109 protein-coding genes, 4 tRNA genes and 1 riboswitch are annotated in these 110,953 nt (G+C 67.3%); of the genes, 36 read left to right on the top strand and 77 right to left on the bottom strand.

The window, feature by feature from the left end; all coding sequences use genetic code 11:
- Window positions 1-242 precede the first annotated feature (242 nt).
- From ACCD11_RS11360 to ACCD11_RS11315, 10 genes are read right to left on the bottom strand one after another with little or no spacing between them, the layout of a single operon-like run.
- Window positions 243-1,382, bottom strand: a complete 1,140-nt coding sequence (locus ACCD11_RS11360) for a zonular occludens toxin domain-containing protein (protein ID WP_413313922.1) — start codon at window positions 1,380-1,382, stop codon at window positions 243-245.
- A complete protein-coding gene (locus ACCD11_RS11355; protein WP_413313921.1) occupies window positions 1,379-1,666 on the bottom strand; it encodes a DUF2523 family protein in 288 nt (95 codons plus the stop codon). The genes ACCD11_RS11360 and ACCD11_RS11355 overlap by 4 nt, the downstream gene beginning before the upstream one ends.
- Entirely contained in the window at window positions 1,663-3,024 is a 1,362-nt protein-coding gene (locus ACCD11_RS11350) for an IgG-binding virulence factor TspB family protein (protein ID WP_413313920.1), read from the bottom strand. The genes ACCD11_RS11355 and ACCD11_RS11350 overlap by 4 nt, the downstream gene beginning before the upstream one ends.
- The gene (locus ACCD11_RS11345; protein ID WP_413313919.1) at window positions 3,014-3,199 is read right to left on the bottom strand and encodes a hypothetical protein; all 186 of its coding nucleotides are present in this window, start codon (window positions 3,197-3,199) and stop codon (window positions 3,014-3,016) included. The genes ACCD11_RS11350 and ACCD11_RS11345 overlap by 11 nt, the downstream gene beginning before the upstream one ends.
- Before the next feature lie 16 nt (window positions 3,200-3,215).
- Window positions 3,216-3,425, bottom strand: a complete 210-nt coding sequence (locus ACCD11_RS11340; RefSeq protein ID WP_413313918.1) for a hypothetical protein — start codon at window positions 3,423-3,425, stop codon at window positions 3,216-3,218.
- A 24-nt stretch (window positions 3,426-3,449) separates the two neighbouring features.
- Complete coding sequence (locus ACCD11_RS11335; RefSeq protein ID WP_413313916.1) at window positions 3,450-4,442, bottom strand: hypothetical protein; 993 nt, start codon at window positions 4,440-4,442, stop codon at window positions 3,450-3,452.
- Window positions 4,439-4,954, bottom strand: coding sequence for a hypothetical protein (locus ACCD11_RS11330; RefSeq protein WP_413313915.1), 516 nt, complete (start codon window positions 4,952-4,954; stop codon window positions 4,439-4,441). Before ACCD11_RS11330 ends, ACCD11_RS11335 begins: the two co-directional genes overlap by 4 nt.
- On the bottom strand, window positions 4,951-5,094 hold the full coding sequence (locus ACCD11_RS11325; RefSeq protein ID WP_413313914.1) for a hypothetical protein: 144 nt from the start codon (window positions 5,092-5,094) through the stop codon (window positions 4,951-4,953). The genes ACCD11_RS11330 and ACCD11_RS11325 overlap by 4 nt, the downstream gene beginning before the upstream one ends.
- The gene (locus ACCD11_RS11320; protein ID WP_395317276.1) at window positions 5,091-5,282 is read right to left on the bottom strand and encodes a hypothetical protein; all 192 of its coding nucleotides are present in this window, start codon (window positions 5,280-5,282) and stop codon (window positions 5,091-5,093) included. Before ACCD11_RS11320 ends, ACCD11_RS11325 begins: the two co-directional genes overlap by 4 nt.
- A gap of 11 nt (window positions 5,283-5,293) precedes the next feature.
- The gene (locus tag ACCD11_RS11315) at window positions 5,294-5,605 is read right to left on the bottom strand and encodes a single-stranded DNA-binding protein (RefSeq protein ID WP_413313913.1); all 312 of its coding nucleotides are present in this window, start codon (window positions 5,603-5,605) and stop codon (window positions 5,294-5,296) included.
- 135 nt (window positions 5,606-5,740) lie between these two features.
- On the opposite strand from ACCD11_RS11315, the gene ACCD11_RS11310 reads away from it, so the two are divergent.
- Together ACCD11_RS11310 and ACCD11_RS11305 are read left to right on the top strand one after the other, a co-directional pair.
- Window positions 5,741-6,004: a hypothetical protein gene (locus ACCD11_RS11310; protein WP_413313912.1), complete on the top strand. Its 264-nt coding sequence runs from the start codon at window positions 5,741-5,743 to the stop codon at window positions 6,002-6,004.
- Window positions 6,005-6,025: 21 nt separating this feature from the next.
- The gene (locus tag ACCD11_RS11305) at window positions 6,026-6,796 is read left to right on the top strand and encodes a 3-hydroxybutyrate dehydrogenase (protein ID WP_413313911.1); all 771 of its coding nucleotides are present in this window, start codon (window positions 6,026-6,028) and stop codon (window positions 6,794-6,796) included.
- A 27-nt stretch (window positions 6,797-6,823) separates the two neighbouring features.
- On the opposite strand, the gene ACCD11_RS11300 is transcribed toward ACCD11_RS11305, so the two are convergent.
- The gene (locus ACCD11_RS11300) at window positions 6,824-7,528 is read right to left on the bottom strand and encodes an SIMPL domain-containing protein (protein WP_413313910.1); all 705 of its coding nucleotides are present in this window, start codon (window positions 7,526-7,528) and stop codon (window positions 6,824-6,826) included.
- Window positions 7,529-7,586: 58 nt separating this feature from the next.
- A complete protein-coding gene (locus ACCD11_RS11295) occupies window positions 7,587-7,946 on the bottom strand; it encodes a hypothetical protein (protein WP_413313909.1) in 360 nt (119 codons plus the stop codon).
- A 172-nt stretch (window positions 7,947-8,118) separates the two neighbouring features.
- On the opposite strand from ACCD11_RS11295, the gene ompR reads away from it, so the two are divergent.
- Window positions 8,119-8,850: a two-component system response regulator OmpR gene (gene ompR / locus ACCD11_RS11290; RefSeq protein ID WP_007837017.1), complete on the top strand. Its 732-nt coding sequence runs from the start codon at window positions 8,119-8,121 to the stop codon at window positions 8,848-8,850.
- A gap of 74 nt (window positions 8,851-8,924) precedes the next feature.
- Complete coding sequence (locus ACCD11_RS11285; RefSeq protein WP_042674038.1) at window positions 8,925-10,340, top strand: sensor histidine kinase; 1,416 nt, start codon at window positions 8,925-8,927, stop codon at window positions 10,338-10,340.
- A gap of 13 nt (window positions 10,341-10,353) precedes the next feature.
- Here the strand turns inward: ACCD11_RS11285 and ispF are convergent, their stop codons facing one another.
- On the bottom strand, window positions 10,354-10,842 hold the full coding sequence (ispF, locus tag ACCD11_RS11280; protein WP_413313908.1) for a 2-C-methyl-D-erythritol 2,4-cyclodiphosphate synthase: 489 nt from the start codon (window positions 10,840-10,842) through the stop codon (window positions 10,354-10,356).
- Window positions 10,839-11,561 (bottom strand): 2-C-methyl-D-erythritol 4-phosphate cytidylyltransferase, encoded by a 723-nt coding sequence (ispD, locus tag ACCD11_RS11275; RefSeq protein ID WP_007837023.1) that lies wholly within the window; start codon window positions 11,559-11,561, stop codon window positions 10,839-10,841. Before ispD ends, ispF begins: the two co-directional genes overlap by 4 nt.
- Before the next feature lie 119 nt (window positions 11,562-11,680).
- Here ispD and mfd point away from each other — a divergent pair, with 119 nt between their 5' ends.
- From mfd to ACCD11_RS11260, 3 genes are all read left to right on the top strand, one after another.
- Window positions 11,681-15,163, top strand: a complete 3,483-nt coding sequence (gene mfd / locus ACCD11_RS11270; RefSeq protein WP_413313907.1) for a transcription-repair coupling factor — start codon at window positions 11,681-11,683, stop codon at window positions 15,161-15,163.
- A complete protein-coding gene (gene serB / locus ACCD11_RS11265) occupies window positions 15,160-15,873 on the top strand; it encodes a phosphoserine phosphatase SerB (protein ID WP_413313906.1) in 714 nt (237 codons plus the stop codon). Before mfd ends, serB begins: the two co-directional genes overlap by 4 nt.
- A gap of 135 nt (window positions 15,874-16,008) precedes the next feature.
- A complete protein-coding gene (locus tag ACCD11_RS11260; RefSeq protein ID WP_413313905.1) occupies window positions 16,009-17,073 on the top strand; it encodes an Ldh family oxidoreductase in 1,065 nt (354 codons plus the stop codon).
- 6 nt (window positions 17,074-17,079) lie between these two features.
- On the opposite strand, the gene ACCD11_RS11255 is transcribed toward ACCD11_RS11260, so the two are convergent.
- Window positions 17,080-17,406: a DUF6172 family protein gene (locus tag ACCD11_RS11255; protein ID WP_007837030.1), complete on the bottom strand. Its 327-nt coding sequence runs from the start codon at window positions 17,404-17,406 to the stop codon at window positions 17,080-17,082.
- A 123-nt stretch (window positions 17,407-17,529) separates the two neighbouring features.
- Between ACCD11_RS11255 and ACCD11_RS11250 the strand changes: the two genes are divergently transcribed.
- Both ACCD11_RS11250 and ACCD11_RS11245 read left to right on the top strand, forming a co-directional pair.
- Window positions 17,530-18,552 carry a histone deacetylase family protein gene (locus tag ACCD11_RS11250; protein WP_413313904.1) on the top strand — a complete coding sequence of 341 codons (1,023 nt, stop codon included), beginning with the start codon at window positions 17,530-17,532 and terminating at the stop codon, window positions 18,550-18,552.
- A 66-nt stretch (window positions 18,553-18,618) separates the two neighbouring features.
- The gene (locus ACCD11_RS11245; RefSeq protein WP_007837035.1) at window positions 18,619-18,846 is read left to right on the top strand and encodes a hypothetical protein; all 228 of its coding nucleotides are present in this window, start codon (window positions 18,619-18,621) and stop codon (window positions 18,844-18,846) included.
- A gap of 9 nt (window positions 18,847-18,855) precedes the next feature.
- Here the strand turns inward: ACCD11_RS11245 and ACCD11_RS11240 are convergent, their stop codons facing one another.
- On the bottom strand, window positions 18,856-20,043 hold the full coding sequence (locus tag ACCD11_RS11240) for a PLP-dependent aminotransferase family protein (RefSeq protein ID WP_413313903.1): 1,188 nt from the start codon (window positions 20,041-20,043) through the stop codon (window positions 18,856-18,858).
- A gap of 113 nt (window positions 20,044-20,156) precedes the next feature.
- Between ACCD11_RS11240 and nth the strand changes: the two genes are divergently transcribed.
- Window positions 20,157-20,804: an endonuclease III gene (nth, locus tag ACCD11_RS11235; protein WP_413313902.1), complete on the top strand. Its 648-nt coding sequence runs from the start codon at window positions 20,157-20,159 to the stop codon at window positions 20,802-20,804.
- Between the two features lie 12 nt (window positions 20,805-20,816).
- Window positions 20,817-21,656 carry an Ivy family c-type lysozyme inhibitor gene (locus tag ACCD11_RS11230; RefSeq protein ID WP_413313901.1) on the top strand — a complete coding sequence of 280 codons (840 nt, stop codon included), beginning with the start codon at window positions 20,817-20,819 and terminating at the stop codon, window positions 21,654-21,656.
- 27 nt (window positions 21,657-21,683) lie between these two features.
- On the opposite strand, the gene ACCD11_RS11225 is transcribed toward ACCD11_RS11230, so the two are convergent.
- The 4 genes from ACCD11_RS11225 to ACCD11_RS11210 are packed head-to-tail and all read right to left on the bottom strand — an operon-like array spanning window position 21,684 to window position 25,544.
- The gene (locus ACCD11_RS11225; RefSeq protein ID WP_413313900.1) at window positions 21,684-22,250 is read right to left on the bottom strand and encodes a histidine phosphatase family protein; all 567 of its coding nucleotides are present in this window, start codon (window positions 22,248-22,250) and stop codon (window positions 21,684-21,686) included.
- Entirely contained in the window at window positions 22,247-23,041 is a 795-nt protein-coding gene (locus tag ACCD11_RS11220; protein WP_413313899.1) for an adenosylcobinamide-GDP ribazoletransferase, read from the bottom strand. Before ACCD11_RS11220 ends, ACCD11_RS11225 begins: the two co-directional genes overlap by 4 nt.
- A gap of 5 nt (window positions 23,042-23,046) precedes the next feature.
- Window positions 23,047-24,087 (bottom strand): nicotinate-nucleotide--dimethylbenzimidazole phosphoribosyltransferase, encoded by a 1,041-nt coding sequence (gene cobT / locus ACCD11_RS11215; protein WP_007837042.1) that lies wholly within the window; start codon window positions 24,085-24,087, stop codon window positions 23,047-23,049.
- On the bottom strand, window positions 24,084-25,544 hold the full coding sequence (locus ACCD11_RS11210; RefSeq protein ID WP_413313898.1) for a cobyric acid synthase: 1,461 nt from the start codon (window positions 25,542-25,544) through the stop codon (window positions 24,084-24,086). Before ACCD11_RS11210 ends, cobT begins: the two co-directional genes overlap by 4 nt.
- A gap of 167 nt (window positions 25,545-25,711) precedes the next feature.
- On the opposite strand from ACCD11_RS11210, the gene ACCD11_RS11205 reads away from it, so the two are divergent.
- Window positions 25,712-25,945, top strand: a complete 234-nt coding sequence (locus ACCD11_RS11205) for a hypothetical protein (RefSeq protein ID WP_007837044.1) — start codon at window positions 25,712-25,714, stop codon at window positions 25,943-25,945.
- Between the two features lie 64 nt (window positions 25,946-26,009).
- Here ACCD11_RS11205 and ACCD11_RS11200 read toward each other — a convergent pair whose 3' ends face one another.
- The 4 genes from ACCD11_RS11200 to ACCD11_RS11185 form a co-directional block, all read right to left on the bottom strand.
- Window positions 26,010-27,503 (bottom strand): efflux transporter outer membrane subunit, encoded by a 1,494-nt coding sequence (locus ACCD11_RS11200; protein ID WP_413313897.1) that lies wholly within the window; start codon window positions 27,501-27,503, stop codon window positions 26,010-26,012.
- 15 nt (window positions 27,504-27,518) lie between these two features.
- Window positions 27,519-30,782: an efflux RND transporter permease subunit gene (locus tag ACCD11_RS11195; protein ID WP_413313896.1), complete on the bottom strand. Its 3,264-nt coding sequence runs from the start codon at window positions 30,780-30,782 to the stop codon at window positions 27,519-27,521.
- 166 nt (window positions 30,783-30,948) lie between these two features.
- Window positions 30,949-32,199, bottom strand: coding sequence for an efflux RND transporter periplasmic adaptor subunit (locus ACCD11_RS11190; protein WP_007837049.1), 1,251 nt, complete (start codon window positions 32,197-32,199; stop codon window positions 30,949-30,951).
- 147 nt (window positions 32,200-32,346) lie between these two features.
- Window positions 32,347-33,231, bottom strand: a complete 885-nt coding sequence (locus tag ACCD11_RS11185; RefSeq protein WP_007837053.1) for an alpha/beta hydrolase — start codon at window positions 33,229-33,231, stop codon at window positions 32,347-32,349.
- Between the two features lie 184 nt (window positions 33,232-33,415).
- Between ACCD11_RS11185 and ACCD11_RS11180 the strand changes: the two genes are divergently transcribed.
- Window positions 33,416-34,330, top strand: a complete 915-nt coding sequence (locus tag ACCD11_RS11180) for a LysR family transcriptional regulator (protein WP_413313895.1) — start codon at window positions 33,416-33,418, stop codon at window positions 34,328-34,330.
- Window positions 34,331-34,336: 6 nt separating this feature from the next.
- On the opposite strand, the gene ACCD11_RS11175 is transcribed toward ACCD11_RS11180, so the two are convergent.
- From ACCD11_RS11175 to ACCD11_RS11080, 20 genes are all read right to left on the bottom strand, one after another.
- Window positions 34,337-34,798 (bottom strand): OsmC family protein, encoded by a 462-nt coding sequence (locus ACCD11_RS11175; protein ID WP_413313894.1) that lies wholly within the window; start codon window positions 34,796-34,798, stop codon window positions 34,337-34,339.
- A gap of 26 nt (window positions 34,799-34,824) precedes the next feature.
- The gene (locus tag ACCD11_RS11170; protein WP_413313893.1) at window positions 34,825-35,418 is read right to left on the bottom strand and encodes a GNAT family N-acetyltransferase; all 594 of its coding nucleotides are present in this window, start codon (window positions 35,416-35,418) and stop codon (window positions 34,825-34,827) included.
- Window positions 35,419-35,420: 2 nt separating this feature from the next.
- A complete protein-coding gene (locus tag ACCD11_RS11165) occupies window positions 35,421-36,149 on the bottom strand; it encodes an LrgB family protein (protein WP_413313892.1) in 729 nt (242 codons plus the stop codon).
- On the bottom strand, window positions 36,146-36,499 hold the full coding sequence (locus ACCD11_RS11160) for a CidA/LrgA family protein (RefSeq protein ID WP_413313891.1): 354 nt from the start codon (window positions 36,497-36,499) through the stop codon (window positions 36,146-36,148). The genes ACCD11_RS11165 and ACCD11_RS11160 overlap by 4 nt, the downstream gene beginning before the upstream one ends.
- A 22-nt stretch (window positions 36,500-36,521) precedes the next feature.
- A complete protein-coding gene (locus ACCD11_RS11155) occupies window positions 36,522-37,511 on the bottom strand; it encodes an aminotransferase class I/II-fold pyridoxal phosphate-dependent enzyme (RefSeq protein ID WP_413313890.1) in 990 nt (329 codons plus the stop codon).
- Window positions 37,508-38,482 (bottom strand): adenosylcobinamide-phosphate synthase CbiB, encoded by a 975-nt coding sequence (gene cbiB / locus ACCD11_RS11150; RefSeq protein WP_413313889.1) that lies wholly within the window; start codon window positions 38,480-38,482, stop codon window positions 37,508-37,510. The genes ACCD11_RS11155 and cbiB overlap by 4 nt, the downstream gene beginning before the upstream one ends.
- A 21-nt stretch (window positions 38,483-38,503) precedes the next feature.
- The gene (cobN, locus tag ACCD11_RS11145) at window positions 38,504-42,508 is read right to left on the bottom strand and encodes a cobaltochelatase subunit CobN (RefSeq protein ID WP_413313888.1); all 4,005 of its coding nucleotides are present in this window, start codon (window positions 42,506-42,508) and stop codon (window positions 38,504-38,506) included.
- Window positions 42,505-42,861: a DUF2149 domain-containing protein gene (locus ACCD11_RS11140; RefSeq protein WP_007837075.1), complete on the bottom strand. Its 357-nt coding sequence runs from the start codon at window positions 42,859-42,861 to the stop codon at window positions 42,505-42,507. Before ACCD11_RS11140 ends, cobN begins: the two co-directional genes overlap by 4 nt.
- The gene (locus ACCD11_RS11135) at window positions 42,858-43,331 is read right to left on the bottom strand and encodes a MotA/TolQ/ExbB proton channel family protein (RefSeq protein WP_413313887.1); all 474 of its coding nucleotides are present in this window, start codon (window positions 43,329-43,331) and stop codon (window positions 42,858-42,860) included. The genes ACCD11_RS11140 and ACCD11_RS11135 overlap by 4 nt, the downstream gene beginning before the upstream one ends.
- Window positions 43,331-44,017 carry a 5,6-dimethylbenzimidazole synthase gene (gene bluB / locus ACCD11_RS11130; RefSeq protein WP_413313886.1) on the bottom strand — a complete coding sequence of 229 codons (687 nt, stop codon included), beginning with the start codon at window positions 44,015-44,017 and terminating at the stop codon, window positions 43,331-43,333. The genes ACCD11_RS11135 and bluB overlap by 1 nt, the downstream gene beginning before the upstream one ends.
- Before the next feature lie 276 nt (window positions 44,018-44,293).
- Complete coding sequence (gene cobO / locus ACCD11_RS11125; protein WP_413313885.1) at window positions 44,294-44,863, bottom strand: cob(I)yrinic acid a,c-diamide adenosyltransferase; 570 nt, start codon at window positions 44,861-44,863, stop codon at window positions 44,294-44,296.
- 79 nt (window positions 44,864-44,942) lie between these two features.
- Complete coding sequence (locus ACCD11_RS11120) at window positions 44,943-45,725, bottom strand: ABC transporter ATP-binding protein (protein WP_413313884.1); 783 nt, start codon at window positions 45,723-45,725, stop codon at window positions 44,943-44,945.
- A complete protein-coding gene (locus ACCD11_RS11115) occupies window positions 45,722-46,747 on the bottom strand; it encodes a FecCD family ABC transporter permease (RefSeq protein ID WP_413313883.1) in 1,026 nt (341 codons plus the stop codon). Before ACCD11_RS11115 ends, ACCD11_RS11120 begins: the two co-directional genes overlap by 4 nt.
- Window positions 46,744-47,613 (bottom strand): ABC transporter substrate-binding protein, encoded by an 870-nt coding sequence (locus ACCD11_RS11110; RefSeq protein WP_413313882.1) that lies wholly within the window; start codon window positions 47,611-47,613, stop codon window positions 46,744-46,746. The genes ACCD11_RS11115 and ACCD11_RS11110 overlap by 4 nt, the downstream gene beginning before the upstream one ends.
- Entirely contained in the window at window positions 47,610-48,209 is a 600-nt protein-coding gene (locus ACCD11_RS11105; RefSeq protein ID WP_413313881.1) for a bifunctional adenosylcobinamide kinase/adenosylcobinamide-phosphate guanylyltransferase, read from the bottom strand. Before ACCD11_RS11105 ends, ACCD11_RS11110 begins: the two co-directional genes overlap by 4 nt.
- Complete coding sequence (locus tag ACCD11_RS11100) at window positions 48,193-49,602, bottom strand: cobyrinate a,c-diamide synthase (RefSeq protein ID WP_413313880.1); 1,410 nt, start codon at window positions 49,600-49,602, stop codon at window positions 48,193-48,195. The genes ACCD11_RS11105 and ACCD11_RS11100 overlap by 17 nt, the downstream gene beginning before the upstream one ends.
- Entirely contained in the window at window positions 49,587-51,503 is a 1,917-nt protein-coding gene (locus tag ACCD11_RS11095) for a TonB-dependent receptor domain-containing protein (RefSeq protein ID WP_413313878.1), read from the bottom strand. The genes ACCD11_RS11100 and ACCD11_RS11095 overlap by 16 nt, the downstream gene beginning before the upstream one ends.
- An 87-nt stretch (window positions 51,504-51,590) precedes the next feature.
- Window positions 51,591-51,851, bottom strand: a riboswitch (cobalamin riboswitch).
- A 97-nt stretch (window positions 51,852-51,948) separates the two neighbouring features.
- Window positions 51,949-52,488: a RidA family protein gene (locus tag ACCD11_RS11090; protein ID WP_413313877.1), complete on the bottom strand. Its 540-nt coding sequence runs from the start codon at window positions 52,486-52,488 to the stop codon at window positions 51,949-51,951.
- Window positions 52,489-52,525: 37 nt separating this feature from the next.
- Window positions 52,526-52,945 carry a c-type cytochrome gene (locus ACCD11_RS11085; RefSeq protein ID WP_413313876.1) on the bottom strand — a complete coding sequence of 140 codons (420 nt, stop codon included), beginning with the start codon at window positions 52,943-52,945 and terminating at the stop codon, window positions 52,526-52,528.
- 25 nt (window positions 52,946-52,970) lie between these two features.
- Window positions 52,971-54,569, bottom strand: a complete 1,599-nt coding sequence (locus ACCD11_RS11080) for a flavin monoamine oxidase family protein (RefSeq protein WP_413313875.1) — start codon at window positions 54,567-54,569, stop codon at window positions 52,971-52,973.
- A 113-nt stretch (window positions 54,570-54,682) separates the two neighbouring features.
- On the opposite strand from ACCD11_RS11080, the gene ACCD11_RS11075 reads away from it, so the two are divergent.
- The 4 genes from ACCD11_RS11075 (at window position 54,683) to ACCD11_RS11060 (ending at window position 56,860) form a co-directional block, all read left to right on the top strand.
- Window positions 54,683-54,907, top strand: coding sequence for a hypothetical protein (locus ACCD11_RS11075; protein ID WP_007829722.1), 225 nt, complete (start codon window positions 54,683-54,685; stop codon window positions 54,905-54,907).
- A complete protein-coding gene (locus tag ACCD11_RS11070; RefSeq protein ID WP_007829725.1) occupies window positions 54,904-55,236 on the top strand; it encodes a cell division protein ZapA in 333 nt (110 codons plus the stop codon). Before ACCD11_RS11075 ends, ACCD11_RS11070 begins: the two co-directional genes overlap by 4 nt.
- A gap of 293 nt (window positions 55,237-55,529) precedes the next feature.
- Window positions 55,530-56,357, top strand: a complete 828-nt coding sequence (locus ACCD11_RS11065) for a sulfite exporter TauE/SafE family protein (protein ID WP_413313874.1) — start codon at window positions 55,530-55,532, stop codon at window positions 56,355-56,357.
- 77 nt (window positions 56,358-56,434) lie between these two features.
- Window positions 56,435-56,860 (top strand): universal stress protein, encoded by a 426-nt coding sequence (locus tag ACCD11_RS11060; RefSeq protein ID WP_007829729.1) that lies wholly within the window; start codon window positions 56,435-56,437, stop codon window positions 56,858-56,860.
- Window positions 56,861-56,872: 12 nt separating this feature from the next.
- On the opposite strand, the gene ACCD11_RS11055 is transcribed toward ACCD11_RS11060, so the two are convergent.
- On the bottom strand, window positions 56,873-57,835 hold the full coding sequence (locus ACCD11_RS11055) for a helix-turn-helix domain-containing protein (protein ID WP_413313873.1): 963 nt from the start codon (window positions 57,833-57,835) through the stop codon (window positions 56,873-56,875).
- A 180-nt stretch (window positions 57,836-58,015) separates the two neighbouring features.
- On the opposite strand from ACCD11_RS11055, the gene ACCD11_RS11050 reads away from it, so the two are divergent.
- Entirely contained in the window at window positions 58,016-59,038 is a 1,023-nt protein-coding gene (locus tag ACCD11_RS11050) for a carbon-nitrogen hydrolase family protein (protein ID WP_413313872.1), read from the top strand.
- Between the two features lie 17 nt (window positions 59,039-59,055).
- Complete coding sequence (locus tag ACCD11_RS11045; RefSeq protein WP_413313871.1) at window positions 59,056-60,120, top strand: phenylacetaldoxime dehydratase family protein; 1,065 nt, start codon at window positions 59,056-59,058, stop codon at window positions 60,118-60,120.
- Window positions 60,121-60,126: 6 nt separating this feature from the next.
- On the opposite strand, the gene ACCD11_RS11040 is transcribed toward ACCD11_RS11045, so the two are convergent.
- The 7 genes from ACCD11_RS11040 to ACCD11_RS11010 all read right to left on the bottom strand — a co-directional run bounded on the left by ACCD11_RS11040 (window position 60,127) and on the right by ACCD11_RS11010 (window position 67,750).
- Window positions 60,127-61,665: a malonate--CoA ligase gene (locus ACCD11_RS11040; RefSeq protein ID WP_413313870.1), complete on the bottom strand. Its 1,539-nt coding sequence runs from the start codon at window positions 61,663-61,665 to the stop codon at window positions 60,127-60,129.
- 17 nt (window positions 61,666-61,682) lie between these two features.
- The gene (locus ACCD11_RS11035; protein ID WP_413313869.1) at window positions 61,683-62,459 is read right to left on the bottom strand and encodes an enoyl-CoA hydratase/isomerase family protein; all 777 of its coding nucleotides are present in this window, start codon (window positions 62,457-62,459) and stop codon (window positions 61,683-61,685) included.
- Complete coding sequence (locus tag ACCD11_RS11030; protein WP_042672844.1) at window positions 62,456-63,442, bottom strand: Bug family tripartite tricarboxylate transporter substrate binding protein; 987 nt, start codon at window positions 63,440-63,442, stop codon at window positions 62,456-62,458. The genes ACCD11_RS11035 and ACCD11_RS11030 overlap by 4 nt, the downstream gene beginning before the upstream one ends.
- An 85-nt stretch (window positions 63,443-63,527) precedes the next feature.
- Complete coding sequence (locus ACCD11_RS11025; RefSeq protein ID WP_007829741.1) at window positions 63,528-64,994, bottom strand: malonyl-CoA decarboxylase; 1,467 nt, start codon at window positions 64,992-64,994, stop codon at window positions 63,528-63,530.
- A gap of 46 nt (window positions 64,995-65,040) precedes the next feature.
- Window positions 65,041-65,709, bottom strand: coding sequence for a GntR family transcriptional regulator (locus ACCD11_RS11020; RefSeq protein WP_007829742.1), 669 nt, complete (start codon window positions 65,707-65,709; stop codon window positions 65,041-65,043).
- Window positions 65,710-65,828: 119 nt separating this feature from the next.
- The gene (gene lgt, locus ACCD11_RS11015; protein WP_042672845.1) at window positions 65,829-66,659 is read right to left on the bottom strand and encodes a prolipoprotein diacylglyceryl transferase; all 831 of its coding nucleotides are present in this window, start codon (window positions 66,657-66,659) and stop codon (window positions 65,829-65,831) included.
- Window positions 66,660-66,790: 131 nt separating this feature from the next.
- On the bottom strand, window positions 66,791-67,750 hold the full coding sequence (locus ACCD11_RS11010; RefSeq protein WP_413313868.1) for a LysR family transcriptional regulator: 960 nt from the start codon (window positions 67,748-67,750) through the stop codon (window positions 66,791-66,793).
- Between the two features lie 101 nt (window positions 67,751-67,851).
- Between ACCD11_RS11010 and ilvD the strand changes: the two genes are divergently transcribed.
- On the top strand, window positions 67,852-69,546 hold the full coding sequence (ilvD, locus tag ACCD11_RS11005) for a dihydroxy-acid dehydratase (protein ID WP_413313867.1): 1,695 nt from the start codon (window positions 67,852-67,854) through the stop codon (window positions 69,544-69,546).
- Between the two features lie 113 nt (window positions 69,547-69,659).
- Here the strand turns inward: ilvD and ACCD11_RS11000 are convergent, their stop codons facing one another.
- On the bottom strand, window positions 69,660-69,911 hold the full coding sequence (locus tag ACCD11_RS11000) for a TIGR04438 family Trp-rich protein (protein WP_007829747.1): 252 nt from the start codon (window positions 69,909-69,911) through the stop codon (window positions 69,660-69,662).
- A gap of 104 nt (window positions 69,912-70,015) precedes the next feature.
- On the opposite strand from ACCD11_RS11000, the gene ACCD11_RS10995 reads away from it, so the two are divergent.
- Window positions 70,016-70,330: a c-type cytochrome gene (locus ACCD11_RS10995; protein WP_413313866.1), complete on the top strand. Its 315-nt coding sequence runs from the start codon at window positions 70,016-70,018 to the stop codon at window positions 70,328-70,330.
- 12 nt (window positions 70,331-70,342) lie between these two features.
- On the opposite strand, the gene ACCD11_RS10990 is transcribed toward ACCD11_RS10995, so the two are convergent.
- Entirely contained in the window at window positions 70,343-70,843 is a 501-nt protein-coding gene (locus ACCD11_RS10990; RefSeq protein ID WP_413313865.1) for a LapA family protein, read from the bottom strand.
- Window positions 70,844-70,991: 148 nt separating this feature from the next.
- Window positions 70,992-72,989, bottom strand: coding sequence for an acetate--CoA ligase (gene acs, locus ACCD11_RS10985; protein ID WP_413313864.1), 1,998 nt, complete (start codon window positions 72,987-72,989; stop codon window positions 70,992-70,994).
- A gap of 146 nt (window positions 72,990-73,135) precedes the next feature.
- Between acs and ACCD11_RS10980 the strand changes: the two genes are divergently transcribed.
- Window positions 73,136-73,771 carry a YqhA family protein gene (locus tag ACCD11_RS10980; protein ID WP_007829761.1) on the top strand — a complete coding sequence of 212 codons (636 nt, stop codon included), beginning with the start codon at window positions 73,136-73,138 and terminating at the stop codon, window positions 73,769-73,771.
- Here the strand turns inward: ACCD11_RS10980 and ACCD11_RS10975 are convergent.
- On the bottom strand, window positions 73,768-74,676 hold the full coding sequence (locus tag ACCD11_RS10975; RefSeq protein WP_042672848.1) for a LysR family transcriptional regulator: 909 nt from the start codon (window positions 74,674-74,676) through the stop codon (window positions 73,768-73,770). The two genes, ACCD11_RS10980 and ACCD11_RS10975, sit on opposite strands and share 4 nt — an antisense overlap.
- Window positions 74,677-74,790: 114 nt before the next feature.
- On the opposite strand from ACCD11_RS10975, the gene ACCD11_RS10970 reads away from it, so the two are divergent.
- On the top strand, window positions 74,791-75,408 hold the full coding sequence (locus ACCD11_RS10970; RefSeq protein WP_413313863.1) for an NAD(P)-dependent oxidoreductase: 618 nt from the start codon (window positions 74,791-74,793) through the stop codon (window positions 75,406-75,408).
- A 120-nt stretch (window positions 75,409-75,528) separates the two neighbouring features.
- Here ACCD11_RS10970 and fumC read toward each other — a convergent pair whose 3' ends face one another.
- Entirely contained in the window at window positions 75,529-76,926 is a 1,398-nt protein-coding gene (gene fumC, locus ACCD11_RS10965; protein WP_007829767.1) for a class II fumarate hydratase, read from the bottom strand.
- A 498-nt stretch (window positions 76,927-77,424) separates the two neighbouring features.
- On the opposite strand from fumC, the gene proV reads away from it, so the two are divergent.
- The 6 genes from proV to ACCD11_RS10935 are packed head-to-tail and all read left to right on the top strand — an operon-like array spanning window position 77,425 to window position 84,130.
- Window positions 77,425-78,678, top strand: a complete 1,254-nt coding sequence (gene proV / locus ACCD11_RS10960) for a glycine betaine/L-proline ABC transporter ATP-binding protein ProV (RefSeq protein ID WP_413313862.1) — start codon at window positions 77,425-77,427, stop codon at window positions 78,676-78,678.
- Window positions 78,679-78,699: 21 nt separating this feature from the next.
- Entirely contained in the window at window positions 78,700-79,860 is a 1,161-nt protein-coding gene (gene proW / locus ACCD11_RS10955; protein WP_413313861.1) for a glycine betaine/L-proline ABC transporter permease ProW, read from the top strand.
- Window positions 79,861-79,883: 23 nt separating this feature from the next.
- Window positions 79,884-80,888 carry a glycine betaine/L-proline ABC transporter substrate-binding protein ProX gene (gene proX, locus ACCD11_RS10950; protein WP_413313860.1) on the top strand — a complete coding sequence of 335 codons (1,005 nt, stop codon included), beginning with the start codon at window positions 79,884-79,886 and terminating at the stop codon, window positions 80,886-80,888.
- Window positions 80,889-80,944: 56 nt separating this feature from the next.
- Complete coding sequence (locus ACCD11_RS10945) at window positions 80,945-82,498, top strand: fumarate hydratase (protein ID WP_007829775.1); 1,554 nt, start codon at window positions 80,945-80,947, stop codon at window positions 82,496-82,498.
- 58 nt (window positions 82,499-82,556) lie between these two features.
- Window positions 82,557-83,345, top strand: coding sequence for a glutamate racemase (gene murI / locus ACCD11_RS10940; RefSeq protein WP_413313859.1), 789 nt, complete (start codon window positions 82,557-82,559; stop codon window positions 83,343-83,345).
- Between the two features lie 5 nt (window positions 83,346-83,350).
- Window positions 83,351-84,130 (top strand): hypothetical protein, encoded by a 780-nt coding sequence (locus tag ACCD11_RS10935; RefSeq protein ID WP_007829777.1) that lies wholly within the window; start codon window positions 83,351-83,353, stop codon window positions 84,128-84,130.
- Between the two features lie 6 nt (window positions 84,131-84,136).
- Here the strand turns inward: ACCD11_RS10935 and ACCD11_RS10930 are convergent, their stop codons facing one another.
- From ACCD11_RS10930 to tig, 9 genes are all read right to left on the bottom strand, one after another.
- Window positions 84,137-85,441: an MFS transporter gene (locus ACCD11_RS10930; RefSeq protein WP_413313858.1), complete on the bottom strand. Its 1,305-nt coding sequence runs from the start codon at window positions 85,439-85,441 to the stop codon at window positions 84,137-84,139.
- A gap of 24 nt (window positions 85,442-85,465) precedes the next feature.
- The gene (locus tag ACCD11_RS10925; RefSeq protein ID WP_007829779.1) at window positions 85,466-86,098 is read right to left on the bottom strand and encodes a DUF6806 family protein; all 633 of its coding nucleotides are present in this window, start codon (window positions 86,096-86,098) and stop codon (window positions 85,466-85,468) included.
- A gap of 20 nt (window positions 86,099-86,118) precedes the next feature.
- A tRNA-Leu gene (locus tag ACCD11_RS10920) sits at window positions 86,119-86,210 on the bottom strand.
- Between the two features lie 99 nt (window positions 86,211-86,309).
- Window positions 86,310-86,383 (bottom strand) — tRNA-Cys (locus tag ACCD11_RS10915).
- A 63-nt stretch (window positions 86,384-86,446) separates the two neighbouring features.
- A tRNA-Gly gene (locus ACCD11_RS10910) sits at window positions 86,447-86,522 on the bottom strand.
- A 61-nt stretch (window positions 86,523-86,583) separates the two neighbouring features.
- Window positions 86,584-89,025: an endopeptidase La gene (gene lon / locus ACCD11_RS10905; RefSeq protein WP_413313857.1), complete on the bottom strand. Its 2,442-nt coding sequence runs from the start codon at window positions 89,023-89,025 to the stop codon at window positions 86,584-86,586.
- 23 nt (window positions 89,026-89,048) lie between these two features.
- Entirely contained in the window at window positions 89,049-90,314 is a 1,266-nt protein-coding gene (gene clpX / locus ACCD11_RS10900; RefSeq protein WP_007829783.1) for an ATP-dependent Clp protease ATP-binding subunit ClpX, read from the bottom strand.
- Between the two features lie 110 nt (window positions 90,315-90,424).
- Window positions 90,425-91,033, bottom strand: a complete 609-nt coding sequence (gene clpP, locus ACCD11_RS10895) for an ATP-dependent Clp endopeptidase proteolytic subunit ClpP (RefSeq protein ID WP_007829785.1) — start codon at window positions 91,031-91,033, stop codon at window positions 90,425-90,427.
- A 112-nt stretch (window positions 91,034-91,145) separates the two neighbouring features.
- A complete protein-coding gene (gene tig / locus ACCD11_RS10890) occupies window positions 91,146-92,462 on the bottom strand; it encodes a trigger factor (protein ID WP_007829791.1) in 1,317 nt (438 codons plus the stop codon).
- Between the two features lie 267 nt (window positions 92,463-92,729).
- On the opposite strand from tig, the gene ACCD11_RS10885 reads away from it, so the two are divergent.
- A complete protein-coding gene (locus tag ACCD11_RS10885; protein WP_413313856.1) occupies window positions 92,730-93,650 on the top strand; it encodes a hypothetical protein in 921 nt (306 codons plus the stop codon).
- 83 nt (window positions 93,651-93,733) lie between these two features.
- On the opposite strand, the gene ACCD11_RS10880 is transcribed toward ACCD11_RS10885, so the two are convergent.
- From ACCD11_RS10880 to ACCD11_RS10865, 4 genes are all read right to left on the bottom strand, one after another.
- A tRNA-Leu gene (locus tag ACCD11_RS10880) sits at window positions 93,734-93,820 on the bottom strand.
- Between the two features lie 101 nt (window positions 93,821-93,921).
- The gene (locus ACCD11_RS10875; protein WP_413313855.1) at window positions 93,922-97,083 is read right to left on the bottom strand and encodes an efflux RND transporter permease subunit; all 3,162 of its coding nucleotides are present in this window, start codon (window positions 97,081-97,083) and stop codon (window positions 93,922-93,924) included.
- Window positions 97,080-98,279, bottom strand: coding sequence for an efflux RND transporter periplasmic adaptor subunit (locus tag ACCD11_RS10870; RefSeq protein WP_413313854.1), 1,200 nt, complete (start codon window positions 98,277-98,279; stop codon window positions 97,080-97,082). The genes ACCD11_RS10875 and ACCD11_RS10870 overlap by 4 nt, the downstream gene beginning before the upstream one ends.
- A gap of 93 nt (window positions 98,280-98,372) precedes the next feature.
- Entirely contained in the window at window positions 98,373-100,217 is a 1,845-nt protein-coding gene (locus ACCD11_RS10865; RefSeq protein ID WP_413313853.1) for a potassium transporter Kup, read from the bottom strand.
- Between the two features lie 151 nt (window positions 100,218-100,368).
- On the opposite strand from ACCD11_RS10865, the gene hpnC reads away from it, so the two are divergent.
- Genes hpnC through ACCD11_RS10845 form a run of 4 tightly spaced genes read left to right on the top strand, consistent with a single transcriptional unit; the run spans window position 100,369 to window position 103,692 of the window.
- The gene (gene hpnC, locus ACCD11_RS10860) at window positions 100,369-101,283 is read left to right on the top strand and encodes a squalene synthase HpnC (protein ID WP_413313852.1); all 915 of its coding nucleotides are present in this window, start codon (window positions 100,369-100,371) and stop codon (window positions 101,281-101,283) included.
- A complete protein-coding gene (hpnD, locus tag ACCD11_RS10855; protein WP_413313851.1) occupies window positions 101,280-102,122 on the top strand; it encodes a presqualene diphosphate synthase HpnD in 843 nt (280 codons plus the stop codon). The genes hpnC and hpnD overlap by 4 nt, the downstream gene beginning before the upstream one ends.
- Window positions 102,123-102,124: 2 nt before the next feature.
- Window positions 102,125-103,387, top strand: a complete 1,263-nt coding sequence (gene hpnE / locus ACCD11_RS10850) for a hydroxysqualene dehydroxylase HpnE (protein WP_413313850.1) — start codon at window positions 102,125-102,127, stop codon at window positions 103,385-103,387.
- Complete coding sequence (locus ACCD11_RS10845; protein ID WP_007829811.1) at window positions 103,384-103,692, top strand: hypothetical protein; 309 nt, start codon at window positions 103,384-103,386, stop codon at window positions 103,690-103,692. Before hpnE ends, ACCD11_RS10845 begins: the two co-directional genes overlap by 4 nt.
- 6 nt (window positions 103,693-103,698) lie before the next feature.
- On the opposite strand, the gene ACCD11_RS10840 is transcribed toward ACCD11_RS10845, so the two are convergent.
- Window positions 103,699-104,340, bottom strand: a complete 642-nt coding sequence (locus ACCD11_RS10840; protein ID WP_413313849.1) for a LysE family translocator — start codon at window positions 104,338-104,340, stop codon at window positions 103,699-103,701.
- 116 nt (window positions 104,341-104,456) lie between these two features.
- On the opposite strand from ACCD11_RS10840, the gene ACCD11_RS10835 reads away from it, so the two are divergent.
- A complete protein-coding gene (locus ACCD11_RS10835) occupies window positions 104,457-104,762 on the top strand; it encodes an NIPSNAP family protein (protein ID WP_413313848.1) in 306 nt (101 codons plus the stop codon).
- A 3-nt stretch (window positions 104,763-104,765) separates the two neighbouring features.
- Here the strand turns inward: ACCD11_RS10835 and ACCD11_RS10830 are convergent, their stop codons facing one another.
- Window positions 104,766-105,497: an HAD family hydrolase gene (locus ACCD11_RS10830; RefSeq protein WP_413313847.1), complete on the bottom strand. Its 732-nt coding sequence runs from the start codon at window positions 105,495-105,497 to the stop codon at window positions 104,766-104,768.
- 15 nt (window positions 105,498-105,512) lie between these two features.
- Here ACCD11_RS10830 and hemH point away from each other — a divergent pair, with 15 nt between their 5' ends.
- Window positions 105,513-106,550: a ferrochelatase gene (hemH, locus tag ACCD11_RS10825; protein WP_413313846.1), complete on the top strand. Its 1,038-nt coding sequence runs from the start codon at window positions 105,513-105,515 to the stop codon at window positions 106,548-106,550.
- Window positions 106,551-106,586: 36 nt separating this feature from the next.
- Here the strand turns inward: hemH and ACCD11_RS10820 are convergent, their stop codons facing one another.
- The 5 genes from ACCD11_RS10820 to ACCD11_RS10800 all read right to left on the bottom strand — a co-directional run bounded on the left by ACCD11_RS10820 (window position 106,587) and on the right by ACCD11_RS10800 (window position 110,901).
- Window positions 106,587-107,150, bottom strand: coding sequence for a thioredoxin family protein (locus ACCD11_RS10820; protein WP_413313927.1), 564 nt, complete (start codon window positions 107,148-107,150; stop codon window positions 106,587-106,589).
- Window positions 107,151-107,283: 133 nt separating this feature from the next.
- Complete coding sequence (locus ACCD11_RS10815) at window positions 107,284-107,790, bottom strand: DUF1993 domain-containing protein (RefSeq protein WP_413313926.1); 507 nt, start codon at window positions 107,788-107,790, stop codon at window positions 107,284-107,286.
- 54 nt (window positions 107,791-107,844) lie between these two features.
- A complete protein-coding gene (locus tag ACCD11_RS10810; RefSeq protein WP_413313845.1) occupies window positions 107,845-108,720 on the bottom strand; it encodes an alpha/beta fold hydrolase in 876 nt (291 codons plus the stop codon).
- A gap of 115 nt (window positions 108,721-108,835) precedes the next feature.
- Window positions 108,836-109,903, bottom strand: coding sequence for a branched-chain amino acid ABC transporter permease (locus ACCD11_RS10805; protein WP_413313844.1), 1,068 nt, complete (start codon window positions 109,901-109,903; stop codon window positions 108,836-108,838).
- Window positions 109,904-109,917: 14 nt separating this feature from the next.
- Window positions 109,918-110,901: a branched-chain amino acid ABC transporter permease gene (locus tag ACCD11_RS10800; protein ID WP_413313843.1), complete on the bottom strand. Its 984-nt coding sequence runs from the start codon at window positions 110,899-110,901 to the stop codon at window positions 109,918-109,920.
- Window positions 110,902-110,953 lie beyond the last annotated feature (52 nt).

The raw sequence follows: 110,953 nt of genomic DNA, 5'->3' as shown, positions 1-110,953 counted from the left end.
TGGGGCCCCCGGTTGTTCTTCAGTGAAGGGGGTGGCCTGGGCCTGCGCGACTACGCCGACTCACGTGGTGAGTTCACGCAGCCATCGACGCAGATCGCGCACGAGCCATGCGCCAACGACCCACACGGCCAGCGCGGTGATGGTCAGATCGATGAGCGTGAAGAGCATGAGTGAATTGTCCTCGGCAGACCGCCCCTACGGCGTGCGGCGCAAGCTTGCCCGCCTACGTGTCGGCCTGCCGCCTAGCGACGAGCCCCAGACGCCTGCACGCCCTGCGGATCCCGCCAGCCCGGCCCGTCGATCACCACGAGGGTCGGCGAGGCGCCAGACGGCCCCGCAGGCGCGTTTTGCGCGACGGCCGCTACCTGGGTGGCCTGGGCCGGCTTGAACGCGTTGTAGGCGTCAAACGGCGGGTTCTCAAGCCAGGCTTTGCACTCGGAATCCGACAGGCCGGCGCTGGTGCCCTGCTGCGTGACGCACCGACAGCCCTTGCTGTTGCAGATCGCGCCAGCGACCACGGGCATGGCAGCGACCTTGCGCAGATCGTCATACGCGGGCGCGCTCTCGGGCTTGCTGCTGATGCGCGGCACCCAGTCCACGCGGTCATCGATGGTCTTGGCCTGCGTGGCGGCGACTGCGGCCGGCGCGGCCGGCGCTCCCTGCGCGGGCGGCGGCTGATCCTTCTTCGCCTGGGCCGCTGCCTGCTCTGGGTTCATGCGGGCGTGCATGCGCTGCGCGACGGTGGGGCCGAGGATCGCCATGGCAACGAAGCCCAGCAGGATGAACCACACGAGGCCGGGAATGCTGCGCTTCTGCTTGGTGTGCAGATCGGCGCTCTTGTAGAGCTTGAAGACCTTCTTGTCGTAGCGCCACGGCTTCTTGTTCACGGCCTTGGCGTACATCAGGGTGCGGCTCGCGTGGTCCCATTCGTACACGACGGCGAACGGCATATTGCCGACGCGGCGCACGTGCAGATGCCGGTTGCAGAGCATCGCCAGGTTGCGCTCGGTAAGCATCAGCCCCTGCGTGATGAGGATGAAGTCCACGCCCATGTGCCGGTGCGTCTCCAGCGCCTGAATGTCGGGCGGCACGGCCGAGCCGTTGGCGCGTGGCGTCCAGACCTTCTGGATCTCGTCAAACACGATGATCGCGCCTGGCTTGGCCCACTCGTGCCAGTTGCGCAGGCCTCCGGTGGCCGATCCGTCGATGAACTCGTGATCGATCATGAGCCCGCGGATGTTGGTGTAGATGGTGCGCGGGAACTCGCGCGTTTCGCCGTCGACCTCCTGCGTGATCTTCGTGCCGACGAGGCTCAACAGCAGCTTGCTGATGGTGTAGAGCGTTTTGCCCGCACCAGGTGTGCCGGTGATGATGGTGATCATGACGGAGACTTCCCGAGGATGCTGGTGGCGTTCTGGATCGACCACAGCATGAGCTTCGTGGCGCACGCGCCGAAGATGACGCCCACGGCCTTCCCGATCCAGAGGTAGAGCGCGAGCGAAACGAGGTCAGCCGGCATCGCCATGAAGCTGGACACGAACAGCGACTTGACCTGCCCGAGCGCCGCTTCGACGCCGACGATGGAGACCACTGAGAAGCCCAGCGCGATGAGCATCTTGGCGAGCATGGGCTGCACCAAGGAGAGCAGGAAGGTGCCGAACTTCATGTGGACCTCCCACCGATGCCAGGCATGACGATCAAGAACGCGGCGAACGTCGCGAGCGTCATCACGACGGCGCGGATGGGGAGCATGAGCTGGCACGCCTGCGCCCAGTCCCAGGCCTTGACGGTCTGACCGTTGTGCAGCGTCAGCACGCGATCTGCGGGGCAGCTACCGCCGCCGAAGAGGTTCTCTTCGTGGAAGCTGACTTCCTTGGTGCTCTTCGGGATCTCGCCGTCCGGCGTGTCGAAGTCGATCTTCTGGCACGCGATGATCTCGGGGTGCTCCTTGCACAGATCGAGCTTCTCCGGCTCCTTGCCGTCAGTACTGGTCGGTGATGGTGTGGACGGCCCCGTTATGCCGGTCGGACTGGTGCCTGTGACGGTCTCCGGCTGCGCGTCGAGCCTAGTTGGCTCCGACGCCGTGGGCGCGGGAACATAGCGGGTAACCGGCTGCTGGTATTGCTGCGGGTTGGTGTTGGGCACGGGGCGCGGCAAGCCCTGCGGTACGCGCAGCGGCTGAGGGTTTGGCGGGTTGATGGAGTCAGGGTTGAACACGTAAGGCGTGCTCGGGTCCAGGGGATATGGAACACCCTGCGGGATGACGGGAGGCAGAGGCTTGTTAGCCATCTCGTCCTCGATCTGCTGGGGCGTAACCACCTGGGGCGGCGGCTCTGCCACGCAGCCCTCCGGGATCTTGTACCAGCCGGCCGGGCAGGTGTCGGGCCGGCTGAGCATTGGCACGCCTTGGTAGTCCGGGTACACGGTGCCACTGGCGACCCGCATGGTCATCGAATATCGCTGTGTGGTGCACGTGTGCGTGGTGTACGTGCTGCCGTTCGTGCTGACGGAATTGAGGTACGCGGTGGCCGCATTACACGCGCCCTCCGTCGTCGGGAACCACTGGTCTGACGAGTTCCACCCTTGGGTCTTGTACTCGGTGCCGGTGGATTGCGGCGGGGTCTCCAAGCCGGGGCCACAGGTACGCACCCACTGCCCGTTCTTCTTCTCGAAGCAGTTGGAGGCCAACCACGCAACGCCGAGGGCCACGCCGACAACCGGCACCAGACCACCGACGACACGGCCAGCAAGGACGCGCGCAGCACCAGGGCCAAGGCGAATAGCTGCGGAGGTCTCCCCGGCACCGGCAAGCGCGGGGCCGGGTATGCGGGCGTAGGGCGCCTTCTCAAGCAGGCCCTGAAGCGCTGTCGGGCCGGCGGGGGTGTAAGTGCCGCCCGCCATTCCTGCAGGCGCGGCCGGGGTGATGAACCCTGCCCCGGCGCTCAGTGAAAAGCAACCCAGAGCACAAGCAGCCCACCAAGCGCGAGCATAAGTTCGATGGAAGATGGCATGGCTATTTGTCATCGGGTGCGATGAAGAGATTGAGGAGTTGCCGCATGCAGAACACGGCGAAGACGATGCCCAGCAGCAGGCCGAACACCACGCCTATGTCGGCGAGGTTGTCCGTCTGCGGCGGGGCGGGCGCGAGCTGCACAGTGACCGTGCAATCGGCCGTGCATTGGATAGCCTGCTCAGCCACGCGCCGCCCCTTCGGCTTACAGCCAGCCGAGCTTCTGGCCCAGCTTGCGCAGGCCCCAGATGGCGACACCCGCGCCGATGATCAGCGCCAGGGCGGCGAGCGCATCGGTCTTGTAGGTGTTGGCCTCGGTGGTGACGTTCTCGGGCAGCGCGGCGAGCGCGGTGCCTGCCGTTGCAGCCAGGACGGCGGGAATCGAGGCCAGGCGGATTGCGGTTTGCTTGTTCAATTTCAACTCCTTGTGTGCCGGTCGTTAATGGAGGTACGCACCCGGACCGGCGTCGGGTGTGTTCGTGTGTTCGGTGATCCAGCAGAACGGGCCAGCGGCCTCGATGCGGCGCGGGGTGGTCCGCACTCGGATAAAGCTCTGAAAACCGCCGCCTGTTGGTGCGAACTCAGAGAGCAGAAGCTCTCCGGTCTGGTCATTGCGATAGCCGCCTCCCTTCGCAGGTCTGAAGCGGTCGGCGATCGAAGCGTTGCCCTGCACATACGCAGGCCAAAGAGCCCAGCGACGAATAGCAGCGCCAACAGAGCAAAGCCCTCCGACGCCGTGAATGCGTGCTCCACGGGGGAACCCTCCTACGTTCTTGCTGTCCGCCTTCTTGGCGTAGCTCATGAGGTAGGCCACGGGTGCGCGGCCCTTCTCGGTGTTGGTGAAACCGTGCGTCCACCAACCGCGCTTGTCGGCCATGGGCATCGAGACGCCAGGGGGGAGAAAGAAGATCGCGTGGTAGTGGATGACGCCACGGCCTTGGCCGTCCTCGCGGCGCTTGCCGTCCTGCAGTTCACCGACCCACACGTACTTCAAGCGCTGGCCGGGGCAACGGTCCTTGAACCACGCGCGGACCTTGCGCAGGTAATCGGAGATGTGGCGCGGACGCCAGTCCTCATTCGTTCCGCGATAGGTGAGGGTCACCATCACGTTGTTGTCACCAACGCCGTCGCCGAGGTTCAGGAGGCACTTCGCGCCAACGCCCACGGCCTTGCGCAGGCGGTTGACTCGCGCTTGCGCGCGGTCGATCTGAATGCAGTGCTCTGCCCAAACCATCACCGTCGGAAGGGAAGGCTTCAAGGCAAAACCACTTGTTGATTCTGAGACAAGCCCGCGCGCTGCGCGCGCTTCCGGAGCACGCGCCGAACGCTCAAGAACCGCAGCCAGGTTCGCATCGCGAGCGGCGATCCACTCGGGCGAGCGGACCATGCGAGCAGCAGCCAGGTCAACGTGCGAGGCGTAGTGCATGGTCATGCGCAGTTCCTCGCGACCTCGACCAACCACGCAGCGAACGGAGCTGGCGTGCGTTCCCGCTCCGGACGACCCATTCGCTCGACGGTGGTAAACGTCGGCGCGTTCTCCACGTACGGAACCTCCGGCACAGGGCCGACGATGTAGAGCGAGGTCGCTTTCGGAGCACGATGGCCCCACCAGCTCTGCAGCACCGGCACGAGAACGCCGCCGTGAGAATCACGCATGCCGAAGCCGAGGCATCCCGTCTCGCGCCAGAGCTTCGAGGTGCTGGGGTGCTCCAGCACCCCGCCGTTCTCGCGAACCTTCTCCATCGCCCACAAAGCCAGCTCGCGCTCACCGTCACGCGGCTTCGCGAAGTGAGAGAGCTTGCCCCACGAGCGGCACGGGGGATGGAAGACGCCAGGGCAACCACCCGGCCAGGTGAGCGCGTTGCGCTCGAAGTCGTAGCAGTCCACGCCGAGGGCGGCGTAGTGGTTGGTCTTGCGCACGAACAGCGCTGCCACGGGCGTCATCCTTCAACCAAGTGCGATGCCTGCGCGCGGAGCGAGTCCCACAGGCGTTGTTCATAGGGCGACAGCGAACGCGCTTCGCCGCCGTCGAGGCCTTCGAGCCAGTAGCGAAGGCGGAGGAAGTTGCGGGCGTAGGCGCTCACAGCGACTCACCCGAGAGCGGCACACCAGCGGCGCTGTAAGTCACGTCGATCACGACCTGACCATCATCAGCGGATGCCTCGACGCTGATCGCGTCCAAGCCGTCTTCCTGAGCAGCACGCAGGAGAGCGAGCAGCGCACCTTCCAACGTGGCGAGGTGCGCGGCCTGCATCGCTTCACGCGAATGCATGGTGCACCCCTTCAGCTAGCCGACTTCGGGGCAGGCGCCGTAGCGCGCACGAGCCTCGGAGCCACCGAGAGACGGCCCTTGGAATCGACGTAGATGCTGGAGGGGTGCAGGAGGTACTCACCGGGAGCGTAGAACAGCGCCGCGCCGTCCTTGTCCTTCGGGAGATTCACTTCCACCTTGGTGGGATGGGGGTCGGGATGACCTTCACGGTCGGAGAGGAACATCCAGACGTCTTGGAACGACATGTCGTAGGGCTTGCCGCTGGCTTTCGCGGTGCCCTGCATGCGGCGGACGGTGGTGCTGGTTACTTGAACTTTGATCATGGTGGCTCCTGTAAAGTGTGTGACTGCAGGTTGCAGTCACGGGAGCCGAATCTAGGTATGACTGCACCTTGCAGTCAAGCACTTTCGTAAGATGACTGCACCTTGTAGCCATCCCGCCACACAGGAGAACCCCTAATGCAAACGACCATGAATCTGCTGGAGCAAGCCTTCAGCCTGCATCCCGCGCCGTTCTGGACCGCCAAACTGAAGCTAGCGCGTCAGACGTTGCACACAGCCAAAACGCGCGGCCACCTCAGTCCCGCAATCGCAGGCGCCCTGGCCGAAGAACTAGGCCAAGACCCTGACCGATGGATCGTGGTTGCAGCGCTCGAGTCTGAGCGCAACAGCGCGTGCAAAGAACGGATGGTGAAGCGCCTAACACGTGCAGTTCGCTCCTAATTCATCCGGAGATTGATCTTCATGCTCAAAGGCAAAACCGCGCTTGTCACGGGGTCCACCAGCGGCATTGGCCTCGCCATCGCCAAGGCTCTCGCCCAGCAGGGCGCGCACATCGTGCTCAACGGCTTCGGCGACGCCGAAGCCCCCAAGACCCAGATCGAGGCGCTCGGCGTACGCGCCGAGTACCACGGCGCAGACATGAGCAAACCCGACCAGATCGAAGACATGATGAAGTTCGCCGCGTCGAAGTTCGGCCGCGTCGACATCCTCGTGAACAACGCGGGCATCCAGCATGTGGCCAAGGTCGAAGACTTTCCCACCGAACGCTGGGATGCGATCATCGCCATCAATCTCACCAGCGCATTCCATACGACGCGGCTGGCGATTCCCGCGATGCGCGAAGCCAACTGGGGCCGCGTCATCAATATCGCGTCGGCCCATGGCCTCGTGGCATCCGCGCAGAAATCGGCCTATGTGGCCGCCAAGCACGGCATCGTCGGCCTGACCAAGTCGGTCGCGCTCGAAACCGCGACCACCGGCGTCACTGCCAATGCAATCTGCCCCGGCTGGGTGCTGACCCAGCTGGTGCAAAAGCAGATCGACGACCGCGCGGCGCGCGAAGGCATCACGGCGGCGCAGGCGCAGAACGAGCTGCTGGGCGAAAAGCAGCCATCGCTGCAGTTCACCACCGTCGAGCAGTTGGGCGGCCTGGCCGTCTTCCTGTGCTCGCCGGCGGCCGATCAGGTCCGAGGCGTCGCCTGGGCCATGGACGGCGGCTGGACTGCCCAATAAAGGGTAGCCTGCCGGTACGCGCGCCCCTTACTTGAGCTGCACCGAGCCCGACACGCTCACCACGACGCTGGTCTTGCCGGCTTCGACCGGGACCGTCGAGTCGGACGAGAACGACTTGGCCTGCACCGCCATCATGCGCGGGCGGATCGGGCCACCGTCGTTCGCGTTCACCGATACCTCGCGCAGCGTGTAGCCGCTGAAGCCGAAGCCCTTGGCCAGCTCGCCGGCCTTCTGCTTGAAGTTCTCGATGGCGATGTTCTGCGCCTCGGTTTCGGTCTTGGCGCGCTGCTCGCGGCTCAAGCCGAAGCCCACGTTGCCCACGCTGAGCGTCGTGATGCGGCCGGCCGTCTGGGTGATGCGCGGGAAGTCGCGTCCCTCGAGCACCAGCTCGGTCGAGCCCTGCCAACCGTTGATCTTGCCGTCCTTGGAATAGCGCGGCGACAGGCTGAAGTTGCCGGTGCGCACGTCGAGCTGGCCCGCCTGGGCATTCTTCTTTGCTTCGGCCAGGGCCGCGTCGAGCGCGGCCTTCAGCTGCGTCTGCACGGCGGCCGCGTCAGGGGCGTCGCGGGTGGTCACGAGCGTCATGCTCAGCATGTCCTGCTGCACTTCGACCGTGCCGGAAGCCGCCAGCTGCAGCACGTTCTGCGGTACCGGCGCAGCGTTCTGGGCCAGTGCGGTGCCGGCGGCGGCCAGGGCGGCGCACGCCGCGAGCAATTTGATTGTTTTCTTCAAGACGAAGTACTCCCCTGAGTTGGTATGAAAGACAAGCCTGCGCCCGCAGGCTCGCGCGTCAGCGGCGCTGGCTGCGCGGTGCGGTCAAGGACGGGCGGGCCGCGGGCGGCGGCACCGGCACGATCCGCTCGGCCGGCTGCGATTCTGCCGAATTGAGCAAAGCACCCGTCGCGGGCGGGGTCCATTGGCCGCGAACCTGCTGCCGCAGCTCGAACAGTTCGGCCGCGGTCAGGCGCCTGCCCGCGGCCGCCTGTTCGCGGCGGACCTCCTCGCGCTGCGCGGCACGATGGGCCGCCACCGCGTCCCGGACTTCGCTGCGGCGCACTTCGCCCACCCTGAAGAAATCGCCGGACATCGCCAGCGACGAACCGCAGGCGAAAACGAGGATGAACGGCAGGGCGAAAAATGGACGTCTCATTGAGCACAAGTCATCAGGAAATGGGACTTTGCCACCTCCCCGCTAACGTCGGATGACCAGACCGCGAGCGTCCGCAAGTTTTGTAACTTAGTGTCAAACCATAAGTAAATCCGGCTCAACGGAGCCTTAACGCCTTCAGAATCGGCCCTGTTACAAATTCATCGTTGTAGAAATGACTCAAGTTCCCGCTCGCACCGACAAGATCGTGATCGTCGACGACGACGCCCGCATCCGCGACCTCCTGCGCCGCTACCTGACGCAAGAAGGTTTCGAAGTGATCGTGGCCGAGGACGGCAAGGCGCTCAACCGCATCCTGTTGCGCGACACGGTCGACCTGATCGTGCTCGACCTGATGATGCCCGGCGAAGACGGCCTCTCGGTCTGCCGCCGACTGCGGGCCGCCAACGACCGCACCCCGATCATCATGCTCACCGCCAAGGGCGAGGACGTGGACCGCATCGTCGGCCTCGAAGTCGGCGCCGACGACTATCTCGGCAAGCCTTTCAACCCGCGCGAACTGCTGGCCCGTGTGCACGCCGTGCTGCGCCGCCGTCCGCCGCTGGAGGCGCCGGGCGCCCCTTCTACCGAGAACGAGACCGTCACTTTCGGCCCGTTCGCCTTCGACCTCGGCTCGCGCACCCTGAAGAAGGATGGCGAAGAACTCTCGCTGACCACCGGCGAGTTCGCGATGCTGAAGGCGCTCGTGCGCCATCCGCGTCAACCGCTGTCGCGCGAAAAGCTGGCCCAGCTGGCGCGCGGGCGCGAGTTCGAGCCCTTCGACCGCAGCCTGGACGTGCAGATCTCGCGCCTGCGCAAGCTGGTCGAGTCCGACGCCGCGGCGCCGCGCTACATCCAGACCGTCTGGGGCGTCGGCTACGTGTTCGTGCCGGACGGCACGGCCTGACGCGCCGTTGACAGGTGGCCGTCGGCCAACCCACCAGACCCGGCGCGGCCCAGGAGGACGGCGTGCAGGTCACGATGCCGAGCCCGCTCGAAGCGAGCGCGCAACGTGACCGCCGCCCCGGCCTCAAGCTGGGGTTCAGCCTTTTCTGGCGCACCTTCTTTCTGCTGGCGCTGCTGCTCATCGGCTGCACGGTCGCCTGGCTGCAGACCTTCCGCTCGCTCGAATATGAGCCGCGCGCCATCCAGACCGCGCACCAGATCGCCTCGCTCGTGAACCTCACGCGCGCGGCGCTGGTGTATTCGGACGCGATAACCCGGGTGTCGCTCATCAAGACGCTGGCCGACCAGGAGGGCGTGCGCATCCTGCCGCGCGAACCCAACGACCGGTTCCAGCCCTACACCAGCGGCGCGCTCGACCTGCGCGTGACCGAGGAGCTGATTGATCAGCTCGGTGAAGGCACCACGGTGGCCAGCCGCGTGAACGACGAGGCGGGTCTCTGGATCGGCTTCACCATCGAGAGCGACACCTACTGGCTGCTGCTCGACCCCACGCGCTTCAGCCGCGTGGGAGGGCGTACCTGGCTGGTCTGGCTCAGCACGGCGATGGCGCTCTCGCTGGCCGGCGCGGCGCTGATTACGCGGCTCATCAACCTGCCGCTCAAGCAGCTGTCGCGCGCGACCATGCAGGTGCGCGAAGGCGAGTACGAGGCGCACCGGCTCGACGAACGAGCCCGCACCAACGAGATCCGCGCCGTCAACATCGGCTTCAACCGCATGGCGGACCAGCTCGCCAAGATCGAGCAGGACCGCGCCATCATGCTGGCCGGCATCTCGCATGACCTGCGAACGCCGCTGGCCCGGCTGCGGCTGGAAACGGAGATGAGCGTGGCCGACGAGGACGCGCGCGACCACATGGCGGCCGACATCGCCCAGCTCGACGCGATCATCGACAAGTTCCTCGACTACGCGCGGCCCGACCATGTCGATCCTCGTCCGGTGCTGCTGCGCGACGTGGTCGACGCCTGCACCTATGCGGTGCAGGACTACGAGGAGATGAACATCAAGGTCGAGGTGCCGTCCGACCTGCGCGTGATGGGCGATGAAGTCGAACTCACGCGCGTGATCTCCAACCTGGTGGAGAACGCGCGGCGCTATGGCAAATCGCCCTCCACAGGCGTGGCCGACGTCACGATCCAGGCACAGGCCAACAACGACGCGGTGCTGATCAAGGTGCGCGACCACGGCGCAGGCGTCGAGCCCGCCCTGCTCTCGCAGCTGACCAAGCCCTTCTTCCGCGGCGACACGGCGCGCACCTCGGCAGCCGGCGCGGGCCTGGGCCTGTCGATCGTGGCGAAGAACATCGAGCGCATGGGTGGCACCTTCGCGCTGACCAGCACGCCGGGCCGCGGCCTGGCGGCGCACATCAGGATGCCGCGCGCGATGCCGGCGCCGAAGCCGGGTGAGCTGCCGGGAGGCAGGAAGCCAGCCTGAGCCCGCGGAGGCCTCAGCGATGCAGAAGTACGGCCGCGCGGGCTTCCATCGCGCGGCCCTCGCCCACCGGGCCGAGCTTCTCGGCCGTCTTGGCTTTCACGTTCACCTGGCCGACCGCAATGCCGAGCGTGCCGGCGATTCGCTGGCACATGAGCGGAATGTGAGGCGCGAGTTTGGGCGCCTGCGCGATCACGGTGCTGTCGACGTTGCCGATCTCCCAGCCCGCCGCGCGCACCCGGCGCGCCGCCTCGGCCAGCAGCACCGACGAATCGGCACCGCGGAACTGCTCGTCGGTATCCGGAAAATGCCGGCCGATGTCGCCGAGCCCCGCGCCACCCAGCAGGGCGTCGGTGATGGCGTGCAGCAGCACGTCGGCATCGGAATGCCCCAGCAGGCCGGTGGTGTGCGGCACCTCGACACCGCCCAGGATCAGCTTGCGCCCCGCCACCAGCTGGTGAATGTCCCAGCCCTCGCCGACACGGATGTTGAAGGCGCTCGTCATGCAATGCCCTTCTTGCGGCCCTGCAGGACCGCCTCGGCCAATGCGAAGTCCTCGGGGAACGTCACCTTGAAGTTCTGCGCGCTACCCTGCACCAGCAGCGGCGACAGGCCGATGGCCTCTATGGCGCTGGCCTCGTCGGTCACGGTGTCGCCCGTGCGCTCCAGCGCGTCGAGCAGCATGCCGATGCGGAACATCTGCGGCGTCTGCGCCAGCCACTTGTCGGCGCGCGACAGCGTCTGGGCTACTCGGCTCTCGGCCGTCGACGCCTTCAGTGTGTCCGCCAGCCGGTGCGCCAGCAGGCCGCCCACAGCGTCGTGCTCGCAGGCCGCAATCAGCGCCTCGATCTGGCTCGACGTGACGAGGCAGCGCGCCGCGTCGTGCACCAGCACCCAGTCGTGCGCGCCTGCGCCCTTCTGCCGCAGTGCCACCAGGCCGTTGCGCACCGTGGCCGCGCGGGTCACGCCGCCCACGCGCAGCAGGTATTCGTTTTCGGCGGGAAAGCGCGGCAGCACCGCATCCACGTCGCGGTCGTCCGGCGACACCACCAGCGCCAGCCCGGCGAAGCGCCCCGCCAGCGCGCGGAAGGCCTCCAGCGTGTGGGCCACCATCGGCAGGCCGGCCAGGCGTCGGTACTGCTTGGGCAGCGCGGACTGCGCATGCCCCGCACGATGGCCGGAGCCGGCGCATGGGATCAGCACGAAAAGTCGGGAAGAGGACATGAGGGCCCGGCGCCGGCGCTGGCCAGCAAGCGAATAAAGGGCCGCCATTCTAGAATCGACCGCTACGCACACCCCTCGCCAACCGGCGCGGGGTGTTGTGCATTTCCAGTAAGCGTTCCATGGACCTCCCCCACCTCACGGCGGGCAAGCGTTTCACGCTGCCGCGTCCCCCGTTGTCGGCCGATGCACTGCTGCTGGCGCAGCTGGCCATGCGCGAGAAAGCCGCCGGGCGCGCCACGGCGATGTTCACGGCCGACGCCAACGACGCGCAGCGCCTGATCGATGAAATCGCCTTCTTCGCGCCCGACCTGCGATGCGCCTTGTTCCCCGACTGGGAGACGCTGCCCTACGACAGCTTCTCGCCCCACCAGGACCTGATCAGCGAGCGCCTGGCCACCCTCTGGCGCATCAGCCAGAAGGAGGCCGACGTGGTGCTGGTGCCCGCCACCACCGCCCTCTACCGACTCGCACCCCCGGCCTTCCTGGCCGGCTACACCTTCCACTTCAAGGCCAAGCAGAAGCTCGAGGAATCGAAGCTCAAGGCCCAGCTCACGCTGGCCGGCTACACCCACGTGACGCAGGTGGTCAGCCCCGGCGAATACGCGGTGCGCGGCGGCCTGATCGACCTGTTCCCCATGGGCTCGCCGGTGCCGTTTCGCGTCGACCTGTTCGACGACGAGATCGACACGATCCGCACCTTCGACCCGGACACCCAGCGCAGCCTCTACCCCGTGCCCGAGGTGCGCCTGCTGCCGGGCCGCGAATTCCCGATGGACGACGACGCGCGAGCGCGCTTTCGCAGCCGCTGGCGCGAACTGCTCGAGGGCGACCCGACCAAGAGCCGCATCTACAAGGACATGGGCAACGGCGTGGCCACCGCCGGCATCGAGTACTACCTGCCGCTGTTCTTCGACGAGACGGCCACGGTGTTCGACTACCTGGGCGCAGACGCCACGGTGGTGCTGCACGGCGACCTCGAACCTGCGTTCCAGCATTTCTGGCAGGACACGAACGAACGCTACCGGCTGGTGCGTGGCGACCCCGAGCGCCCCGCCCTGCCGCCCGAGGCGCTGTTCCTGAACGCCGAGCAGTTCTACCAGCGCGCCAAGCCGCACGCGCAACTCGCCATCCGCGGCGACGTGCCCACGGAAGCGCCCTACGCCGAATTCGACAAGCTGCCGCCCTTCGCCGTGGTGCGCGGCGCGGAAGACCCGCTGGTCGGGCTCAAGGCCCACATCAAGGCCACGCCCCACCGCGTGCTGCTGATCGCCGAGAGCGACGGCCGCCGCGAGAGCCTGCTCGACTTCCTGCGCGCCAGCGGCGTGAGCCCGCCGGCCTTCGACTCGCTGGCCGAGTTCGAAGCCTCTGCCGACGAAAAGGTCGGCATCGCCACCGCCGCGCTGGCCTCGGGCTTCGCCTGGCGCGAGCAGGGGATCGACCTCGTCACCGAGACCGAACTGTTCGCCACCGCGCCCACCACGCGCCGGCGCAACAAGAAGCAGGAGCAGGTCAGCGACGTCGAGGCGCTGATCAAGGACCTGTCGGAACTCAACGTCGGCGACCCGGTGGTCCACACCGCGCACGGCATCGGCCGCTACCGCGGCCTGATCCACATGGACCTGGGCCAGGGCAGCGGCCCCGACGGCAAGCCGCTGCTGCAGGAAATGCTGCACCTGGAGTACGCCGACAAGGCCACGCTCTACGTGCCCGTGTCGCAGCTGCACCAGATCAGCCGCTACACCGGCGTGAGCGCCGACGAGGCCCCGCTGCACAAGCTGGGCTCCGGCCAATGGGAAAAGGCCAAGCGCAAGGCCGCCGAGCAGGTGCGCGACTCCGCTGCCGAACTGCTCAACATCTACGCTCGCCGCGCCGCGCGCGAAGGCCATGCTTTCCGCTACTCGCCGGCCGACTACGAGGTGTTCGCCAACGACTTCGGCTTCCAGGAAACCGCCGACCAGAAGGCCGCTATCCACGCCGTGGTGCAGGACATGATCTCGCCCCAGCCCATGGACCGCCTCGTGTGCGGCGACGTGGGCTTCGGCAAGACCGAGGTGGCGCTGCGCGCCGCCTTCATCGCCGTCACCGGCGGCAAGCAGGTCGCGTTCCTCGCGCCCACCACGCTGCTGGCGGAGCAGCATTACCAGACGCTGGTCGACCGCTTCGCCAAGTGGCCCGTGAAGGTGGCCGAGATGAGCCGCTTCCGCTCGACCAAGGAAATCACCACCGCCGCCAAGGGGCTGGCCGAGGGCCAGGTCGACATCGTGGTCGGCACGCACAAGCTGCTGTCGCAGTCGGTCAAGTTCAAGAACCTGGGGTTGCTCATCATCGACGAGGAGCACCGCTTCGGCGTGCGCCACAAGGAGGCGATGAAGGCCATGCGCGCCGAGGTCGACGTGCTCACGCTCACGGCCACGCCGATTCCGCGCACGCTGGGCATGGCGCTCGAAGGCCTGCGCGACCTCAGCGTGATCGCAACCGCACCGCAACGGCGCCTCGCCATCAAGACCTTCGTGCGCAACGAAGGCACGGGCGTGATCCGCGAGGCCGTGCTGCGCGAGCTCAAGCGCGGCGGGCAGGTCTACTTCCTGCACAACGAGGTCGAGACCATCGAGAACCGGCGCCAGAAGCTGGAAGAAATATTGCCCGAGGCCCGCATCGCCGTGGCCCATGGCCAGATGCCCGAGCGCGAGCTGGAGCGCGTGATGCGCGACTTCGTGGCGCAGCGCTACAACCTGCTGCTGTGCTCGACCATCATCGAGACCGGCATCGACGTGCCGACCGCCAACACCATCGTGATGAGCCGCGCCGACAAGTTCGGCCTGGCGCAGCTGCACCAGTTGCGCGGCCGCGTCGGCCGCTCGCACCACCAAGCCTATGCCTACCTCATGGTGCCCGACACCGAGGGCCTGACCAAGCAGGCGGCGCAGCGGCTCGACGCCATCCAGCAGATGGAAGAGCTGGGCTCCGGCTTCTATCTTGCGATGCATGACCTTGAGATTCGCGGCACCGGCGAGGTGCTCGGCGAAAACCAGAGCGGCAACATGATGGAAATCGGCTTCCAGCTCTACAACGAGATGCTCAGCGAGGCCGTGCGCTCGCTCAAGGCCGGCCAAGAGCCCGACCTGCTTGCGCCGCTGTCGGTCACCACCGAGATCAACCTGCACGCGCCCGCCCTGCTGCCCGACGACTACTGCGGCGACGTGCACCTGCGCCTGTCGTTCTACAAGAAGCTGGCCACCGCGAAGACGCCCGACCAGATCGACACGCTGCTCGAAGAAATCGTCGACCGCTTCGGCAAGCTGCCGCCGCAGGCACAGACGCTGATCGACACGCACCGCCTGCGCGTGCTGGCGCGGCCCTACGGCGTGGTCAAGGTCGACGCGGCGCCGGGCATCATCAACATCACGTTCAAGAAAGATGCGCCGGTCGATGGCATGGCCATCATCCAGCTGATCCAGAAGAACAAGCACATCAAGCTCGCCGGCAACGAGAAGCTGCGCATCGAGCGCGAGCTGAAAGAGCCGAAAGAGCGAGCCCAGATGGTGCGCGACGTGCTGCGCAGCCTGGGCCAACCCCTCGTCAAGGAAACCGTCACCGCATGAGCGCTACCCAAGAAATCTCCCCCGGCCTCGTCATCCAGCGCGTGAAGCCGCCGTTGCGGCTCGCCGACTTCAAGCTGATCGCGTTCGACATGGACTCGACGCTGATCAACATCGAATGCATCGACGAGATCGCCGATGCCGTCGGCAAGAAGGCCGAGGTCGCCGCCATCACCGAGGCCACGATGCGCGGCGAGATCAAGGACTTCAAGGAAAGCCTGCGCCGCCGCGTGGCGCTGTTGCAGGGTGTGCCGGTCGAGGCGCTGCAGCAGGTGTACGACGAGCGGCTGAAGCTCAACCCGGGCGCGAGCGAACTGGTAGCAGCCTGCAAGAAAGCCGGCCTCAAGGTGCTGCTGGTGTCCGGTGGCTTCACCTTCTTCGCGAACCGGGTGAAGGACCGGCTGGGCATCGACTTCGCGCGCTCCAATCTGCTCGACGAAGCCGATGACAAGCTCACCGGCGAGGTCGTCACGCAGAGCTGGGGCGACATCTGCGACGGCGCCGAAAAGCGCAGGACGCTGCTCGAGGTGGCTTCGCTCATGGGCATCTCGCCGCAGGAAACCATCGCCGTGGGCGACGGCGCGAACGACCTCCCGATGATGGGCGAAGCCGGCCTGTCGGTGGCCTATCACGCGAAACCCAAGGTGCGTGAACAGGCAATGGTTGCAATCAACGAAGGCGGACTGGACCGCCTTCTCGAAATACTGCGATGAGCGATTGGGGGCATGGTTGGGGGCGATGATGCCGACGGGGGACATTCGCGCAGGAGCGTACCCGGTGCCCTTGCACGCGCCCTGAACGACAGCCCCCCAAAGAACAACCGCCCGAACGAGACACGGACCACTGACATGACCGACACCGCCCCGCTCTACCGCGCCGAAGCCCTCAAGGACTACGCGAGCGCCCTGCTGCAAAAAGCCGGGCTCGCCGCGTCAATGGCCGACAGCGTCGCCCGCACGCTCGTCGAAGGCGACCTGCTGGGACACGACACGCACGGCCTCGCGCTGCTGGCCGGGTACATCAAGGAACTGGAATCCGGTGGCATGACGCGCGACGGCACCCCCGAGGTGCTGTCCGACCGCCCCGCCGCCGTGCTCTGGGACGGCAAGCGCCTGCCCGGTCCCTGGCTCATGGACCAGGGCATGGATCTGCTGATTCCGCGTGCCCGCGAACTCGGCACCGCCTCGCTCGTCATCCGCCGCAGCCACCACATCGCCTGCCTCGCCGTCTACATGTTGCGCGCGCTGCAGGAAGACATGCTGATGCTGCTGGCCTGCTCCGACCCCAATGCCGCCAGCGTCGCGCCCTTCGGCGGCACGCAGGCCGTGTTCACGCCGAATCCGCTGGCCATGGGTTTTCCGCTCTCGCAAGGCGGCGTGATGGTCGACATCTCGGCCTCCATCACCACCAACGGCATGAGCAACCGCAAGCGCGCAGCGGGCGAGACCTTCGCCGAGGAATGGCTGATCGACGCGGCCGGCAAGCCGTCGAACGACCCGCAGGTGCTGTTCGACCAGCCGCCTGGCACGCTGCTGCCGGTCGGCGGATTGAGCCACGGCCACAAGGGCTACGGCATGGCGCTGCTGGTCGAGACGCTCACGGCCGGCCTCGCGGGCCACGGCCGGGCCGATCCGCCCGAGGGCTGGGGCGCGACAGTGCACATCACGCTGCACGACCTGAATGCCTTCGGCGGCAAGGATGCCTTCCTGCGCCAGATGGACCATGTGGCGGCGAAGTGTCGCGGCAACGTGCCCATCGACCCGGCCAAGCCTGTGCGGCTGCCGGGCGAAGGCGGTTTGAAGCGTCGGGAAGCGCAGGCCAGGAACGGGGTGCGGCTGCACCCGTCGATTGCGCGCTCGCTGCAGGATGCGGAGCAGCGGTACGGCCTGCGGCTGGCGCTGGCGCAGGCCTGACGGCGGTTATTCCTCTTCGGAATCGGTGGCAGCGCCCTGTTCGCCTTCAGGCCGCGGCTTGCGCTTGCCGGGCTTGGCCAGGATCTCGATGTAGAACTGCTTGCCGCCTTCCTTCACCACCCCGTCGATGAGGCCCGTGATGGCAGAAAGGTGAATGACTTCGGCGGATTCCTGGGCCGCGCCGAACTTGCAATCGAAGTCCCAGAAATCGCTGCCTTCGGGCAATTCGCGCCGCCGCTCGCGCTTGATGTACTTGCGGATCTCGTGCTTGATGGCTTCGAGGAGACGGTCGGGGTGCTTGCCCTCGACCTGAAGCTGAAAGGTTTTTCTCATGAGTGATCGTAACCAATGTGGATGCCGCCGATTCGCGCGCCATCCGATGCCCTCGATGGGCACCGATCTTGCTCGCTACCATGGCTGCCGAGCAAATTCCACGGCGGCCATGCCGAATCGCCCATGCTGACCTACTTCCATCCAGAGCAGCTGCTGCACCATCCGCGCAGCTACCTGTCGCGCGGACAGATGCGCACCCCGCAGGAAATTCCCGACCGCGCACTTCGGCTCGTCGCCGCCGTGCAATCGCTCGGCTTCGATCTCCGGACGCCGGCCGACGCCGGCATGGCGCCATTGGCCGCCGTGCACAGTGCCGACTACCTGCGCTTTCTGGAGGACGCGCACGGCGAATGGAAGCAGATGCCGCCCGACTGGGGCGACGAGGTGATGTCGAACGTTTACGTGCGCGAGCCCAACCGCCTGCGCGGCGTGCTGGCCAAGGCGGCGCGCTACCTTGCCGACGGCAGCTGCCCGGTCGGGGCCGAGACCTGGCGCTCCGCGTACTGGTCGGCCCAGAGCGCGGTGGCCGGCGCGGCGGCCATCGTCGACGGCGCCCCTGCGACCTACGCACTGTGCCGCCCGCCCGGCCACCATGCGCGCGTCGATGCCGCTGGCGGCTTCTGCTACCTCAACAACGCAGCCATCGCCGCCCAGGCGCTGCGCGGGCGCTTCGCTCGCGTGGCGGTCCTCGATACCGACATGCACCACGGCCAGGGGGTGCAGGAAATCTTCTACGACCGCAGCGACGTGCTGTATGTCTCGATCCACGGCGACCCGACCAACTTCTACCCTGCCGTCGCCGGCTACGACGACGAGCGCGGGGCCGGCGACGGCGATGGCTACAACGTCAATTTCCCGATGCCGCACGGGGCGACGGAAGCGGCCTTCTTCGAGCGCGTCGGCGATGCGGCGGGCGTGCTGCAACGATTCGCGCCGGACGCGCTGGTCCTGGCCCTCGGGTTCGACATCTACAAGGACGACCCCCAGTCGCAGGTCGCGGTGACGACCGAGGGTTTCGGCCGTCTCGGCAAGGCCGTAGGCGCGCTGGGGCTGCCTACGCTGATCGTCCAGGAAGGCGGCTATCACCTCGACAGCCTGGAAGCCAACGCACGCGCTTTCTTCGGAGGATTTGCAGGCACGGCGTGACGGTTCCGGCGGTGATCGGCGCGGCGCTGTGTACAGTCGGCGCTTCGAACGAAAGCAGGTGAAGACATGGCGCGCGCAAACGACTGGGCAAGCAAGGTGATGGCATTGATCAACGGTGGCAACCCCGCCGCAGCCATCGCGCAGATCAAGGTCGCGCCATCGGTCAAGGACCTGAAGGCGCTGCAGACCATCATGACGTTGTCGAAAATGAAAGGCCGCTATCCGAACGTGGATGCGGCCATTTCAGACAACCTGGACCTGCTTGCAGCGCCCCGGCTGCACCGGTCCCCCTGATCGGATCGACTACAGCGCCTGACCGAGGCGCTTCACGCCCTCTTCGATCTTCGCCACGTCGGCCGTCGCAAAGCTCAGCCGCAGCGTGGCCACATCGGGTTTCTCCGCGAAGAACGGCGCGCCGGGCACGAAGGCCACGAGCTTCTCGATCGCTCGCTTCGCCAGTTCGTTCGCATCGGCCAGCTTGCCATTGGCGCCGGTGAGGCGCGCCCAGAAGAACAAGCCGCCGTCGGGCTGGGTGAAGCTCACTGCATCGCCCAGCTCGCGCCTGAGCGCCGCGCCCATGGCCTGGGCACGCTGGCCGTAGACCTCGCGCACGTGCGCCAGCGTGGCCGGCATGCGGCCGCTCTTGAGGTATTGCGCAGCCGTGGCCTGCGAGAACGTGCTCGTGTGCGCGTCGCTGAACTGCTTGCACATCGTCGCCTTGGACAGCAGCTCGGGCGGCGCGATCATCCAGCCGATGCGCAGGCCCGGGCTCAGCACCTTGCTCAGGCTGCCGCAGTGCGCCAGCAACTCGCGGCTGCCCGGCACGTCTTTGCTCAGGGCCAGGATGGAGGGCGGAGGTGCTTCGCCGAAATAGAGGTCGCCATAGGGGTCGTCCTCGACGATCAGCGTCTGGTACTTCACGGCCAGCTCGAGCACCTTCTTGCGGCGCTCCAGCGTCAGCATCGCGCCGCTGGGGTTGCCGAAGGTCGGGATCAGGTAGACGAACTTGGGCTTGTGCTCGGCGATGAGCTTCTCGAGCTCGTCGGTCTTCACGCCGTTGGCGTCGATGGGAGCGCTGATGAGCTGCGCGCCGTAGAGGCGGAAGCATTGGATGGTGGCCAGGAAGGTCGGGCCCTCGACGATCACCTTGTCGCCGGGCGAGATCATGGTCTTGCCCAGCAGGTCGAGCGCCTGCTGGCTGCCGGTGGTGACGATCAGGCCACCGGGGTCGACCTCGACGCCCTTGGTCTTCATGAAGGCGCTGAGCTGGCTGCGCAGCGGCTCGTAGCCTTCGGTGGCGCCGTACTGCAGCGCAGCGCCGGGTTCTTCGGAGAGCGCCTTCTGGCTCGCCTCCTTGAGGCCCTCGACGTCGAACATGGCGCTGTCGGGAAAGCCACCCGCAAAGCTGATGATCCCGGGCTTGCCCAGCAGCTTGAAGAGTTCGCGGATGGCGGAAGTCTCGACGTTGTCGAGGCGGGAGGCGAATTGCATGGTCGGTCTCACTTTCTGGGGTGCCATTGTCGCGAAAGCGGCAGGCAATAAAGCTGCGTAAGGCTATCGCCTTTCAACGATATATTGCGCGTGCCGCCCCCCCACGAAGCCCCATGAAAAAAAACGACATCCCCCTCTTCTTCGCCACCCTGCAGGCGGCCAACCCCGAGCCCGAGACTGAACTCGAATACACAACCCCCTTCGAGCTGCTGGCCGCCGTGCTGCTGTCGGCACAAGCCACCGACGTGGGCGTGAACAAGGCCACGCGCAAGCTGTATCCGGTGGCGAATACGCCGCAGGCCATTCTCGATCTGGGTGTCGAGGGGCTGGAGGAGTACATCAAGACCATCGGGCTGTACCGCAGCAAGGCGAAGCACCTGATCGAGGCCTGCCGCATGCTGGTGGAGCTGCACGGCGGCGAGGTGCCGCGCACCCGCGCCGAGCTGGAGGCGCTGCCGGGCGTCGGCCGCAAGACCGCGAACGTGGTGCTCAACGTGGCCTTCGGCGAGCCGACCATGGCGGTCGACACGCACATCTTCCGCGTTGGCAACCGCACCGGGCTTGCGCCCGGCAAGACGCCGCTGGAGGTGGAACTCAAACTCGAGAAGCGCGTCCCACCCGAATACCGGCTGCATGCGCACCATTGGCTCATCCTGCATGGCCGCTACATCTGCGTGGCGCGCAAGCCGCGCTGCTGGGAGTGCGCGGTGGCCGTTTTCTGCGCCTACAAGCCAAAGACACCGATGCCGAAGACGGCCTGAGACCGACGACGAATGACGACACGAAAGAACGACTCCCGGGCACTGCTGGCCGCCACGCTGCTCGCCGCCCTCCTTCCGGCCGCGGCATGGTCGCAGCGGGGCGGCGGCCTGCCGCCCGAGGCCATGGCGATCTACGGCGGCCGCTGGTCGACGAACTGCGCCAACGCGGCCGCACCGACGCTGCAGGTGCGCCAGGACATGCTGATCGCCGAAAGCGGCAAGCGCCGCGTGACCGGCAACGAACCGCAGACCGCCCACAGCTTCTTCGGCAACCGCCCGCCGCCGGCGGGCTTCGACGTGGCGCTGATGAGCAGCCCGGGCAAGTCCGGCGCAATGACCTTCCTCGTCTACCGCGAAGCGCGCGGCCAGTACATCGCGCTGGACGCCGACAAGCCGGTCGCCGGCCAACTCGGCCCCGACATGATGAAGCTGCGCTACTGGCGCTGCAACGGCGCGGTGCGGGCCGTGGCCCCGCCCGTCGAGCCCGCCGTCAAGGCGCCTCCCCCGCCCACGGGCAGCCCGGCGGCGCTGGCGCGGGGCCCGGCCATGGAGAAGGCCTGGCGCGCCGCCTTGGGCACGCGCGAGAACGACCGCTGGCTGGTGCGCCGCGAAGGTCCGGCGCCCGAGCCGCAATGGGTGACGGTCGAGGGAACGCGCTACCTCCTGCAGGCCTTCTGCAAGCCGCACGACTGCTACGACAACAACGCGATCGCGCTCTACGACCAGGGCTCCGGCCGCCTCTACGGCCTGGTGCAGCGCAACGGCAGCAACCGCTTCCTGGGCACGCCGCCGGCTGCACTTGCGCCGCAGCTGGAGCGGCTCTGGCGCGAACAGTGGCGGCAGAAGAACTGAGCCGCAATCGGCACTGGCCGACGGCAGCTAATTGTCGAAAGTCAGCCAACCGCCGAAGGGCAGTTCCCCATCAGGCCAGTCGGCGGCGACTCCAGGGCAGCGGGTGCCGCGCTGCAGCAACGTTACCGCCCGCAGCACGCCGGCGTGCGTGATCCACAGCGCATCACCCTCGTCCACAAGCCATTCGTCATGTGCGGCGGCCACGCGCTCCATAAATGCGCGCACGCTTTCGCCATGGCCGCCGGCAGGCGCATCGGCGAAATTGCCGGTCCAGGCGTCGAATTCCTCGCGTGCGATGGCAGACCACGGCCGCCCTTCCCAGGCGCCGAAGTTCATCTCGGCCAGCCGTGCGTCGTGCCGCACCCGAAGATCGGGGCGCAACGCGGCGATGGCATCGGCCAGCCCGGCACATCGCCGCAGCGGCGAACTGCGCACGCTGATGGCCGCAGGAAGCAAAGGCGCGATGCGCTGCGCAGCAGCGAGCGTGGCGTCTGCATGGGCTTCGAGGTCCGTGGCGCCGTAGCACAGCCCGGGCTCGGCCACCACGGGCGCGTGGCGCTGGAGCCAGAGCGTCCTTCGGGCGGCGTCGCTCATGCGCGCCACGCCAGTGCGAGGTAGATCGCCAGCTCGCAGACCTGCTGGGTGGCGCCAAGGCCGTCGCCGGTGAAGCCCTGCAGCCGGCGCATGAAAAGACGCGCCATCCAGCCTGCGGCAACAACGGCCGCAAGCAAGGCCGCCAAGACGTGCGCCACGTCGTGTGCATGCAGCAGCAGTGCCACCGCCGGCAGCGCCCACACCACCGCGATCAGCAACGCGCCACCGCTGATCGCATCCGCCAGCGGCTTCGCCTTGCTCGCCCCGCTGTCACCCACATAGGGCAACCACCGGATCAGGAACAGCGGCGTCAGCCGCGACAGCACATGTGCGCCGACGATGGCGACAACAACCGCCTGCAGGCCGTGCCCGGCCAGCATTGCGAGCAGCGCGCATTTCAGGCCCAGCGCCAGCGCCAGAGCCAGCGCACCGAAGGCGCCGATGCGCGAGTCCTTCATGATCTCCAGCGCCCGGTCGCGGTCGGCCGAACCGCCCAGGCCATCGGCCACGTCGGCCAGACCGTCTTCATGAAAGGCGCCGGTCAGCATCACGGTGGCGGTGGTGCTCAGCACGGCAGCAGCCAGCGCACCGGCGACACCCGGCAGCCCCATGCCCACACCCGCGAACACCAGCGCCGCCACGCCACCTGCCAGCCATCCGATGCCGGGCAGATGCGCCGCGCTCGAACGCAGCATCTGCGGACTGAAGCCGACCCACGCAGCCAGCGGCCCCGTCACCGGCACGCGCGTGAAGAACTGCAGCGCGAGCAGGAAATGGCGAACGCCGTTCATCCTCTTCAGCTGTCCTTGCGCGACACGCCGGCCGACTCGAAGCTCGCCATCTCGCGCAGGATGCGGCAGGCCGATTCGAGCAGCGGCCAGGCCAGCGCCCCGCCCGAGCCTTCGCCCAGGCGCAGTTCGAGCTTGAGCAGCGGCTCCAGCCCCAGCCGCTCCAGCAGCAGCACGTGGCCGGGTTCGGCCGAGCAATGCGCGGCTACGCAGCGCTGCACCACGTGCGGCTGCAGCGCCTGCGCCACCAGCACCGCTGCGCTGGCGATGAAGCCGTCTACCACGATCACGCGCCGCTCCTCGGCCGCCTGCAGCACCGCGCCGACCAGCGTAGCCACCTCGAAGCCACCGAAGGCGGCCAGCGCGTCCAGAGGCGCGGTCGCGCCCGCGTGCAGCGCCAGCACCTGCCGCAGCACATCGCGCTTGCGCGCCAGCCCGGCCGCATCGAGGCCGGTGCCGGCACCGGTGCAGGCGTCGATGTCCAACCCGCCCAGCCGCGAGAGCAGCAGCGCGGCAGACGAACTGTTGCCGATGCCCATCTCGCCGAGCAGCAACGCATTGCCCGGCAGCACGCGTACCACCTCGCGCCCGTTGGCGATGGCCTGGGCGCACTGCGCGGCCGTCATGGCCGGGCCCTGCGAAGCGTCTGCCGTACCTTCGGCGATCCGGCGCGACACCAGCCCCGGGCGCGCCTGGAAGTCGCGCCGCACGCCGCAGTCGACCACCGTCAGTGCCAGCCCGTGCTGGCGCGCCAGCACGCTCACGGCCGCGCCGCCGGCGAGGAAGTTCTCGACCATCTGCCAGGTCACGTCGCTCGGGTACGCCGAGACGCCGCGCGCCGCCAATCCGTGGTCGCCCGCGCAGACCAGCATCTGCGGGGCTTCGAGCTCCGGGCTTTCGGTGCCGAGGATGGTGCCGATGCGCAGCGCCAGCGCCTCGAGCCGGCCCAGCGCGCCGAGCGGCTTGGTCTTGTTGTCGAGCGCGCTCTGCAGGCGGGCGGCGAGCGCGGTGTCGGTAATGTCGGAAATGGTGGGAATGGTTTCGGTCATGCAATCAGTCCGGCGAGCACGCCGGCGTCGAAGTGGGTATCGATGAAGTCGGCCAGGCCGTCGAAGGTGGCGTCGAGCGTGGGCACGGAGGCACCGAACAGCGCGTGCAGCGCGCGCGGATCCTCGAACAGGCCGTGAAGATAGATGCCGAGCACGTTGCCACGCGCGTTCTGCCAGGCCAGTCCGTCGGGCATCACGGCCTGGCCGTCCTGCGCCATCTGCGGGTGTGCGGCGGTCTGGCCATGGTGGATCTCGTAGCCGGCGACGGGCACGTCCGACAGCGCAGCCCAGACACCGCTCAGCTCGCCGAAGGTCCCGGTGCGATGCCGCACCGTCTTCTCGCGCGCGAACACCGTCACCAGCGGCAGCAGGCCCAGTCCCGGCGCATTGCCGTCGATGCCGTGCGGATCGACCAGCGCCTCTCCCAGCATCTGCAGTCCGCCGCAGATGCCCAGCACCGCGCCGCCGCGTTCGGCATGCGCGGCCACGGCGCTGTCCAGCCCCTGGGCGCGCAGCCAGGCCAGGTCGCCGCTGGTGTGCTTGGAGCCGGGCAGCACGATCCAGTCGGCGCCGGCCACGTCGGCCGGCGTACGGGCCCAGACCAGCCGCACGCCGGGCACGTTCTTCAGCGCCTGGAATTCGTCGAGGTTGCTGATGCGCGGGTATGCCACGACCGCGACCGTGCGCGTCACGGTGCCGCTCGCACGGCTGCGGTCATCGAATACGCCGTCCTCCTCGGGCAAGCCGTGCTGCCACCACATCGGCAGCGTGGCCACGGTGGGCACGCCGGTCAGTTCCTGCAGTTGCTGCGGCGCAGGCGCGAGCAGCGAGGCATCGCCGCGGAACTTGTTGAGCACGAAGCCGCGCAGCAGCGCGCGGTCGGCCTCGGGCAGCAGCGCCCAGGTGCCGTACAGATGGGCAAAGGCGCCTCCGCGGTCGATGTCGGTCGTGAGCAGGCAGCGCGCCTGCGCGTGCCGGGCGATGCGCATGTTGACGATGTCGCTGGCCATCAGGTTGATCTCGGCCGGCGAACCCGCGCCTTCGATCACCACCACGTCGTTTCCGGCGCGCAGTTCGTCGAGCGCCTGCGCGATCTGCGGCCAGACGCGCTCGCTGCGGCCGCGCCAGGGCAAGCCCGAGAGTTCGTCATTCACCTGCCCCATCAGCACCACCTGGCTGTGGGTGTCGCGCTCGGGCTTGAGCAGCAGCGGGTTCATGCGCACCCCGGGCACGGCATTGGCGGCCAGGGCCTGGAAATATTGGGCGCTGCCGATCTCGCCGCCGTCGACCACGCGGGCGTTGTTGCTCATGTTCTGCGCCTTGAAAGGCGCCACCTTCAGGCCCTGCCGCGCATACCAGCGGCACAGCGCCGTGGCCAGCCAGCTCTTGCCGGCGCCGCTGGTGGTGCCCAGGACCATGACGCAACGCGCCGGCCCGCTTTTCGCCTTTGAACTCATCGGCGAATTGTCGTTGAGCGCCACACAGGTCCGGGAAAGGCCAAATGGAAGCGACGAAATGCGACATCTTTCACATCACCGGGCATTGCAAATACATCCGGTGCATCAAACAGTAGCATTTTTTGCGTACACCAGATGCCACCACACCGCATTGCACCCGGGAACCCATGCCAGCCTTGAATGATTTGGCGCTAACCGTCGAGGAACGCGAGCCGGGCCAGTTCTTCTGGATCCTGCTCGAAGCCCACCATGGCGACGCCGTCTCCGAAACCTTCGACTACCGGGTCTACCGGACAGCGTCGAGGCCGCAGGCCAGCTATTCAAACGCCCTGGCCGTGGGCGCGGTGGAGCTGCAAAAAATAAGCGCCGCCGCGAATCCAGCCGGCAAGAAAACCGACTGAACCCACGGCGGCGCAAGACCGCCTTGCGGCGCTCAGGCTTTCAATTTCAATCCTTGATCGCGATTCAGCGCACGGCCACGGCCGTCCGTGCCGGGACAGCCGCGACCGGCGCCGGCGCTTCCCAGCCGCCGCCGATGGCGCGGATCAGCCCCACCGCCGCCTGGTACTGTGCCGACTTCACCTGCAGTGCCTGCCGGCGGTTGCGCAATTCGCTGCGGCGCGCGTCCAGCAGGTCGAGCTGGCTGACGTAGCCGTTGCGATAGCGCGTGTCCGACAGGCTGGTGGCGCGCTGGGCCGATGTCACGGCCTGTGCCTGCACGACCGACTGCTCCTGCAGGATGCGGATGGCGGCCAGTTGGTCTTCGACTTCCTGAAACGCCACCAGCACCTGCGTGCGGTAGCTCGCGAGCGCACCGTCGAGCTGGGCATTGGCGCCCTGCACGCCGGCCTCGCGGCGGCCGCCGTCGAAGATCGGCAGCGACAGCAGCGCGCCCACGCCCCACGAGCGCGCCGACCACTTGAAGAGGTCGCCGATCTCGGGCGAGGCATAGCCGGCGGCGCCGGTCAGCGAGATGTCCGGGAACCACGCGGCCTGCGCCACGCCCACGCGGGCCTGCGCGGCCAGCACAGCGCTCTGCGCGGCCGACACGTCGGGGCGACGGGTGAGCACCGTGGCGGGCACACCCGGCGGAATGGACGGGAGCGCCGTCGCCCACTCGTCGACGCGCAAGCCGAAGCTGGAAGCCGAATCGCCCACCAGCACCGCGAGCGCATGCTCCACCTGGGCGCGCTGGCGGTCGAGCGCGAGCGCATCCGACTCGGTGGACGACACCTCGGTCTGCACGCGCGCCACGTCGAGCTCGGCGATGTCGCCGGCCTGCTCGCGGCGCTGCGACAGGCGCAGCGTGTCGCGATACGCCTCGACCTGCTCGCGCACCAGGGCGCGCTCGGCATCGAGCGCGCGCAACTGCAGGTAGGTCTGCGCCACTTCGGCCTGCACGGCGAGGCGCGTGCTTTGCAGCAGCGCCTCGCGGCCGGCCGCATCGAGCTTGGCCGCATTGCTCGCGCCCGAGAGGCGGCCGAACAGGTCGACCTCGTACGAGAACGTGGCGCCGATGTTCGTCATCGTGGCTGGCCGGGTGCTGGCCGTGGCCTTGTCCAGGCCCGCGCCGCGGTTGGCGCCAGCGCCAAGGCCGATCTGCGGCAGGCGGTCGGCGTTGGCGCTGCGCGCCAGCGCGCGAGCCTCGGCCAGCCGAGCGGCCGCGGCCTGGATGTTGGTGTTGTTGACGTCGGCCTTCTCGATCAGTGCGTTGAGCGCCGGATCGTTGAACGCAAGCCACCAGTCGCCGCGCGGTTGCGCCTCGGAGGGCGCGGCCCGCGTGAAGCCGGCGGGCGGCGTCACCGCCTGGTCCTTGCCCTGCTCCTTGAACTGGGCGGTGGTCGTGATCTCGGGCAGGCCCGAGGGCGCGGTGGCACAGCCGGCGAGCACCAGGGCTGCCATCAGCGGCAGCAACGCGGTACGAAGCGGCTTCACCAGAGGTTGTACTGAAAATTTCATGATGCGCTTTCTCGATCAGTCGTCATGCGAAGAACGCGGCGATGCAGGCACCGGATGAAGGCCGCCACCACCGGCGCCGCCATGCGAAGCCGGATGCCCGGCCGACACGAAGTCGTCGCCATGCGGCACTTCGCCATGCAGCTTGAGTGGCCGGTTGCCCGCGAGGCGGCGCAGCAGCACGTAGAACACAGGCGTCAGGAACAGGCCGAAGGCCGTCACGCCGATCATCCCGGCGAACACCGCCACGCCCATGGCCTTGCGCATCTCCGAACCCGCGCCGGTGGACAGCACGAGGGGCAGCACGCCCATCACGAAGGCCAGCGAGGTCATGAGAATCGGGCGCAAGCGCAGGCGGCTGGCTTCGATGGCGGCCTGTATCGGTGTGCGGCCGGCAAATTCGAGCTCCCGGGCAAACTCCACGATAAGAATCGCGTTCTTCGCACTCAGCCCCACCAGCACGATCAACCCGATCTGCGTGAAGACGTTGTTGTCACCCCCCGATATCCATACGCCGGTCATCGCGGCCATGATGCCCATGGGCACGATCAGGATGATCGCGATCGGCAGCGTCAGGCTTTCGTACTGCGCAGCCAGCACCAGAAACACCAGCAGGATCGCCAGCGGGAACACCAGGAAGGCGGAATTGCCGGCCAGGATTTCCTGGTAGGTCAGCTCGGTCCACTCGAAGCTCACGCCCTTGGGCAGCGTCTCGGCCGCGATCTTGGTGATCGCGTCCTGCGCCTGGCCCGAGGAGTAGCCCGGCGCCGGGCCGCCGTTGATGTCGGCGGCGAGGTAGCCGTTGTAGCGCATGGCGCGTTCCGGGCCGAAGGTCGAATTCACCTTCATCAGCGCGGCCAGCGGCACCATCTCGCCCGAGGTCGAGCGCACCTTCAGCAGGCCCACGTCTTCGGCACGGGCGCGGTAAGGCGCATCGGCCTGGACGCGCACGGAGTACGTGCGGCCGAACTTGTTGAAGTCGTTCGCATACAGGCTGCCAAGGTAGATCTGCATGGTGTCGAAGATGTCCGTCACGGGCACGCCGAGCTGGCGGGCCTTGGTGCGGTCGATGTCGGCGTACAGCTGCGGCACGTTGACCTGCCAGCTCGTGAACATGCCGGCCAGTTCGGGCGCCTGGTAAGCCTTGGCCATGAAGGCCTTCACTGCCGCGTCCATCTGGTCGTAGCCCACCGAGCCGCGGTCTTCCAGTTGCAGCTTGAAGCCGCCCGTGGTGCCCAGGCCCGCCACCGGCGGCGGCGGGAACATCACGATGAAGGCGTCCTGGATGCTCGAGAAGGCGCCGTTCAACTGGCCCGCCACCGCGCCGCCGCTCTGGTCGGCGCGCTTGCGCTGGTCGAAGGGCTTGAGCGTGGCGAACACGATGCCCGAGTTGGAGCTGTTGGTGAAGCCGTTGATCGACAGGCCCGGGAAGGCGATGGCGTCTTCCACGTTCGGGTTCTTCTTCATGATCTCGCCCATGCGCTGGATCACTTCGTCGGTGCGGTCGAGCGTGGCGCCGTCGGGCAGCTGAGCGAAGCCGATCAGGTATTGCTTGTCCTGCGCCGGCACGAAGCCGCCGGGCACCGCCTTGAAGAGGCCGAAGGTCACGGCGATGAGCGCGACGTAGATCGCGAGCATCAGCGCCTTGCGCGAGATCACGTTCTTCACGCCGCCGCTGTAGGCCTCGGAGCCGCGATGGAACAGCTTGTTGAAGCCGCGGAACAGCCAGCCGAAGGCCTTGTCCATGCCGCGCGTCAGCGCGTCCTTGGGAGCGTCATGGCCGCGCAGCAGCAGTGCAGCGAGCGCGGGCGACAGCGTCAGCGAGTTGATCGCCGAGATCACCGTCGAGATCGCAATCGTCACCGCGAACTGGCGGTAGAACTGGCCCGTGAGGCCGCTGATGAAAGCCAGCGGAACGAACACGGCCACCAGCACCAGCGCAATCGCGATGATGGGCCCGGACACTTCGCGCATCGCGCGATAGGTCGCCTCGCGCGGCGTGAGCCCCGCCTCGATGTTCCGCTCGACGTTCTCCACCACCACGATGGCGTCGTCCACCACGATACCGATGGCCAGCACCAGCCCGAACAGGCTCAGCGCGTTGATCGAAAAGCCGAGGACGTGCAGCACCGCGAAGGTGCCGATCACCGACACCGGCACGGCCAGCAGCGGAATGATCGACGCGCGCCACGTCTGCAGGAACAGGATCACGACCAGCACCACCAGCATGATGGCTTCGAGCAGCGTGTGGATCACCGATTCGATGGACGCGCGCACGAACTGAGTCGGGTCGTAGGCGATGCGGTATTCCAGGCCCTCGGGCATGTTCTTGTTGAGCTCGGCCATCGTCTTGCGCACGTTGGACGAGATGTCGAGCGCATTGGAGCCCGGCGCCTGGAACACACCCATGCCGACGGCCGGGTCGTTGTTCAGCAGCGAGCGCAGCGAGTAGTCGGCGGCGCCCATCTCGAGGCGGCCGATGTCGCGAAGACGCGTGACGGCGCCGTCGGTGCCGCTCTTGACGATGATGTCGCCGAACTCTTCCTCGCTCTGCAGGCGACCTTGCGCATTGATCGACAGCTGCATGTCCACGCCCGACAGGCCCGGCGATGCGCCGACCACGCCGGCCGCGGCCTGCACGTTCTGGCCACGGATGGCAGCCACCACGTCGCTCGCCGAGAGGCCGCGCTGCGCGACCTTCTGCGGGTCGAGCCACACGCGCATGGAGTAGTCGCCGCCGCCGAAGATCTGCACCTGGCCCACGCCTTCGATGCGCGCCAGCGGGTCCTTCACGTTCAGCACCGCGTAGTTGCGCAGGTAGTTGATGTCGTAGCGATTGTTCGGCGAGACGAGGTGGACCACCATCGTCAGGTCGGGCGCGCTCTTGACGGTCGTGATGCCAAGCCGGCGCACTTCCTCGGGCAGACGCGGCTCGGCTTGCGAGACGCGGTTCTGCACGAGCTGCTGTGCCTTGTCGGGATCGGTGCCGAGGCGGAACGTCACGGTGAGCGTCAGCACGCCGTCGGTCGTTGCCTGGCTGCCCATGTAGAGCATGCCTTCGACGCCGTTGATCTGCTCTTCCAGCGGCGTGGCCACCGTTTCAGCAATCACCTTCGGGTTGGCGCCCGGGTACTGGGCGCGCACCACCACCGAAGGCGGCGCGACTTCCGGGTACTCCGAGATCGGCAGCCCGCGCAGCGCGATCAGGCCGGCTATCAGCATCAATAGCGACAGCACGCCGGCAAAGATCGGCCGGTCGATGAAGAATTTTGAGAGATTCATGTTCGTTTACTCCACCGCGTCGTGCGCGGTCCACGCCGCATGCAGGCATGCGGCATCCAAGTGGCTCCCATTTCAGGAACACCGCGGAACCGGCTTTGCCGGGCCGCTGGTGTTGCCCCCGCGAGGGGGTTGGCGGCTACACGAAGTGAGCAAGCCTGGGGGTGGTTCAAGATTTGGCCGCTTCCGCGACACGTTCCGGTTGTTGTTGCTTGGGGTCGGCCTTGGCGTCCATGGTCACTTGCTTCGGCGCCACCAGCGCACCAGGGCGGATGTGCTGCAGGCCGTTGACCACGACCTTGTCGCCGGCCTTCAGACCCTTGCTCACGACACGCAGCCCGTTGATCGACGCACCGAGCGTGACTTCGCGGTAGACCGCCTTGTTGTCTTCGCCCACGACCATCACGAACTTCTTGTTCTGGTCAGTGCCGATGGCGCGTTCGCTCACGAGAAGCGCGGTGTCGTTGCGGGCCTGTCCCATGCGGATGCGGGCGAACTGGCCGGGGATGAGCGCGCCGTCCTTGTTGTCGAACGAAGCACGCACGCGCACCGTGCCGCTCTTGGCATCGACCTGGTTGTCGATCAGCTGCAGCTTGCCGGTGAAGGGCGTGCCGTCGAGGCCGGCGGTGCCCATCTGCACGGGAATGCTCTCGATCTGGCCTCGGGCGCTGGAGCCGCTCGGCAGGTCTTTCAGGGCTCGCGTGATGACCTGCTCGTCGGCGTCGAAGCTCGCGTAGATCGGGCTCACCGACACCAGCGTGGTCAGCACCGGCGCACCGGGGCCCGCGGCGACGAGGTTGCCCACCGTCACTTCGAGCTTGCCGATGCGGCCCGACACCGGCGCGCGCACCTGGGTGTAGCCCAGGCTCAGGCGCGCGGTCTGCAGTTGGGCCTGGGCGGCGCGCAGGTTGGCATTGGCTTCGCTGCCGGCATTCACACGCTCGTCGTACTCGCGCTGGGCAATGGCCTTGTCGTCCCACAGACGCTTGGCACGCTCCTGCTCGCTGCGGCTGAACGACTGGCGGGCCTGCGCGGAGGCCACTTGTGCTTCGGCGCGCTCGACCTCGGCCGCGTACGGGGCGGGATCGATGGTGATCAGCAGATCGCCCTGCTTCACCAATGCGCCTTCGCGAAAGTGCACCGACTGCACGGCGCCCGCGACGCGGGAGCGCACATCGACGCGCTGGACGGCTTCGAGCCGGCCCGAGAACTCGTCCCAGGCGTTGATCTCGCTCGACGCCACGGTGGCCACCGACACCGGCGTGGCCTGCGGCGCCGCCGGTGCGTTGTTGGCCTCGGCCTTGAAACTGTGCATGCCCAACACGGCGGCCGCCACGGCCAGCAATGCGGTAATGCCGGTCACGGCGGGCCACAGGCCCTTGCGGGCGACGGAAGACAGCTTTTTCTCGTTGTTCGACATGATGGTTCGTCCTTCTCGATGACTTCAGGGATGCAACAGGCCACCCCGGCGCTTTTGGCACCAGGCGGCGGAATTCAGAAAAAACAAGGCCCTCGCACGCTGCCGCGCTGGCGGCGTGTCGATCAGGCAGCCGGGATCGGCCGGGAACTAGCTGGGGTGGTTCGGCGCCGCACCCGGTGGCGTGGTCGCGCTGAAAAACTCGCGGAAGTGCTGCTGCACCGTGGCCTCACAGGCCACGCAACCCGTGTTCTCGGTGTCGTAGAGTGCTTTGGGCCAGTTGGAGGCACTGGGCAGCACGCTGCTCGTGACCTCGATGCCGGCGGCACGCAGGCGGCCGGCGAAGGTCAGCGCCTCGTCGCGCATGGCGTCGTCCTGGCCCACCAGCACCAGCGCAGGCGCCAGGGCCGACAGCCGCAGCGAACCGCTGGGCACCGCATAGGGATGGGTGGCGTTCGAGGGGCAGCTCAGGTACTTCTCCCAGCCGCTGGCCCAGCGGCATTCGGCCGCATCGCTGGTGGCCTTGCGCAACGAGGCGGTGCCGGCGCAGGGGTCGAGCATGGGCGACAGCAGGATCTGGCCGGCAACCGGCGGATGCGCCCGGTCGCGGGCGATCAGCGCCACCGCGGCCGCCAGGTTGCCGCCGGCTTCCTCGCCGGCCAGGTACACCTGCGCGCCTTTGCCGCCGAGCTTGGTGCGCTGCTTGTAAAGCCATTCGAGGGCGGCATAGCCCACCTCGATCGGCTCCGGGAACGGCGATTGGGGCGCCAGCGGATAGGCCACCGACACCACCACCGCCCCCGCGCCGGCCAGCAGCCGGGCCACGTTGCGGCCGTTGTCGAGATCGCCGCACACAAAGGTGCCGCCATGGAAATGCAGCACCAGCGGTGCGACTTCACCCTTGGCACGCTGGCCGTACACACGGGCACCGACCGGTTCGCGGCCGGGCAGCTCGATCGACAGATCGGCTTCCACGCCCTGTACCGCCGCACGGGCGGCGGCTTCGGCAGAGCGGGACGATGGAACGGGTGACATGGGCGACCTCAGGGAATTGGGCGATGGTTGAAATATAAGTCGCCCGGCGCAGCGTTGAAACAGGCAAGCCGGCCCTACTCTGTTTCCAAACCGATAACAATCGGGGCCACCCGCCAAGGGTTTGGCTGCTTGTGTGAGAATCCGCCTCCCCCGGTGTGGGCCGGGTACCCAGAACAGGCATTCAATGGATCAAATCCAGGCCATGCGGATCTTCGTCCGCGTCGTGGAAGCCGGCACATTCACCCGTGCGGCGGACTCTCTCGCCCTGCCCAAAGGCACGGTCACCAAACAGATCCAGGCGCTCGAATCGCGCCTGCGCGTGAAGCTGCTCAACCGCACCACGCGGCGCGTCACGGTCACACCCGACGGCGCGGCCTACTTCGAGCGGGCCGCGCGCCTTCTCAACGACTTCGACGACATGGAAGCCAGCATGACGAATGCGCAGGCCAACCCCACGGGGCGGCTGCGCATCGACGTCGGCACCTCGGTGGCAAGGCAGATCATCCTGCCTGCGCTGGCCAGCTTCTGCGACCGCTATCCTGATATCCAGGTCGACCTGGGGGTGAGCGACCGCACCGTCGACCTGATCAGTGACAACGTCGACTGCGTGATCCGCGCCGGCGAGCTCAACGACCAGTCGCTGGTGGCGCGGCGCATCGGCACGCTGCACTTCGTCACCGTGGCATCGCCGGCATACGTGAAGCGCTACGGCATGCCGCAGCACCCGAGCGACATCGAGAAGCGCCACCACGTGGTGAGCTACTTCTCGGGCACCACGCGGCGCGTTTACCCGCACGAGTTCAGGAAGGGCGACGAACAGATCGAGCTGAACGGGCCCTACCGCGTGTCGGTGAACGAGAGCAACGCGCACATCACCGCGGTGCTGGGCGGCTTCGGCATCTCGCAGTGCATCACCTTCATGGCCGAGCCGCTGCTGGAAAGCGGCGAGCTGATCGAGCTGCTGCCCGATTGGCATCGCGACCCGTTGCCGATCCACGTGGTGTACCCGCCCAACCGCCACCTGAGCGCGAAGGTGCGCGCGTTCGTGGATTGGGCGGCGGAGCTGTTTGCCAAGAATCCGCGGCTGCAGCGCCGCTGAATCGAACTACACCGGCTCGCAGCGCACCTCGGTCTTCACCGAGTTGGCGATGAAGCATTCTTCATGCGCCCGGTAGTGCATCTGCTCGATCTGCTCGCGCGTAGGAATGTTCTCGCCCGAGAACGCCACCGCCGGCCGCAGCGTGACCACCGTCATCGCCATTTTGCCGTCGGCGTTCTTCTCCATCACGCCAGTGGCCGCGTCGAAGTAGCGGTCGACGATGAACCTGCGCTTCACGGCCATCGTGAGAAACCACAGCATGTGGCAGTTGGAAAGCGAGGCGACGAACATCTCCTCCGGATCGACCGCCGACGCATCCGACATCGGCAGCGGCACCACGTGCGGGGACGACGAGGCCGCCACCTCCGCCCCGCCGTCGAAGCGCAGCACATGCCTGCGGCTGTAGGTGTTGCCGAGAAAGTCCTGATCGCCCCGCTCCCAGAGGATTTCCGCGGTGTACTGGGCCATGGGTCGTGCTCCTTGCTCGAAAGATTTCAGAGATGGATGAAGTAGCGGTACTTGGTGAGGCTGCCCTGGCTGGGCAACGTGACGAAGGTCTCGGCCAGCATGCCGCCATGGGCCGCGATCACCTTCTGCGACGCGAAGTTGTCCGGGCTGGTCGTGATCTCGACGCGGCTCAGCCCCTCGCGCGCGGCCAGCGTCAGCATCGCGCCGAGCGCGCGCGTGGCGTAGCCCCTGCGCTGCTTCCACGGCACCACGTTGTAGCCGATGTGGCCCAGGCAGTAGATCGGCAAGGCGTCGGTGCCGGGCTGCCAGCGCAGGTCGATGCTGCCGCAGAACTCGCCGTCCCACATCCAGCACTTGTAGCCCGGCAGGCGCGGCACCTGCGTGCCGTCCGGCATGGTGATGGGCGCGCCCCTGGCCTCGCGGTCGACCAGGCTCGCGAGGAACAGGGCGGGGTCGGACTCGATCGCGGCGCGTTCCTCCGCGCCCGATTCGGGCCGCGTCTCGTCGCGCGACCAGCCCCTGTTCAACGCCGAGACGTAGCCGGCCAGGTAAGGCCTCGCGGGCCAGACGAGCTCCATCGGCCGGGGATCGGTGACGGGATGGGATCGGTACAGCGGCACCTTCACACTCCCATCAGCTTGACGACGAGCGGCACCAGCAGTGCGGTCGCGATGCCGTTGAGCCCCATGGCCAGCGCGGAGAATGCGCCCGCCGTCTCGTTCACCTGGATCGCCCGCGCCGTGCCGATGCCATGCGCGGCAAGGCCGACCGCGAACCCGCGAACCGCGGGCTCCTTGATGCGCAGCAGGTTCAGCAGCCCCGTCGCCATGATCGCGCCCGAGATGCCGGCAACGGCCGCGGCCACCGCCGCCAGCGAGGGCAGCCCGCCGATCTTCTCGGCCACGCCCATGGCGATGGGCATGGTGGCCGACTTGGGCGCGAGCGACATCATCAGCTCGTGCGATCCGCCCAGCACCCACGCGATGCCGATGGCCGACACGATGGCCGCGACCGAGCCCACGAGCAACGCCACGCCAATGGGCAGCCACAACCGCCGCAGCCGTCCGACCTGGCTGTAGAGCGGCACAGCCAGTGCCACGGTGGCGGGGCCGATCAGGAAGTGCACGAACTTCGCGCCTTCGAAATACGTGTCGTAGGGCGTGCGCGTGAGCAGCAGCACGCCGACGATGACGATCACCGAGACCAGCACCGGGTTGACCACCGGATTGCGTCCGCTGCGGGTGTGCAGCCACAGTGCGCCAAGATAGGCCAGCAGCGTGAGCGAAAGCCACAGCAGCGGCGACTGCGCGAGGAAGACCCAGATCTCGGAGAGCTTCGCGGGCGCTGTCATTCGGCGTCCTTGCCTGTGATGCGGATCATCCAGCGGAACGTGAGCGCGGTGACCGTCATGGTGAATGCCGCACCGGCGATGCCCGCCGCAAGGAAGGGCAGCCACTCGCGCCCCACGCGCTCGAAATGCAGCATGACGCCGGTCACGGCCGGGATGAACAACAGCATCAGGTTGCGCAGCAGGTGGCCCGAGGTGTCGGCCAGGACCTGTGGCACGCCCCGTCGCACCAGCAGGCCGGTGAACAGCAGCACCATGCCGATCAGCGGGCCGGGGATGGGCAGGCCGAGCCACTGCACGAGCAGTTCGCCGGCCAGTTGGCAGATAAAGAGCGTGGTGATGGCGTAGAGCATTTTTTCTCGCGGGTGTATGTGGTCAGGACGTGTTTGTCCAGGCCTGCTTCAGCGCCTGCTGGCTGGCCGGGGGCAATACGCCGAGGCGCACGTGGCCAGGCAGGCCGAAGGAGGTGCAGTCGCGCAGCTTGATGCCTTCGGCGCGCAGCGCGGCGGCCACGTCTGTGTACGGACGGTCGGTACGTGCGCAGAAGAAGTTGGCGTCGCTCGGGAGGCATTGCCAGCCGAGCGATTCGCAGACCGCGCGTTGTCGGGTTTTCCAGTCCCTCAGGGTCTGCAGGCTTTGGGCCAGCCAGCGTTGCGCTTCGTCGCCGGTCCAGGCCTCAAGCATCGCCACGCCGTGCGTGCCCAGCGGCCATGAAGGGGCCAGCCGTTCGATGCGTTGCACGAGGCTCGCATCGGCGTCTTCAGGGGCGATCGCGTAGGCGGCGCGGATGCCTGTCAGGCCCATGGCCTTGTTCGGTGTCCACAGCTGCCAGAGGCGGTCGCGCTGAGTGGCGTCGAGCGAAGCCTGGCCTTCGAGGCGCAACGGCTCATAGGCCAGGTCGAGCACACATGCGCCACCCGGGCTCGCAGCCAGCTGCGGCAGATCGGCTTGCGGCTGCCCCAGCGGGCTCGACGGTTCACAGCACCAGCGCAGCGCAGCGTCGGTGTACGCCTGAGGTGCGCGAATCGTTTGCAAAACCCAGGCCTGCGCCGCACGCTCATAGTCGCCATAGCTGTGCGCCGGCAGCCAGACGCAACGACCGCCGCCTTGTGCGACAGCGGCGCTGATGCGATGAATGAACTCGCTCGCGCTCGCCGCGATGACTATGCGTGCGGCCTTTGCACCATGAAAGTCCGCAAGCCTGCTTCGAAGTGCCGTGTACTGCGGGTCCGGATAGCAAGCGGCGTCGACGACGCGCAACGCGGACAACACGGCCGGGCACGCGCCCACGGCATTGCCATTGGTCGAGAAGTCGTGCGGCGCGGCACCGGATGCATCGGGGCCGCCGTGCAGGACCGCGCTCATACCCACCTCCAGCCGGTCGTTGCCGCGATGGCCAGCGACGCGAACACGCCCAGCGCTGCGGCGGCGCGTCCGCCCAGTTGCGCAGTGCGTTGCATATCCGCCGCCGAAGGCGCACGCCCCTCGGCATTCAGCGCATACACGCCCGGCTTGGCCAGCCGCACACCGAGCAGCAGCGCCATCGTCGCCATCGGCCAGCCGCTGTTGGGCGACGGCGTGCGTCGCGCCTCGCCGGACAGCCCCGTGGGCCAGCGCCACGCCGCCAGCGCCAGCAGCCCCACGGTGATGCGTGCCGGGATCCACGAGAACAGATCGTCCGCGCGCGCGGCCCATTTGCCGAACCATGTCCAGTCGCGGCCGTTGCGCTCGCCGCGGTAGCCCCACATCGCATCGGCCGTGTTGGCGAAACGGTAGAGCGCCGCGCCCGGCAGGCCGAGCAGCACGAACCAGAACACCGGGGCCACGAGCGAGTCGTTGAGGTTTTCGGCGAGCGATTCGATGGCGCTTTCGCGCACTTCTCGCTCACTGAGCCGGGAGACATCGCGGCTCACCAGTCGTGCCAGTTGCTTGCGTCCGGCATCGATCGACACGCTCAACGCCGCCTCGACCGCGAGCACTTCGTCGCGCAGCATGCGCCAGGCGAAAAGCGGCTTGAGCAGCAGGCCCAGCAGCAACGCGCCGGCCCATGCGGGCAGCGACAGCGCGATGAATGCCTGCATGGCCATGGCGACACCCCACGCGGCCGCCGCGCCCACGCACCACGTCAGCGCGCCGATGAAGAACATCGGCAGATCCACCGGCTTCGCCCGGTACGCATGCGGTGCAACGCTCGAACCGACCCAGCCGAGGTAGCGCCCCATCCACACGACGGGATGCAGGCGTGCAGGCGGCTCGCCCAGCCAATGGTCGATGGCCAGCGCGAGCCACAGCGCGGCGGTGGCCACGATGGCGTGCTCGGGATTCAGATAGGGCATGAGAGCCGCCATTCTCGCGAATCAGGCAGGCGCCCTGCCCCGGCGCCACTGCATCAGCGCGCCGAGTGCGACAAGCAGTGCAGCGCCCAACGCGACCCTGAGCCGAAGGACGACTGTCTCGGCCTTGGGCGATGGCGCGTCGGCTGGCGTGGGTTCGAGCTTGAGGCCGCTGACGGGCTGGGGACTATCGGGTGCAGGCCCAGTCGCCGGTATTTGCACCGGCGCCGACGCTGGTGCAGCCACGACCACGGGCTCGACCAGCGCGCTCGGCTCGTGCGAAGCCGCAGGCGGCGACAGCTCCGCCTGCGCGAACCGCTGCACACCCGCATTGCGCTCGCGCAGCCCGGTCGTGCGCACCGCCTCCTCATAGGCCCGCGCCAGCTCGCGCCGTGTGGCCGCATCCGGCTTCCAGTAATTCAGCCGCACCGCATCGAGCATGCGCTCCAGCGTCTGCGCGAAGGCTGCGCGGTTGTCGCCTTCCAGCCATTCGCGCGTGCCCAGCTTGTATCTGTCGCGCACGTACACGTCGTGCAGCGACTGCCACTGGTCCTGCCGCACGGCCTGCGGCGCCGTGACCTGCCAGCCCCAGAGGAACTGCGCGGTCTTCAGCACCTGCAGCGTGCCGCTGTAGCCCTCGGCCTTCTGCGCCTCGACCCATTGCGGGTGCAGGTAGCGGGTCTGCATCTCGCGCGCGATGGCGCCTGCGGCCGTGTCGGTGCGCACCGCGCCGCTGTCGCGCAGGTTCTGCACGTACAGGGCCGGGTCCTTGCCGGTGAGCTGGCGCACCGCCTGCGCGATGCCGCCGAGGTACTGGAACGGATCGTCGTTGGTCAGCACGCCGTAGAGGTTGGAACTGCGCGCCATCAACGCCGCGTCGACCTGCATGAGATTGCCCGCATAGGCGCCAGGCCGCGCGGCGCCGTCGAGGCCCTTGCCGTAGGCGTGGCCCATGCGGTCCATGTAGAGCTGCGCCATCTGCGCGTCGCCGCCGCCGCGTTGCTGGCTCGCCCACACGTCGCTCGCAAGCGCGGCTTCCTCCAGCCCGGCGCCGTAGCTGCCCTGCTCGTTCGAGAACACGCGCGCCGTCGACCAGCGCTGCGCCTCTTGTGCTGTCGCGCCTTCCGCGCGGAGCTTGCGTGCCAGTGCCTCGCTGTGCTGCGCCACGGCGTTGCCCGATTCGTGCAGGGCCGCCACCTGCTGCACGGCCTCATCGAGCCAACGCATCGCGTTGGCAAACTGGTCGCGGTAGGAGCCGGTGACACTGATCAGCACATCGATGCGCGGCCGCTTCAGCACCGGCGCGGGAATCACCTCGATGCCCGCCATGCGCCCGCCCTCGTCCCAGCGCGGCTTCACGCCCATGGCGTAGAAGGCCTGGCTTTCCAGCACGCCCTGGTGGCGCGAGGCCTCGCCGGCCCAGAGCGTGAAGGCGATCTTTTCCGGCGGCTTGCCGGCATGGGACTTCGCGTGTTCGGCGATCCACGCGTCCATGGCGGCCACGCCCGTCTCCCACGCCGCGCGTGTCGGCATGCGGCTCGGGTCGAAGCCGTAGAGGTTGCGGCCGGTCGGCAGGCTGTCCGGGTTGCGCACCGGGTCGCCGCCGTAGCTCGATTTCAGGTAGCGCCCATCGAGCGCGGTCAGCAGGCCTTCGATTTCCTCGTTGTGCGCGAGCACGGCGTCGAGCTTCTGCGCGCGCTCGGCCAGCAGCAGAAGACTTTGCTTCCCGGCGACGGTCTTTCCCATGGCGCTCGCAGTCTGCGCATCGACAAGCGCAAGCTCGACCCAGCGCGTGGGGCGCGAATCGGCGATGCGCTTCGCATCGATCAGGAAGGCCTCGTCGATGTCTTCGCCGAGCGCCTCGACCAGCGGCTTGCCGAGAATCTGCAGGATGGTCATGCGGCGGCGCTGCGCATCGGGCGCCTGACCGAAGGTCGCGAGGCCCAACGGCTGCGCGGTCTGCGCGAGTTCGTCGAGGTACGGATGCAGCACGGCGACGAAACCCGCGAAGTCCGCGCGAATGCGCGCGGGCGTCCAGCCGAGGTCGCGGTCGTAGTGCTGTTCGACGAACTCGGCCGCCAGCTGCTTTTCCATCGCGGTCTTCACAGGGCCGGGCGACAGCGTTTCCCAGTCGTGCATACGCTCGTGCATTTCCTGCACGCCGGGCCGGAAGCCGGCGGGCGCGAACATCGGTGTCGAATGGCTCACCATCGTCGCGCGGCCGCGGCGCTTGGCGGTGGTGGCTTCGCCGAGGTTGTCCATGATGAACGGATAGACGTTCGGCAGATCGCCCAACGCGAGCAGCGGATCGTCCTGCACCGACAGCCCGCGCTCCTTGCCCGCCGACCATTCGAGCGTGCCGTGCGTGCCCACGTGCACCACGGCGCCGGCGCCGAACTGCGTGCGCAGCCAGAGGTAGGTGGCGAGGTAGCTGTGGCTCAGCGGCACGGCCGAGCGGTGGTAGACCTGCTCGGCCTTGCCCGCCACCTGCGTGCCGGGCTCGAAGCGCGGCGGCTGACGCAGCACGACGACGTTGCCGAACTGGACGCGCGGAATCACGAAGGCCGGCTCGCCGGCAACGGGGCGCAGCATGGTCGATTTTTCGGGCGGGCCCCAGTAGGTTTCGATGCGGCGCTGCGTCTCCACGGGCAGCGCGCGAAACCAGGCGAGGTAGCGCGACAGCGGCATCGCGTCGGCAAGGTTCCTGTCGAGCAGCGGCTGCAGTTCGTCGCCCTGCCCCGTCGGGTAGTAGGCCTTCATCGCGGCCTGCACCTGCGCGATCAGCGCGTCGGCGCCCGGCTGCTCGGTGCGGTAGCCGGCCGACTTCATTGCCGCGAGCATGTTGCTCACGCTGCGCGGCACGTTGAGAAAGGACGCGCCGAAGTTCGCCTCGCCCGGCGGATAGTTGTAGACCAGCATCGCCACGCGGCGGTCCGCAGCCGGCGTGCGCTGCAGGCGCAGCAGCACGGCGGCCTTGTCGGCCACGGCGTCGATCTGCGCGGGCAGCGGCTGCAGCGTGCCGGCCGCGGCATCGCGGGCGCTGACGAGCATCGGGTCGGTCATGCCTGCCAGCTCGCTCGGGCTGTAGTACGCAGCGATGTCGGTTTGCGAGAGGCCGTCTTTGCTCTGCGCCCATTGCGCGGCATCCATCGCCAGCGAGGGCAGCGTCTGCAGGACCGGCACGCCGATGCGCTCGAGCTCGGCCTTGCGCTCGTTGGGGCTGAACACCAGCGAGGCATTGACGATCGCATCGGCCACGCGCCGTTCACCGGCGTGCGTCATGCGGAAGAACAGGTCTTTCTGCTGGCGCGGGCCGTAGAAGGCATAGGCGCGCATGCCACGCCGTTCGAGCGAGGCGATCAGCGCGTCGAGCCAGCCGGTGTCGTCGCCCGTCACGGTGGCGCTGTTGACGGCGATGGCGACCGTGCCGCTGCCGGGCAGCCGTTCGATGGCGGCGATCTCGGTTTCGATACGGGGCCAGGCCGGGTGATAGAGGCCGGCCAGCGGCAGCGGCACGGCATCGGGCAGGCCAGCGAGATTGCCGGGCTGCGCCAGTGCCTTCATTGCCGCGTCGAGGTTGGCGGTACCGGCAAAGCGCCAGTACTCGCGCACCCGCTGCGCCCACGCCGCATCGACACCGCGTTCGGCCAGCAGCGGCGCGGCGGCGGAGGTCTGCCCCTTGGCCACCAGCGCGAACTCGTCGATCAGCACATACGGCGCGGCGCTCTGCGCAATCGTGTCGCCGAAGCGTGCAGCGGCAGCTTGCGCTACGCTGATATGCGGCGCATCGACGACGAGCAAACGCGCGCCTTCGAGCGCAGCGGCCAGCGTCCCGGGCGAGTCCTGCGACGCCGACACCACCTGCAGCGGCAGCCCCGCCTCGCGCGCCGCGGCCCGCAACCTCACCACGCGCGCCGGGGACACCAGCGACGTGCTCAGCACCACGACGCGGGAAGGAGCCTGCTGCGCCTGGGCCGGCGAAAAGACGCCCAGCCCCACCATCAACAACCAGAAGAAGAATCGCGTCACTTCCCGTCCTGCGCCGGCACCGCATCGGCCGGCACATAAACCATCGTGCCGTCCTTGAGCCGCCATGCCGTGCCGGCCTTCTCGCCGTCGCCCTGCCCCGTCGCGCCGCTGGCCTTGAAGCGCGTGATCTTGCGGCCCTCGCGCGTGACGATCTCCATGTTCGGCTGGCCTTCGTTGCGGATGATCGTCACCTTGTCCTGCGCGAAAGGGTTCATCGGGTTGTTGATGACCGCGATCATCAGCATGCCGATCACCACCATGAACACGTCGATCAGGTTGATGGTCGAGAGCACCGGGTCGTCGTCGTCGCTGTCCAGGCTGCTCAGTATGGAAAACTGGCGACGACTGCTCATGACAGCCGGTCCCGCGCGTCGAGCACCGTCACCAGCTCGCGCATAAGCCAGCGGCGGCGCACGGTGTAGACCACGAAGGCGATCGAGGCCGAGGCCAGCGCCACGATCACGCTCGCGAACGCGGGCGCCAGGCTCTGCGCCACGCCCTGCGATTCGCCCGAGGCCACAGCCACGAGCGCGGGGCCCATCGGGATCATGGTGGCGATCAGCCCCAGCATCGGCGCCACGCGGCTGCAAAGGCGCACGCCTTCGAGCTGCTTGAGCACGACCAGCTCCATCTGCTCCTGGCTGGCCTGCGCGTGGCGCTGCAGCACCAGCGCGCGCGACGGGTCGCGAAGCCGCTGCAGATACTCGATGCCGAACGCGCCGAGGCAGTACACGGCATAGACGAAAGACAGCAGCACGCCCAGCGTCACCGGCCAGAGGAACAGGCGCGCAAGCTCGAAGAGAACGGTATCGAAGGCCAGCATCAGATAGGCTCCACGGCAGGCGGTTGATCGAAAAGGTCCGAAGGCCGGCCCCAGCCTTCGTCGAACACCAGCGAAGCGAGCGGCTCGCGCTTCGCCCAGCGTTCGCGCTGCAACATCGGCTCTTCGTAGAAGCCGTGCACGGGGCCCAGGCACAGCAGCGCAATGGGCTCGGCGCCTTCGGGCAGGCCGAGCAGCACCGACACCTCGGCCGGATCGAACAGCGACACCCAGCCCATGCCCAGCCCCTCGGCACGCGCCGCGAGCCAGAGGTTCTGGATGGCGCACGAGGCCGAAGCCAGGTCCATCTGCGGCAGCGTGCGGCGGCCGAACACATGCTTCTCGCGGCCGTCGACCAGCGTCACCGCCAGCAGTTCGGCGGCGTCGAGCAGGCCCTGCACCTTGAGGCGCATGAATTCGTCTTCACGCTCGCCCAGGGCACGGGCCGTGAGCACGCGCTCCTGTTCGACGACGCGGTGCAATTCCTGGCGCAGCGCATCGCCGCGAATGCGAATGAAACGCCAGGGCTGCATGAAGCCGACGCTGGGCGCGTGGTGTGCCGCATCGAGCAGCCGACGCAGCACTTCGGGCTCGACCTGCCCGCCTGCGAAGTGGCGCATGTCGCGGCGTTCGTGGATGGCACGGTAGACGGCCTGCGCCTCGTCGTTTTGGAAAGCGTGATGCGTCATTCGGGGTGCGTGCACAGGCCACCGGGTACTCCCCTCCGCGAATGTCCCCCGGCTTCGCCTCCTCCTTTATTTCGCTGCGGGGAGCACCCGGTGCCCTGTGCACGATGGGCGCTCTGCTCATGCCGGCAGTTCAACCGCTCTGCTGATCGATCACGCCGATGGGGTGCCTTGCGCAGCGAAATAAAGGAGGAGGCCGCAGGCCGGGGGACATTCGCGGAGCAAGGTACCCCGTCGGCGTGATCACGCCCCGAACGACGACGACGACAGCTATTCACCTCAGTCCTCGATGCCGCGCTGCGCTGGGATGCCCGCCTTGAAGGCGTGCTTCACCAGCGTCATCTCGGTCACGGTATCGGCCAGCTCGACGATCTCCGGCGGGCAGCGCCGCCCCGTGAGCACCACATGAACATGCTTGGGCCGCGCTCGCAATGCTTCGAGCACGCCTTCGAGCGGCAGCCAGCCATAGATCAGCGGGTAGGTGATTTCGTCGAGCACCACGAGGAAGTGTTCGCCCGACAGGATCGCCGCCCTGGCCTTTTCCCAGCCGTCGCGCGCGAGCTGGCCCGAACGTTCGAGGTCCTGGCTCTTCCAGCTGAAGCCGTCGCCGAGGCCTTCGATCGGAATGCCGATCTGCTCGAACATGCGATGCTCGCCGAAGCGCGCCGATGGCACCTTCATGAACTGGTAGATCTTCACGGCCTTGCCGCGGCCGTGCGCGCGCAGCGCGAGGCCGAAGGCCGCGGTGCTCTTGCCCTTGCCGTCGCCGGTGTTGACGATGACGAGTCCGCGGCGTTCGCCGTCGGGCTTCTCGTAGGGCTTCTCGCTGGGAGGGGTTTCTATTTGCATGGGTTCTCTTGTCAGTTTCGGGGCTGCTGTCTCGGGGTGTGTGCGCACCCCGAACAACGCGCAAAGAACACAACGCACGTCATAGCGGCAACGCAATCCACTGGTCCGCCACCCGGTGCACGCGGATGCGGTGGTCGAACACCTGTTCCAGTGCGGCGTGAGTGATAGGGTCGCCGCAGCCGCCATGATGAACCACGCGGCCGCGGTCCATCACGACGAGCTCGTCGGCGGCCAGTGCCATCGGCAGCTCGTGCAGCACGCTGACCACGGTCTTGCCGCCGGCCACGAGCGCGCGCGCAGTCTGCATCCAGTCGGCCTGGTGCGGCGGGTCGAGGTTGGCGAGCGGCTCGTCCATCAGCAGCAGTTCGGCCTCGACCGCGAGCGCGCGCGCCAGCAGCACGCGCTGGCGCTCGCCGCCGGAAAGCTGGCCCAGCGGACGATCGCGCCAGTCCCAGGCCTGCGTGCTGCGCAGGGCACGCTCCACGGCCTCGCGGTCGGCGGTACTGGGCGCAGCCAGCCAGCGTTGGTGCGGCAAGCGGCCGAGCATGGCGACGTCGTAGACCATCAGGTCGTCGGCGCTGCCCTCGCCCGTGCCGCTCTGGCCCAGCCACGAGAGGCGCTGGGCGCGGATGCGCGCCGGCACCTTGCCCTGCGCCTCGCCGAAGAGCCGCACCTCGCCGCGGTGTGCGAGCAGGCCCGCGAGCGCCTTGAGCAGCGTCGACTTGCCCGCGCCGTTCGGGCCGACGATGCTGGTCCAGCGGGCGGTGGACAGCTGCAGGTCGATGTCGTGCAGCACCTCGGTAGCGCCCAGCGTAGCGCTCACGCGGCGTGCTTCGAGGGCGGGTATGTGCCGCTCGCTCATGCCACGCCACTCCGCGCGCCGCGCCGGTGCATCAGCCACAGCAGGTAGCTGCCGCCCAGCACCGCCGTGAGCACGCCCACCGGCAGTTCCTGCGGCGCGATCAGCCAGCGCGCCAGCAGGTCGGCCGCCATCAGCAGCAAGCCGCCCATCAGCGCCGACAGCACGATCAACCGCGCGTGCGTGGTCTTGACGACCGAGCGTACGAGGTGCGGCGCGGCCAGGCCGACGAAGGCGATCAACCCGGTCTGCGCCACCGCCGCACCCGTGGCCAACGCCAGCACCACCACCAGCGCCGCGCGCATCGCGCCGAGCGGCAGGCCCAGGCTGCGCGCCGTGGCCTCGCCGAGCGCGAGCCCGTCGAGCACCGGCGCCAGCGCCCAGGCCAGCAGCAGGCAGACCGCGCCGACCATGGCCATCACCGCGCAGGCGCTCCAGCCGACGAGGCCGGTGCTGCCCAGGATGAAGCCCTGGATGGCCTGGAGGATGTCGGCCGAGGCGATGGTGATGAGGTCTTTCGCGGCGCCGAGCACCACGCCGACGATCACGCCGGCCAGCAGCAGCCGCAGCGTCTGCTGCACGCCGCGCGCCAACATCAGCGTGAGCATCACCGCCAGCACCGCACCGAGGAAGGCCGCGCCCGTTAGCCCGAGCCGCATCACCCACTGAGCGCTGGCGGCCGAGCCGCCGAACATCAGCAGCGCCAGTGCCACGCCGAGCGAAGCGCCCGAGGCACTGCCCAGCAGGTACGGATCGGCCAGCGGGTTGCGGAACAGCCCCTGCGCGACCGCACCCGCCAGCCCCAGCAGCGCGCCGGCCAGCCATGCACCGAGCGTGCGCGGCAGGCGGATCTCCCACACGATCTGCAGCGCCACCGGGTCGTGCCGCGCCGCGAACAGGCTTTCGAAACCGGTGCTGCCGATGCCCAGCCCCAGCACCATCAGCGCGGCGCCGAGTACCAGCAGGCCCGCGCCGAGCAGCAAGACGCGGCGCAGGTGGGCCGTATGCCTGAGCGCCGCGTTCACCGCTTGCCGCCCTTGTCGCTCAGGCACTGCGCCATCAGGCGCGCAGCCTCGTCCATGCGCGGGCCGGGGCGCACGAGCACGTCGGATTGCGCAGCGTCGAAGCGGCAGATGCGGCCTTCGCGCACCGCGCGGATGCCGGCCCAGCCGGGGCGCTGCTCCAGCCCCTGCGCACTGCGCACGCTGACCATGATGAGGTCGGGATTCGCGCGCACCACGTACTCGGGGTTGAGCTTGGGAAACGGCCCCAGCGATGCCGGCACGATGTTCCTCTCTCCGAGCCGCTTGAGCGTCTCGCCGATGAACGACGACTCGCCCGCCGCATACGGCGCGCTGTTCACTTCGAAATACACGCGCAACCCCTTCGCACTCGCGGGCACCGACTGCGCGGCGGCCGACACGCTGGCATCGATCACGCGCCAAACCTTGGGCGCTTCATGCGTGCCGAGCACCTGGTCGAGCTTGTCGAGCACGCGCTGCACATCGGCGTGGCTCTTGGGTTCGAGCACCAGCACCTTCAGGCCCAGCGCTTCGAGCCGCTGCGTGACGCGCGACGACTTGGCGAGCAGCACCGCGTCGGGCCTGAGCGCGGCGATGGCTTCCACGTTCGGGTCGATGCCGCCGCCGAGCTGGGGCAGCGCCCTCACCTGTTCGGGCCAGTTGGAGTAGCGGTCGACGCCCACCAGCCGGTCGCAGGCGCCGAGCGCGCAGACCGATTCGGTCAGCGCCGGCAGCAGCGAGACGATGCGCTGCGGTGGTCGAGGGAGGCTCACGGAAACGCCGCGCTCGTCGACCACGTCGAGTGCGTGCGCGGCCAGGGCGAAAAGGGCGAGGCCGAATGCCGCCAGCGGACTACGGATCTTCTTCATGCAGCAGGTGCCTTCAGACTCAGCGGCAGGCCGGCCGCCATCAGCGTGACGCGGTCGCAGGCGGCGGCCACGTCCTGGTTGAGCCGGCCGAGTGCGTCGACGAAGGCGCGCGTCTCGCGGCCCAGCGGAATCACGCCCAATCCGATCTCGTTGCCGACCAGTACCACCGGCCCGCGCGCCTCGCGCAGCGCGGCCAGCAGCATCGCCACGTGCGTTGCCGGGGTGCGTGTCACGGGCCGAGCGTCTTCGGAGGGCATCGGCATCAGCAGGTTGGTGAGCCATAGCGTAAGGCAGTCGATCACGACCAGCGTCTCTGGCGAACTCTGCGTGACGACGGCGCGCGCGAGTTCGATCGGCTCCTCGATGGTGCGCATGCCGGGCACGCGCTCAGCACGGTCGGCCTGGTGGCGCACGATGCGCTCCAGCATCTCGTCGTCGTAAGCCTGCGCGGTGGCGATCAGCACGGCGCGGTGCGTGCGAGGCTCGGCGGCGAGCCAGTCGATGGCGCGCTGCTCTGCCCGGCGCGACTTGCCGCTCTTCTGGCCGCCCAGGATGAATTCGTGCTCGGCGGTCTTCGGCTTACTCGGTTGCGGCATGGCTCTCCAAATCGATGGGCATGGCGCCGAAAAGGCGGGCCGTGGCTTGCGGACTGGAGGCAAACCACGCGTGGAAATAGCTCGCGCGCACCGGGCCGTGCACGTACAGCGCCTCGCCGCTGCGCGCGCCCACGGCCTGCGTTGCGCCGGGCCGGGCCGTGTGGGCGGCAGGCGCGAGCGTCGTTTCGCAGCGCGAATAGTGGAAGGTGTGGCCGCGCAAGGTGTCGCTGCCGAGCGTGAGCTGCTGGGGTCCGAGGCCGGCGAGCCGCTTCTGCATCGTCACGCGGCCGGGCAGCAGGCCCCAGAGACGGTGGACCTGTGCATCGTCCTGCGTGGCCAGTTCGTCGAACAGCGCCATCATGCCGCCGCACTCGGCCCAGACCGGCTTGCCCAATGCGGCATGCGCGGCGAGCGATTCGCGCATTGCTGCGCAGGCGGCCAGCGCTTCGGCGTGCAGCTCGGGATAGCCGCCGGGCAGCCAGACGGCATCGCAGGCCGGCAGGGCATCGCATGCGAGTGGCGAGAAGAAGGAGAGCCGCGCGCCCAGCGCAGTGAGCACGTCGAGGTTCGCGGGATAGATGAACGAGAACGCCGCATCGCGCGCGATGGCGATGGTGCGCCCGGCCAGCAACGCCGGGATCGCGGCTTCAGGTTCAGTCGCTTCGAAGCGCACCTGCGGCAGCTGACCGGCCTGCATCCGGCCGAGCGGCGTGGCGGCCAGCACATCGGCCGCCGCATCGAGCCGCGCCATCGCATCGCCGAGTTCGGTGGCGGCAACGAGGCCCAGGTGCCGCTCGGGCAGCGTGAAGCCTGCGTCGCGCGGCAAGGCGCCGAGCCATTGCGAAGGCTCGCGCAATGCGTCCTTCAGCATGCCCGCATGCCTTTCGCTGGCCACCCGATTTGCCAGCACGCCAGCCCACGGCAATCCGGGCCGGAAGTTCTGCAGCCCGTAGGCCAGCGCGCCGAAGGTACCGGCCATGGCGTGCGCATCGATCACCGCGAGCACCGGCAGGCCGAAACGCTCGGCAAGGTCGGCCGCGCTGGGCGTGCCGTCGAACAGACCCATCACGCCTTCGACGATCAGCAGGTCGCATTCGGCCGCTGCGGCGCGCAGGCGCGCCCGGCAATCGGCCTCGCCGGTCATCCAGAGGTCGAGCGAATGCACCGGCGCACCGGTGGCCAGCGCCAGCCAGTGCGGATCGAGGAAATCGGGCCCGCACTTGAAAGCGCGCACCCGGCGGCCCTGGCGCGCATGCAGCCGCGCGAGCGCCGCCGCGACGGTGGTCTTGCCCTGCCCCGAGGCCGGGGCAGCCACCAGCACGGCGGCGCACGAGGCCGCCTCGGCACCGGCGGCGCCGCTTCGTGGCGAGGGTTGGCTTAGTGAGGCGTCCACTTGAGACCGACGTACGCAGTGCGGCCGGCATTGGCGTACAGCCGCGCGTACTGGTAGTCCTTGTTGCCCACATTGTCGACGCGCGCCACGAGGTTGAGATCGCGCGTGATCTGCGTGGAGGCCGACAGGTTCAGCACGGTGTAGCCGCCGAGCTTCACGCTGTTGGCTGCATCGTCGTAGCGGCGGCTCGATGTCTGCACCTCGGCGCCCAGCGTCCAGCCGGCAATGCGCCAGTCGGCGCCCAGGGTGGCGTGGCGCTGCGCGCGGCGGGCCAGCAGGTTGTGGGTGGCGAGGTCGCGCGGGTCCTGGAAGTCGAACGAACTGCGCAGCGTGACGTCGCCCAAGCGCTGGCTGCCCGACAGCGTGACGCCCTGGTAGCGGGCGCGCGCAGTGCTCGAGTAGCAGCCGAACGAGGAGGCGCAGCCCTTGGCCGTTCCATCGAACCCGATCAGGTTGCGCACGCGGCTGCTGTAGACGACGATGCCCGCCTGCGTGGCGCCTTCGGTGAACTGCAGGCCCAGCTCGGCGTTGCGGCTCGATTCCGGCTTGAGCGTGGCCAAGCCGAATTCACTGAAGCGCTGATACAGCGTGGGCACGCGGAAGGCCGTGCCCGCAGAAGCCGTGAAGCGCAGCGATGGCGTGATGGCATAGCCGTAGGCCGCGCTGCCGGTGGTCTTGCCGCCGAACTCGCTGTCCTTGTCGTGGCGCACGTGCAGCTGCAGCGAATGCGGGCCCTGCACGAAGCCGTAGCCGAGCGAAATTGCATCCTGCGAACGATCGCGCGACAGCAGCTTGGATGTAGTGGTGGGCGCGTTTTCGAGTGCGTCCTCGCGGCGTTCGAGCGTGGCCGTCACCAGGTGCGGGCCGAAGCGGAACTCGTTCTGGAACAGGTAGCCGCGCAGGTTGGTTTCGGTGCGGTAGAACGAAGGCTGCGTCTTGTAGACCGATTGCGAATCGGTCACCTGCACGCGGGTGCTGTAGACGTCGTTCCACTTGGCTGACCAGGTCAGGCCGGCGGTGCGCAGGGTATTGGTCGACTCGTCGTCGCGAAACAGGATCGGCGGCCTGGTCCTGTAGGACACGGCGGCGTCGTAGCCGGCCTTGATCTCGCTGGTGAGCAGCGTGGCATCGATGCGCTGGTCGGGCGAGATCTGGAAGCCCAGCTTCACGTTGCCCGAGGTGCTGGTGTAGCCGTCGCGGTCGGGGCTGGCGTAGCCGTCCTTGACCACGTTGCGCTTGTTGGCGGGCTGCACGTTGTAGCCCTTGCTTTCTTCATGCGCCACGCCGAACGAATAGTCGAACAGGCCCGACTTGCCGCTCACGCCGCCTTCGATCTTGCGCAGGCCGTTGCTGCCGAAGCCGATGCCCGCGTAGGGCGCCACACCCTCTTCGCCGCGCCTGGTGAAGAGCTGGATCACGCCGCCGATGGCGTCCGAGCCATAGACCGCGGCGGCCGGGCCGCGCAGCACTTCGATGCGGTCGATCTGCGAGAGCGGAATGCCTTCCCAGCCGGCGCCGCCGGTCGATTGCGAGTCGATGCGCACGCCGTCGAGGTAGACCGCCGTGAAGCGCGTTTCCGCGCCGCGGATGTACAGGCTGGTGGCGTTGCCCAAGCCGCCCGAGCGCGAGATCTCGATGCCGGGCAGGCGCGAGAGAACGTCGGCCACGCCGGTCGCGCCGCTGCGCTCGATGGTTTGCCGGTCGACGATGGACACGTCGCCCACCAGGTCCGACAGCGCCTGCGGCGTGCGGTTGGCCGTGACCACCGTTTCGCCGAGCGTGGGGGCCTCCTGTGCATGGGCCAGGCCGCCGAAGGCGGTAGCCAGCGCCAGCGGCAGGCAGGCGTGGCGGAAACGGCGCGCAGGAGCGCGGCCGCGAGAAAAGCAAACGTGGGAAATCATGGAATGAGCCGAACGAACGTCAATACCCCTCGCCGGCCTCCCCGCCGGCGCCTGGGCGCCATGGCCGCCCCATGCAACGATCACGCATGCGGCAGCCGCCTTGTTGGCCGGTATCCGGGCTGGCAGAACGACCCCTGCCGCCTTCCCAGGCGCCTGTTTCAGGGCACCCAGTGGCTTCGATGGAAAGGGGTTGGCGCCTTGCGGCGCCGTCTGCTTGACCGTTGCGGGGGCAGCGCAGGCGGCTTCGGCCTTGTTCCGACCTGATGAGGTCGGGGGCTTCCACTCCTGCTTCCCGTTGAACCGCGGCGCGTGAACCACGCCGCAGGCACCAACGGGCGGGATTTTAGAGCCTGCCGGCGGCTCGTTAATTCGAAAGTTGCGGTCGCCGCGCCGCTCGCCACCTGCGTGCGGCTGAGCGAATAGCGCGCCGGCGCCCCCTTTTTTCTTACTTCTCCGGTTTTTCCGGCTTGGCGCGGCGCACCGCCACCACCTCGATCTCGACCAGGTAGGCCGGATTGGCCAGCGCCGCGACCTGCATGGCCGAGCGCGACGGCAGGTTGGGCTGCGCGGTGGTACCGAAGAACTGGGTGTAGCCCTCCATGAAGCCGGCAAAGTCCATCTTGTTGTCCTTGGCCGGGTCGCCCACCAGGAACACCTGCATCTTCACCACGTCGCCCATCGTCAGGCCAAGTCCCGTGAGGCTCTTCTCGATGGCCTTGAGCACGCCGACGGTCTGGCCCTTGGTGTCTCCACCGTAGGCTGCCGCGCTGTTCTTCGGTTGCGTCGCGTCCTGCAGCGGCGGCACCTGGCCGGAGAGGTAAACATTCGTGAAGGAACCCGGTACCTCGACCGCCGCCGAGATCGGGAAGGTGGAGTTCGGAATGCGATGGCGGATGACGTCGTCGGCCGCATGGGCGGCGCCTGCGGCGGCGGTGGACAGTACGGCGGCGAGCGCCAGCTGCCTTGCGAAGGGGGTCATGGTCATGGATGTTGTCTCTGCACGGGTGAGTGAAAAAAAGATCTCAAGGCCGCAGCTTCTTGACGGTCTCGGCGGGAATCGCCTCGGGGTACTGGTTGCCGAAATGGGTGCGCGCATAGCCGACCACCGCGGCGATCTGCTCGTCGCTCAGCATCTTGCCGAAGGCCGGCATGCCCTTCTGGCCATTGAGCACCACGTAGAGGGGGTATTCGGGTGCCGCCAGCCTCGGGTTGGAGGCTAGCGCCGGGTAAGTCCCAGCGCCTTTCGCGCCCTGCCCCTGCGCCATGTGGCAGCCCTGACAGGTGGCGCGATAGATCGATTCGCCCGACAGCTCCTGGAATTTCGGGCCGACCGAGAACGCAGGCTCCGGCGATTGCGCGAAGGCCGTCGCAGCCAGCGCCCCGAGCGAAACGGCGAGCAGCGCGCGCTTGAAAAGACTCATCATGGTCTTGCAGTTGTTCATGGTGGGTATGTCCTTCACTCGGTGGCTACGCGGCAACCGCACGGGCATGCAGGCGCTGGATGGCGTCCAGCGAGGAGAGCAGGGCCCCTTCCTGCCACGCCGGGATGTAGGACGCGTGTTCGCCCGCGAGCGCGATACGCCCGTCGACCTGGCACAGGTTCTTGTAGTGTTTGGCGCGCGTCTCGTCGGTCCACATGCCGTAGCAGCCATGCGTGCCCGGCACACGGTGCCAGCCGACGGAGATGCCGTTGTCGAACTCGCTCGCGTACTGCGGATGCAACTGCGTGCCGAACTCGACCGCGCGGCGCACGCGCTCCTCGGGCGCCATGGCGGTGAATTCATAGGAGTTGGGGCCGTCGAACACATAAGCGCCGAGCACCACCGCCTTGCCCTTGGCGCCGTAGCGCGTCGAGGGGTACGAGATGCGCGAGATCGGCAGGTCGGTGTAGCTGATGCCGCCGTAGATGTGCTCGTCTTCTTCCCAGAAGCGGCGCTTGAACTGCAGCCCCACCTTCACCGATGCCCCATAAGGCACGGCGTTGATCGCCTCCTGCATCGGGGCGCTGACTTGGATGTCGATCTGGCTGAGCACCGACAGCGGAATGGTGCACAGGCACCAGTCGGCCTTGGCCTGCGTGACCGCGCCGCCCTTGGCCTCGTCGGTGTAGGTGACGGTGACGCCGCGGTCGTTCTGCTCGATCCTGGTGACCTTCGCGCCGTATCGGATGAGGCTGCCGACTTCTTTGGCGAAGGCCTTGGCGATCATGTCCATGCCACCTACGGGCTGGAAGATCGCGCTCTGGAATTCGTAATCTTGGCCGCTCGCGATGTAGCGCCAAAGGTTTGATTGCAGCAGCTCGCTCATGTCCAGCGGCTTCGAGGGCTTGGCCAGCGGCATGAGGCCGCCGCCCGCATCGACTTCGTAGCCCCGGCGGTCGCTGCTGATGGTGCCTTCGCGGTAACGGAACTGCGTATCGAGCGCGCCCCAGCGGCGCAGGCCCTCGAGCAGCTTCTCCTTGTCTTCCTTCGTCAGCGCCGTGTCGAGGCTGCCCTGCGAGGAGGCCTTGCCGAGCAGTTCGGCCACGTAGCCCTGGTAGTCCGCCTGCACATGGCGGTAGCGCTGCGGCTTGCCGCCGTAGGCCTTGCTCGAATGCACGAGCGCGTTGTAGTTGACCTGCACGAAGGGCTCGAGCGCCACGCCCAGCCGCTTGCAGTAGCCGAGCACCGCATGATGGTGGTAGGGAATGCGCCACGGCCCGGGGTTGAAGTACTCGCCCTCGGCGAAGCCGCATTGCTGCACCGCGCCGCCCAGTTCGGTGAAGGTGTCGCCGCCGCGCAGCGTCCAGCAACGGCCGCCCGCGCGCTGGCTGAATTCGAGCACCTTGACGGAATACCCGGCATTGCGCAGTTCGAGCGCGGCGGCCATGCCGGCCAGGCCAGCGCCCAGGATCAGCACCGATGCGCCCTTCTTCGCACCGTCGAGCCGGGGCGGCCCCGCGTAGTTGGACTCGGCAGCAAAACCCAGCGAACTCATCGCCTGGTACATCGCACCGCCTCCCGCGGTCTTGCCGATGAGCGTGAGAAGGTCACGCCGGCTGAATAAAGTGTTGCTCTTCGTGGTCATTGGTTGCTTCTGGGAGTTTGAAAGGCAACTGGAAGGCAGCAGAATCCATGCCACGAAGATGCCGCGCCCGGCCTCGGCGGGACCGCCTCCCCGTGAAACTACAATCGCCAACCATGCCCGCCTCCAGCCCCATCGACCAGATCGCCGAGCGTGTTGAACGACTGCTCGTGCGTCACGAAGAGGTGCAACGCACCAATGCGTTGCTGCAGGAGCAGGTCGATGCGCTCACGCGCGAACGCGACGGCCTGAAGTCGCGCCTCGCCGCGGCTCGCACGCGTCTCGATGCCCTGCTCGAACGGCTGCCGGCTGAACCACCTTCCGAAGATTCCCCCGCATGAAGCAGATTGAAGTACAGATCATGGGCCAGAGCTATCTGCTCGGCTGCCCCGATGGCGGCGAGGCGCAGCTGCGCGAAGCCGTCGAACGCGTGGACGCGGCCATGTGCAAGATCCGCGATGCGGGAAAAGTCAAGGCCCGCGATCGCATCGCGGTGCTGGCCTCGCTGAACCTGGCGTTCGATCTGGCGGCACAGCAGCAGGCCGCAGCCGCGCCAATGGCGGCGCCCGCCGTTGCCGCCACAGCAGACAGCGGCGATGCCGACCCGAAGGCCGCGCAACTCATTCAAAGACTCGATCAGGCCCTGGCCGGCGATGGACATTTACTCTGAATGAATCCCGCAGGGAGACAGACGAAGCGTAAAATCCACTCCGTCTGCAGACTGTGTCGGGCTTAATATTTCCTTGTTCCAATGCTCTCCGGAGCCGGGCTTGGTACATCGCTCGACGGGCGTGATCATCTCGCGTCAGATGAACCCGAAGTCCTGCTGCCCTCGCCCACCTGAACCCTGGTTCAGGATGCGGGTCCGGCACATCACCTGCAGACACCTATTCCTGCCACGGCCCCCTGCATCCACTGCATGGGGCCGTTGCTTTTTCCAAACTCCCCTCGCCTGACCTTCCCGTGAACTTCGCTGCCCTGCTCGACCCCATCCTGATTGCCGAACTCGCCGCCCTGGGCCTTGGCACCGGTTTTCTCGCGGGCCTGCTGGGCATCGGCGGCGGCATGCTGATGGTGCCGTTCATCACGATCATCATGGGCCATCGCGGCGTGCCGGCCGACCTCGCGGTGAAGATGGCGATCGCGACCTCGATGGCGACGATCATCTTCACGTCGGTGTCGAGCGTGCGCGCGCATCACAAGCGCGGCGCGGTGCGCTGGGACATCGTGCGGCGGCTCGCGCCCGGCATCGTCATCGGCAGCCTGGTGGGCAGCCTCGGCGTGTTCTCGCTGCTCAAGGGCACAGCGCTCGCCATCTTCTTCGCGCTGTTCGTGGGCTTCTCGGCCACGCAGATGTTCCTCGACAAGAAGCCCGCGCCTACACGGCAGATGCCGGGTGCGGGCGGCCAGCTCGCGGCGGGCGGTGTGATCGGCTTCGTCTCGGGCCTCGTGGGCGCGGGCGGCGGCTTCATCAGCGTGCCGTTCATGACGTGGTGCAACGTGTCGATCCACAACGCGGTGGCGACCAGCGCGGCGCTGGGCTTTCCGATCGCGGTGGCGAACGTGCTCGGCTATGCGGTCAGCGGCCAGTCGGTGCAGGGCCTGCCGGCGGGCTCCTTCGGCTACATCTGGCTGCCCGCGCTGGCTGTGATCGCCATTTGCAGCGTGTTCACTGCGCCGTTGGGCGCGAAGGCCGCGCACAGCCTGCCGGTGAGGAAGCTCAAGCGCGTGTTCGCGAGCATCCTGTACCTGCTGGCGGCCTACATGCTCTGGAAGGGGCTGAACGGCTGATCCGTCGGGCGAAAAAGCCCTTCGCGCCCGAGGTCCGTCCCATTGCGGCGCGCAGGACCGCGCCGTATAACGGCCTCATGAAAATCCTCATCGCCGTCGATGGCAGCGCCTACACCCGCAAGGCGCTCGACTACCTGTTGTCCAACCGGGGCATGTTCGTGGACGGGCATCAGCTGGTGGTGGTGAACGTGTGCACCGGCATCTCGGGCCACGTCTCGCGCCACCTGAGCAAGGAGATCGTCGCGGACTACTACGCGGAGGAAAGTGCCAAGGTGCTCGACCCCGTGAAGGCGCTGTTCGCCGAGAGCGGCGTGAGTAACTACACGGTGGAATCGCGCCACGGCCACGTGGCCGAGGAAATCCTCAAGTCCGCCACTGCAGCGCAAGCGGGGCTGATCGTGCTCGGCACCCACGGTCATGGCATCTTCGGCCGCGCGCTGATGGGCTCGGTCGCCACCAAGGTGATCGCCGAGACGAACACCACGGTGCTGCTGGTGCAGTAGTTTTCTTCGTCGCTACCGCGTGCGCTGCTGCCGCCATTCGCGCGGCGAGTAGCCGAAGCGCTCCTTGAACGCGCGGCTGAAATGCGCCGCGTCGTTGAATCCCCGGCCGTAGGCGATGTCGGCCACGGGGCGGCCCGCGAGGCGCGGCTCCAGCAGGTCGCGGCTGCATGCCTCCAGCCTGCGCTCCCAGATGTACTGCGAGGGCGTGAGCGGCTCGCTCTTGAACACGCGGTGGATGTGGCTCACCGACACGCCCAGCCCGGCCGCCAGCGTGCTCACCGACAGCGATGGATCGGCTAGCTGCTCGTCGATGCGCCGCTTCACGCGCGCGAGGTGGTAAGTCGCGAGATTGCTCAGCGAAGGCGCGCTCGCCACCGGCAAGGTCTGCAGCCCGGCCACCAGAATGTTCTGCACGCCGTTGGCCACCGCGAGGGCCGATGCCGGCTGCAGCGTGTCGATGTCCTCACGCAGCGTGCGGATCATGCTCAGCAGCAGGTGCCCCGCGCCTTCGCGCCCCGAAACCGTGGTGGCCGTCAGCGCCTCGGTGTCGCGCAGCTCGCTGCGCAGGCGCTCGCCGGGCAGCTTGAGCACGATCTGCTCGAAGGACTGGTCGAACAGCAGTTGGTAGGGCCGCGTGCTGTCGTACAGCGCGAAGTCGCCGGCCGACAGCACCGCATCGCGGCCGTCCTGCCGCACCACGCCCTGGCCGCGCGCCTGGATGCTCACGAGGAAGTAGTCGTCGCTGGAATGCGAGATATGCCCCGGCGTGCGCATCACCTTCTGCGGCCCCGAGGTGACGACCGACACGTCGAGCCCGGGCAGCGTGTGCTGGCGGATGCTGCCTTCAAAATCGCCGGCCTCGCCCTCGCGCACCGGGTCGCAACCGAGCTGCACGTAGACGTTGCAGATCATGTCGGTCCAGTAGGCGAGCCGCTGGTCGCGCGGGACGGCGTCGGTGCTGAGCAACTGGGTCATCGGGGTTCCTCGGAAAGCCTGGGCTGCGAAGGCATGCAACGCTGGAACAAGAACGCGGCCAAACCGGGTCAAGGCGTTCCGGCGGCGCGAATCTACGCTTCAAGCAACCCGCATGCCACAGCGCAAACCCGGTGCTTGCGGCCCACGCCCCGTTACTTCCATTGCATCTGGAGAAGCTTCATGCCGACCACCGTTCATCCCAAGCTGCGCGTTGCAGCAGTACAAGCCTCGCCCGTGTTCCTCGACCTCGACGGCACCATCGACAAGACCATCGACCTCATGGCGCAGGCCGCGAAACAGGGCGTGAAGCTCGTCGCCTTTCCCGAGACCTGGGTGCCCGGCTACCCATGGTGGATCTGGCTCGACTCGCCGGCCTGGGGCATGCAGTTCGTGCAGCGCTATCACGACAACTCGCTGGTGGTCGGTTCGGCCGAGTTCGACCGCGTCAGGGAGGCCGCGCGCAAGCTCGGGATCTGGGTGTCGCTGGGCTACAGCGAGAAGGCCGCGGGCAGCCTCTACATCGCACAGGCGCTCATCGACGACCAGGGCGACACGGTGCAGACGCGGCGCAAGCTCAAGCCCACGCACGTGGAGCGCACGGTGTTCGGCGAAGGCGACGGCTCCGACCTTGCCGTGGTCGAGACACCGCTGGGCAACATCGGTTCGCTCTCGTGCTGGGAGCACCTGCAGCCTCTGAGCAAGTACGCGATGTATTCGCAGAACGAGCAGATCCACTGCGGCGCCTGGCCGAGCTTCTCGCTGTACCGTGGTGCGGCCTACGCGCTGGGGCCCGAGGTCAACAACGCCGCGAGCCAGGTCTATGCGGCCGAGGGCCAGTGCTTCGTGATCGCGCCCTGCGCCACCGTGTCGAAGGCCATGAGCGAACTGATGTGCACCGATGCCGGCAAGCAGCAGATGCTGCGCACCGGCGGCGGCTATGCGCGCATCTACGCACCCGACGGCTCGCCGCTGGGCACGCCCTTGGCGGAAGACGAGGAAGGCCTGGTCGTTGCGGACATCGACCTCGGCATGATCTCTCTCGCCAAGGCTGCCGCCGACCCCAGCGGCCACTACTCGCGGCCCGATGTCACGCAGTTGCTGCTCAACAAGACGCGCCGCGAACCGGTCGTGGTGCAGCAGGCGGCGTCGCCGGAGCCCAAGGCCGAGCCCGAAGGCGCCGTGTCCGAGCCGGTCGCAGCCTGAAGCAGTGGAGGCACGCCATGGAATCCGCCATCGACGAGCACCTGAAGTGCCCCCGTACGCGCCATCGCCGCGTGGAAGACGACTACGTGCCGCCTTACCCCGTGTGGTCGGCGCGGGCCCCGGTCGCGGTGAAGCAGGTCGTGATGGGCTACTTCGGCGTGCAGTCGCGCGGCGCTGAAATGCAGGGCCGCGCCTGCGCCGCGCTGATGAAGATCGCACGCGACTTCGCCCTGCCCGACGGCCCCGGCCATCACGACCTGACGCATTACGTCGACGCCGAAGGCTTCGACAACATGATCGCCATCGCCTATTGGAGCGATCCCGCACCCTACGCACGCTGGTGCGCGACGCCCGCGGTCGACGCCTGGTGGCGCTCCGACGAGCGGCTCAGGGAAGGCCTGGGCTACTTCCGCGAGATCGCCTCGCCGCGCGTCGAGCACTTCGAGACCATGTTCAACACACCCGACCGCTTCGAAGGGGTCGGTGTGGTGATGGGCGGGGTCAGCGGCGAGCTGCAGGAGCACGGCTACTGGGGTTCGATGCGCGACCGCATCCCGCTCTCGCAGACCGACGCGATGGCGCCCTCGGGCATGCGCGCGGTGATCGCGGGTACGCCGGCGCCGGGGCAGCGCGTTCGCATCGCGGGCCACGAGAACGTCGCGATGATCCGCTCCGGCCAGGAATGGACCGAGACCACCGGCCAGGAACGCACGCTCTACCTGCAGGACATGGAACCGGTGCTGCGCGAAGGCATGGACTTCCTGCGCGACCAGGGGCTGGGCATCGGCTGCTACAGCAACCGCTACATGCGCCACCTCGACGCGCAAGGCACGCCGCTGCAGAAGTCGTTCGGCCTGAGCTACTGGCGCGCGCTGGCCGATATGGAGCGCTGGGCCGAGTCGCACCCCACGCACGTCGCGATCTTCGGCAGCTTCATGCGCTACGTGCAGGCGCTGAACTTCCAGCTGCAGCTGCGCGTGTACCACGAGGTGTCGGTGCTCAAGGCCGACGAGCAGAGCTACGAGTACGTCAACTGCCACGCGGGCAGCGGGCTGATGAACGGGCTCGCGCCCGCTTCGTAGGCAGTCTCAGGCGGCGAACAGCCCCTTGTGCTCAGCGCGCAGCAGCGCCTTCTGCACCTTGCCCATGGTGTTGCGCGGCAGCTCCGGCACCACGAAGCAGCGCTTGGGGATCTTGAAGTTCGCGAGCTTCGACTTGAGTTCGGCCACGATGGCATCGGCATCGAGCGAGGAGCCCGCCTTGGGAATGACGATGGCCACGCCCACCTCGCCGAAGTCGGGGTGCGGCACGCCGACCACGGCGCTTTCCGCCACACCGACCATCTCGTTGATGTAGCCCTCGATCTCCGCCGGGTACACGTTGTAGCCACCGCTGATGATCAGGTCCTTGCTGCGCCCGACGATGGTGATGTAGCCCCGGCCGTCGATCTTGCCCACGTCGCCGGTCTTGAAGAAGCCGTCGGCGGTGAACTCTTCCTTCGTCTTCTCGGGCATACGCCAGTAGCCCGCGAACACGTTGGGGCCGCTGACTTCGATGTTGCCGATCTCGTCGGTGGCGCAGCTGCGGCCGCTGTCGTCGCGTATGCGCAGTTGCACGCCCGGCAGCGCAAAGCCGACGGTGCCGCCGCGGCGTTCGCCCTGTTCCGGCCTGTAGGGGTTGGACGTGAGCATGGCCGTCTCGCTCATGCCGTAGCGCTCGAGGATGGTGTGGCCGGTGCGCTCGCGCCATTCGTCGAAGGTCTCGATCAGGAGCGGCGCCGAGCCCGCGACGAACAGCCGCATGTTGCGCACCGCCTTGCGCGTGAGGCCCGGCTCGGCCAGCAGCCGCACGTACAGCGTGGGCACGCCCATGAACACCGTCGCCTCGGGCAGCTTCGCGACGACACGCTTCGGCTCGAACTTCGAGAACCACAGCATCTTGCTGCCGTTGAGCAGCGCGCCGTGCAGCGCCACGAACAAGCCATGCACGTGGAAGATGGGCAGCGCGTGGATCAGCACGTCGCCTTCGGTCCAGCCCCAGTAGTCCTTCAGCACCTTGGCGTTCGACAGCAGGTTGCCGTGCGTGAGCATCGCGCCCTTGCTGCGGCCGGTGGTGCCGCTGGTGTAGAGGATGGCGGCCATGTCGCCGGCCTTGCGCTGCGCCACCGTGTGCCGGTCGCTGCACTGCGCGGCCATTTCGAGCAGCGTGCCGGTGCGGTCGTCGTCCAGCGTGAAGACGTGCTTCGTACCCGCCGCGGCGGCAATCGGCGCGACCCACGAGGCATTGCGGCTGGTGCACACCACCACGGCCGGCTCGGCGTTGCCGATGAAGTATTCGATCTCGGCGCTCTGGTAGGCGGTGTTGAGCGGCAGGAACACATAGCCCGCGCGCAGCGTGGCGAGGTACAGCAGCATCGCCTCGACCGACTTCTCGACCTGCACCGCGATGCGTGCGCCCTTCTCCAGGCCCAGCGCGTCGAGCAGGTTCGCGATCATGGCGCTGGCGCGCTCGATGTCGCGCCACGAGTAGAACAGGCCGTTGTCGGTCTCGACGGCGATGCGGTCGAGGTCGGCGGGAAATGCCGTGCGCAGGGCGGCGAACAGGTTGGCGTTGGCGGTCTTCTTCATCGGACGGTTTCTTCTCTTCAGAAATTCGGGGGCCGCTTCGCGAGAAAGGCGGCGATGCCTTCGCGGTGCTCCGCGGAGTCGGCGTAGTCGTAGGCACTGGCAAGCAGGCCGTGGGCGGATGGGGCACCGGCACGCAGCGCGGCAAAGGTCTTCTTGTGCAGGCGTGCGGCCTGCGGCGCGAGCGCGGCGATGCGTGCGGCATGGGATTGCACCGCGAGCGCCACTTCGTTGTCCGGCAGCACCTGCAGCAGAAAGCCCGCGTCGTACAGACGCTGCGCCCCGTGCACGCCGGCGGCCAGCAGCATGTCGCGCGCGAGCACATCGCCGATGGCGCCATGCACCAGCGCGGCTTCGCGCGGTGCCATCGGAAAACCGAGCCTGGCGATGGGCGCGCCGAACTTCGCCGACGCGCCGGCCAGGCGGATGTCGCAGCAGCTGGCGATCTCGACGCCCGCGCCCATGCAGGCGCCCTCGATCTGCGCGATCAGCGGCAGCGGGCAATCGAGCATGGCCTGCAGCGCGGCCCACACTTCGTTCTCGTGGAACTCGCGCAGGCTCGGCTCTTCGAAGCGAAACGACGGATATTCGGAAATGTCGCCACCCGCGCAGAAGGCTGCGCCCTCGCCGCGCACGACGACGCAGCGCAGGCCATCGTCGTCACCGCCGAGGCCGTCGAACACGGCGCGCAGCTCGCGCCACATGGCGCGCGTCATGGCGTTGAGGCGCCCTGGGTTCGACAAAGCGACGACCGCGATGGCGCCTTCCCGGCGCAGCGAAATGCAGCTATCGGTCATTCGAGCTTGGCGCCTGATGCCTTCACCACCGCGGCCCAGCGCCTGATCTCGGCATTGACGAAGCTGCCGTAGGCGGTGGTGGTGAGGTTCGGGATCTCGGAGCCGTTCTGGGCCCAGATGGCTTTCAGGTCATCGGTGGCGAGCGCCTTCTTCATGTCGTCGATCGCGCGCGCCTGCGCTTCGGCTGGCGTGCCCTTGGGCGCCCACAGTCCGTACCACGTGGTGACGGTGTAGTCGGGCAGGCCCACTTCGGCCGCGCAGGGCACGTCGGGAAAGGCGGGGTTGCGCTTGCTGCCCGCGACCATCAGCGCCTTGATGCGGCCACTCTTGATGTGCTGGGCCGAGGAGCCCAAACCGTCGAACATCAGGTCGACGTTGCCCGAGATCAGGTCGGACAGTGCCGGGCCCGCGCCGCGGTACGGAATATGGGTGATGAAGGTGCCTGTCTGGAGCTTGAACAGCTCGCCCGCCAGATGGTGCGAGGTGCCCGAGCCGGCCGAGCCGTAGTTGAACTTGCCGGGGTTGCGCTTGGCCAGCGCGATGAACTCCTGGACCGTGTTGACCTGCACGCGCTTCGGGTTGATCACCACCACCTGCGGCACGTTGGCCAGCAGCATCAGCGGCACGAAGTCTTTCTCGATGTCGTAGTCGAGCTTCGGGTAGATCGACGGCGCGATCGCATGGTGCACCGCGCCCATGAACAGCGTGTAGCCATCGGCAGGCGCCTTGGCGGCGATGCTCGCGCCCAGTGTGCCCCCTGCCCCACCGCGGTTGTCGATGACCAGCGTCTGCCCCGCGATGCGCGAGAACTGGCCCGAGAGCGGCCGCGCGAACGCATCGGTCCCGCCGCCGGCCGGGAACGGCACGATCATCGTCACCGGTTTCGTCGGCCAGCCCTGCTGGGCCCGGGCAGCACCGCAGAGAACCGCCGCACCGGCGGCAGCCGCGCGCAAGACGTCACGGCGTTGAAAGCTTGGATTCATTTGTCTCATCTCCAGTTTGTCGTTGTGGATCTTGCCGCCCGATGCGGTGTCCGGCGTACTGTTTGCCACCGGCCTGCGAATGCCATCAGCCTTTTTTGAAGTACAGGCTTTCGATGTCTCCCGATACAGCCACCTTGCCGTCCGCCAGCCAGGTGCGATGTTTGTCCAGGCGTTTGAGGTCGTAGAGATAGTTGACCATGAGCCCGTACGACTGCTTGTGCCCCTTGGGCGACGGGTCGCCGGCCCAGTTCAGGCGCTCCACGCGGGCACCGTTGCCCAGGTGGAAGCGTGCGACCGGGTCGGCCGGCGTACCGTCGACCAGCGCGCGGCCGAGGTATTCGGCGGCGGCCTGCATCAGCCATTGGCGCAGCGGTGACTTCGCGTCGAAGGTGGCGGCAGAGTCCGCCGCGGCGAGCAGGCGCTCGGCGGTCGGCGGCAGCGAGCCGACGAGGCGGCCGAGTTCGGCTTCGCGCTTCTCGTCCAGGCGCGGCAGCAGGTCGACGACGTTCTTCGCGAGCCAGGTCCGAAAGCCCGGAATGGGCGACAACGTGGCGAAGGTCTTCAAGCGTGGCAGTTCGTCCTGGAGCGTCTCGACCACGCGCTTGATGAGCGAGTCGCCGAAGCTCACGCCGCGCAGGCCGTTTTGCGTGTTGCTGATCGAATAGAAGATGGCGGTGGTGGCCCTGGCCGGCAGCACGGGCACGGCAGCCTCGTCGAGCAGCGGCGTGATGCCGTCGCTGATGCGGTCGACCAGCGCCACCTCGACGAAGATCAGCGGCTCGTTGGGCAGGCGCGGATGGAAGAAGCCATAGCAGCGGCGGTCGCTGTCGTCGAGCCGGTTCTTCACGTCGGACCAGCTCTTGATGTCGTGCACCGCCTCGTAGCGGATGAGCTTCTCGATCAGCGAGGCCGGCGAGTCCCAGTCGATGCGGCGCAGTTCGAGGAAGGCCACGTCGAACCAGGTGGAGAACAGATGCTCCAGCTCGGCATCGAGCGCAAGAAGGCGCTTGTCGGCCTTCAGGCACGGCAGCAGCTCCGCGCGCAGATCGACCAGGAAGCGCATGCCTTCAGGCTCGACCGCGAAGCGCTGCAGCAGGCGCATGCGCGGCGACACCAGCGCGCGGCGCAGGCGCAGCTCGGCCTGGCCTTCGTCGGGCGTGCCCACGGCAGCCTGGTGCTGGTTGCGGGCGGTCTCGAGCTTTTGCGCGTCGGCGGCGAAATGCTCGCTCATCAGGGCCCAGTAGTCGCGGCGCTCCTCGGGCGTGGCGGCGCGGTAGGCGTCGGCGATGGCATGCGCGCGGCGGCCGCCCTCGACCTCGCTCACGCGCGGATCGATCACGGCCTGCAGGTCGGCCAGCACGCGGCGCAGCGCGCGCGGCGACAAGGCTTCGTCGGCCTTGCGCAGCGTGGCCTGCAGGCGCTCGGCGGTAGAACGTGCGCTGGGCTTGGGCGCGCTCTTCGACGCGCCCTTGGCGGCGCCTTCCGACGCCACCGGCACCTTGGACTTTTCGCCAGAACGCAGCCGCGCCTGGAACCATTCGGTCGCACTCATCGGGGCACTCCAATGCTTGGGGGGGCGGGCATGGCGCGTTCGGCGGTCACGGCATTACCCTGGATTTCTGCTGGCGCGCGACTTCACGCAGCGCTTCGCGCTGGCGCGTCATGTGCGTGCGCATGGCGGCGTCTGCGCCTTCGCTGTCGCGCGCCTTGAGCGCCGCGAACACGGCCAGGTGCTCGGACAGGCTCTGGTCGAGCCGCCCCGGCGCATGCAGTTGCTGCAGCCGCGCGAGTTTGAGGATCTTGCGCAGGTCGCCGATCACCTGCGCCAGCCACTTGTTGTCGGCGAGCTTGATGATCGCCTCGTGAATGATGTGGTTGGTGGCGTAGTAGTCATTGATGCGGCGCGCCCTGGCGTGGCGCACCAGCCGCTCGTGCAGCGCATCGAGTTCGTTGAGCTCGGCGTCGCTGGCGTTGCGCGCGGCCTCGTAGGCACAGCGGCCCTCGAGCAGCGCGATGACGGGAAAGATCTCGTCGAGATCGCGTTCGGTCACCTCGTTGACGAAGCAGCCGCGCCGCGGCTCGTGCCGCAGCAGGCCCTCTGCGGTGAGCACCTTGAGTGCCTCGCGCAACGGGGTACGGGAAATTGAGAGCCGCTCGCACAGCGCCGCCTCGTCCACGAAGCTGCCGGGCGCCAGCGTGCCGTCGAAGATCTGCTCGCGCAGCGTGGCAGCGACTTCGTCGTGCAGGGAGTTGGGAACCAGGCGCATTGGAATAGCGTAATTTCCTGTAATTACGCGTAATTCTGAGCCCGCCGAACATTTGGCGCAAGAGCCGCGCACGCCCTGCGCGGCTGGGACTTACCCTGCAAGCTTCCGGCTGAACGAACTCACGCCTGCGCGGGGGCGGTCTTGTTGTTGGCGCGGCCGAACCAGAACCACAGTGCGATGCCGGCGATCACCATCGGCACGCTGAGCCATTGCCCCTGGCTCAGGTTCAGCGCGCGCAGGCCGAGGAAGTCGTCGGGCTCGCGAAAGTACTCGGCCACGAAGCGCAGCACGCCATAACCGATCAGGAACACCGCGGCCACCTGCCCCTGCTTGCGCTCCTTGCGCGCATAGAGCCACATCACCACGAAAAGCAACAGCCCCTCGAGCAGGAACTGGTAGACCTGCGAGGGATGGCGCGGCAGCATCGATCCGCTTTGCGGGAACACCATGCCCCAGGGCAGATCGGGGCTGCTGAAGCGGCCCCACAGTTCGCCGTTGATGAAGTTGCCCACGCGGCCGGCTGCAAGCCCGGTCGGCACGCAGGGCGAGACGAAGTCCATCACCTGCCAGAACGGGCGCGCACGCGAACGCGAGAACCAGACCATGGCACCGATCACGCCGAGCAGCCCGCCATGGAAGCTCATGCCCCCCTGCCACACGTAGAGGATTTCGAGCGGATGCGTCAGATAGAACTCGGGCTTGTAGAACAGGCAGTAGCCCAGCCGCCCGCCGACGATGACGCCCATCACGCCGAGAAAAAGAATGTCCTCGATGTCCTTGCGCTGCCACACCCCCGCGCCCACCAGCGAGCGGTACGGCTCGTGGTGCAGCCGGCGCGTGCCGAGAAAATAGAACAGCGCAAACGCGGCCAGGTAGGTCAGGCCGTACCAGTGGATGGCCACCGGCCCGAGCTGCAGGGCGATGGGATTGATCTGCGGATACATGAGCATCCGCAGATTGTGCCCGGAGCGAATGACTCGCCCCCAGGCTTCGCGCACTTCGTGTCGCTTCGCCCTCCCTGCCGGGGGCAACACCTGCGGCCCGGCAAAGCCGGTTCCGCGGTGTTCTGCGAATTTGCTGGTCAGCGAGCGGACCCTGCGCCCTGCTTGCCCCCCGCCGTGCGCTCGCGCACGAACGCCACGAACCGCGCCAGCGCCGGGTGCGCAGCCTGCGCCGGCCATACGAGGCTCGTCTCGCAAGCCGGCAGCGCCACGCGGCGCCGGCCCACGCCCTTGAATTCGCCGGCCTGCCGGTAGACGACGCCAGCGCGCCGGAACTGCATCACGCTGTGCGGCACCCAGGCCACGCCGATGCCACCCGACACGAGGTTGACGATGGTCTGCATCTGGATCGCCTCCTGTGCCACCTGGGGCACTCGGCCAGCTGCGTGATAGAGGTCGAACACCGCATCGTGCAGCGACGGCACGATGCGGCGCGGAAAGATCACCAGCGGCTCGGCCAGCACCTCCGCCAGCGGCACGGGCCGCGCGCGGGCGAGCCGGTGCTGCGCCGGCAGGGCCAGCACCAGCGCCTCTTCCTCCACCGGCAGGCGGGACAGGCCGGGCGGCGCCGCGCCGGGCGAATGCAGCATCAGCCCGGCATCGATCTCGCCGCGCGCAAAGGCTTCGAGCTGCACGTCGCCGGTGGCCTCGACCAGTTCGAGCGCGACCTCCGGGCACAGCACGCGGAACTCGCGCACCCAGGCCGGCAGCTGCTCGAAGCCGACCGTCGAGACGAAGGCGATGCGCACCCGCCCCACCTGCCCCGCCGCTGCCGCCCGTGCCCGCGCGGGAAGCGCCTGCGCGCGCGCCAGCAGCTCGCGCACGTCGGGCAGCAAGGCCTCGCCGGCGGGCGTGAGCGCCACGCGTCTTCGCGTGCGGTCGAACAGCACCACGCCCAGCGTCTTCTCGAGCTGGGCAATGGCCTGCGTCACCGGGGGCTGCGTCATGTGCAGCCGCAGCGCGGCGCGGCCGAAGTGCAGCTCCTCGGCCACGGCCACGAACTGCCGCCAGGCCCGCAGGTCGATCAGGGCTTCATTCATATGCCAAGCATATCAATCTGTGCTCGAAAATGGATTGGAACCAATCAATCAGAAGTCCGATACTTGGGTTCCCCCCGATCCCCCACGACAGAAGAGACACCATGGACACCAAGCCGATCCAGATCAACCGCCGCAGCGCCAACATCGTCGAAGGCAAGAGCCGCGCGCCCAACCGCTCCATGTTCTACGCCATGGGCTACGAGGAAGGCGACTTCAAGAAGCCGATGGTCGGCGTCGCCAACGGCCACAGCACCATCACGCCCTGCAACTCGGGCCTGCAGAAGCTGGCCGACGCTGCCATCGCCGGCATCGAGAAAGCCGGCGGCAACGCACAGGTGTTCGGCACGCCCACCATCTCCGACGGCATGGCCATGGGCACCGAGGGCATGAAGTACTCGCTGGTCAGCCGCGAAGTCATTTCCGACTGCATCGAAACCTGCGTCGGCGGCCAGTGGATGGACGGCGTGCTGGTGGTCGGCGGCTGCGACAAGAACATGCCCGGCGGCCTGATGGGCATGCTGCGCGCCAACGTGCCGGCCATCTACGTGTACGGCGGCACCATCCTCCCCGGTCGCTACAAGGGGCAAGACCTGAACATCGTGAGCGTGTTCGAGGCCGTGGGCCAGAACGCCGCGGGCAACATGAGCGACGAAGACCTGCACGAGATCGAGAAGCGCGCCATTCCCGGCACCGGCTCGTGCGGCGGCATGTACACGGCCAACACCATGTCCAGCGCCTTCGAGGCGCTGGGCATCTCGCTGCCCTACTCGTCGACCATGGCCAATCCGCACGATGAAAAAGCCAACTCGGCCAAGGAATCGGCCAAGGTGCTGATCGAAGCCATCAAGAAAGACCTGAAGCCGCGCGACATCGTGACCAAGAAGGCCATCGAGAACGCAGTGGCCGTGATCATGGCCACGGGCGGCTCGACCAATGCGGTGCTGCACTTCCTGGCGATCGCGCACGCGGCCGAGGTCGAATGGACCATCGACGACTTCGAGCGCATGCGCAAGAAGGTGCCGGTGCTGTGCGACCTGAAGCCATCGGGCAAATACCTCGCGGTCGACCTGCACCAGGCGGGCGGCATTCCGCAAGTGATGAAGGTGCTGCTGAACGCAGGCCTGCTGCACGGCGATTGCATCACCATCTCGGGCCAGACGATTGCCGAAGTGCTGAAGGACGTGCCCGATGTGCCGCGCGCCGACCAGGACGTGATCCGCCCGATCGACAAGCCGATGTACGACCAGGGCCACCTCGCCATCCTGAAGGGCAACCTCTCGCCCGAAGGCGCGGTCGCCAAGATCACCGGCCTGAAGAACCCCGTCATCACCGGCCCGGCGCGCGTGTTCGACGACGAGCAGTCAGCACTGCAGGCCATCCTGGCCGGCAAGATCGTGGCCGGCGACGTGATGGTGCTGCGCTACCTCGGCCCCAAGGGCGGCCCGGGCATGCCGGAAATGCTGGCACCCACGGGTGCGCTGATCGGCGCGGGCCTCGGCGAAAGCGTCGGCCTGATCACCGACGGCCGTTTCTCCGGCGGCACCTGGGGCATGGTGGTCGGCCATGTGGCGCCCGAAGCGGCCGCCGGCGGCACCATCGCCTTCGTGAACGAAGGCGACTCGATCACCATCGACGCGCACAAGCTGGTGCTCGAACTGAACGTGCCCGAAGCTGAGATCGCGAAGCGCCGCGAAGGCTGGAAGGCACCGGCACCGCGCTACACGCGCGGCGTGCAGGCGAAGTTCGCATTCAATGCGTCCAGCGCCAGTTCGGGCGCAGTGCTCGACAAGTTCTGATCGGGGCTATTGCGTGAAACACCGAGGAACCGGCTTCGCCGGGCCTCAGGTGTTGCCCCCGGCAGGGGGAAGGCGAAGTGGACACGAAGTGCCGCGCAGCCTGGGGGCAAGCCCTACTTCCGGCGCTGCCCGTTGCCGGTCTTCATGCCCATGTTGGTCTTCTGGCGATCGATGCGATCCTGCTTGCGCCGGTCTTCCCGCTCGATGACCCTGCGTTTGGTATAGCCCGACGAATCGGCCCAGGCCCACCATGCGACGGCCATTGCAAACGGGGACAGCACGATCCACCAGCTCCAGCCGGCGACCATGCCCACTTCCAAATACTTGAGGGCCAATCCAAGCAGGCCCAGCGCCAGAAACCACATCGCGAATCCCTCCGGGTTGTACTGGCACGCACCCGTACGACGTGCACGGCGCTACCTACAATCGCGTTGAGTCGAATGTAACTCAGCCCTTACGAAATACCCCCATGAAAAGAGTCTTGTTGTCGGCAGCCCTCGGCCTCGGCCTTGTCGGACTCGCCGCGCCCGCCTTCGCCGACCTCGCCCTGGCAACCTCGAAGAACTGCATGAGCTGCCACGCGGTCGAGCGCAAGGTGCTCGGCCCGGCATTCAAGGACGTGGCCGCCAAGTACAAGGACGACAAGGGTGCCGTCGACACTCTTGCCAGCAAGATCCTCAAGGGCGGCTCCGGCGTGTGGGGGCCGGTGCCGATGCCGGCGAACAACCAAGTCAGCGAAGCCGACGCCCGGAAGCTCGCAGCCTGGGTGCTGTCGACGAAGTAGGTTCCGGGGACATCACGCCTGCGGGTTGATGTCCGCCGGCAGCGGCCTGCGCTCGATGCGGTCTTCGAGTTGGCCGATGTGCGCGGCCACGGTGTTGTCGGTCTGGTCCGAGCGCAGGCGGATCGCGGTTTCGAGCTGCTCCAGGCGCGCCAGCATCGCCGCCTGCCGGTCGGCGTTCTGCGCCATGTGCTTGTTCTCCTGCGCCTCCAGGAAGTTGCGCAGTTCGGTGAAACGCGAGGCCTCGGCCTTGTCCGCAAGGTCGCGCTGGACCTGCATTTCCTTCGTGTGGCGTTTGGTTTCGATCAGCACCGAGCTGTGCAGGTACAGCACGTAGACGAGGAAGAAGGCCGCCAGCACCACCGTCAGGCCCAGCATGATCAGGCCCAGCGGCGCCGAGACGGTCATGAAACCCAGCCATACGTTGGTGGGTGCGGACAGCGTGCCCCAGTTCAGCGCGGCGAGCGCTGCGATGAACAGCACGATGACAAGAAGAAAAGCGGATCTCACGCCCATGGGGGCCTCCTTCGGAAAGATCGAACACATGGAAACCCGCGCGCTTCGAGGCGCGCGGTGATCCGATGGTTTTACCTCAGCGAAGAGCCCTGTTCGGCGCAAATGGCCGCATAAACGGCCACGTCCTACAGCACTAATGCACTGCTGGTCAGTTCGTCTGCGAGAGCTGCTCCAGAATGGCCGGATTCTCGAGCGTCGAGGTGTCCTGCGTGATCGCCTCGCCCTTGGCGATGCTGCGCAGCAGGCGCCGCATGATCTTGCCGCTGCGCGTCTTGGGCAGGTTGTCGCCGAAGCGGATGTCCTTGGGCTTGGCGATGGGACCGATCTCCTTGGCCACCCAGTTGCGCAGTTCGTTGGCGATCTGCTTGGCTTCCTCGCCGGTCGGGCGGGCACGTTTCAGCACGACGAAGGCGCACACGGCCTCGCCCGTCACGTCGTCGGGACGGCCGACCACCGCGGCTTCGGCCACGAGGTCGGTCTTGGACACGAGGGCCGACTCGATCTCCATCGTGCCCAGGCGGTGGCCCGACACGTTCAGCACGTCGTCGATGCGGCCCGTGATGCGGAAGTAGCCGCGGTCGGCGCTGCGCACCGCACCGTCGCCGGCCAAGTAGATGGTGCCGCCCATTTCCTCGGGGAAATAGCTCTTCTTGAAGCGCTCGGGATCGTTCCAGATGGTGCGGATCATCGAGGGCCACGGCCGCTTGATGACCAGCATGCCACCGGCGCCGTTGGGCAGGTCCTTGCCGGTCTCGTCGACGATGGCGGCCATGATGCCCGGCAGCGGCAGCGTGCACGAGCCCGGCACCAGCGGCGTGGCGCCCGGCAGCGGCGTGATCACATGGCCGCCGGTCTCGGTCTGCCAGAAGGTGTCGACGATCGGGCAGCGCTCGCCGCCGATATTGCGGTGGTACCACATCCAGGCTTCGGGATTGATGGGCTCACCGACCGAGCCGAGGATGCGCAGGCTCGTCAGGTCCCAGTTCTTCGGATGCACCTTCTCGTCGCCCTCGGCCGCCTTGATGAGCGAGCGGATCGCGGTGGGCGCCGTGTAGAACACCGACACCTTGTGCTTCTCGATCATCTGCCAGAAGCGGCCCGCATGCGGGAAGGTAGGAATGCCCTCGAACACCACCTGCGTGGCGCCGGCCGCGAGCGGGCCGTAGGCGACGTAGGTGTGGCCGGTGATCCAGCCGATGTCGGCGGTGCACCAGAACACGTCCTCGGGCTTGATGTCGAAGGTCCAGTCCATCGTGAGCCTGGCCCACAGCAGGTAGCCGCCAGTGGCGTGCTGCACGCCCTTGGGCTTGCCGGTGGAGCCCGAGGTGTAGAGGATGAAGAGCGGGTGTTCGGCGTTCACCGGCACCGGGGCGCATTCGGTGCCCTGCCCTTTCAGCGCCTCGGCAAAGGTCTTGTCGCGGCCCTCGACGCGCGTCCATGCGGTGGGCGTGCGCTCGTAGACGAACACGGTCTTGATCGATTCGCAACCGCCCAGCGCGATGCCGTCGTCCACGATGGCCTTGAGCGGCAGTTCCTTGCCGCCGCGCATCTGGTAGTTGGCCGTGATGACCGCCACCGCGCCCGCATCGATGATGCGCTCCTGCAGCGCCTTGGCCGAGAAGCCGCCGAACACCACGCTGTGGGTGGCGCCGATGCGCGCGCAGGCCTGCATGGCGATCACGCCCTCGACCGTCATCGGCATGTAGATGACGACGCGGTCGCCCTTCTGGATGCCCGCGGCCTTCAGCGCGTTGGCGAACTGGCTCACGCGGGCCAGCAGCTCCTTGTAGGTGACGTTGGTGACGGTGCCGTCGTCGGCTTCGAAGACGATGGCGGTCTTGTTCTCGACCGGGGTGCCCATGTGCCTGTCGAGGCAGTTGGCGCTGGCGTTGAGCTCGCCGTCGCCGAACCATTCGTAGAACGGGGCCTTCGATTCGTCCAGCGTCTTCGTGAAGGGCTTGGTCCATTGCAGGTTGCCCTTGGCCAGGCGGGTCCAGAACCCTTCGAAGTCCTCCTCGGCCTCCTTGCACAGGGCCTCGTAGGCGGCCATGCCGGAGATGCGGGCGCCTTCGGTGGCGCGGGCATCAGGGGGAAACACACGGTTCTCGACGAGGACGGATTCAATGTTCTTCGATGCGCTGCTCATGCTTTTTGTCTCCTGGAAGGTGCGGCCGTAATGTCGGTGGCCGCACTTACGGGTCACTGACGGGTTCGATGTTAGTTCGCAGGGTTATCACGAGTACGACACAGGGGCACACCTAGAATCCGCGGTCTTTCATCTCTCGCCCGCCAATGTCCGCTACCGATCCTTTCGACACCCGGAACCCGCCCGTACCAGCCCGTGGTTCGCCGCTGCGCCCCCTGCCCAAGCTGATTTTCGCGAGCCGCTGGCTGCAGTTGCCGCTCTACCTGGGCCTGATCGTGGCGCAGGCGGTGTACGTGGTGCACTTCCTGGTCGAGCTGCTGCACCTGGTCGAAGCCGCCTTCGGCAGCCAGGATGCGCTGCAGGCGCTGATCACCAGCATCGGCTACAAGACCACGGCGCCGGTGGGCACGCTCAACGAGACGGTGATCATGCTGGTGGTACTCGCGCTGATCGACGTGGTGATGATCTCGAACCTGCTGATCATGGTGATCGTGGGTGGCTACGAGACCTTCGTGAGCCGCATGGACCTCGAAGGCCACCGCGACCAGCCCGAATGGCTGAGCCACGTGAACGCCTCGGTGCTCAAGGTGAAGCTGGCCACCGCCATCATCGGCATCAGCTCGATCCACCTGCTGAAGACCTTCATCAACGCGGACAACTACACCGACCGCGTGCTGATCGCGCAGACCGCGATCCACATCGCCTTCCTGTTCTCGGCCATGGCCATCGCCTATACCGACAAGCTGATGAACGAAGCCGCAGCCGCCAACACGCACCACTAAGGCGTGTCCCAGGCCGGCGTTTCAGTGAAGCGCGCGGCCAGGAAATCGAGCATCGTGCGCAGCGTGGCCGGCATGTGCTTGCGCGAGGCATACACCGCGTACATGCCCACCACCTGCGGCTCGAAATCGCCGAAAAGCCGCACCAGTTCCCCTTCCTGCAGCAGTGGCGCCGCCAGATAGGTCGGCAGCATCGCGATGCCGGCCCCGGCCCGGGCCAGGCACATCAGGCTGGCTGCATCGTTGGCCGAGACATTGCCGCCCACGGCCACCGAGGCCGGCTCCCCCGTGCCCTTGCGCGTGAAATTCCAGAGGCTGCGCCCGAAGTACGAATGCGTGAGGCAATTGCGCTGCGCCAGCTCTTCCACGCGCAGCGGCTGGCCGTGCTCCTTCAGGTACGCCGGTGACGCGCACACGACCGAGCGGCAGTCGGTGAGCCGGCGCGCGATCAGGTTGGGGTCGATCTCCGCGGCCACGCGAATGGCCAGGTCGATGCGCTCGTCGACCAGGTTCACGGCCCTGTCGAGCAGCACCAGGTCGACAGCCACACCCGGGTAGAGCCGCACGTAGTCGGCCACCGCATCGGCCAGTTGCGCCTGCGCGAACGAGGTGCTGGCCGTGATGCGCAACTGCCCACGGGGCGCCTCGGCCGGATGCCGCACCGCGGCCTGCATGTCGCCGGTGAGCTCGAGCACCTGGCGGCAGCGCGGCAGCAGTTCTTCGCCAGCGGCTGTGAGGCTCAGCCGGCGCGTCGTGCGGTGCAGCAGGCGCGCACCGGTCCATTGCTCCAGCTCGGCCACGTAGCGCGTGACGACCGGCCGGGACAGGTCGAGCTTGTCGGCCGCGGCCGAAAGGCTGCCCGAATCGACCACGTTCACGAACACGCGCATTGCATTCAATCGGTCCATTCGAACGATTTTAGGAATAAACAAGCGCGCAAATCGAGGTATTTCTTTCGAAAACAGAAACCTAAGATACGGTTCATTCCATCCGATCCTTTCGATCTTTCACAGGAGTCCCTCATGAGCCACATCGCCATCATTGGTGCTACCGGACGCGCCGGCGGCCGCCTTCTCGAAGAAGCCCTGCGCCGCGGCCACACGGTCACTGCCATCGCGCGCAAGGCCAGCGCCAAGCTGGCGGGCCGCGCCAACGTGAAGGCCGTCGACCTCGACGTGCTCGACGGCGCCGCGCTCGAGAAAGCCCTGGCCGGCCATGACGCCGTGTTCAGCGCCGCGCACTTCTCCACCGTGCCGCCTGCGGCCATCATCGAACCCGTGAAGCGCGCGGGTGTGAAGCGCCTGCTGGTGGTCGGCGGCGCCGGCAGCCTGTTCGCGGCGCCCGGCCTGAAAGTGATCGATACGCCGAACTTCCCCGACGCCTACCGCGCCGAAGCCTCGGCCGGCGGCGTGTTTCTCGAGGCGCTGCGCAACGAGAAGGAACTCGACTGGACCTTCCTGTCGCCCTCCGCCGAGTTCGTCGAAGGCGAGCGCACCGGCAAGTTCCGCCTGGGCAAGGACGACCTGCTTGTGAGCGCCGAAGGCCGCAGCTGGATCACGTTCGAGGACTACGCAATCGCGTTGATCGACGAGCTCGAAAAGCCGGCGCACCCGCGCCAACGCTACACCATCGGGTATTGAAGCTCGCCCCCAGGCTGCGCGCACTTCGTGTCGCTTCGCCGACCCCCTACCGGGGGCGGGCCGGCCGCTTCGGGCGGCCGTGCGCGGCGGCCCCCGCGAGTGACGGCCCCCACCACGGCATCAGCGGCCGGTCATGTTCTCCGGCACCACCCACTGGTCGAACTGCTCGGCCGTGAGGTGGCCGGATGCAATTGCCGCCTCGCGCAGGCTCGTGCCTTCCTTGTGCGCCTTCTTCGCGATGTACGCCGACTTGTCGTAGCCGATGTGCGTGTTCAGCGCCGTCACCAACATCAGCGAGCGCTGCACCAGCTCCGTGATGCGTTCACGATTCGGCTCGATGCCCACGGCGCAGTGGTCGTTGAAGCTCACCATGCCGTCGGCCAGCAGGCGCACGCTCTGCAGGAAGTTGTGCGCCACCATCGGGCGGAACACGTTCAGTTCGAAGTTGCCCGAGGCGCCGCCGATGTTGATGGCCACGTCGTTGCCGAACACCTGTGCGGCGAGCATCGTGACGGCTTCGCTCTGGGTCGGGTTGACCTTGCCGGGCATGATCGACGAGCCGGGTTCGTTCTCCGGGATGCTCAGTTCGCCGATGCCGCTACGCGGGCCGCTGGCCAGCCAGCGCACGTCGTTGGCGATCTTGTTCATGCTGGCGGCCAGCGTCTTGAGCGCGCCGTGGGCGTGTACCAGCGCGTCGACGCTGGCCATGGCTTCGAACTTGTTCGGCGCGGTGACGAAAGGCAGGCCCGTGAGCTTGGCCAACTCGGCGGCCACCTTCTCGGCATAACCCTTGGGCGCATTGAGCCCGGTGCCGACGGCCGTGCCGCCCAGCGCCAGTTCGCACAGGTGCGGCAACGCGGCACGCACATGCGCCTCGCCGTGCGCCAGTTGCGCCACGTAGCCCGAGAACTCCTGGCCCAGCGTGAGGGGCGTGGCGTCCTGCAGGTGGGTGCGGCCGATCTTCACAATGTCGGCGAAATCCTTGGCCTTCTGGTCGAGCGTGCCGCGCAGCTTGGCGATGGCCGGCAGCAGCTTGTGCGTGATGGCCTCGACGGCGGCCACGTGCATTGCGGTGGGAAACACGTCGTTGCTCGACTGGCTGCGGTTGACGTCGTCGTTCGGGTGCACGAGGCGCCCTTCCCCGCGTTCGCCGCCGAGGATTTCGCTCGCCCGGTTGGCCAGCACCTCGTTGACGTTCATGTTGGTCTGCGTGCCCGAGCCGGTCTGCCAGACCACCAGCGGGAACTCGCCCGGGTGCTTGCCGGCGATGACTTCATCGGCCGCTGCCACGATGGCGTTCGTCTTCTTCTGGTCCTGCAGGCCCAGCGCGTGGTTGACGACGGCCGACGCGCGCTTCACCTGAGCCAGCGCCTTGATGATCTCGCGCGGCTGCTGCTCCCCGGAGATGTCGAAGTTCTGCAGCGAGCGCTGCGTCTGCGCACCCCACAGCTTGTCGGCCGGCACGTCGATCGGTCCAAAGGTATCGCGCTCGGCACGGGTCTTGGGGGAAGTCGTCATGGTGAAAAAGCTCCGCAGTCTTGGATGGTCGCGCCGCCTGATCGGGCGCGGGCCAAAGTATCGGCCAATAAGAATAGCTCGCATCTGACGGGGCCATTGGGCCGCCGACGACATTACGTTACGCCCGTTGGGTTGACTCGCGTCATGTCAAAAAGTTATAATCATGGGCTTCAGACGACCAACAAGTCATGTTGATCGGCCCTGCACTACTCGCGGATCTCCGAATCCCGTCGCGGTGCAAGGTTCTCCTCGCCGGGCCCTGCCCGGCAAACCGGCCGGATCGTTTCCGGCCCCACTGCCACGCCACCTTTCGGCGGGCACTGGTTTCGTCGCCACGTCGTCTTCAGTGCCTGTCGGCAGCCCCAGAGGCTCGCCGGGCCATTGCACGCGTTTTCCTCACGCGCTCTCTGTTCGGACAGTCCCATCGGCTGATGGCGTGACCGTTGCCGTCCTCCGGGGCGGTGCTGTGTCCAACCTTCACCCAAGGAGCCCCGGCATATGGCCAAAGGAATTCTCATCGACCATGTTTTCAAGGTGTTCGGCGACGCGCCCGGGCAGGCCCTGGAACTCGTGCGGCAAGGTTTCTCGAAGAAGGAAATCCTCGCCGAGACAGGCCAGTCGATCGGCGTGTTCGATGCCACCTTCGAGATCCAGGCCGGCGAGATCTTCGTGATCATGGGCCTCTCGGGATCGGGCAAGTCGACGCTGGTGCGCTTGTTGAACCGGTTGATCGAGCCGACCGCCGGCCGCATCGTGATCGATGGCGCCGACATCAACGAGCACTCCGACGCCAAGCTGCGCGCGCTGCGCCGCAAGGACATCAGCATGGTGTTCCAGTCGTTCGCGCTGATGCCGCACATGACGGTGCGCGAGAACACCGCCTTCGGCCTCGAACTGTCGGGCACGAGCAAGAAAGAGCGGCTCGCGCAGGCCGATCAGGCGCTCGCGCAAGTAGGCCTTGCAGGCTGGGGCGACAGCTATCCCGATGAGCTTTCCGGCGGCATGCAGCAGCGCGTGGGACTGGCGCGCGCGCTGGCCTCGGACCCGTCGATCCTGCTGATGGACGAGGCCTTCTCGGCGCTCGACCCGATCATCCGCACCGAGATGCAGTCGGAGCTGCTGCGACTGCAGAAGGAACAGCGCCGCACCATCGTCTTCATCTCGCACGACCTGGATGAAGCGATGCGCATCGGCGACCGCATCGCGATCATGAAGGACGGCCAGGTGATCCAGGTCGGCACGCCCGACGAGATCCTGCGCAGCCCCGCCGACGATTACGTGCGCAGCTTCGTGCGCGGCGTGGATGCGGCGGCGGTGTTCAAGGCGGCGGACATCGCGCGCAAGTCGCTCACCGTCGTGTGCGAGCACCCCGAGCGCGGTGCGCGCGCGGCGCTCAAGGTGCTGGAAGACCAGGACCGCGACTTCGCCTACGTGACCAGCCCGAACAGGCGCTTCCTCGGCGTGGTGTCGGCGGACACGCTGCGCAGCGCGCTCGATGGGCATTCGGGTCCGCTGGGGCTGCGGCACGCGTTCCTCGACGACCTGCCGCGCATCGACGCCGAAGCCCCCGTGGCGGGCCTGATCGGCCAGCTCGCGCAGGCACCGTGCGCGCTGCCGGTGGTGGCCAGCGACGGCCGCTTCTGCGGTGCGATCAGCAAGACGACGCTGCTCAAGTTCCTCGACCGCGACACGCCGCCGATCGAGCCCGTCTTGCCCAACGCCGCCCCCGCGCTCGCCGCCGAGCCGCACTGAATTCACGGAGGACCTTGAACGATGAACGACAACACACTTCCTTCCGACCTGGGCACGCCGATGCTGGACACGCCCGCAGCCCCCACCTTCGTCGATCCGTGGGAAGCACTCTCGGCCGCGCCCGACACCTCTGCCACCAGCGCCTGGCTCGATACCCCCGTCGACACGGCCCCCCAGCTGGCCGGATCGGCCAATGCCGCGACTGACGGCTTCCAGCTGCACCGCCTCTGGGACGGTTCCTTGCCCGTCGAATCCTGGATCAACCATGGCCTCGGCTGGGTGGTGGAGCATTTCCGTCCCTTCTTCCAGACCGTGCGCCTGCCCATCGACAGCACGCTGAACTGGGTCCAGGGCCTGCTCACCGGCTTGCCCACGCTGGCGATGATCGCGTTGATCGGCCTCTTCGCCTGGCAATTCGCCGGCCGCGCGCTGGCCGTCGGCACCACGGTCGCGCTGCTGCTCGTGGCGATGCTGGGCATCTGGCCCGAAGCCATGGTAACGCTGTCGCTGGTGCTGACCTCGCTCGTGTTCTGCATGTTCATCGGCTTGCCGCTGGGCGTGCTGCTGGCCAGCAGCGACCGGGCCCAGCGCCTCATGCGCCCGCTGCTCGACGCCATGCAGACCACGCCAGCATTCGTGTACCTCGTGCCGGTGGTGATGCTGTTCGGCATCGGCAACGTGCCGGGCGTGATCGTGACGATCATCTTCGCGCTGGCGCCGCTGGTGCGCCTGACCAGCCTGGGCCTGCGCCAGGTGCGGCCCGACCTGATCGAAGCCGCGCGCGCCTACGGCGCTTCGCCATGGCAGATGCTGGTGAAGGTGCAACTGCCGTTGGCCATGCCGTCGATCATGGCGGGCATCAACCAGGCGCTGATGCTGTCGCTGTCGATGGTGGTGATCGCCTCGATGATCGCCGTGGGCGGCCTGGGCCAGATGGTGCTGCGTGGCATCGGCCGGCTCGACATGGGCCTGGCGACGGTCGGCGGCCTGGGCATCGTGCTGCTGGCGATTTCGCTCGACCGGCTGACGCAGGCGATGGGCAAGTCGCGCCGCAGCGCGGGTCGCCGCTGGTGGCACACCGGGCCGGCCGGCTTCTCGCTGCGCGTGCTGCAGCGCTTGCTGGGCACGCCGTCGCGCGGTGCGAACGCGCCTGTTCCCGCCTTGTCCACGCAAGCGCAATGACCCGCCACGGAGGAATTCAACGCATGAAGAAAACCACTTTCATCGCACGCAGCTTTCTGGCCCTCGGCTTCGTCGCCTTCGGCATGGCCGCGCAAGCCGCCAACGACCTCCCCGGCAAGGGTGTGACCGTGCAGCCGCTCAAGAGCTCGCTCGCCGAAGAGGCGTTCCAGACGCTGCTGGTGATGCGCGCGCTCGAAAAGCTCGGCTACACGGTCGAGCCCATGAAAGACCTGGAGCCCGCCACCGAACACCTCGCCATCGCCAACGGCGACGCCACCTTCATGGCCAACCACTGGAGCCTGCTGCACGCCGACTTCTACAAGAACAGCGGCGGCGACGCCAAGCTGTGGCGCAGGGGCGTGTACTCCGACGGCGCGGTGCAGGGCTACCTGATCGACCGCAAGACAGCCGAGCAATACAACATCACCAACATCGCGCAGCTCAAGGACCCGGCCATTGCGAAGCTGTTCGACACAGACGGCGACGGCCGTGCCGACCTGACAGGCTGCAACCCCGGCTGGGGCTGCGAACTCGCGATCGAAAAACACCTGACGGCCTACCAGCTGCGCGACACCGTCACGCACAAGCAGGGCAGCTATGCCGCGCTGATGGCCGACACCATCGCCCGCTTCAGGCAGGACAAGCCGGTGCTGTACTACACCTGGACGCCCTACTGGGTGAGCGCCGTGCTGCGTCCGGGCGCGGACGTGGTGTGGCTGCAGGTGCCGTCCTCTTCGTCGCAGGGCGACGGCGCCGACACGCGGTTGCCCAACGGCAAGAACTACGGCTTCCAGGCCAACCAGGAGCAGATCGTCGCCAACCGGGCTTTCGTCGAGAAGAACCCCGCGGCCGGCAGGCTGTTCGAGGTGATGAAGCTGCCGATCGGCGACATCAATGCCCAGAACCTGCGCATGAGCCAGGGCGCCAATACCCAGCAAGACCTGGAGCGGCACACCGATGGTTGGATCAAGGCGCATCGGCCACTGTTCGACGGCTGGATCGAGGAAGCCCGGGCGGCGGCAAGGTAGGCGCGCCGGCTGAGATAATCGGGGGGCGTTCCACACTCCAAAAAACACCCCCCACCATGACGACCACGATCCAGCAGGCCGACCTGATCGAATCGATCAGCGCCGCGCTGCAGTACATCAGCTACTACCACCCCGCCGACTACATCGCCCATTTGGCCCGCGCCTACGAGCGCGAGCAGAGCCCCGCGGCCAAGGACGCCATCGCGCAGATCCTGACCAACAGCAAGATGAGCGCCACGGGCCACCGCCCGATCTGCCAGGACACCGGCATCGTCAACGTGTTCCTCAAGGTGGGCATGGACGTGCGCTGGGGCGGCTTCACCGGCAGCCTGGACGACGCCATCAACGAAGGCGTGCGCCGCGGCTACAACCACCCCGACAACACGCTGCGCGCCTCGGTCGTGGCCGATCCGCAGTTCGACCGCAAGAACACCAAGGACAACACGCCCGCGGTGATCTTCACCGAGATCGTTCCCGGCAACACCGTCGAAGTGACGGTCGCGGCCAAGGGCGGCGGCAGCGAGAACAAGAGCAAGCTGGTCATGCTGAACCCCGGCGACAGCGTGGTCGACTGGGTGCTCAAGACCGTGCCGACCATGGGCGCCGGCTGGTGCCCGCCGGGCATGCTGGGCATCGGCATCGGCGGCACGGCCGAGAAGGCCGCGCTGATGGCCAAGGAAAGCCTGATGGACGACCTCGACATGCACGAGCTGCAGGCCAAGAAGAAGTCGGGCGCCGAACTCAGCAAGGTCGAGGCGCTGCGCATCGAGCTGTACGAGAAGGTCAACGCGCTGGGCATCGGCGCGCAGGGCCTGGGCGGCCTGGCCACCGTGCTCGACGTCAAGATCCAGATGTACCCGACGCACGCGGCCAGCAAGCCAGTGGCGATGATCCCCAACTGCGCGGCCACCCGCCATGCACACTTCGTGATGGACGGCAGCGGCCCGGTGTACCTCGATCCGCCGTCGCTCGACCTGTGGCCCAACGTCAACTGGGCACCCGACGAAAAGAAGAGCAAGCGCGTCGACCTCGACAAGCTCACGCCCGCCGAAGTGGCCAGCTGGAAGCCCGGCGACACCCTGCTGCTCAACGGCAAGATGCTCACCGGCCGCGATGCCGCGCACAAGCGCATCCAGGACATGCTGGCCAAGGGCGAGAAGCTGCCGGTGGACTTCACCAACCGCGTCATCTACTACGTCGGCCCGGTCGATCCGGTCGGCGATGAAGCCGTGGGCCCCGCCGGCCCCACCACCGCCACGCGCATGGACGGCTTCACCGAGATGATGCTGGCCCAGACCGGCCTGATCGCGATGATCGGCAAGGCCGAGCGCGGCCCCGTCGCCATCGAGGCGATCAAGAAGCACAAGAGCGCCTACCTCATGGCTGTGGGCGGCGCCGCCTACCTCGTGAGCAAGGCCATCAAGACCGCCAAGGTAGTGGGCTTCGCCGACCTGGGCATGGAAGCGATCTATGAATTCGACGTGGTCGACATGCCCGTGACGGTGGCGGTCGATGCCGGCGGCACCAGCGCGCACATCACCGGCCCTGCCGAGTGGCAGAAGCGCATCGCCAGCGGCGAGTTCAAGACCATCATGATGGAAGAAGCTTGAGCGCCGCTCGGCCGCCCGAAGGCGCTCGCACCGCAGTGCGCAGCACGGAGGTTTCCGAGTGACCGCTGTAGGCGTCTTCGACAGCGGGGTCGGCGGCCTCAGCGTGCTGGCCGCGCTGAGGGCCGAACTGCCGCAAGAGAACTTCGTCTACTTTGCCGATACGGCCTATGCGCCGTACGGCGAGCGCGGGGACGCCTACGTGATCGAGCGCTCGCGCTCGGTGGTCGAGCATCTGCGGCGCGAGCATGCAATCAAGGCGCTCGTGGTGGCTTGCAACACAGCCACCACGGCCGCCATCCACTTGCTTCGGGCCGAGCATCCCGACCTGCCCATCGTGGGGCTGGAGCCCGGCCTCAAGCCCGCGGTGTCGGCCAGCCGCACCGGACGCGTGTCGGTGATGGCCACGCGAGGCACCCTGGCCAGTGCCAAGTACGCGGCCCTGCGCGCTTCGTTCGCCGGATCGGCAGACGTACGCTCCGTGCCGTGCGACGGGCTCGTGAAGGCCATCGAAGGCTTCGACGCTGCGGGTATCGCGGCGCTGTGCGAGCGCTACATGAAAGAGGCCGGGCCTTTCGGCGACGGCCCCGATGGCGTCGACACCGTGGTGCTGGGCTGCACCCACTACCCGCTCGTGAAAGACGAATTGAGCCGGCATGCACCGGCGACGCTGCGCTTCATCGACACCGGCGTGCCGGTCGCGCAGCAGGCGCGGCGCCTGCTCGCGTCGGCAGGCCGACTCGCGGATGGCGGCGTCGGCAGCCTGCTGCTGCAAAGCAGCGGCAACGTCGCCGTGCTCGAAGCGGCGGCCGCCCGCTGGCTCGGGCTTCCCACGGCCACCGAAGCCTGACCTCGATGCGCCTGCTGCGCCACGCCGCTCTACTCTTCTGCCTCTCGGCCGCCGGGCTGAGCCACGCGGCCTGCGAAAGCGGACTGGCCGAGCGCATGCATGCCAAGCTGCATCCCCACCGGCCGCTCGACGAGCGGCTCGCGGCCTGCAAGGTCTGGCCGGCTTTTCCGGGGCGCAGCATCGTCGTGCTGCCCATGCCGCGCGAAACGACCGACCACGGCGCCAAGGTCTTCGATCTCGAGATCCTGCTGATCCAGCGCCCCGACAACGGCAACACCGAACGCGACACCGTCATCGCCCGGCTCCTCCAGCCCGAGGCGCTCGACGAGGACGCCACCACCTCGATCCAGGACATCCGCATCGACACCTCGCGCTACGTGCTGTCGCCCGAGGCCCGCGCCTTCGGCCTGCGCGTGCGCTACCGCGGCAGCAACGCGCCCGGCAGCCCGCTGGCCAGCGAAACCGTGCGGCTCTACGTGCACCATGGCAAGCAGTTGCGCGAGGTTCTGCAGGAGATCGAGCTGGACCACGACCATGGTGGATGGGACGCCACCTGCACCGGCCACTTCGACAAGCTGCGCACCATGTTGTCCGTCGGCAAGGGCAGCAGCAACGGCCTTGCCGACCTGCAGCTGTCGCGTACGCTGCTGCAGAGCCGCGCGCAGGAGCAGGAAGACCAGGGCTGCGTGGAAAAGGCATTGCCCCCGAAATTCAACACCGTCACGCTGCGCTACGACGGCGAACGTTTCAAGGTGCCGAAGTCGCTTCGCCAGCAGGTGCCCTGAACGCCTTCAGGCCGGGCTGCGAAGAGCGGCAGCGCGGCCCCGCTCCATGCGGATTGGCAACAGGAGCAGCAACCCCGCCACGAACAGCACCGCCGTCGAGAGAATCGCGATGCGCTGGTTGCCGCCCGTCATCCAGGTGATCGCGCCGAAGCTCAGCGGACCGATGATGCTGGCGAGCCGGGTCGCGAAGGTCCAGAGCCCGAAGAACTCCGCGAGCTGCTTCGGCGGCGCCAGATAGCCCGTCATGGCACGGCCGGCCGACTGGCTCGATCCCATGGCCAGCCCCGCAATGGCGGCCGCCCACCAGAAGCCGCCCTTGGTCGTCACCAAGGCGGCGATCACGCAGACCGCGATCCAGGCGACCAGCGTGGCGGCCAGCGAAATCTTGTGGCCGATGCGGTCCTGGATGTAGCCGAAGCCGAAGGCGCCCAGCGCCGCCGCGATGTTGAGCACGAAGATCAGCACCATGGTCTCGCTCGCGACGAAGCCGATCACCTGCTCCGCGTAGATCGCAGCAAGCGTGATGGCGACCGCCACGCCGCCCTGGTAGCAGACCGTGCAGGCCAGCAGCCACATGAAGTCGCGATAGGCCCTGGCCTGGCGGTATGTGGCGCGCAGTTGCTGCCATGCACCGAGTTCGGCATCTGCAGTTCGAGGCTGCGCACGTTCGGGCAACAGCACGAAGGTGGCACAGGCGGCCGCGCCGTAGATGGCTGCCGTGATGAGCATCGTGACCGGGACGAAGTGCGCCGCCGGCAAGCCCTTCGATTGCGACCACAGCACATAGGCCAGGCAGATGCCCAGGGCCAGCATGCCGCCGACATAGCCGAAGGCCCAGCCCCACCCGCTCACCTTGCCCATGCCCTCGGCCGTGGCGAGTTCGGGCAGGAAGGCACCCGTGAGGGACTCGCCATAGGAATAGAAGGCGTTGGAAACGATCACCAGCCCCATCGCCAGCGCAACGCCGAAAGCACCCGAGAAGCCGGGCGTGATTGCAAGCGCTGCCGTTGCGAGGACGCAGCCGACGGTCGCGAAGACGAGCACCCGCTTCTTGGCCGCGCGCAAGTCGGCCCAGGCGCCGATGGCCGGCATCGTGAGCATCACGATGGCATAGGAGACGCTGAGCGCGGCCGTCCATGCGAAGGCGGCCCAGGGCGCGCCCCTGGCGATGCCGCCCACAAAGTAGGCCGCAAACACTGCCGTGATGACGACCGTGGTGTAGCCCGAATTGGCGAAGTCGTACATCGCCCAGCCGAACACCTCGCGCTTGCGTACCCCTGGGCGCAGCGCGGAGGCGGGAAACAGGGCCACGAGGCCTTGTCTATGAAGAACGGATCAATGCAGGTGGCGCGGACGGCGGCCGCCGCCGTGGCCACCGCCGCTGCCGGGACCGCCCGTGCCGCGCGGACGCTTGCCGATCTCGAGCGAGTTCACGAGCGCGTCGAAACGGTCGCTGAAGAGGCGGTCGATCTCGGAGACCACGCCACCCAGTTCGGCGCCGTCGAAGTGGCGCTCCATGAGATTGACGACGTCTTCCACCAGCAGATCGCGCTGCACCTGCATGATTGCTGCCGGGTTCGGGCCGACGAACAGCATCAGAAAGTCGTCGCGCGATTCTTCCTCGGGGTCGCCCTCTTCCTCGTCGAAGTCGGTGTCGTAGAAGGTGACCTCGATGGCCGCACCGCGCTCGGAGAGCTCGTTCAGGGCCATGCACATCTCGTCGAGGGCCTGGCGGAAGTCTTCATCGCCGGGCACGGTCCAGCACATCTGCAGCGTGTGGTCCTTCTGCTCGAAGCGGATGCCGGGCTCTTCTTCGTAGGTGCTGGTGGCACCGTCGGCCAGCGATTTGGCGCCGGCGTACTTCCAGAGGGGCTTGAGCGCCTCCTGGATCTGGTCGAAGGTCACGTCCGAACGCAGCGGCACGTCGCCGTGCACATGGATCTCAAATGGAGCGTTGTAGCGAGGCATCGAATGCTCCCTTGTAAGTGTGGTACCCGGAACGGGGGTCGAACCCGTATGCCCCGATTAAGGAAGCGGCGGATTTTAAGTCCGATGTGTCTACCAATTTCACCATCCGGGCGTCAGGTTGAACATCGACGATAACCCAAACAAAACAAGCCCCGGCAACATGGGTTGGCGGGGCTTGGTCGTCGGGGTCGAATCGAGTTGAACGAGAAGGTGGAGGCGCGACCCGGAGTCGAACCGGGCTAGACGGATTTGCAATCCGTTGCATAACCGCTTTGCTATCGCGCCACGCAGAAATACGAAATCGACCTAGCGAAAAAAAGGGAAGCTGCTGCTTCCCTTTTTCAAAACTGGAGCGGGAAAAGAGTCTCGAACTCTCGACCTCAACCTTGGCAAGGTTGCGCTCTACCAACTGAGCTATTCCCGCGTTTCGAGCCTCGAATTATATATCAGTTTTTCGAGGCTCCACAAGTTTTGCGATCAACCAGTCAGTGCTTGACCGAACCTTCCGCGGCGGGTGCCGCCGCGCGCTGCTTGGCCAGTTCGGCCACGGCAGCAGCAGATGCAGCCACCTCTTCGTCGGACAGCGGCTCGGGCATCTTCTCGAGCGCGATCTCGAGGACCTTGTCGATCCACTTCACGGGCACGATCTCGAGGCCGTTCTTCACGTTCTCTGGGATGTCCTGCAGGTCCTTGGCGTTTTCCTCCGGGATCAGCACGGTCTTGATGCCACCGCGCAGTGCCGCCAGCAGCTTTTCCTTCAGGCCGCCGATGGCGGTGACCTCGCCGCGCAGCGTGATCTCGCCGGTCATCGCGACGTCGCCGCGCACGGGGATGCCCGTGAGCGCCGACACGAAGGCCGTCGTCATCGCCGCGCCCGCGCTCGGGCCGTCCTTCGGCGTCGCGCCATCTGGCACGTGGATATGGATGTCGCGCTTCTCGAACACCTCGTCCTTGATGCCCAGGCGGCGCGAGCGGCTGCGCACCACGGTGCGCGCAGCCTCGACCGATTCCTTCATCACGTCGCCCAGCGAACCGGTACGGCTGATCACACCCTTGCCGGGCATGGTCACGGCCTCGATCGTCAGCAGGTCGCCGCCGACTTCGGTCCACGCAAGGCCGACCACCTGGCCGACCTGGTTCTGCTTCTCCGCGAGGCCGAAGCTGTACTTGCGCACGCCGAGAAACTCGTTGAGGTTCTTGCCGTCGACCGTGACCTTGGGCGTGAGTTGCTTGAGCAGCAGGCCCTTCACCACCTTGCGGCAGATCTTGGACAGTTCGCGCTCGAGCGAACGCACGCCAGCTTCACGTGTGTAGTAGCGCACGATGTCGCGCACGGCCTCTTCGGTGACGAAGAGCTCGTCGTCCTTCACGCCGTTGTTCTTCATCTGCTTGGGCAGCAGGTACTTGATCGCGATGTTGGTCTTCTCGTCCTCGGTATAGCCCGAGAGGCGGATGACCTCCATGCGGTCGAGCAGCGCCGGCGGGATGTTCATCGAGTTCGAGGTAGCGACGAACATCACGTCGCTCAGGTCGAAGTCGACTTCCACATAGTGGTCGCCGAAGGTGTGGTTCTGCTCGGGGTCGAGCACCTCGAGCAGCGCGCTCGACGGGTCGCCGCGGAAGTCGGTGCCCAGCTTGTCGATTTCGTCGAGCAGGAACAGCGGATTGCGCGTGCCGATCTTGCTCAGGCCCTGCAGCACCTTGCCCGGCAGCGCGCCGATGTAGGTGCGGCGGTGGCCGCGGATCTCGGCTTCGTCGCGCATGCCGCCCAGCGCCATTCGGGTGTACTTGCGGCCAGTCGCTTTCGCGATCGACTGCCCCAGCGAGGTCTTACCGACACCCGGTGGGCCCACGAGGCACAGGATGGGTGCCTTCACCTTGTCTACGCGCTGCTGCACCGCGAGATATTCAAGGATGCGATCCTTGACCTTCTCGAGGCCATAGTGGTCGGCATTGAGCACCGCCTCGGCATTGGCGAGGTCGTGCTTGATCTTGGTCTTCTTGCTCCAGGGCAGGCCGATCAGCACGTCGATGTAGTTGCGCACCACGGTGGCTTCGGCCGACATGGGCGACATGAGCTTGAGCTTCTTGAGCTCGCCCTCGGCCTTCTTCAGGCCTTCCTTGGACATCTTGGCGAGCTTGATCTTCTTCTCGATCTCCTCGATGTCCGCGCCCTCTTCGCCTTCGCCGAGCTCCTTCTGGATGGCCTTGACCTGCTCGTTGAGGTAGAAGTCGCGCTGGTTCTTCTCCATCTGGCGCTTCACGCGACCACGGATCTTCTTGTCGACGTTGAGGATGTCGACCTCGCGCTCGAGCTGCCCGAACAGATTCTCCAGGCGTGCCTTGACGTCGTCGAGGTCAAGCACGGCCTGCTTGTTGTCGAGCTTGAGCGGCAGATGGGCGGCGATGGTGTCCGCGAGGCGGCCCGGATCGTCGATGCTCGAAATCGAAGTGAGGATCTCGGGCGGGATCTTCTTGTTCAGCTTGACGTACTGGTCGAACTGCTGCATCACCGCGCGGCGCAGCGCCTCGACCTCGGTGCCCTTCTCGCCGCCTTCGGGCGCCACGACGGGCGTCACGTTGGCCGAGAAGTGCGTCTCGCCGTCATCGATGCGGTTCACGCGTGCGCGCTGCTGGCCTTCGACCAGCACCTTCACGGTGCCGTCGGGCAGCTTGAGCATCTGCAGGATGGTCGAGACGCAGCCGACTTCGAACATGTCCTCGACCGAGGGCTCGTCCTTGGCGGCGGCCTTCTGCGCCACCAGCATGATGCGGCGCTCCGCCTCCATGGCAAGTTCGAGTGCCTTGATGCTCTTGGGGCGTCCCACGAAGAGCGGGATCACCATGTGGGGAAACACCACGACGTCGCGCAGCGGCAGCAGCGGCAGGTCGAGGGCTTCGGAAGGCAGAGGGGTGTGGCCAGACATGCAGATCCTTCGGGTCTTTGGCTTTAGGCCTTTTTCGCCGCTTCGCGGTACACGAGCAGCGGGGGCTTGTTTTCGTCGATGGTCGATTCCTCGACCACCACCTTGTCGACATTGGTCGCGTTCGGCAATTCGAACATGGTGTCGATCAGCGACTGTTCAAGGATCGAGCGCAGGCCGCGTGCGCCGGTCTTGCGGGCCAGCGCCTTGCGTGCGATCGCCTTGAGCGCCGCCGGACGGATCTCCAGATCCACGCCTTCCATCTGCAGCAGCTTGGTGAACTGCTTCACCACCGCGTTCTTCGGCTCGGTCAGGATCTGGACCAGCGCGTCCTCGCTGAGTTCCGCGAGCGATGCGACCACGGGCATCCGGCCCACCAGTTCGGGAATCAGGCCGAACTTGATCAGGTCTTCAGGCTCGACTTCGCGGAACACCTCGGTGATGCTGCGCTGGGCCTTGCTCTTGACCGCGGCGCCGAAGCCGATACCCGAGGCCTCGGTGCGGTTTTCGATGACTTTCTCCAGGCCCGCGAACGCACCGCCGCAGATGAACAGGATGTTGGTCGTGTCGATCTGCAGGAAGTCCTGGTTCGGGTGCTTGCGCCCGCCTTGCGGCGGCACGCTGGCCATCGTGCCTTCGATGAGCTTGAGCAGCGCCTGCTGCACGCCCTCGCCCGACACGTCGCGCGTGATCGAGGGGTTGTCGGACTTGCGCGAGATCTTGTCGATCTCGTCGATGTAGACGATGCCGCGCTGGGCGCGCTCGACCTCGTAGTTGCAGCTCTGCAGCAGCTTCTGGATGATGTTCTCGACGTCCTCGCCCACGTAGCCGGCTTCGGTCAGCGTGGTGGCGTCGGCCATCACGAAAGGCACGTCGAGCATGCGCGCGAGCGTCTGCGCCAGCAGCGTCTTGCCCGAGCCCGTAGGGCCGATCAGCAGGATGTTGCTCTTGCTGAGCTCCACGTCGTCGCCCTTGGCCTTTTCCTTGTGGCGCAAGCGCTTGTAGTGGTTGTAGACGGCCACCGACAGCATGCGCTTGGCCGGCTCCTGGCCGATCACGTAGTTGTCGAGGTTGGTCTTGATCTCGAGCGGCGTCGGCAGGTCGCTGCGTGCTTCACGCGCTTCTTCGCCCGCGGGGAGCTCGTCGCGGATGATCTCGTTGCAAAGGTCGATGCACTCGTCGCAGATGAAGACCGAAGGGCCCGCGATCAGCTTCTTGACCTCGTGCTGGCTCTTGCCGCAGAACGAGCAATAAAGCGTTTTTTCGCTGGAGGAGCCTTTTTTATCGGCCATGGACTTTTGCCTCGTTACAGGGTAGGGACAATGATAACTAAACAAAAACGGCGTTTCCCGTGTGGAAAACGCCGTTTTTTGCCTTTTGCGCCACAGGGCGCCGGACAGTTTTAACCGCGCTTGGCGACGACCTGGTCGACCAGACCGTATTCCTTGGCCTCGTCGGCCGTCAGGAAATAGTCGCGTTCGGTGTCGGTCTTGACTTTTTCCAGCGGCTGGCCGGTACGTTCGGCCAGGATGCGGTTCATCTGGTCCTTGGTGCGCAGGATGTCGCGCGCATGGATCTCGATGTCGGTGGCCTGGCCGCGTGCGCCGCCAAGCACCTGGTGGATCATGATCTTCGAGTTGGGCAGCGAGAAGCGCTTGCCCTTCTCGCCGGCCGCCAGCAGGAAGGCGCCCATGCTGGCCGCGAAGCCGAGGCACATGGTCGACACGTCGGGCTTGATGAACTGCATGGTGTCGTAGATCGCCATGCCGGCGCTCACGCTGCCGCCCGGGGAGTTGATGTAGAACGAAATGTCCTTGTCCGGGTTCTCGCTCTCGAGGAACAGCAGCTGCGCCACGACGAGGTTGGCCGTCTGGTCGTTGACCTCGCCCACCAGGAAAATGATGCGCTCCTTGAGGAGGCGCGAATAGATGTCATAGGACCGCTCGCCGCGGCCCGATTGCTCGATGACCATCGGGACCATGCCGAGGCCTTGGATTTCCTGTGCGCTCATGAATTTGCTCTCCGAGAAATGGAATCGTTCGCTGTTTCTGAACTGTACGCCTGAGTGAAATGGGGCTCGTGCCGCAAAGCACAAGCCCCATTGGCGTTACCGTAGCGGCGGATCAACCCTGCTGCTGCGCCATCAGCTCGTCGAACGACACCGACTTTTCGTTGACCTTGGCCTTGCCCAGGACGAAATCGGTCACGTTGTTCTCGATGACCACGGCTTCGACTTCCGCCAGGCGGTTGTTGTCGCTGAAGTACCAGCGCACCACGTCGGCCGGCTTTTCGTAGCTGGCGGCCAGCTCGTCGATGTGGGCCTTGATCTGCTCGGGCTTGGCCTGCAGGTTGTTGGCGCGCACCAGTTCGGCGACCACCAGGCCCAGGCGCACGCGGCGCTCGGCTTGCGGGCGGAACACTTCGTCGGGGATCGGAGCCTTGTCGGCGTCCTTGATGCCGCGCTGCTTCAGTTCGGCGCGGGCGCCTTCGACCATGCGGTTGACTTCCGACTGCACGCTGGCGTTCGGCAGGTCGAGCTCGGCATTGGCCACCAGGGCGTCCATCACGGCGTTCTTGTTGCGCGCCAGCAGGCGGAACTTCACTTCGCGCTCGAGGTTGCGCTTGATGTCGGCGCGCAGGCCTTCGACGGTGGCTTCGGCAATGCCGAGCGACTTGGCCAGTTGTTCGTTGACTTCGGGCAAGTGCGAGGCTTCGATCTTCTTCAGGGTGACCATGAAGTCGGCCTGCTTGCCGGCCACGTCCTTGCCGTGGTAATCGGCCGGGAACGACAGCGGGAAGGTGCGGCTGTCGCCGGCCTTCATGCCGCGCACGGCGTCTTCGAATTCCTTCAGCATCTGGCCTTCGCCGACCACGAATTGGAAGTCTTCGGCCTTGCCGCCCTGGAAGGGCTCGCCGTCGATCTTGCCTTCGAAGTCGACGGTCACGCGGTCGTCGTCCTGCGCAACGGCGTCTTGCGCGCGCTGGGCGAAGGTGCGGCGCTGCTTGCGCAGGATGTCGAGCGTCTTGTCGATGGCTTCGTCGCCCACTTCGGCCGAGAGCTTCTCGACTTCGGCGCCGGTCAGGTCGTTGATCTTGACTTCGGGGAACACCTCGAACACCGCGTCGAAGGCCAGCTCGCCTTCGGGCGACTCTTCCTTCTCGGTGATGCGGGGCTGGCCGGCCACGCGCAGCTTGGCTTCGTTGGCGGCCTGCGAGAAGGCCTCGCCGACCTTGTCGTTCATGACTTCGTAGTGCACCGAATAGCCATAGCGCTGGGCCACCACGTTCATCGGCACCTTGCCGGGACGGAAGCCGTCCATCTTGACGGTGCGCGCGAGCTTCTTGAGGCGCGAATCGACTTCGTTCTGGATGGTGCCGACCGGCAGGGTCAGCGTGATCTTGCGTTCGAGCTTCTCGAGAGTTTCAACGGTCACGGTCATGATGTCTTCCTGGTAAGGGGGCCGGTGCGCGGGGCCTGCATCTTTTTTATCAATACAGATCAAGGACTTACACGCGCTGGCGGGATTTATGCGGAGGCACGCACGTGCCGCCTGCAAAACTGGGCAACCCAGGATTCTAATCCGCCGGGAAAGCGGGTTTTCACGGGGGCCTGGCGCGGCGCGAACGATGGTCAGGCTTGACCAATATTCCAGCCGTAAAGTCAGTTCCGATTCGTCCCCTCTCCACAGGAACGCACAGGAAAAATCATGCTTCAGCGACTGTTCGCCGCCCTCGCCTTCACCCTTGTCGTGGCATTCGGCATGCCCTCGTTGGCACAGGCGAAGGCCGATTCGCCCACTCCGGCCGAGCCCACCATCCAGCAGATCTACGAGGCCGCGAACGGCGGCAGGATGGCCGAGGCCGACACCATGATCGCAAAGGTACTGAAGGACCACCCCAAAAGCGCCAAGGCCCATTTCGTCCAGGCCGAACTGCTCGCGGCGCAAGGCAAGCTCGACGGCGCGCGAAGCGCGCTGGCCCAGGCGAAGGCGCTCGCGCCCGACCTGTCTTTCGCCAAGCCCGAGGCCGTCGAGCGGCTGACCGGCAAGCTCGACAAGCCCGCCGCCGCACCGACCCGGACCGAACCCGCGCGCATGAGCACACCAGCCCCGGCCCCGCCGCAGACCGAAGCCAAGAGCGGCTCGACGCCATGGCTGCCGATTGCGCTCGTGGGCTTGCTGGTCGTGGGTTACCTCGCCTTCCGTCGCCGGGTGGCGCCGCCTGTGGCCCAAACCCCGTCGTACGGCCCTGCAGAGGGCGCACCAGGCGCTGGATACGGAAGCTACGCGCCGGGCGGCAACTGGACGCCCGCGGCCCCACCCGCAGCCGCTCCCGGCATGGGCCTGGGCTCGGCGCTGGCCACCGGTGCGGCGGTGGGCGTAGGCGCGGTGGTGGCCCAGGAGGCCGTGCGCCACTGGATGAACAACCGGTCGGACAACACCGACCGGAACGACACTTCTCATATCGCAGACAGCGGCAACGCAGAGATGGGCCGCAGCCTCTGGCCTTCTTCCTCGCCCTCTGCCGACCAGGCGCCCGAACGCATCGTCGACAACGACTTCGGCATCACCGATGCCGGTTCGTGGGACGACGGGGGCAGCAGCGGCGGCGACAACAGCGACTGGTGAAGGCGCGCAAAAAAGAAAAAGCCCCCGTCTCTCTCGAAACGGGGGCTTCGTCAATGCCCGATGGAATGGGCTACTCGGCAGGCTGGTGCGCGGGGCCGGACTCGAACCGGCACGTTCTTGCGAACGTCAGGACCTAAACCTGGTGCGTCTACCAATTTCGCCACCCGCGCAATGCCAATCTTTCAGGTGAATGCAAAAGCGGACGGCCTCTTCGCGCCGTGGAACCTCACGGGCCAAAGACCATCCGCTTGAAATCGGTCAGCTTTCGATTTTAGACGCTAATCGGCGCCTCTTTCGGCTCCCGCTTCACACGAAATGCCGCGGCATACATCGCGGGCAAGGCCAGCAGCGTCAGCACCGTCGCGACGATCAGGCCGCCCATGATGGCCACGGCCATCGGTCCCCAGAACACGCTGCGCGACAGCGGAATCATGGCCAGCACGGCGGCCGCGGCCGTCAGCACGATCGGCCGCAGCCGCCGCACCGCCGACTCCACGATCGCGTCCCACGCCGGCACGCCCGCCGCGCGGTCAAGCTCGATCTGGTCGATCAGGATCACCGCGTTGCGCTGGATCATGCCCATCAGCGCAATCACGCCCAGCAGCGCCACGAAGCCGAAGGGCCGGTTCAGTACCAGCAGCGCGCCGGCCACGCCGGCGATGCCCATCGGGCCGGTGACGAACACCAGCAGCGAGCGGCTGAAGCTGTGCAGCTGCAGCATCAGCAGCGTGAACACCAGGAACAGCATGATCGGCACGCCCGCCACGATCGAGGCCGAGCCCTTGCTGCTTTCTTCCACCGCGCCCGCCACCTCGATGCGGTAGCCGCCCTGCCCGGCCTCTACCCAGCCGGCCTCGAGTTGGCGCAGTTTCGGCAGCAGTTGCGCCGTCACGGTCGCGCCCTGCAGCCCCTCGATCACGTCGCCCTGCACGGTGATGGCGTAGTCGCGGTTCTCGCGCCACATCACGCCCGGCTCCCAGGTGAACACCGGCTTGGCGATCTGCGTGAGCGGGATCGAGCGGCCCGAGGTGGTCGGGATGTAGGCGTTGCCGATATCCGAGATGGCCTGGCGCTCGTCGGGCGCCTGGCGCAGCACGATGTCGATCAGCAGGTCGTTCTCGCGGTACTGGCCCACTGTCGTGCCGCTGAACATGGTCTTCGAGGCCTGCGCAATGGCCTGGCTCGTCACGCCGAGCGCGCGCGCCTTGGCCTGGTCGACTTCGAGGCGGATCACCTTGACCGATTCGTTCCAGTTGTCGTTCACGCCGCGCATGTTGGCGTTCTCGCGCAACACGGCCTTCACCTCGTCGGCGTGGCCGCGCAGCTGCACCGGGTCGGTGCCGATCACGCGGAACTGCACCGGGTACGGCACCGGAGGCCCGTTGGGCAGCAGCTTGACGCGCCCGCGCACCTCCGGAAATTCCTGCGCCAGCACCTGCGGCAGCTTCAGGCGCAGCGTCTCGCGCACCTTCAGGTCCTTGGCGAGCACGATCAGCTGCGACACGTTGGTCTGCGGAAACACCTGGTCCAACGGCAGATAGAAACGCGGCACGCCCGAGCCGATCCAGGTGCTGACCGTCTTCACGCCAGCTTCCTGCATGAAACGCTTCTCGACGCGCTTGGCCACCTCTTCGTTGGCCGCGAACGAGGTGCCCTCGGGGAACCAGATGTCGATCAGGATCTCGGGCCGGCTCGAATCCGGAAAGAACTGCTGCTGCACCTTGCCCATGCCGAAGATGCCGAGCGCGAAGATCAACACCGTGGCGCCGATGGTCATCCAGCGGTGCTGCACACACCAGTTCACCGCGCGGCGAAAGGCGTTGTAGAAGGCCGTGTCGAACAGCTCGTGCGGCGGCGCCTCGGGGTCGTGCGGTTTCACCTTCAGCAAGAGCGTGCCGAGGTAGGGTACGAAGTACACAGAGACGATCCACGACAGCACCAGCGCGATCACCGTCACTGCGAAGATCGCGAAGGTGTACTCGCCCGTCACCGACTTGGCGATGCCGATCGGAAGGAAGCCCGCGGCCGTGATGAGCGTGCCCGTGAGCATCGGCTTGGCCGTCACGTCGTAGGCGAAGGTGGCGGCGCGGACCTTGTCGTAGCCCTCTTCCATCTTGCGCACCATCATCTCGACCGCAATGATCGCGTCGTCCACCAGCAGGCCGAGCGCGATGATCAGCGAGCCCAGCGATATCTTGTGCAGCCCGATGCCGAAGTAGTTCATCGCCAGGAAGGTCACGGCCAGCACCAGCGGAATGGTGATCGCCACCACCAGCCCGGGTCGCATGTCGATGTACCAGCCGAAGCGCCCGCCCTTGTGCAGGCCGAGCGAAATGATGCTCACGGCCAGCACGATGGCCACGGCCTCGATCAGCACGCCGACGAACTCGTTGACCGAGCTGGCCACCGACACCGGCTGGTCCTGCACCTGCGCCAGCTTCACGCCGGCCGGCAGGCGCTGGTCGATGGTGGCGGTGGTGGCCTTCAGCGCCTTGCCCAGTGCGATGATGTCGCCGCCCTTGGCCATCGACACGCCAAGTGCGATCACTTCCTTGCCCTGGTGGTGCACCTTGACCGCCGGCGGATCGATGTAGCCGCGATGGATGTCGGCGATGTCGCCGAGCTTGATCTGGCTGCCCGAGCTGCCGCGGATGGGCATCTCGCGCAGCTGGTCGACGCTGGTGAACTGGCCGGCCACGCGCACCTGCACCACGTCGAGCGGCGACTGGATCGAGCCCGCGCTCTCGATCGCGTTCTGCGAGCCGAGCTGCGCCAGCACTGCGTTGAAATCGAGCCCCAGCTGCGCCAGGCGCTTCTGCGAGATCTCGATGTAGACCTTCTCGTCCTGCACGCCGAACTGGTCGACCTTGGCCACGTCCTTCACGCGCAGAAGCTGCTGGCGCACGTCATCGGCCAACGTCTTGAGCTCGGCGTAGCTGAAGCCTTCGCTCTCCAGCGCGTAGATCACGCCATAGACATCGCCGAAGTCGTCATTGAAGAACGGCCCCTGCACGCCGGCGGGCAAGGTGGCGCGCATGTCGCCGATCTTCTTGCGCACCGTGTACCAGACATTGGCCACTTCGGTGGACTTCGACGAGTCCTTGATGTTGAAGATGATCTGCGACTCGCCGGGCTTCGAGTAGCTGCGGATCTTGTCGGCGTACGGCGCTTCCTGCAGCGTGCGTTCGAGCTTGTCGGTGACCTGCTCGGCCACCTGCTGCGCGGTGGCGCCGGGCCAGTAGGTGCGCACCACCATCGCACGGAAGGTGAACGGCGGGTCCTCGTCCTGGCCGAGCTGGAAGTACGCGAAGGCACCCAGCACCATCAGCACCACCATCAGGTAGCGCGTGAGGGGCGCGTGGTCCAGCGCCCACTTGGAGAGATTGAAGCCGGCGGGCTTCTCAGCGGGGGGGGGTGCTGCGCCGCCGCTCATTTGGCGGCACCCGCTGCGATCTCCTTGTTCGTCGCAGCGACAGCCGCCACGGGCTGTGCCGAGTCCTTCGCACCGGCATTGGCGGCGGCCGCGGCCGCCTCCTTGGACTGGTAGATGGTGACCTTCTGCCCCGGCGACAGCACGTGCACGCCCGCAGCCACGACCATCATGCCGGGGGCGATGCCGCTGGCGATCACCGCCTCGTTGCCGTCAGCCGTGGCGACCTGCACAGTCTGCGAACGCACCGTCATGGTCGGCTTGTCGAGCACCCACACGGCAGAGCCCTTGCCCTCCTGGCGCAGTGCGCTGGTCGGCAGCTTCATCACCGCGGTGGTGCCATGCGCGAGCGCCTGCGGACGCGCATAGACCGTGGCGCCGAGCGGCGGCGAGGCGGCCGCATCGATGGCGACCTTGACCGAGTAGGTGCGCGTGACCGCGTCGGCGCTGGCCGCTACTTCGCGCACCTCGCCCTGCAGCTCGCTGCCGCCGGACCAGCCGCGCACCGTGACGGGCGACCCCGCCTTGATCAGCGTGGCGCGGTCTTCGGGCACCGCGAACACCACGTCGCGCGCGCCGTCCTGTGCGATGCGCACGACCGGCGTGCCGGCCTGCACCACCTGTCCCGGCTCGGCCTCGATGGCCGTGATGATGCCGGCCACGTCCGCCACCAGCGTCGTGTAGTTGGCCTGGTTGCCCTGCGAGGCGAGCTGCGCCTGAGCCTGTTCGAGCTGGGCCTGCGCGGCCTTCCAGGTGGTTTCGCGGCGCTCGAGCTCGGCGCCGCTGATGAAGTTCTGCTGGCGCAATTCGGTGTAGCGCTTCAGGTCGGCGGCAGCCAGGTCGCGGTTGGTCAGCGCGGCGGCCTGCTGGGCTCGAGCGGCCTCAGCGGCGAGCTTGTAGTCCTGCGGGTCGAGCTGGGCCAGCACCTGGCCGGCCTGCACATGCTGGCCGAGTTCAGCCTGGCGCCTGGTGATCTTGCCCGCCACGCGGAAGCCCAGGCGCGATTCGACGCGCGCCCGAACCTCGGCCGAGAACTCGGGCTGGGCATCGAATTCGCTCATGCCCACGGTCACGAACTTGACCGCGCGCACGGGATCCTCGGCGGCGGGTTTCGGCGAGCAGCCGGCCAGGAAAATGGCGGGAAGCAGCAGCCATGCGGCACTGCGGACACGGGACGAGAGGACGGCGGAGGCGGTCATGAGACACCCTGGAAAGGACGAACCGGATCATTAATGACCCACTGGTTAGTAATTTAGGGTAAACGTGAAGCACTGTCAATGACCCGCCGGTCACTAGGTTCGTTGGCCCATCTCCACGAGGCGGTTGTCAGGCAGTTCGAAATAGTCCGAAGCGCGCCCCGCGTTGCGCTGCAACCAGCCGAACAGGGCACGCCGGATCGGGTTCATGCCAGGCAGGTTCTCCTCGCCGACCGAGGCGCGCGAGACGAAGTAGGAGGTCTTCATCGAATCGATCGCCAGCGTCTTCTGGTAGGCCAGGATGCGGATGAATTCCGGCACGTCGGGCCGCTCCATGAAACCGTGACGCGCCGTGACCATCCAGATGCCGTCCATCAGTTGCTCTGCCTCGATGCGAATGCGCGCGTCGACGCGCGGCGTGTCGCAAGGCAGCACGCGCAGCACGATCACCTGCTCGTGCAGCACCTGGTTGTGCTTGAGGTTGTGCAGCAGCGCATGCGGCACCGCGGTGGCGTCGGGGTTCAAGAACACCGCGGTGCCGCTCACCCGGTGAGGCATGTGCAGCGCCAGCGACTCGACGAAGGCGCGCAGCGGCAGGCTCTCGGCCGCGGCCGCCTCCAGCCCCAGGCGACGGCCCTTGGCCCAGGTGGTGAACACCACCATCACCACCACGGCAACCGCCAAGGTGAGCCAGCCGCCCTCGGCGACCTTCAGGCTGTTGGCGAGCACGAAGGTCAGGTCGATCACCGCGAAGGCCGCCACGCCAACCACCACCGCCACCTTGTTCCAGCGCCACAGCCCCCAGGCCACGATGCCGGCCAGCAGCGTGGTCGTCACCATCGTGATCGACACCGCGATGCCGTACGCCGCCGACAGCGCGCTCGAGCTGCGGAAGCCCAGCACCAGCAGCAGCACGCCCGCCATCAGCAGCCAGTTCACGGTTGGCACGTAGATCTGCCCAATGGCCGCGCCCGAGGTCTGGATCACCCGCATGCGCGGCAGGTAGCCCATGCGCATCGCGTGTGCCGTGAGCGAGAAGGCGCCAGAAATCACCGCCTGCGAGGCGATCACCGTGGCCATCGCGGCCAGCACCACCATCGGCAGCACGCCCCACGAGGGAAAGAGCCGGAAGAAGGGGTTGTCGATGGCGCCGGGGTTGGCCAGCACCAGCGCGCCCTGCCCGAAGTAGTTCAGCACCAGCCCCGGCAGCGCGATGAACAGCCATGCCAGCCGGATCGGCCGCGCACCGAAGTGCCCCATGTCCGCATACAGCGCCTCGCCGCCCGTGAAGGCCAGGAACACCGCGCCCAGCACCGCCAGCGACTGCGCCCGGTGCTCGACGAGAAAGCCCACGGCCCGCCGAGGATCGAGCGCCGCCAGAACCTGCGGCTGCTGCAGCACCTGCCACAGGCCGGCCGCGGCCAGCACCAGGAACCACAGCAGCATGATCGGCCCGAACACCTTGCCGACCACGCCCGTGCCCTTCTTCTGTACCGCGAACAGCGCGATCAGGATCATGATCGTGATCGGAATCACCGCGCGCTGCAGCACCGGCGCCTGCACCTCCAGCCCCTCCACCGCCGAGAGCACCGAAATGGCCGGCGTGATCAGGCTGTCGCCGTAGAACATGGCCGCGCCCACCAGGCCCAGCATGCCGATCACGTTCCACACCCAGGGCCTGGTCTTCGGTCCGCCCACGGCGCTGCGTGCCAGGGCCTGCAACGCCAGGATGCCGCCCTCGCCGTCGTGATCGGCGCGCAGCACGAACACCACGTATTTCAGCGTCACCACGAACATCAGCCCCCAGAAGATCAGCGAGAGCAGCCCCAGCACCGAGTCGGGCGAGAACGGAATGCCGTGCTCGGGGTTCATCGTTTCCTTGAAGGCATACAGCGGCGAGGTGCCGATGTCACCGAACACGACGCCGAGGGCCGCGATCATGAGCACCGGGCCTTTCGGGTGTGCCGCCTCGCCGTACGCGGAAACCTGGGGCCCGGAAGCCGGAGCGGATGCTTTCATGAAGCGGGGAATTCAAAGTGGCGACGCTGCGAGCATAGTGCCGGAGCATGGCGTCGTCGCTGACAATCGTGGCGTGTCCGCCACTCCCCACCTTGCCGCGCCGCCCGCGCACTACGAGAACTTTCCGGTCGCCTCGTGGCTGTGTCCGCCGCACCTGCGCCCGCCGATCGCCGCCATCTACCACTTCGCGCGCACCGCCGACGACATCGCCGACGAAGGCAATGCCTCACCCGGCGAACGCCTGGCCGATCTGAATGCCTACCGCGAGGAACTCGCCGCCGCCGCCCGGGGCGAGGTGCTGCCCGCGTCGCGCTGGCCACAGGTGTTCGAGCCGCTGGCCCACAGCATCGCCCGATACGGCCTGCCGGAAGACCTGCTCGCCGACCTGCTCAGCGCCTTCATGCAGGACATCGAGAAGACCCGCGATCGCAGTACATACGCCGACCGCGCCGAGCTGCTCGACTACTGCCGCCGCTCCGCCAACCCGATCGGCCGCCTGCTGCTGCATCTCTACGGCGTGCACGACGCGCAGGCGCTCGCGCAGAGCGACGCCATCTGCAGCGCGCTGCAGCTCATCAATTTCTGGCAGGACCCGAGCGTCGACCTGCCGCGCGACCGCTTCTACTTTCCGCTGGCCGATTGCGAGCGGCGCAGCCTGACACGCGAGAACTTCAAGGTTTTTGCACCGCTCGCGAGCGGCCCGCCTCCGCAGGAGGCCATCAACCTGATGGCCATCGTGTCGCACTGGGCGCGCGAACTCATGCAACAGGGCGCCCCCCTCGTGCACCGCCTGCCGGGCCGCGCCGGCTGGGAGCTGCGCCTCGTGGTGCAGGGCGGCCTGCGCATCCTCGACAAGATCGAGGCCCTGGGCTTCGACACCTTCTCGCAGCGCCCCACCATCGGCAAATTCGATGCGCCCGTGCTGCTCTGGAAGGCCATGCGGATGCGGAGACAATTGCGGCCCATGAAAGCAGCGCCTCCCCGATGAATCCCGAGCAATACGTACAAGACAAGGCCGCCGCCTCGGGCAGCAGTTTCTATTACGCCTTCCTGTTCCTTCCCAAGCCGCGCCGCGCCGCGATCACGGCCTTCTATGCGTTCTGCCGCGAGGTCGACGACGTGGTCGACGAGGTCTCCGACCCCGGCGTGGCCGCCACCAAGCTCGCCTGGTGGCGCACCGAGGTCGCCCAGTCGTTCGCAGCAGGCACGCCGCGCCATCCGGTGATGCAGGCGCTGATGCCGCATGCCGCGGCCTACGGCATCGAGGCACGCCAGCTCAACGAAGTGATCGACGGCTGCCAGATGGACCTGGAGCAGACCCGGTATCTCGACTTTCCCGGCCTTGCGCGCTACTGCCACCTGGTGGCCGGCGTGGTCGGCGAAGTCGCGGCGCGCATCTTCGGCCAGACCGATCCGCAGACCACCGCCTACGCCCACAAGCTCGGCCTGGCGCTGCAGCTCACCAACATCCTGCGCGACGTGGGCGAAGACACCCTGCGCGGACGCATCTACCTGCCGGTGAACGAGTTGCAGAAGTTCGACGTGAAGGCGCACGAGATCCTCAACCGCGTGCACTCCGATCGCTTCATCGCGCTGATGAAGTTCCAGTCCGAGCGCGCCCACGCGGCGTACGACGAAGCGCTCGCACTGCTCCCGCTGGCCGATCGCCGCGCGCAGAAGCCCGGGCTGATGATGGCCAGCATCTACCGCACCTTGCTGCGCGAGATCGAGCGCGACAACTTCCAGGTGCTGAACCAGCGGGTGAGCCTGACGCCGGTGCGCAAGTTCTGGCTGGCGTGGAAGGTCCAGGCTTTGGGACGCATCTGAGCTTGAAGAAGAAAACCGCCGTCATCGGCGCCGGCTGGGCCGGCCTCGCCTGCGCGGTGGAAGCCACGCGGCTCGGCCATGCCGTCACGCTGTTCGAGGCGGCGCACATGCCGGGCGGCCGGGCGCGGCGGGTCGACAACATGCACGGGCTGGCGCTGGACAACGGCCAGCACATCCTGATCGGTGCGTACACCGCCACGCTGCAGCTGATGCGCGATGTGGGCGTGGATGTCGAAGGCGCGCTGCTGCGCATGCCTCTCTCGCTGCGCTTCGCCGATGGCGGCGGGCTCAAGCTGCCGCGGCTGCCCGCGCCGCTCGACCTGCTGGCCGGCATCTTCACGGCGCGCGGCTGGACATGGCGCGACAAGTCTTCGCTGCTGCGCACCGCAATCCGGTGGCGGCTTGCAGGCTTTCGCTGCGCCAGCAGTACCACGGTCGCCGACTTGTGCGCAGGCCTCACGCCGCGCGTGATGCAGGAATTGATCGAACCGCTGTGCGTTTCTGCATTGAACACGCCCGTTGCGCAATCGAGCGGGGAAGTGTTCCTGCGCGTGCTGAACGACGCCCTGTTCAGCGGCAGCGGCGGCGCCGACCTGCTGCTGCCATGCGCCGACCTCGGCGCCCTGATGCCCGATGCCGCCATCCAATGGCTCATGAAGCACGGCGCAGCGGTGCGCATCGGCGCCCGTGTGCGTGCCATCGCGCCGGATGCCGGACCGTGGCGCGTCGACGACGAGCTCTTCGACAAGGTCGTGCTGGCTTGCGCGCCATGGGATGCTGCGCGGCTGGTCCGCACATCCGGACTGCCGGCCGAGCGCTGGTGCGGAACCACCGAAGCCCTGCGCTTCGAGGCCATCGCCACGGTCTATGTACGCGGCGCGACGCCGCTCGCCGAACCAATGCTCGCGCTGCGCAGCGATCCGGCCAGCGCACCGGCCCAATTCGCGTTCGACCGGGGCCAGCTCAGCGGCCTGCCCGGAGTGCTTGCCATGGTCGTAAGTGCCAACGAAACGCCGCGCGAGGCGCTGGAAGAACAGGTGATCGCGCAAGCGCTCGCGCAGTTGGGCCAGACGAAGCTGCAGCTCGTGCAGACCGTGGTCGAGAAGCGCGCCACATTCGCCTGCACCCCGGGGCTGTCGCGGCCGCCGATGGACATCGCCCTCGGCCTGCGAGCCTGCGGCGACTACATCGAAGGTCCCTACCCTGCCACGCTGGAGGGCGCGGTGCTCAGCGGGCTGGCGGCGGCGAAGGCATTGAACGCATGACGACCGAACTGCGCTATCTCGATTTCGACTACAGCGAAGACACCGAAGGCCACGGCACCTTCGACGCGATGGCGTCGACCACGCCGGACAAGACACCCGAGGTGCGAGCTGAAATCGCGCAGGTGCTCGATTGGGCCGAAGCCACGTTTCCCCATGCGCGCGGCGCCCTCGATGAAGGCGCGACCTGGGACTACGACCTGCAGCAGACGCACGAGGACAACCCGCGCTTCGACACCCTCACCCTCTCGCTGAGTGGCACCGCCGATTTCTGCGCCGCGCTGCGCGAGCAGTTCGCGCTGGGCTGAAAAAGATCAGGCCGCCTTGTTGCGCAAGCGCAGCAGGCTCAGCCCCAGCAGCACGAACGCCCCGCCCGACACCTTGTTGAAAACCCGCGTGCGGCGCGGGTCCGACAGCTGCTTGCGCAGCAGGCGCGCCAGCAGCACATAGAACGCATGCGACAGCACCGAGGCCGTCGCGAAGGTGGTCGTCAGCACCGCGAACTGCATGGCGAGCGGTGCATCCTGCGTCAGGAACTGCGGAAACAGCGCCGAGAAGAAAAGAATGCCCTTCGGGTTCGTGAGCGCCACCGTCAGGCCGTGCCCGAACAGCCGCCAACTGGAACGCGGCGAACCCTCGGCCGACGAGCCCTGCAGGTCGGCGAACACGCTGCCCTGGCTGCGCCACTGCTTGATGCCCAGATAGATCAGGTAGGCCGCGCCGGCCACCTTCAGCACCATGAACGCATTGGCGGAGGTCGAGAGCACCACGCCCAGCCCGGCCATTGCCGCGGCGGAGACCATGAACAGCCCCATCGCGTTGCCGAGCGAACTGATCATCGCGCGGCGCGGACCCACGCTCATCGAATTCGAGACGGCGAGCAGCACGGCCGGACCCGGCGTGAACGCTACGAGCAAGGTCACGCCGCAGAAGAGGAGCCAGTTGGAGAAATGCATGTGGGGTTTTCCTGGCCGGAGCACAGCCGCAAGAGGTCGAGGCGCAAACTATAGTCAGGCCCATGAATCGCTGCAGACGCGGCGGCAATACCCCCTTCACAGCCGGAACAACATCCATGGTCACCTGCTACCTGCGCTACATCGTCGACCCCTACAAGCTCAAGGAGTTCGAGCACTACGGCAGGCTCTGGCTTCCACTGGTCGAGAAGTTCGGCGGCCAGCACCACGGCTACTTCCTGCCCTCCGAAGGGGCGAACGACGTGGCCCTGGCGATGTTCAGCTTTCCGAGCCTGGCCGCGTACGAGAAATACCGCGCCGACTCGATACAGGACCCCGAATGCCAGGCCGCGTTCAAGTACGCGCAGGACACGCGCTGCTTTCTCAGCTACGAGCGCAGCTTCTTCCGACCGGTCTTCAAATAGCGCTCAGCCGCCCAGCGCCATGCACAGCGCGTGCAGGTTCGGCACGATCAGCTGCGGCCGCGCGCCGTGCACCCAGGGCCGCTCGTCGCGCACCAGCCAAGCCGCCTGCATGCCGGCATTGAGCGCGCCCACCACGTCGAGCTCGGCGTCGTCGCCGACGTGCAGCACGTCTTTCGGCAACAGGCCGACCGAAGCCGCGGCGGCGCGGAAGATCGGCGCGTGCGGCTTGCCGCTGCCGAAGGCGCGTGCATTGAAGGCGGTGCGAAACCAGCGGCCGACGCCGGTCTTGTGGATGTCTGCATTGCCATTCGAGACCGCGACCAGCGGATAGCGCTCGCTGAGCCACTTCAGCGCGGGCAGCGCGTCGTCGTACAGCGTCACGCGCTGGCGCTCCGCGAAGAAGGCGTCGAAGGCCGGGTCGGCCAGCGCCGGGTCTTCGCCAGCCCGCGTGAGCGCGGTGCGGATCGACTCGCGGCGCAATGCGCTCAGGTCATGCGCGAGGTCGGAGCGCTCCTTGGCTGTGGCTTCGCGCAGCTCTCGCAGGATGCCGGGCGTCATCAGCAGCGAAGCCGTCTTTGGCGCCTCGCGCAGCAGCCATGCGTGCAGCACGGCCTCGGCGCGTTCAATGGTCGGCCAGATCGGCCACAGGGTGTCGTCGAGGTCGAGAGAGATCGCCGAGATGCGCTTGAGATCGAGGAGCGCGGCGCCCGCAGGCACCGGGGAAGCGGAAGTCATGCCCGAGAATATCGCATGCCTTCGATCCACGAGAACGCCTCCTCGAGTACCCCGCGCACCGCTGTGCTCTGGTGCAACCTGGGTTCACCCGACGCGCCCACCGCAGCCGCCGTTCGACCCTATCTCGCCGACTTCCTGGGCGACCCGCGCGTGGTCGAAATCCCGAGGGCGATCTGGGCACTGATCCTGCACGGCATCATCCTGCGCACACGCCCGGCGAAGTCGGCCGCCAAGTACGCGAGCATCTGGACGCCCGAGGGTTCCCCCTTGAAAGTGTTCACGCAGAAGCAGGCCACGCTGCTGGCCGGCTGGCTCGGCGAGCGCGGCCACCGCGTGACGGTGCGCGACGCGATGCGCTATGCCAACCCGTCCATCGCTTCCCGCCTCGACGCGCTGCAGGCCGAAGGCGCCACGCGCGTGCTGGTGCTGCAGGCCTACCCGCAATACTCGGCCACCACCACGGCCAGCGTGATCGACGCGGTGAACGACTGGAGCCGCAGGCAGCGCCGCCTGCCGGAGTTCCGCTTCGTCAACGACTACTACGACGACCCGGCCTACATCGAAGCGCTGGCGCAAGGCATCGAGAAGCACTGGAAGGCCGAAGGCCGCGGCGAAGTGCTGCTGATGAGCTTCCACGGCATTCCCGCGCGCAACATCGCGCTGGGCGATCCGTACCAGTCGCAGTGCCTCGAGACCGCTCGCCTGCTCGCGGCGCGGCTAGGCCTCACGGCCGCCCAGCACCGCGTCACCTTCCAGTCGCGCTTCGGCCGTGCCAAGTGGCTCGAGCCCTACACCGAGCCCACGCTGCGCGAACTCGGTGCCTCCGGCATCAAGCGGGTCGACGTGGTGTGCCCGGGGTTCCCAGCCGACTGCCTGGAGACGCTCGAAGAAATCGCCATGGAAGGCCGCGAGGCTTTCATGCACGCGGGCGGCCAGGCCTTCAGCTACATCCCCTGCCTCAACGACAGCCCGGCATGGATCACCGCGCTCGCGGACATCGCCGAACGCAACCTGGCGGGCTGGCCCACGCAACGGACATCCGTCACGGCATGAAGCGCATCGTCTCGTCGCCGGAATGACCAAGCGCGCTCAACCCGCCGGCCTGCGCGCCAGCAACACCTCGATGGCGGCCTCCATCTCGGCGTACTCCCCTTCGCCGAAGTGCTGCCGCATCACCTGCCCCTTGCCGTCGACCAGATAGAACGCTGGCCAGTACTGGTTGTTGTAGGCCCTCCAGGTGGTGAAGCTGTTGTCCTGCGCCACCGGGTAGCGGATGTTGAAGCGCTCGATCGCGTCCTGCACGTTGCGCGTCGATTTTTCATACGCGAACTCGGGCGAATGCACGCCCACCACCACGAAGCCCTGGTCCTTGTACTTCTCGTACCAGCGCACCACGTGCGGCAGCGTGCGGATGCAGTTGATGCAGGAGTAGGTCCAGAAATCGACAAGCACCACCTTGCCGGCCAGCCCCTGCAGCGTGAGCGGTTCCGAGTTGAGCCACTTGTCGATGCCCGCGAACTCGGGCGCCTTGCCGTAGTCTCGCAGGCCCGGCGACGCGGCCAGTGCGCTGCGCGCCGGCCACCCGCCGCCTGCTGCCGTGACAAGCGCCGAGGCCCCCACGGCGAACCCCGAGAACGCCCTTCTGGACACCATGCTCTTCATGATCGCAACCTTGTTCGTGTCAGACCGACAGCGGTCAGGCGCGATTGTTTGCGGCGCACGCGCTGCGTGCGCATGTGTCACGGCAATTTGAAGTTTGTCCCGGCGCCGTGAAGGCGCCCGGTCTTCAGAACTTGCCCAGATAGTCCATCTTGCCGATCGGCATGCCCTTGTGGCGCAGCACGTCGTAGGCCGTGGTCACGTGGAAGAAGAAGTTGGGCAGCGCGAACTGCAGCAGGTAGCGCTGCGCGGTGAAATGCGCCTCGCCCTCGCGGGCCTTGATGGTCACGAGCCGCTCTTCCTGGCCGTCGATCAGCGCCCGGTCCAGGCCCGCGAGGAAGTCTTGCGTCTTCGCGATGCGCGCCACCAGGTCGTCCCAGGTCTTTTCCTCATCGGGAAAGCTCGGCGCGGTGATGCCCGCGATACGGGCCATACCCAGCTTCGACGCGTCGCTCGCGCGCTGGATCTGGCCGGCCAGCGTGAGCATGTCGGGCGCGAGGCGCGCCTCGACCAGCGTGGCCGGATCGATGCCGTTGGCCTTGGCATGCGCCAGACTCTTGTCGAGAAAATGGGTGAGTTGTCCGAGTCCGCGGATGAAGACGGGCACGGACAGGTCGTACATCGAGAGCGCCATGGTGTTCGAGGCCTTGTGGTTGGAATCGGCGGCGATTGTCACGCCGCCCGAGCCTCAGGATCCGGCCGCGCGAATAAACCCTTCGATCAGCTCCAGTTGTTCCGGCACGTTGAGCGCGGGCGCGTGGCCGCAGCCCTGGATTTCGACCACCTTCAGCAACCCGGCGGCGCCCGGCCCTCGCTGCTGCATCTGCTGCGTCACCTCGGGCAGCACGAGGTCCGACTCCGCACCGCGCAGGCACAGCACCGGCACCTCGATGGTGTCGTAGTGCGGCCAGATCTGGTAGTCGTTGTCGTGCGCGCTGAACTGGCGGACCATGGCCGGGTCGTAGTGCGGCGTGACGCGGCCGTCGGCCAGCCGGCGCGTGGAGCTTTCGGTCAGGCGCCTCCACTGCGCATCGCTGAGCCAGCCATAGGGCTTGTAGACCGTGCGGAAGAAGGCCTCCAGCTCGGCCACCGTATCGAACGACGGCGGCTCGCCCGCATAGGCGCGGATGCGCTCGATGGCCGGCTGGGCCAGCTCGGGCGCGTTGTCGTTGAGCACCAGGCTCGCGATGCGCGCCTTCATGCGCGGCTCGAACAGGCCTGACGCGCAGACCGTGCCGATGGCGCCGCCCATCGAGGTGCCGACCCAATGCACACGCCCGAGCTGCAGTTCGTCGCACAGCGCATTGGCGATGCGCGCATAGAACGAGAGTTTGTATTCCTCGTCGGGCAGCGGGCTCCACTGACTCAGGCCGCGGCCGATGGTGTCGGGACAGATCACGCGGAAGCCGCGCGAGGCGAAGTGCTGCGCCAGCTCGTCCATGTCGCGGCAGGTGCGCGCCAGGCCGTGCCATGCGATGACCACTGGCGCCTCCGGCGCGCCCCAGTCGAGCCAGTGGATTTCGCGGCCCGCGAGCTGGGCGTAGCGGGAAAGTGGCAAGTTCATTTTTGTGATTCCCTTTCAGGCGTGCCGCGGAACCGGCTTTGCCGGGCCGCTGGCACGGCCCCCTGCAAGGGGGTGGGAGTAGCGACACGAAGTGCGCGAAGCCTGGGGGTGAGCTTCATTTGACCGCCCTCGCACGCAGTTTTCCGACGATGCCGGTGGGGAAGTAATAGACGGACAGCACGAAAAGCACGCCCAGCCACAGAAGCCATCGGTCGGGCGACAGCAGCGCGGCCAGCCAGGGCAAGCCGCTCGCCGCCTCGCTGGCTATGCGCAGCAGGTCCTGCAGGTAGCTCTGCGCCACCACGAACAGCACCGCGCCAATGGCCGCGCCGTAGATGGTGCCCATGCCGCCGATCACCACGATCAGCAGCACATCGATCATGATCTCGAAGCTCAGCGAGGTGTCGGGCCCGTTGTAGCGCAGCCAGACCGCGAGCATCGCGCCGGCCAGCGTGGCGAACAGCGCCGACAGCACGGCGGCCGTGGTGCGGTACACCACCACACGGTAGCCGATGGCCTCCGCGCGGAACTCGTTCTCGCGGATAGCCTGCAGCACGCGGCCGAAGGGCGAGTTCACGATGCGCAGCAGCGCGAGCACCAGCACCACCGCCGCCACGAACAGCAGGTAGTAGCACAGCAGCCGGCCGTCGAGCGAGACGCCGAGGAAAGGCTCTTCCGCGAACTCGAAGCTCGGCGAGATCAGTTCGGGCAGCTTGAAGGTCAGGCCGTCCTCGCCGCCGGTGAAGTCGGAAAGCTGCGAAGCCAGCGTCTGGAAGGCCGAGGCCACGGCCAGCGTGATCATCGCGAAGAAGATCGCGCGCACCCGCAGCGAGAACAGGCCGATGGCGAACGAGAGCAGCAGCGAGATCGCGAGCGAGGCGCCCAGCCCCACCAGCACCCCGCCCCAGTTGGGCCCGAGCCGCGTCGCCGAGATCGCGATGCCGTACGCCCCGATGCCGAAGAACATCGTGTGCGCGAAGCTCACGATGCCGGTGTAGCCCAGCAGCAGGTCGAAGCTCGCGACCAGCACCACGAACACCAGGATCTTGGCCGCGACGCTGAGCGCCTTCACGCCCGGGAAGATGAACGGCGCAAAAGCGAGCGCAATGAACAACGCGACCAGCAGCAGCGCGAGCAAGCGGCTGCGCGGCATGTCATTGGAGAGAAGTCGTTTCAGGAACATTGACGTCTTCTTTCTCAGCGATTTGCCACGGGATACACGCCCTGCGGACGCCACAGCAGCACCGCGACCATCAGGAAGATGCTCGCGAACTGCGTGAGCGTGGGCAGCAGGAAGCCGATGTAGTTGGTCATGAGCCCCACCAGCAGCGCACCGATCAGCGCCCCGCCGGTCGAACCCAGCCCGCCGATGATGATCACGATGAAGATCAGCACGTTGACCTGCGCGCCCATCTGCGGCACGAGATTCTGCTGGAACAGGCCCCACATCACACCGCCCAGTCCGGCCAGCGCACTGCCCACCACGAACACGCCGACGAAGAGCCGCCCGATGCGGTAGCCCAGCGACTCGACCATCTCGCGGTCCTGCACGCCGGCGCGAATGAGCAGGCCGATCTTGGTGCGCCCCAGCGTCCATGCCAGCACGCCGAACACGACCACGCCCACGGCCACCGCGAGCAGCCGGTACTTGCTGATGGCCGCGTCGCCGACCAGCAGCGAGCCGCGCAGCGCATCGGGCAAGGGCAGCGGCACCTGCCCCGGGCCCCAGATCACCTTGATGAGCTCTTCGCCGATGATCATGCCGCCCATGGTGATGAGGATCTGTTTCAGGTGCTGGCCGTACACGGGCCGCACGATGAAGCGCTCGAAGGCAAGGCCCACGGCACCGGCCACCGCCATCGCGACCAGCATCGCGGGGAACACGGCCACGAGGTTTCGCCACAGCTCGCCCGAGCCGGTCCAGTCGCCCATCAGGCCGAGCACGCTGCTGGCCACGAAGGCGCCGAGCGCGATGAACACACCGTGGCCGAAGTTCAGCACATCCATCAGGCCGAACACGAGCGTGAGGCCCGAGGCGATGATGAAGATGATCATGCCCATCGCCAGACCCGCGACCGTGAGCGTGAGCCAGGTGGAGAAGGAACCGGTGAGGGGCAGCGCGGCCAACGCGAGCACCGGCGCGAGCAGCAGCGGTTTCCAGTCGAAGTCGATCTTCGTCATGCGCGCGCTCCCTCGTGCTCCTTCCCCCTCTGGGGGAAGGCTGGGATGGGGG

Origin of the sequence: Variovorax sp. Varisp36 (assembly GCF_047304235.1) — a bacterium.
GTDB lineage: Bacteria > Pseudomonadota > Gammaproteobacteria > Burkholderiales > Burkholderiaceae_C > Variovorax.
The sequence above is the reverse complement of the archived record's forward strand: the minus strand, read 5'-3'. Positions and strand labels throughout refer to the sequence as shown.

Coding starts and splice junctions, on each gene's coding strand:
- ACCD11_RS11155 (WP_413313890.1), bottom strand. CDS start 37,511: ATGAGCGCGGTCCTGCACGGCGGCCCCGATGCATCCGGTGCCGCGCCG.
- ACCD11_RS10935 (WP_007829777.1), top strand. CDS start 83,351: ATGCGCCTGCTGCGCCACGCCGCTCTACTCTTCTGCCTCTCGGCCGCC.
- ACCD11_RS11210 (WP_413313898.1), bottom strand. CDS start 25,544: ATGAGTTCAAAGGCGAAAAGCGGGCCGGCGCGTTGCGTCATGGTCCTG.
- ACCD11_RS11035 (WP_413313869.1), bottom strand. CDS start 62,459: ATGACCGATAGCTGCATTTCGCTGCGCCGGGAAGGCGCCATCGCGGTC.
- ispF (WP_413313908.1), bottom strand. CDS start 10,842: ATGACGAGCGCCTTCAACATCCGTGTCGGCGAGGGCTGGGACATTCAC.
- ACCD11_RS10840 (WP_413313849.1), bottom strand. CDS start 104,340: ATGCATTTCTCCAACTGGCTCCTCTTCTGCGGCGTGACCTTGCTCGTA.
- ACCD11_RS11090 (WP_413313877.1), bottom strand. CDS start 52,488: ATGACCATGACCCCCTTCGCAAGGCAGCTGGCGCTCGCCGCCGTACTG.
- ACCD11_RS11070 (WP_007829725.1), top strand. CDS start 54,904: ATGAAGCAGATTGAAGTACAGATCATGGGCCAGAGCTATCTGCTCGGC.
- ACCD11_RS11315 (WP_413313913.1), bottom strand. CDS start 5,605: ATGATCAAAGTTCAAGTAACCAGCACCACCGTCCGCCGCATGCAGGGC.
- ACCD11_RS11000 (WP_007829747.1), bottom strand. CDS start 69,911: ATGTGGTTTCTGGCGCTGGGCCTGCTTGGATTGGCCCTCAAGTATTTG.
- ACCD11_RS11140 (WP_007837075.1), bottom strand. CDS start 42,861: ATGAGCAGTCGTCGCCAGTTTTCCATACTGAGCAGCCTGGACAGCGAC.
- ispD (WP_007837023.1), bottom strand. CDS start 11,561: ATGTCCTCTTCCCGACTTTTCGTGCTGATCCCATGCGCCGGCTCCGGC.
- ACCD11_RS11085 (WP_413313876.1), bottom strand. CDS start 52,945: ATGAACAACTGCAAGACCATGATGAGTCTTTTCAAGCGCGCGCTGCTC.
- ACCD11_RS11285 (WP_042674038.1), top strand. CDS start 8,925: ATGCCGAGCCCGCTCGAAGCGAGCGCGCAACGTGACCGCCGCCCCGGC.
- ACCD11_RS11050 (WP_413313872.1), top strand. CDS start 58,016: ATGCCGACCACCGTTCATCCCAAGCTGCGCGTTGCAGCAGTACAAGCC.
- proV (WP_413313862.1), top strand. CDS start 77,425: ATGGCCAAAGGAATTCTCATCGACCATGTTTTCAAGGTGTTCGGCGAC.
- proX (WP_413313860.1), top strand. CDS start 79,884: ATGAAGAAAACCACTTTCATCGCACGCAGCTTTCTGGCCCTCGGCTTC.
- ACCD11_RS11240 (WP_413313903.1), bottom strand. CDS start 20,043: ATGCAATTCGCCTCCCGCCTCGACAACGTCGAGACTTCCGCCATCCGC.
- ACCD11_RS10830 (WP_413313847.1), bottom strand. CDS start 105,497: ATGACTTCCGCTTCCCCGGTGCCTGCGGGCGCCGCGCTCCTCGATCTC.
- ACCD11_RS11195 (WP_413313896.1), bottom strand. CDS start 30,782: ATGAATCTCTCAAAATTCTTCATCGACCGGCCGATCTTTGCCGGCGTG.
- ACCD11_RS10845 (WP_007829811.1), top strand. CDS start 103,384: ATGACGACCGAACTGCGCTATCTCGATTTCGACTACAGCGAAGACACC.
- ACCD11_RS11040 (WP_413313870.1), bottom strand. CDS start 61,665: ATGAAGAAGACCGCCAACGCCAACCTGTTCGCCGCCCTGCGCACGGCA.
- ACCD11_RS10970 (WP_413313863.1), top strand. CDS start 74,791: ATGAGCCACATCGCCATCATTGGTGCTACCGGACGCGCCGGCGGCCGC.
- ACCD11_RS10865 (WP_413313853.1), bottom strand. CDS start 100,217: ATGATCGCGGCCCTCGGCGTCGTGTTCGGTGACATCGGCACCTCGCCG.
- ACCD11_RS10980 (WP_007829761.1), top strand. CDS start 73,136: ATGTCCGCTACCGATCCTTTCGACACCCGGAACCCGCCCGTACCAGCC.
- ACCD11_RS10990 (WP_413313865.1), bottom strand. CDS start 70,843: ATGGGCGTGAGATCCGCTTTTCTTCTTGTCATCGTGCTGTTCATCGCA.
- ACCD11_RS11135 (WP_413313887.1), bottom strand. CDS start 43,331: ATGCTGGCCTTCGATACCGTTCTCTTCGAGCTTGCGCGCCTGTTCCTC.
- ACCD11_RS10975 (WP_042672848.1), bottom strand. CDS start 74,676: ATGGACCGATTGAATGCAATGCGCGTGTTCGTGAACGTGGTCGATTCG.
- ACCD11_RS10835 (WP_413313848.1), top strand. CDS start 104,457: ATGGTCACCTGCTACCTGCGCTACATCGTCGACCCCTACAAGCTCAAG.
- ACCD11_RS11160 (WP_413313891.1), bottom strand. CDS start 36,499: ATGCTCTACGCCATCACCACGCTCTTTATCTGCCAACTGGCCGGCGAA.
- cobO (WP_413313885.1), bottom strand. CDS start 44,863: ATGCAAATAGAAACCCCTCCCAGCGAGAAGCCCTACGAGAAGCCCGAC.
- ACCD11_RS11165 (WP_413313892.1), bottom strand. CDS start 36,149: ATGACAGCGCCCGCGAAGCTCTCCGAGATCTGGGTCTTCCTCGCGCAG.
- ACCD11_RS11190 (WP_007837049.1), bottom strand. CDS start 32,199: ATGTCGAACAACGAGAAAAAGCTGTCTTCCGTCGCCCGCAAGGGCCTG.
- tig (WP_007829791.1), bottom strand. CDS start 92,462: ATGACCGTGACCGTTGAAACTCTCGAGAAGCTCGAACGCAAGATCACG.
- ilvD (WP_413313867.1), top strand. CDS start 67,852: ATGGACACCAAGCCGATCCAGATCAACCGCCGCAGCGCCAACATCGTC.
- lon (WP_413313857.1), bottom strand. CDS start 89,025: ATGTCTGGCCACACCCCTCTGCCTTCCGAAGCCCTCGACCTGCCGCTG.
- clpX (WP_007829783.1), bottom strand. CDS start 90,314: ATGGCCGATAAAAAAGGCTCCTCCAGCGAAAAAACGCTTTATTGCTCG.
- hemH (WP_413313846.1), top strand. CDS start 105,513: ATGCCTTCGATCCACGAGAACGCCTCCTCGAGTACCCCGCGCACCGCT.
- ACCD11_RS10875 (WP_413313855.1), bottom strand. CDS start 97,083: ATGAGCGGCGGCGCAGCACCCCCCCCCGCTGAGAAGCCCGCCGGCTTC.
- ACCD11_RS10870 (WP_413313854.1), bottom strand. CDS start 98,279: ATGACCGCCTCCGCCGTCCTCTCGTCCCGTGTCCGCAGTGCCGCATGG.
- ACCD11_RS10810 (WP_413313845.1), bottom strand. CDS start 108,720: ATGAACTTGCCACTTTCCCGCTACGCCCAGCTCGCGGGCCGCGAAATC.
- ACCD11_RS10995 (WP_413313866.1), top strand. CDS start 70,016: ATGAAAAGAGTCTTGTTGTCGGCAGCCCTCGGCCTCGGCCTTGTCGGA.
- ACCD11_RS11025 (WP_007829741.1), bottom strand. CDS start 64,994: ATGAGTGCGACCGAATGGTTCCAGGCGCGGCTGCGTTCTGGCGAAAAG.
- ACCD11_RS10815 (WP_413313926.1), bottom strand. CDS start 107,790: ATGGCGCTCTCGATGTACGACCTGTCCGTGCCCGTCTTCATCCGCGGA.
- serB (WP_413313906.1), top strand. CDS start 15,160: ATGAGCGCTACCCAAGAAATCTCCCCCGGCCTCGTCATCCAGCGCGTG.
- ACCD11_RS10820 (WP_413313927.1), bottom strand. CDS start 107,150: ATGGTGTCCAGAAGGGCGTTCTCGGGGTTCGCCGTGGGGGCCTCGGCG.
- ACCD11_RS11010 (WP_413313868.1), bottom strand. CDS start 67,750: ATGAATGAAGCCCTGATCGACCTGCGGGCCTGGCGGCAGTTCGTGGCC.
- ACCD11_RS11335 (WP_413313916.1), bottom strand. CDS start 4,442: ATGACCATGCACTACGCCTCGCACGTTGACCTGGCTGCTGCTCGCATG.
- mfd (WP_413313907.1), top strand. CDS start 11,681: ATGGACCTCCCCCACCTCACGGCGGGCAAGCGTTTCACGCTGCCGCGT.
- ACCD11_RS11220 (WP_413313899.1), bottom strand. CDS start 23,041: ATGAACGGCGTTCGCCATTTCCTGCTCGCGCTGCAGTTCTTCACGCGC.
- ACCD11_RS11260 (WP_413313905.1), top strand. CDS start 16,009: ATGACCGACACCGCCCCGCTCTACCGCGCCGAAGCCCTCAAGGACTAC.
- ACCD11_RS10925 (WP_007829779.1), bottom strand. CDS start 86,098: ATGCCTCGCTACAACGCTCCATTTGAGATCCATGTGCACGGCGACGTG.
- ACCD11_RS11060 (WP_007829729.1), top strand. CDS start 56,435: ATGAAAATCCTCATCGCCGTCGATGGCAGCGCCTACACCCGCAAGGCG.
- ACCD11_RS11360 (WP_413313922.1), bottom strand. CDS start 1,382: ATGATCACCATCATCACCGGCACACCTGGTGCGGGCAAAACGCTCTAC.
- ACCD11_RS10805 (WP_413313844.1), bottom strand. CDS start 109,903: ATGTTCCTGAAACGACTTCTCTCCAATGACATGCCGCGCAGCCGCTTG.
- ACCD11_RS11250 (WP_413313904.1), top strand. CDS start 17,530: ATGCTGACCTACTTCCATCCAGAGCAGCTGCTGCACCATCCGCGCAGC.
- lgt (WP_042672845.1), bottom strand. CDS start 66,659: ATGCTCATGTATCCGCAGATCAATCCCATCGCCCTGCAGCTCGGGCCG.
- ACCD11_RS11230 (WP_413313901.1), top strand. CDS start 20,817: ATGACGACACGAAAGAACGACTCCCGGGCACTGCTGGCCGCCACGCTG.
- ACCD11_RS11095 (WP_413313878.1), bottom strand. CDS start 51,503: ATGATTTCCCACGTTTGCTTTTCTCGCGGCCGCGCTCCTGCGCGCCGT.
- cobT (WP_007837042.1), bottom strand. CDS start 24,087: ATGACCGAAACCATTCCCACCATTTCCGACATTACCGACACCGCGCTC.
- ACCD11_RS10885 (WP_413313856.1), top strand. CDS start 92,730: ATGCTTCAGCGACTGTTCGCCGCCCTCGCCTTCACCCTTGTCGTGGCA.
- clpP (WP_007829785.1), bottom strand. CDS start 91,033: ATGAGCGCACAGGAAATCCAAGGCCTCGGCATGGTCCCGATGGTCATC.
- ACCD11_RS10800 (WP_413313843.1), bottom strand. CDS start 110,901: ATGACGAAGATCGACTTCGACTGGAAACCGCTGCTGCTCGCGCCGGTG.
- ACCD11_RS10945 (WP_007829775.1), top strand. CDS start 80,945: ATGACGACCACGATCCAGCAGGCCGACCTGATCGAATCGATCAGCGCC.
- ACCD11_RS11110 (WP_413313882.1), bottom strand. CDS start 47,613: ATGAAGAAGATCCGTAGTCCGCTGGCGGCATTCGGCCTCGCCCTTTTC.
- ACCD11_RS11200 (WP_413313897.1), bottom strand. CDS start 27,503: ATGAAATTTTCAGTACAACCTCTGGTGAAGCCGCTTCGTACCGCGTTG.
- ACCD11_RS11055 (WP_413313873.1), bottom strand. CDS start 57,835: ATGACCCAGTTGCTCAGCACCGACGCCGTCCCGCGCGACCAGCGGCTC.
- ACCD11_RS11105 (WP_413313881.1), bottom strand. CDS start 48,209: ATGCCGCAACCGAGTAAGCCGAAGACCGCCGAGCACGAATTCATCCTG.
- ACCD11_RS11350 (WP_413313920.1), bottom strand. CDS start 3,024: ATGACAAATAGCCATGCCATCTTCCATCGAACTTATGCTCGCGCTTGG.
- ACCD11_RS11045 (WP_413313871.1), top strand. CDS start 59,056: ATGGAATCCGCCATCGACGAGCACCTGAAGTGCCCCCGTACGCGCCAT.
- ACCD11_RS11225 (WP_413313900.1), bottom strand. CDS start 22,250: ATGAGCGACGCCGCCCGAAGGACGCTCTGGCTCCAGCGCCACGCGCCC.
- cbiB (WP_413313889.1), bottom strand. CDS start 38,482: ATGCCCTATCTGAATCCCGAGCACGCCATCGTGGCCACCGCCGCGCTG.
- ACCD11_RS11120 (WP_413313884.1), bottom strand. CDS start 45,725: ATGAGCGAGCGGCACATACCCGCCCTCGAAGCACGCCGCGTGAGCGCT.
- ACCD11_RS11305 (WP_413313911.1), top strand. CDS start 6,026: ATGCTCAAAGGCAAAACCGCGCTTGTCACGGGGTCCACCAGCGGCATT.
- ACCD11_RS11355 (WP_413313921.1), bottom strand. CDS start 1,666: ATGAAGTTCGGCACCTTCCTGCTCTCCTTGGTGCAGCCCATGCTCGCC.
- hpnD (WP_413313851.1), top strand. CDS start 101,280: ATGAATCCCGAGCAATACGTACAAGACAAGGCCGCCGCCTCGGGCAGC.
- fumC (WP_007829767.1), bottom strand. CDS start 76,926: ATGACGACTTCCCCCAAGACCCGTGCCGAGCGCGATACCTTTGGACCG.
- ACCD11_RS11310 (WP_413313912.1), top strand. CDS start 5,741: ATGCAAACGACCATGAATCTGCTGGAGCAAGCCTTCAGCCTGCATCCC.
- ompR (WP_007837017.1), top strand. CDS start 8,119: ATGACTCAAGTTCCCGCTCGCACCGACAAGATCGTGATCGTCGACGAC.
- ACCD11_RS11180 (WP_413313895.1), top strand. CDS start 33,416: ATGGATCAAATCCAGGCCATGCGGATCTTCGTCCGCGTCGTGGAAGCC.
- ACCD11_RS11255 (WP_007837030.1), bottom strand. CDS start 17,406: ATGAGAAAAACCTTTCAGCTTCAGGTCGAGGGCAAGCACCCCGACCGT.
- ACCD11_RS11295 (WP_413313909.1), bottom strand. CDS start 7,946: ATGAGACGTCCATTTTTCGCCCTGCCGTTCATCCTCGTTTTCGCCTGC.
- ACCD11_RS11245 (WP_007837035.1), top strand. CDS start 18,619: ATGGCGCGCGCAAACGACTGGGCAAGCAAGGTGATGGCATTGATCAAC.
- proW (WP_413313861.1), top strand. CDS start 78,700: ATGAACGACAACACACTTCCTTCCGACCTGGGCACGCCGATGCTGGAC.
- ACCD11_RS11185 (WP_007837053.1), bottom strand. CDS start 33,231: ATGTCACCCGTTCCATCGTCCCGCTCTGCCGAAGCCGCCGCCCGTGCG.
- ACCD11_RS11080 (WP_413313875.1), bottom strand. CDS start 54,569: ATGACCACGAAGAGCAACACTTTATTCAGCCGGCGTGACCTTCTCACG.
- nth (WP_413313902.1), top strand. CDS start 20,157: ATGAAAAAAAACGACATCCCCCTCTTCTTCGCCACCCTGCAGGCGGCC.
- bluB (WP_413313886.1), bottom strand. CDS start 44,017: ATGACGCATCACGCTTTCCAAAACGACGAGGCGCAGGCCGTCTACCGT.
- ACCD11_RS11320 (WP_395317276.1), bottom strand. CDS start 5,282: ATGCATTCGCGTGAAGCGATGCAGGCCGCGCACCTCGCCACGTTGGAA.
- ACCD11_RS11205 (WP_007837044.1), top strand. CDS start 25,712: ATGCCAGCCTTGAATGATTTGGCGCTAACCGTCGAGGAACGCGAGCCG.
- ACCD11_RS11175 (WP_413313894.1), bottom strand. CDS start 34,798: ATGGCCCAGTACACCGCGGAAATCCTCTGGGAGCGGGGCGATCAGGAC.
- acs (WP_413313864.1), bottom strand. CDS start 72,989: ATGAGCAGCGCATCGAAGAACATTGAATCCGTCCTCGTCGAGAACCGT.
- ACCD11_RS11330 (WP_413313915.1), bottom strand. CDS start 4,954: ATGACGCCCGTGGCAGCGCTGTTCGTGCGCAAGACCAACCACTACGCC.
- ACCD11_RS11030 (WP_042672844.1), bottom strand. CDS start 63,442: ATGAATCCAAGCTTTCAACGCCGTGACGTCTTGCGCGCGGCTGCCGCC.
- ACCD11_RS11075 (WP_007829722.1), top strand. CDS start 54,683: ATGCCCGCCTCCAGCCCCATCGACCAGATCGCCGAGCGTGTTGAACGA.
- ACCD11_RS11020 (WP_007829742.1), bottom strand. CDS start 65,709: ATGCGCCTGGTTCCCAACTCCCTGCACGACGAAGTCGCTGCCACGCTG.